Genomic DNA, 113,175 nt, shown 5'->3' with positions numbered 1-113,175 from the left:
CTTGGCGCCGGCGGCCGGGCTCTTGGCGTCGATCAGCTCCAGCATGGCGCGCAGCTCGTCACCACTGATCACGCCCTTTTCGATCAGCAGTTCGCCCACCGCCTCGGTCATCGCCTGATAGTGGGTGAGCGGCTTGTCCTCCAGATCCGGCTGGAACTGGGAATGGTCGTGCGGGTGATCGTGGGTATGGTCCTCGGCCATCAGCTAGTCTCTCCCCTGGCTTCTCCGGCAGCTTCGTCGAGCCAGTTTTCATAAACGTCGACCACCGTGCTGTCCTTTGTGCCGCCGTCGTAATCCTGCCAAAGGTCGGCGGTGTGAAAGCTCACGCGGTAGAGCGGCATCGCCGGCTCCCCACTGCGGCCATAGGCCAGTTCTTCCGGATTGCGATAGGGGCCGAGGATCTCCGTCACCACGCCGGTCTTGCCACGGATGAAAAACGGCGTACGCACATGGCCCGGCGGAAAGGACGCACGCACCGAAACCCGGGCGCCGATATCGAAACGCGCGCTCATGCGCCCTGCCCATCGGTCTCGGGCACGACTTTGGGCTCGGCTTCGGTGACGCCGCCGGCGGGCCAGGCCTCGGTGATCGCGGTCATGCGGCGGCCAAGCTCATCGATATCGATGACGCCCTTTTCGATCAGGTTGTTGGTGACCGAGGCGATCCAGCGCTCGTAGTAGCTGAGTTCGTCGTAGACGCCGGGGCCCAGTTCCTCGATGCCGCGGCGCAGCTCGTCCACGGTCATGATCTGACGCTTCTTGTCGCTGACCAGACGCAGGATGGCGTCGACTTTCTTTTCCCAGGGCGCGTAGTCGTGCTCGGCACCGGGGCCGAAGGGATCGACCGGCCCAGCCTCAAGCCCCCCCATATCGTGATGTCTGCGCAGCATCTCTTTTACGATCCTTCTCAGTACATGCTTCCGGGGAAGTATCCGCCCTCGGAACCAACAGCGTCAATGGCGGCAATACTGCCGACGCCCTTTGGAGATCCCGGCAGGTTCTGCCGACCCAAAAAGGGATTTCAGCTTGGTGCCGTGCCGTCGGGCAGCGCCCACCGGACTGGAAAGGCGACAACTCCGCCAGGTAAATGGTGAAGGCCGATTAAGCATGATTTTGGCGTATTGATTGCATGGATTTTGTCGTTCGGGTTGCAATTCAACTCAGAAAAAGCGAAAGGCCAGGCCATGACGTCCATTTCAACCGGAGTTCCCGTCGCCGATGCGCGGCAGATCGATACGAGCAAGCTTAAAAGCGGCGGTATCAGGGAGCTTACCGGTGAAGAATACCGAAAATTCATCGATGATATGGAGAAGCGGCTTAGTGTCAGCTACCAGACGCAGCCCGATACCGCCAACCATCCGGCCTACCAGCCCTACGCCACCGTCGAGGTAAACGGCAAGGTCGTCGCCCGGATCGACAACCATGGCTGGACTCAGATGTCGAACAGCCTGGGCGCGAAGCTTTCGGGCAAGCTGCCCGGCATGGTCAACGGCCAGGTCGGCCCGGCCCTGGCGCAGAAGCGCGCGGAAATCATTGCCGAGGCCCTGGGCGGCAAGGTGGTGATGGCCCCCACCGCCCTCACACAGCCGACTTTCAACAATCTGCCCGAACCCGACATCGCCGTCGATCAGATGGCGATGCATAAAGATCCGCTGTATCTGCGCCTGCAAAAAACAAAGCAGATCGAGTCTCAGTTCCGCGCCCAGCATATTGCCCAGGAACTCGACGCCGACGACGCGAAGGCTGCCGATGCGGCCGCAATCGCCGACGGCGAGGCAGAGGCGGTTGAAGACGGCAAGAGCGACGCCGTCAGGGCCTTCCTGGAGTACATGGCCAAGACCCCGGAGGAGCGCTACTTCGAAGCCTTCCTGAACTCAAAAGGCATGACGCAGGAAGAGTTCGAGGCGCTGCCGCCGGAGGAAAAACAAGCGCTGATGAGAGAGTTCGAGGACTACGTGAAGCAGCAGGTCGATAAAGCCAGCGCCGAGCAAATGGCCCGGTCGGCAGCCTCAAAACTGCTTTGATCCTGAGTGTTTTTGACCCTGACTGTTTTGGCGGGCCTGTTCTGACCATGCCGCCACGGTAAAAGGCGACCGCTCCCCGCCAGCCTGTCAATCCCAGGGCCTGCTTGCAGCCATCGAGGATGTTTTCCTGCTCTAGGTGTTTAGTCCCGGCATTTGATGGTGCATTGTTTTCTGGGGAATGGAAGGATGCACTATGGGACAGGTTCTTCACGGCTGCGCCACGACGACTGAGGCGATAACGCTTGAAGGCGCCCCAGGCCGCGCTGCCAGCCTTGCCAATGGCCCAGGTCGTGTCGGCGTTTCAGCTCCCAGCGCGAAAGGAAACATCTGCCATGATCCGTCGCATACCCACTGCCAAGAGCACGGATTCGCGTGAGCGTCGACGTTTACTCCGGACCTTCCTCTACGGCTCACTCGTGGTTTCGATTTCCTCTGTCGCTGGCTGCGGGAAACGAAAGGACTTGCCGCCCGACCGGGTCACCAGAGGTAAGTTCGGCCAAGGCAAGCCCTGACAGACGCTGGAGCAGCGCCGGATCGGTGGACCGCCCCGGCGACTCCATCAGACAAGAGTCTGCTCGAAGGGAGAGCTAGCCGATCATCCCCAGGGCTTGCTTGTAGAGATCGAGGATCGCTTCCTGCTCCTGGCGGTCGCCGGATTCCATTTTGCGCAGCCGGATCACCTGGCGCATCACCTTGGTGTCGAAGCCCTCGCCCTTGGCCTCGGCAAAGACCTCGCGGATGTCCGCCGTCAGGGCCGCCTTTTCCTCTTCAAGACGCTCGATACGCTCAATAAACGACCGCAGGCGGTCCGCCCCGACGCCACCGACATCAGCCATAAACTTACTCCTTGGAAACTGCTCGAATCAGCCTTGATGGAAGGCGCGCAGCCTAGACCTCGCGCCCCGGCGTGACAACGCCGCAAAGCTGTGGAAAACGGGGGAAACGTCGCCTGGCCTGATTTGTTCGGCACCAGCGCGGTGCCGGCGGCGACCCAGGCCGCAAAGCCTCAGTCGTGCTTGTGGCTGACCTCGAAGGCTGCCTTCTGCTCCGCCGTCGCTTCGGTCTGATACTTGGCCTTCCAGTCGGCATAAGGCATGCCATAAACCAGTTCACGGGCCGCGTCGTAGTCCATATCGATGCCCTTTTCCTCCGCCGCTGCGCGATACCACTTTGACAGGCAGTTGCGGCAGAAGCCGGCCAGGTTCATCAAATCAATGTTCTGTACGTCCGTGCGCTCACGCAGGTGGGATACCAGGGTGCGGAAGGCCGCGGCCTCCAGCTCGGTTTGGGTTTTGTCGTCCATCTTGCCTCTCCCGGGCCTTGGGGTCTTTAGTCTCTCTAGGATTTGGGGTGCCAGGAGGCTTTTTCCAACTTCCTGGCAATCAACGCTGCTCCGCCGGAACCGTCTCCTCGATCAGGAAGTCAACCACCTGAACCAAGGCCTCGTGCTTGCCGGCGCCGGCCGCCAAGGCGGCCTCGTAGATCGCGATCTGGCGATGGGCCGAGGTACCGCGCTTCACGATCTCGCGGGCATGCTCCACCTCGGCCAGGCAGTCCAGCGCCGAGGCGTGCTCGGACACCAGGCCGATGATCTCGTCCAGCAGGCCGCAGAAGGGCATCACCTCACCTCTGCCGAAATCGACCAGTCCCTCGTCGAAGCCATAACGTTGAGCGCGCCAGCGATTCTCCTGAATCAACATGCTGGAGTACTTGCGCCAACGCTGATTGTTACGCTTCAGGGTGTAGAGCATCCGCATCAGGCTGACATAGAGCGCGGCAATCGTGATGCCGTCCTGCAGATGGGTGCAAACGTCGGCCACCCGCATCTCCAAGGTCGGGAAGCGCGCGGAGGGTCTTACATCCCACCAGATCTTGGTACCGTCTTCGATCAGGCCGGCGGAAATCATCACATCGAGATGGCGCTGGTACTCGCCGAAGCTGTCGAAGGTTTCCGGCAGGCCGGTACGCGGCAATTCCTCGAAGACCGACAGGCGATAACACTTCAGGCCCGTCACCTCGCCACGCCAGAACGGCGAAGAGGTTGAAAGAGCCAGCATGTGCGGCAGGAAGTAGCTGATCTGCTGCATCAGGTCGATGCGCAGCTCGTCATCGTCCAGGCCAACATGAACGTGCATGCCACAGATCAACAGGCGGCGCACCACCGCCTGCATATCGCGGGCCAGCTCGTCGTAGCGTTCCTTGCGCGTATGCTTCTGGGCGTCCCACTGCGCGAAGGGATGGGTCGAAGCGCCAATCGGCGCCAAACCATAGTCGGCCGCAATGCGGGCAATGCAGCGGCGCAGCTCGGCCAGTTCGGCACCAGCCTCACGCACGGTCTCGCACTTGCTGGTGCCGACCTCGATCTGCGACTGCATGAATTCCGGGCTGACGCGCTCGGCCAGCTCCTGTTCGCAGCGGGTCATCAGCTCATCCGGCGGATCGACCACCAGATCACGGGTTTCCCGGTCGACCAGGAGGTATTCCTCCTCGATCCCCACCGTGAAGGAAGGTTCGCTCGCCATCAGCCGTAGTGCTCCACTTTGTAGAGGCCGGGATCGCCGAGCACCGCCTCCAGGGCCGCGCCCAGACGTTCGGCCCAGTCGGCGGCGCCGTGGTGGGTGTCGATCAAATCCTGGCGCACCTCGATCAGCACGTTGGCGAGCCCGCGGGCGTCACCGTGGGTATGCTGGGTATAGCCGTGCTCGTCGGCGCCGGAATACGGCAGGTTGTCACCCACGGTCAGACCCTCGGCGCGCAACCGGTCCATCAGCGGTCGCGGCAGCCGCGGATCGCGGTTCCAGAGGATGCCGATTTCCCAGGGCCGCTCCTCGCCCTTCATCACCGGGGTGAAGCTGTGCATGGAGATCAATACCGGGGCCGCGGCCGGTCCCGCCGCCAGCATCCGGTCAAGCTGATCGGCAATAGCCGCGTGGTAGGGCCGGAAGAAGGTATCAAGCCGGACTTCTTTCTGCCCCGTTGTCAGGCCGCGGTTGCCGGGCACAACGACGCCGTCGCTGATCTCCGGGATCAGGGTCGGATTGTCGGCCCGGCGATTGGGATCGACGATCAGGCGCGAGAAGTGGCTCAGCATGGCCGGGGCATCCAGCCGCTCGGCCAGGCGCCGCGTCACCTCGGCGATGCCGATATCCCAGGCGATGTGGCGGGTCAGGCAGGCTTCATCCAGGCCCAGCCCCCCCAGCGCCCGCGGAATGAAACGGGTCGCATGGTCGCAGAGCAGCAGCACCGGGGCCCGGCCTGCGGCATTGAACAGCTCGAAAGGGCGCGGCTCATCCTCGGCCAGGAGCCCGGTTTCGGCGCTCTGCGCTCGGCTAAGGCCCGCCGCGGTCTCGGGACTGTCCATGGCTGCAATCGACATAAGAGGCCGACTATAGCCGCCCCGGGGGGCGGAGCAAAAGGCCTCTCTCACTGCGCCGCACCAGCCGGTCCCCGGCCGTCCCCGGGGCATTGCCAAAGGACCGGGGGGGCCCGATACTCCGGCCCATGAACGCTGATCAGGGGGCGGTAAAGCCCAACACCTTCTTCTGCATCGACGGGCACACCTGCGGAAACCCGGTGCGCCTGGTGGCCGGCGGCGGCCCGGCCCTGGACGGCACCTCCATGAGCGCGCGACGCCAGGACTTCCTCGCCCGCTACGACTGGATCCGCACCGGCCTGATGTTCGAGCCACGCGGCCACGACATGATGTCCGGCGCCATTCTCTATCCCGCGACCCGCGAGGACTGCGACGTCGGGGTGCTCTATATCGAAACCAGCGGCTGCCTGCCGATGTGCGGCCACGGCACCATCGGCACGGTGACCTTCGCTATCGAGCGCGGCCTGGTGCAGCCGCGCGAGTCGGGCCGGTTGATGCTGGACACCCCGGCCGGGCCGGTCGAGGCGCGTTACACCCTGAAGGACGGTTTCGTCGAGAGCGTGCGTCTGACCAATGTCGGCGCCTATCTGGCAGCAGAAGCCGTGACGGTGGACTGTCCCGGGCTTGGCAGCGTTACCGTCGACATCGCCTATGGCGGCAACTTCTACGCCATCGTCGAGCCGCAGCCTGCCTATCAAGATCTCTCCGACCTGACCCCCGGCGACATTCTGCGGCTCTCGCCCCTGTTGCGCCAGGCGCTCAACGAGGCAACGGAGATTGTCCATCCCGAAGACCCGACCATCCGCGGCGTCAGCCATATCCTCTGGACCGGAGCACCGACCAAACCCGAAGCCGATGCGCGCAACGCCGTATTCTACGGCGACAAGGCCATCGACCGCAGCCCCTGCGGCACCGGCACCTCCGCCCGCATGGCCCAGCTTGCCGCCAAGGGGAAGCTGAAGCCCGGCGACAGCTTCGTTCACGAGAGCATCATCGGCAGCCTCTTCACCGGGCGGGTGGAGCGCGAGAACAAGGTCGGCAACCACCAGGGGATCATTCCCTCCATCGAGGGCTGGGCGCGCATGACCGGCCTCAACACCATCACCATCGACGACCGCGATCCCTACGCCCACGGCTTTCAGTTGGTCTGAGCCATGGGGCACCATCACGGACAGGATCACGGGCCGCACGGCCACGGCCCCCACGGGCAAGGCGCCAACAACGAAAAAAGGGTGCTCTGGGCCTTCGTGCTCACCGCCGGTTTCATGGGCGTGGAGGTGGTCGGCGGCCTGATCTCAGGCTCCCTGGCGCTGCTCGCCGACGCCGCCCACATGTTGACCGACGCAGCGGCCCTGGGCCTGGCTTGGTTCGCCTTTCGCGTCGCCAGGCGCCCGGCCGATACCCGGCGATCCTACGGCTATCACCGCGGCCAGGTGCTGGCTGCTTTCGTCAACGGCGGCGTACTGATCGCCGTGGTGGGCTGGATTTTCATCGAAGCCATCGCCCGCCTGCGCGAGCCGGTGCCGGTGCAGGGCTGGACCATGCTGGTCGTCGCCGGCCTGGGCCTGGTTGTGAACATCGCCGCCTTCGCCATCCTGCACGGCGGCGACCGCCAGAACCTCAACATGCGCGGCGCCGCGGCCCATGTGCTGGGCGACCTGCTGGGCTCCGCCGCGGCCATCGTCGGCGCGCTGATCATCCTCTGGACCGGCTGGATGCCGATCGATCCGCTGCTGTCGATGCTGGTCGGCCTGCTGGTGCTGCGCTCTGCCTGGTTCGTGGTACGGGAGTCGGCCCACATCATGCTGGAAGGCACCCCGGCGGATATCGACCCGGCGGCCTTGCGCCGCACCCTTATGGAAGCGGTTCCTGAACTGGAAGATGTCCATCACATCCATGCCTGGTCGCTGACCCCGGAACGTCCCCTGCTGACGCTCCACGCCAGGGTCACCGCGCGGGCAGATCATCAGGCGACGCTTGAGAGCATCAAAAAGGTTCTGGCCGAACGTTTCAGCATCGATCACTCGACCGTGCAGATCGAACGCGAAGCCTGCGGCGACGACTGAGCCTTCTGCTGCGCGAAAGCGCTACCCCGTGCGATTTCCCACAGTCCGGCCACACCTGAAAGGCGGCCTGCCTTTCAGTGACAAATCCCACAGGCGCTTTCGGCCTTTGTCATCATAATCGGATCGATTATGTTCCGTCAGGTGCGCTTGGCCGGAGGCTTGGGAGAGCCCTGCGGCAGCGCGTTCAGCGCGCCGAGGCGGCTTGGAAAGGGGTGGGAATGCAGGAATTTGATCTTGCCTGGGACGCGGGCCTGCTGGTGCATGCCGCTGCGCTGCTCCAGGTTTTCGGTTTTTTGAACCGCGGGCAATTGATGCTGCGCTGTTTCGTTCTGGCCGGGAATCTACTCTATATCCCGTTCTATTATTTTCATCCCGAACAGCCGCTTCTGGGGGCGATCTTCTGGTCCTCCGTCCTGGCGACGGCCGGCCTGATCGGGATCATCCGGCTGCTGCTCGACCGGCGGCAAAGGCCCGGCGACCGGAACGACGAATCCTTTCTCAACATCCTGAAAGTTCTGAGCCCGGGGGAGTTCCGGCGCCTGATGCAGATGGCGGAGTGGCACACGGCAGACCGGTCCGTGGAACTGACCCGGCAAGGCGAGGCTGTCCCCAGCCTCTACTTCGTCACCGGCGGGCAGGTCGAGATCGAAAAAGACGGCAGAAGCTTCGCCTCCGGGCCCGGCGTTTTCATCGGTGAGGTTTCCTTCCTCATCGGCGGAGCGGCGACGGCGACCGTTCACGCCAGAACCGGCACGGAATACATCGCCTGGCCGCGCGATGCCCTGCGCAAAGCGATCCAGCGCACGCCCACGCTCGGCGCCTCCATGGAGCGGCTGTTCAATCAGGAACTGGCCCGCAAGGTCGCCGTATCCTGGGGACACTAGACTCTTTCACAGTTTAACGGCACCGGCCCGCTCCCCCTCCCGGCTACCCATAGGATACTGGCGTTGGGTAGGGGAGGGAGAGCGGGCTGGACCCGATTCGACGTAAGTCGAAAACGCTCAAGATCGGATCATGTTTTGACGGAACCACTGTGTGGTTGCGTCAAAACACGTGAATCCGATCGACATTAAACAGTTAGAGCAGATTCACCCCGTCGATGGATCGCCTCTGGCGATTCCATCCGACCGGGATCTGCTCTAGACGCCGCCTGCAGGATCCGGCTCGGCGGTTTCCGACAAGACCCAGTCTCTGAAGGCCCGCACCCGGGGATCGGCAAGACGGTCGCGGCGATAGACCAGATGGTAGCCCTTGCCGGTCGGCACGCTGATGTCGAAGGGATAGGTCAGAAGCCCCGCAGCGATCTCCTTTTCGAGATAGCCGGAATATCCCAGCAGAATGCCGTGACCTTCCACCGCCGCGGTCACGGCCATCGAATAGTCAAGGAACTGCAATTGCCGCGACGGCTTGAAACCTTCAATGCCGGCAGCTTCGCGCCACAGTTTCCAGTCCTTGTCGTCTTCACGAATGATGGTCTGCCTGGCCAGAGCCTCGGCAGGGGAAAGCCCGGCGATTTCCTCCTTCACAGCGGGGGTGCAAACCGGCGAGACGGCGAACTCCAGGATCGGCTCGGCCTCCACCCCCTCCCATCGTCCGTCGCCGTAGCGCAGCGCCAGGTCGGCGGCGCCGGCCTGCATATCCACAACCTCGTAGGTGCTCAGGATTGCCGTATCGATATCGGGATGCCGCGCTCTGAAGCGATGGAAGCGCGGCATCAACCAGCGAATGCCGATCTCCGAGGTAAGGCTGATGGTGAGCGGCCGGGAGGCGTCGGCCCCCAACAGATCCGACGTCGCCTGCGCCAGACCGGCAAAGGCCGTCTCCACGCCGCCGCGGTAGCGGCGCCCCGCGTCGGTCAAAGTGAGCCCCCTCGGCGACCGCTGCAGCAGTTGCACGCCCAATTCCTTCTCCAAGCCCCGAATCCGGTGGCTGACGGCGCTGCCGGTGATGCCGAGAAAATCTGCTGCGCCCGCCAGATTGCCGAAGCGGGCCACGGCCTCGAAAGCCTGTATTCCTCTGAGGGACGGTAGTCGCCGCATCGTAATTTCCTGTACTTGAGATAACTTCAAGGGCCCTGGAGTTCTTCGCGTTTGTATGCCTTGCAAGAACTATCAATTCTAAACCCATGACTGGAAATATTCTCAAGAAACTTTGGATGACGGCAGGAGCCTGCACCGGACCGCGAAAACCACCGGTATCGCGGCGCGGGCTGCCCCGAAATCTCGTGACGATGCTGACCAGCGGCCCGCCGGGCGGCACCGACCCGGTGCTCTGGACCCTGCTGCTGAGCGACCGGCCGGGGCAGAGCACAGCCTGTCTCCGTCGCCCCGGCAAAAATCTGTCGTGATGGACATCGCTTCAGGGCAACTTCCGTTTGAAAGCTGGGCGAGACGGCGCACGGTCGCTGCAACAAAGCGATTGGAAACAAGGATCTTTGTGTTTTGTTCGGCGTTCTGGTCGTTTCGGGAACTCAGCCGCACTGCACATGGACAGCGCGGCTGAGATCGGCTTAGTTCGGCGTGAGTTGATAGATTTCACCTTGATCTACAGCGGCATAGAGACTGCCGTCAGGCCCCTGAACCAGCGACCGGAACCGGCCGGCCGCCATGGGCAAGGACATCGTCGTGACGTCATTCGCGGACATTCCATCCGCCGCGAGGTCGATGACGTCGATGCGCATGCCGAGCGGGGTTCCCCCGAAACCGATGCCCATGATCCCGACGACCAGACGGCCATCCCAGGCACCCCACTGCTCGCCGCTCAGAAACGCGGCTGAGGACGTGCCCTGCGAGAGGCCATTGTTGTTCCAGGCCGGCGGCATCGCGTCGGGGTAGGTACCGGTGTCCGTCATCGGCATGAATTTCACCCGTTCGGCCGGGTCCATGCCGTCCATCTGATTTGGCATATAGCCGCAATAGTTTACGGGACAATCGCCACGGCCGGCCATATTGGGGCGCGGATCCCATCCGCCGTTGCCGCCGTTCACCAGCACGGTAATTTCGTCGGAATGCCAGGGGCCGTGCTCGGCCACGACCGGCTGACCGTCGCTTGGGCGGAAGGCAATGCCCTGCACGTTGCGGTGGCCGTAGGTGAAGATACGAGGGTCGTAGCCCTCCGGCGGATTGTTGTCCGCCACCGCGTTGCCGTCCCGGTCGACGCGCAGCACTTTGCCGCCGAGGAGCGTCGGCGATTGCGGGACCTCGCCGTTATGGGTGTCCCCGGTGGTCAGGTAGATGTGACCATCCGGGCCAAAGCGGACGCGCCCCCCGTTGTGCGCACCAGGACCGCCGAAGGGATGATCGGTGGCCTCCGGCTTATAGGGGACGTCCTCGATAATGTCGGTGCGGTCCGACACCGCGCTGAGATCGTCGCTCACCTTCAACCGCATTAGACGATTGCTGCCCGGCGCCGTCTTGCTGGATGTCGAATAGACATAGATGAGGCGGTTCTCGTCAAAATCCGGATCGACGGCCACGCCCTGCATTCCGGCCTGGCCCTCGCAGAAAAGGTCGTCCGCTGTGCTCGGATAGCCGTCAGTCCCCGTCATTCCCAAGAGGGCGCTGACGTCGCCGGAGGGGAGCCGAACCGACAGGCCAAGACACTTCTCCGTAAAGAACATGGTTCCATCCGGCAGGAAGGCCATGTCCCACGGACTATCCAGCCCGGACAGAACCGTGGCGTGCGTGAGGCTGGGGGCGCTGGCATGTCCGTCTGCAAGAACTGGCGTGTAAGACATGGACGAGGCAACGATTGCACTGAGCGACCATAGAGTCAGATTCCGTCTCACTTTAGATTCCTCCCATAGTTTTTATGGTTCGTACCCATTTGAGTCCGGGTGAGAAGATCGTAACTCAGGTGGAAATCACTTCAACTGCTTTCGTCGGTGAGGATTGACAGCCCTAGCTCAACATCGCGTGACGGAGTCGCAAATCAGGCCGCTGAGGAAACAGGTGGCGGGCGGGCTAGTACCGTCCGCTTAAATTCAACCGCCGAAAATTGCGGCGTTCGGCAACGTGTAGCGTTGGTCGTCGACTCGGATGAAATGGAGGTCGCCCTCCGTCCGCCAGTCGGTGTCGAAGCCGGTACCGGACATCGTCGCATTCCCTGAGATGAACATGCCATGCGCGAAGAACAGCGTGCGCTTGAAGCCGTTGGAAAACGTCACGACAACCGTCGCATCGCCGCCAGTGCCGCGCGCAACACCGAACGCGCACTGGCCCATCGGTTGACCGCGTACCTGCGCGCAGGGGAGAGTGCCGCTTGCGTCAAACTCGCCTCGGCCCGCATGGAGCGCGCTGTCGTCGGCGCCCATCGGCACGGTCCCGTCCGGACCGCGCGCCGGCTGGAGAAAGTCCGCCGCGACATAGCCGCGGGTCCGGCCGTGGAGGGGGCGGACCTTGCACCAAAGTTGGTCTCCGGCAGGCTCGCAGCCGAAATTGGAGAGGATTGCGCCGTCGGCGAGCATCCCGATCACGGGCGCATCGAACGCGGGCGAAGCTTGCATCTCTAACGCATCGCGCGCCACCACTTGCCAGCGTCGCGGGCCACCGTCCTCGGGCGCAGCGACCCTCGCCTCGGAGTCTGCACCCTCGTCCTTTGGCGCCTGGTCCTGGGCCCAAGCGTTTAGGGCGATAACGCCTGCGGCGATGGCGCAGAAAGTCATGCGAAGCATGGGCCGCCTCCTCACGCCAGCAAACCAGGCAGCGCACCGGGTCTCGGTCATCCACAGTATCGCCGGCGGGGTTCGCATCAGATTTTGGATTATTGAAAGGTCGTCGAAATATAGTCAGCAAGATTGGCGATTTCTTCATCGGACAACTTTTCGGCCCACGACATCATGATGGCGGAATTGGGCCCCACCATTTCTCTGGCGCGATACTGCATCAGCCGACCTGCAATGTAGTCTGCATCCCTGCCGATAATCGACGGGAAACTCGCCATACCTTTGCCTGCCTTACCGTGGCAGTTGATGCAGGTTTCCGCATACCTTGCTTCTCCGGCGGCGGCGTCCCCACCCGCGGCTTCTGACGCTGTTAGAGCGAAGGCCGCGCAGATCGTGAGCAATTGCAGCTTCTTCATTCAGTTCTCCTCCCGATCCATTATGATTATTGTGTACAGAAATAACGGGGAGACTACGGCTGGTTCATGGCTTGTCAATTCCGCTCAATGGCCGCTCCGGGTCGCGAGTGGCGCCCCATGCCGGTGCGCGTAGCAACGACGATGACTGGATCGACCTGGGGGCCCTCACAGCCAACGCGAGCCGGCCATGAGTGGACATTGCCGACGGTCGCCATGATGACCGGGCCGAGCCCAAATTGTTCCTTCGTCAGGATGCAGCGAACGTCCGGTCTTGATGATTGTCTTTGGGCGCGGAGTGTGGACTTCTGACAATTCGAGCATATAAGGAGGGCGCAAAATGATCGATCCAGCAATTTGAAAGCCTACCCGTTGATGGTTTCCCGCTTATTGCGAGACCCAACCGTACTTAGAAAAGTGTCCAATGGCTGAGACCATCCATCCCGTTTACGACGCGCATCTGGCCCGGATTGAGCCCGAAGACCGCCTTGTGGTGCTTGCTCGGACGATACAGGCGCCGGACCCCGGAGCGGAAACCGCGCTAAAGGACAGCGCCGTCAACTGGGCGCGCTTCGGGGAAACATGCCTCGGGCAGGCGCTCTATCGGCACCGCGCTGTCTTTCAGAACGCTGCGGAAGCGCCGGTGTGGAGCCATCTCGAGCTAAGTTACTTTCGCAACATGGTTCCTGCCGATGCCGTCCTCGACCTCGTGGTCAAGCCGCAACCGACCGAAACGGGCCTGCTGCGCGCGGAGATTCTTCTGACCACCCCCTCGTCCTTTGTACTGCCACGCGACTGGCAGGGCTCGGCCGATCGACCCGAACGGCAGGCGTCGCTGGAATATATCCAGGTGGAATCAGCCTATCTCGGCGAATACAGAGACGTCATGCGGGATTATTGCGGCCCTGCCGCCGCAAAGCTTGTCCGGGCGAACAAGTTTGGGACATTCAGGGCGATGGAGACAGCCGCAGTGCTCTACCGTGACCCGGAACTGAAGATCGACTGGAACCAGATTCACCTGTGCGAGTTGGATGCCGGTAGCTTTGACGGCTTTGGTAAAGAGTTCGAGGCTGCACTCCGTGAGGATTCTCCAGATAGCGCCGACTTTGCGGGCACCTTCGCCGGCCTTGACCGCATGCGCACGGTGCCCCGTTGGACCTTCAACGATCCCGTAGTGGAGGCGGACGCTGCGGTCGGGCAGGAAGGCCAGGCGGAGCCATGATCGGAACCCGGCCCGGATTGGACGCGTGTCTGAAGCTGTCAATACTACCAGCATCAAACTGGAAAGGACACAAACGGTGGCTGGCGGCGCGATCCACTGCGATACCCGATACTCGTTACTTCCGTCGGACTAGGACGACGTGTGTATGTGCTTTGGGCGACAACCCGCCCACTTGAGGCGGCCGCTGAGAAGGTCGTTTCCTCGACAAAGTGGAATCTAGAGATTAAGCCTGCCAGTCCGAGTGCACCACCGCTCGCGCGTCGGCTGAGCAACGCCTTCCGCCGCACACCGAAAGCTGCCATTCAGCGAACGGCCGCTTCGTCCGCAGCTCGGCTGTTCACATCGCTGGGCCGAACGACCGGAACCGGTCCAATAGGATCTTTTCGTCAGTATATGTCGGAACCGCGGAAGCAGGTATCGCCTTGCCGCGCCGGGCCATTGCGACTCAGGCGCTCTTGGCTTCACGCCTTTCCAGGGAGGCCAGCAGGTCGGCGAAGCGTTCGCCCTGCACGGTCACGTGACCGCGCATGGCTTCGCCCGCCGCCTCCGCATCGCCGGCCTCGATCGCCGCGATGACAGCGTCATGTTCCTCGAAGGAAGCGCGCAACCGGTCGCGGGCGCGCAGCTGCAGGCGGCGGTAGGCCTTCAGGCGTTTCTGCAGGGCATCGGCCTGTTCGACCAGGAAACCGTTGCGGCTCGCCTCGCGGATCTTTTCGTGAAAGATCTCGTTCTCGTAGTAATAGCCGTCAAAGTCGCCGCGCTCGGCCGCCGCGGCACAGCCGTCATGCGCCCGGCGCAGCGCCGCCAGATCCTCCGGCGTGGCGCGTCGGGCGGCGAGGCGCGCGCACATCGCCTCCAGCTCCGACATCACGTCGAACATTTCCATCAGCCGCTTCGGGCCGACCTCGGCCACGAAGGTGCCGCGGCGCGGACGCTGCTCGATCAGGCCGGCGGCGGAAAGCTGGAACAGGGCCTCGCGGATCGGCGTGCGCGACACCCCGAAACGCTCGGCCAGCTGAAGCTCTTCCAGGCGGTCGCCGGGGCGCAGGACACCCGTGAGGATTTCCTCTTCCAGGACGTCCCTTAGCCGGTCACCGCGCTTTTCCATGACTCTCTCTTCCGCGAATCCTGCGGGAACCATAGCGGAAAACCTAATATACGACAATCGGCATTATGTATACATGATGATTGACTGTGCACTCACTGGATGATAGTCAAGCTTTCGGTACCGGGCCCCATAAATGCCTGGACCAGACAAGCGGGCAGCCAGTCCGCGACAAAAACCCGGGAGGAACCCATGCTCAAGAAATACACCCTCGGCACTCTAGCAGCCGCCGCCACCGCGCTGACGTTGGGCGCCGCCCAGGCCGCCGAGCTGAAACTCAGCCACCAGTGGTCGACCAGCGACGTGCGCCACAAGGTGGCGGAGATCGTTGCCAAGGAAGTCGCCGCCGCCAATGTCGATCTCGACATCAAGATCTATCCGTCCAAATCGCTCTTCAAACCGCGCGAGCAGTACACGCCGCTGACCCGCGGTCGCCTTGACATGGCGGTGCTGCCGCTGTCCTATGCCGGCGGCCAGCAGCCAGCCTATAACCTCACCCTCATGCCCGGCTTGGTGAAGAACCACGATCACGGCGCCCGCCTCGCCGCCTCGCCCTTCATGAAGAAGCTGGAAGAGATCATGGCCGGCGACGATGTGATCGTGCTGGTGCACGGCTATCTGGCCGGCGGCTTCAGCGGCAAGGAAGGCTGCATCACCTCGCCCGACGACGTGAAGGGCCTGCAGACCCGCGCTGCCGGCAAGGCCTTCGAGCAGATGCTGGCCGCGGCCGGCGCCTCCATTACCTCGATGCCGTCGTCGGAAATCTATTCCGCCATGCAGACCGGCGTGCTGGATGCCGCCAACACCTCGTCCTCCAGTTTCGTATCCTACCGGCTCTACGAACAGGTGAAGTGCTACACGCCGGCAGGCGACGTCGCCCTCTGGTTCATGTATCAGCCCCTGTTGATGAACAAGTCGACTTTCGACGGCCTGAGCGCCGAACAGCAGGCCGCCTTGCGGGCCGGTGCCGCCAAGGCCGAAGCCTTCTATCTTGAAGAAGCCAAGAAGGCCGATGCCGCCTCCGTCGAGGCCTTCAAGAAGGCCGGTGTCGAGATTGCCTCCATGAGCGAAGCGGACTTCGCCGCCTGGCGCGACATCGCCAAGGGCTCGTCCTACAAGGCCTTCGTGGAACAGACCCCCGGTGGCCAGGAACTGCTCGATCTCGCCCTGACGGTCGAGTAAGGCAGCCACGAAACCCGGCGGCGGGCGCGGTCCCGCCGCCGGTATCTTTCTCAAAGCAATCGGAGCGGCGAAATGAGCGAGCCGGTGTCGCAGCGCGCCGAAAGCCCCCTGCTGAAAGCCATAGGCTTTATCTCGACCCTCTGCGGTATCGCCGCCGCCACGATGATCTTCATCTCGGTGCTGATCACCTGCCAGATGATCTGGATGCGCTTCGTGATGAACGCCTCGACCATCTGGCAGACCGAGATGGTGGTCTACCTGATGATCGCCGCCACCATGATCGGCCTGCCCTATGTGCAGCGCCTGCGCGGCCACGTAAACGTCGACCTGCTGCCCATGCTGCTGCCGCCGCCGCTGCGCCGGGCCCTGGCGCTGTTCACCCTGGCCCTGACCATTGCCGTGGCCGCGGTCATCGCCTTCTACGGCTTCGAGCTGTTCCACATCGCCTTTCAGCGCAACTGGAAGTCCGACACGGTCTGGGGCGTTTCCCTGTGGATTCCCTATCTGGCGATCCCGCTCGGTTTCGGGCTCTTCGTCCTGCAGCTCGCCGCCGACCTCTTTGCCGTCGTCATCGGCCGGGAGAACGGCTGATGGACCCCCTCGTCCTCGGCGCGGTCGTCGCGGCCTTCACGATACTGGTGCTGTTTTCCGGCGTGTCGGTCGCCGCCGGCCTGCTGATCGTCTCCGCCGGCTTCCTCATCGTCTTCGACGGCTTCGGCTCCATGGAACTGCTGCCGGAACTCTTCTTCGGCAAGCTCGACAACTTCGCCCTGCTGTCGATCCCCATGTTCATCATCATGGGGGCTGCGATCTCCTCCACCCGCGCCGGCGCCGACCTCTACGAAGCGCTGGAGCGCTGGCTGACCCGGGTGCCGGGCGGCCTGGTGGTCTCCAACCTCGGCGCCTGCGCACTCTTTGCCGCCATGTCCGGTTCTTCCCCCGCCACCTGCGCGGCCATCGGCAAGATGGGCATTCCCGAGATGCGCAAGCGCGGCTATCCCGATGGGGTCGCCGCCGGGTCGATCGCCGCCGGCGGCACGCTGGGCATCCTGATCCCGCCCTCGGTCACCATGATCGTTTACGGGATCTCGACCGAGACCTCCATCGGCCGTCTGTTCCTGGCGGGCGTCGTGCCCGGCCTGCTGCTCGTCGCGCTGTTCATGGCCTGGTCGATCTTCGACACCTGGCGTCAGGGCGCCGGCGACACGGCCCTGGGCCGGGTACGCTACAGCTGGGCCCAGAAGTTCGAGGTGCTGCCCCGGGTCCTGCCCTTCATCGCCATTATCCTGGGCGTGCTCTACGCGCTCTACGGGGGCGTCGCCACCCCCTCGGAAACGGCGGCCGTCGGCGCACTGCTCTGCGTCCTCGTCGCGGTGATCATCTACCGGCTCTACAATCCCGCCGCGCTCTGGGCGGTGTTGCGAGATTCGACCCGCGAGAGCGTGATGATCCTCTTCATCATCGGCGCCGCCGGCGTGTTCTCCTACATGCTCTCCAGCCTTTTCGTGACGCAAGCCATCGCCGAGTGGATCGGCGCATTGGACGTGAACCGCTGGACCCTGATGATCGCCATCAACCTCTTCCTGCTGGTGGCCGGTTTCTTCCTGCCGCCGGTGGCCGTCATCCTGATGTCGGCGCCGATCCTGCTGCCCATTGTGGTCTCTGCCGGCTTCGATCCCTATTGGTTCGCCGTTATTTTGACGATCAATATGGAGATCGGCTTGATTACCCCGCCGGTCGGCCTCAATCTCTATGTGATTAACGGCATTGCGCCGGACATTTCCCTGAAGACCATTCTTAAGGGGTCGATGCCCTTCGTGTTCTGCATGGTACTCGCCATCGTCATTCTTTCGGTCTTTCCCGGCCTGGTCACAGGCCTGCCGAACGTCATTATGGGGCCTGCTATTCAATGATCAGCGGCGGCGGCATTCTGAACGATCTGCTTTCGCGCATCGCCGAAGTCGGCCGCAGCCTGGCGCTGGGATCGCAGGCCCAGGGCGGCGACCCGCTGGCGCTCTGCGAAAATCTGCTGAGCGGCAAGGGCGAGGCCACCGGCCTCGCTATCGCCCAACAGATCTTCGATGCCTACGCAAAGCTGGATGCGCCCTCCCGCGTCGCCTTTTTCCGAGAGATCAAGGACCGCTTCGACGTGGACGGCAAGGCGTTGGCTGAAGCCATGACAGCTTGGCGCAAGCAAGGCCCGACGGCCGGCCGGGCCCTTCACTTCGCCTCAGAGCCGCGCAGCCAGGAATTGATGCGCAGGCTGAACCGCGCACCCGGCGGCACCCGCGCGCTGGTCGCCATGCGCGCCGATCTGCTGGATGCCAGTCAGGAGGATCCGGAATTACAGCCGCTCGATACCGACTTCCAGCATCTTCTCGCTTCCTGGTTCAACCGCGGATTCCTCGAACTGCGGCGCATCGACTGGTCGACCTCGGCCGAGATCCTGGAGAAGATCATTGCCTACGAGGCGGTCCACGAAATCGCCGGCTGGGATGACCTGCGCCGCCGTGTGGCCGCGCCCGACCGCCGCCTCTACGGCTTTTTTCATCCGGCCCTGAACGATGACCCGCTGATCTTCGTCGAGGTTGCCCTGACCGCTGAAATACCCGGCGCCATTACACCGATCCTGGCGGAGGACCGGGTTACCCTGGAACCCGCAAAGGCGACCACCGCCGTTTTCTATTCGATCTCCAATTGCCAAAAGGGCCTGCGCAACATTTCCTTCGGCAACTTCCTGATCAAACAGGTGGTGGAGGAACTGCGGCGCGAGTTCGAGAACCTGACGACCTACGTCACGCTCTCGCCCGTCCCCGGCCTGCGGCGCTGGGTGGAGCAGGAAACCCAGGAATCCGATGGCTTGCTGAGTGGGGAACAGCACAGCCTCGTCGAGAAGTTGGCATCCTACGAGGAAGCAACGGACAGCGAGGACCTGCTTGGGCTCGCCGCCGTCTATTTGCTGGAGGCGCGTGCACCGCGCGGCGGTGCCAGGGACCCGGTCGCCCGCTTCCACCTCGGCAATGGCGCAAGTCTGCACCGCATCAACCTGGCCGCCGACCTCAGCACCCGCGGCCGTGCCAACGCCTGGGGCGTGATGGTCAACTACCTCTACGACCTGAAAGACATCGAGAAAAATCACGAGGCCTACGCCAACGACGGCAGCATTGCCGCTGCCTCCGCCGTGCAGCGCCTTTTGAGAAGCAGTAAGCGGGGATAACGCGGATGTACGATGCAAACCATCTCCTGAGCCGTCTGCGGGCCGCCTCTCTTGGCCGCGAAGAGGCGCGTTTCGCCGAGATCGCCGAGGCCGGGGGCCGCCCCGGTCTCTCCTACGGCGGTCTTTTCGACGGCGCGGAGCGCAACGCCAAGGCCCTGGTCGCGGCAGGCCTGCAGCCGGGCGACCGCGTGGCGGTCCAGGTTGAAAAGTCCATCGCGGCCCTGCAGCTTTACCTCGGCACCATCCTGGCCGGCGGCGTCTTCCTGCCCCTCAACACGGCTTACACACCGGCAGAGGTCCGTTATTTCCTGACCGATGCGGAGCCGTGCATTTTCGTCTGCGATCCCGCCAGGCTGGACCGCCTTCAAAGCGTCGCCGGGGAAGCCGGCGTCGGCAAAACCCTGACCCTGGGCGCCGATGGCCAGGGCAGCCTGAAAGATGCGGTCGACGAACAGGTACCCGGCTTCGAGGCCGCGGCGCGGGGCGCCGATGACCTGGCGGCAATCCTCTATACCTCCGGCACCACCGGCCGCTCCAAGGGGGCCATGCTGACCCACGGCAACCTGGCTTCCAATGCCGAGGTGCTGCAGCAGACCTGGCGCTTTACCGCCGAGGACGTGCTGATCCACGCCCTGCCGATTTTCCACACCCATGGGCTTTTCGTCGCCACCAACGTCACCCTATTGGCGGGTGGCAGCGTGATCTTCCACGCCCGCTTCGATGCCGAAGCCGTGCTGCAGGATATGCAGCGCGCGACCGCGATGATGGGCGTGCCGACCTTCTACGTCCGGCTACTCGACTGCCCCGGCCTGACCCGGGAAGCGACCGCCGGGATGCGGGTCTTCATCTCCGGCTCGGCACCGCTGCTGGCGGAGACACACAAGCTCTGGGCGGAGCGTACGGGACACGCGATCCTGGAACGCTACGGCATGACGGAGACCAGCATGAATACCTCCAACCCTTACGACGAGGAAAGGCGGGCCGGCACCGTCGGCTTCCCCCTGCCCGGCGTCGAGGTGAAGATTACCGACCCGGCCAGCGGAGAGGCTCTGCCCCCGGGGGGCGTCGGTGCCATAGAGGTGCGCGGCCCCAATGTCTTCAAAGGATATTGGCGCATGCCGGAGAAAACCCGCGAGGAACTGCGCGACGATGGCTTCTTCATCACCGGCGACTTGGGCATGATTGATGAACGCGGCTATGTCTCCATCGTCGGCCGGTCCAAAGATCTCATCATCTCCGGCGGCTACAATATCTACCCCAAGGAGATAGAGGCGATGATCGACGACCTCGCGGGGGTGCGGGAATCGGCCGTCATCGGCCTGCCCCACCCTGACTTCGGCGAAGGGGTTGCCGCCGTCGTGGTCTGCGACGGTGAACACAAATTGACCGAGACCGATGTCGCCGCAGCCTTGAAGGACGACCTGGCGCGTTTCAAGCAACCCAAGCGGATCTTCCTGGTCGACGACCTGCCGCGCAACACCATGGGCAAGGTGCAGAAGAACCAGTTGCGTGAGCGCTACAAAGATACCTTCGCGGCCGCACCCGGCGCGCAAGCCGCCGGCGGCTGAGGTAAGCTGGCCGGTCACTGACAAAGTCGAGAACTCGGCGCAGACATGCTTCGAGACGGCGCCCCCTAAACGCTTGGAGCGCCTCCTCAGCATGAGGCTCACTACCTGCAATTACTGAAGACCTCATCCTGAGGAAGCCCCGTAAGGGGCTGTCTCGAAGGATGGCTAGAGCGGTCCGTTCGGCGTCAGCAGAATCTTGCCGCCGCGACCTTCGGCATGAGCATGGGCCAGCGCCTCGGCGGTCTGCGCCAGAGTATATTCCGCCTCTACCGGCGAAATCAGCACCCCCTCTTCAAAGGCCCGCGCCATTTCCGCATACATCGCTTCGATCTCAAAGCGCGGGGTCGAGCGCATGTAACCGACCAGCCAGAAGCCGGTCAGGCTGAGGCCGTGAATGACCGTATGGTAGGAAGACATACGGCAGGGCTCGCCGGAAATGAAGCCGTAGTTCACCACCGTACCGCCGTCGCTCAGCGTATCCGCCAAGGCCAGAGTGGCGTCGCCGCCGATGGCATCGATACCCAGACGGATCGGTGCTTCGGCCCCTGCCGCCGCACGGATCTTGGCGGGGACGTCGCCATCATCGGTGACGACGACATCGGCCCCCAGGGCACTCAGTTCCTCGATCAAGGCGGGGCGGCGCGCGATGTTGGCGGTCTTCAGGCCGCGCGCCCGGGCGAAGCGTATGATGTGACGGCCGACAGCGGAATTCGCCGCGTTCTGCACCACCCAGTCGCCGGGCTGCAGGTCAATGTAGTCTTCCAGCATCAGATGCGCGGAAGGCGGATTGGCCTTCAACTGCGCGGCATCGCGCCAGGCCAGCGACTTGGGAATGCGGATGAACTGCTCCGCCCGCCCCGTCACCTTTTCCGCCCAATTCGCCCGGCCGAGGCTCAGCACATGATCGCCGGGCGCCAGATCCACGCCTTCACCCACGGCGACCACCTCGCCCGCACCCTCGATGCCGACAAAGGCGGGCAGCTCTTCCGGACCGGGATAGCGTCCCTCGAAGATCAGAAGGTCGGCCGGGTTGATCGCCGCCGCGCGGATCGCCACTACCGCCTCACCCGGCGCCGGGGCACCCGGTTCCGGCACTTCGACGGCGGCACAGGCGAGGTCGGGACGGGCATGGCGCTGAAGCTGAACCGCGAGCATGGGCAATATCCTGTCTGGCAGAGTGGAAGAACGAATGCTGTCGCCGGCGATAGAACATGACGAACGGTCTTGGCGCAACTGCCGGGCTGCACAGAGGATAAGCCTTGAGATGATCGCCGAGACATCGCAAGCTGATCGTCGGATAACCAGCGGGGCGGATAAAGATCTGCCGCCCGGCCTCCCAAACAAGGATCGACGTGATGGAAGCAGGCCTGCTCTCTTCCTGGCTTGTCGAAGTGATCGGCAGCGCAGCGGCAGTTCTTGGCACGCTGTGCTGGCTGCCACAGTCCATCAAGGTGATCCGCGAGAAACAGACCGCCGGCATCTCCCTCGCCGCCAATCTCATGCTGTTGAGTGCGGTATCGCTATGGATGATTTACGGTCTGATGATCGGGTCCTGGCCGCTGGTGCTGGCCAACGCCGTCTCGACCGCCCTGGTCCTCATCATCGTGGTCATGAAGATCAGGTATCGCCAGCCTCAGCGAAAAAGCGCCGACACCGGTTGAGGTCCGGACCGGCCACGGCCCTGTTTAGATGGCTCCGCATCTCTTCCTCTCAGATCACACCATAACCGCCGAAGTCTCACAAGGATGACAAGCCGGCGGCGGCGGGCCTGCCGCCGACGCCCGGCAAGGCGATAGGCTTCCCTGCGTTCGCGTTCGTATTCACCCGCCTCGGCCAGCTCCGGATACAAAGCCGCTGCAATCTCACGGTGTGATGGCGGGCTGGTGAAGTAAGGGCTGGTCATCCCGACTCTCATTCCCGGACGGGATCAGTTCGCCCGATTTCTCAATGAAACATCTACCGAGATGACAGATTATTCGAAATACCCGATAATCTGTTGATCAGTAATCGAAATTTGCATTTCAAAAATGAAATCGAAGATGAACTGGTACGATCTGCAGCTCTTCCTCGCGGTTGTCCGCGGCAGTGGATTGGCGGGCGCAGCGGCCCAAAGCGGTGTCAGTCCGGCCACGCTCAGCCGTCGTATGGCATCGATCGAGCGAAGCCTGGGCAAGCGCCTCTTCGTGCGGGGCCGCCGCGGTTACGGCGTGACCCCCGCCGGCCAGGCGCTGTTCGAAAGAGCTGCGGCGATGGAGCTTGCCGCCAGCGACATTGAGCAATGGCAGAAGGGCGCGACGCAGGCCCGCCGCGTCAGGATTTCCGCCGGCACCTGGACGGCGCAGCTGCTGGCGGACAACCTGGGCCGCTTCTGGTCGCCAGAGGAGGCCTGGGTACCGGAACTGATCACCCAGGCCGCGAAAGTCGACATCGCCCGCCGCGAAGCCGATATCGGCATCCGCAACCGCCGGCCCGATGCGCCCTGGTTGGCCGGGCGGCTGATCGCCACCAACGACTATGCGGTCTATTGCGCCACCAAACCCCGAATACCAAACCCGCCCAAGGAGCCGGCATGGATCGGTATCGCCGGCGATTCCGTGCTGACGCCGACCGCAAGATGGATGGCGGAGGGCCATGGTCTGGAAACCCTGACCACGGTGAACGACCCGCGCCTGGCCCTGTCACTGGTCCGCCAGGGGCTGGGGCGGATGGTGTTGCCCTGTTTCGTCGGCGACGCGGCAGAGGACCTGACGCGGGTCGGCGAGGCGATTCCCGAACTCAGGTCCGAAGAGTGGCTGGTGATGCATCAGGACGAACGGCACTATCCGCCGGTGCGGTCCGCCATCGATGCGCTGGCGAAATTCCTGCGACATAAAGACCAAGGGCCAGCGCCGTCAACCCCAGAAAAACCCTAAGCCGCCTTCACGCCTGGCCGGGTATCGATGGCCTGCTGGATCAGCCCCATGATGCGGGCCCGCTCTTCGCCCTCCAGCGCCAGGCGCGGGGCGCGGCAGGTCTCGCTGCCGTGGCCGCACATCGCCTGGGCCAGCTTGATGTACTGCACCAGCTTGGTGTCGCAATCCAGGTGCAGAACCGGCATGAACCAGCGATAGAGTTCGCGCGCCTCGGCATAGCGCCCCTGGGTCGCCAGGGACCAGAGTTGCAGCGTTTCTTCGGGAAATGCGTTGACCAGGCCGGCGACGGTGCCGACGGCGCCCAGCATGGCGGACTCGAGCACCAGGTCGTCGACGCCGCCGAAGAGAACGTAGCGATCGCCGCAGGCATTCACCAGGTCGGTCAGGCGACGCGGATCGTCGGAGGATTCCTTGATCGCCACCAGGGTCGGTTCGTCGGCCAGTTCGGCAAACATCTCCGGCGTAATGTCGATGCCGTAGGTGACCGGGTTGTTGTAGCACATGACCGGCAGCCCGCTGGCCTGCGCCACCGCGCGGTAGTGGGCCATGGTCTCGCGTGCGTCTGACTTGTAAACCATCGCCGGCAGGACCATCAGACCGTCGGCACCGAGCGCTTCGACATCGGCGGCGAAACGGCAGGCCAGGGCGGTGGAGGTTTCCGCCACCCCGGCGATCACCGGAACGCGCCCGGCAGAGACCTCGACCGCAGCCTTGACGATGGCCCGTTTCTCCTCCGCCTCCAGGGAGCAGTTCTCGCCCACAGTGCCCAGCATGACCAGGCCGTGCACCCCGGCGCGGATCAGCATATCCAGATGAGCGCGGGTCGCATCCATATCCACAACCTCGGCCGGCGTGAATTGGGTTGTCGCCGCTGGAAAGACGCCCTGCCATTCGACGGTCATCGCTTGCACCTCCTGGAAAAAACCGAGACCTTGGCAATAGCATGACAGGTTCCATCTGTCATGAGGCTGCCGGTCGCGAAGGGAATTGAATTGGTGCAGGCAGGACCAAAGACCCCGCCAGACCACGAGGGCCGGTTCGGCGGGTCGTCTGACGGTATTGGCGATATCGGCCCGAAGCTGGCCGCCCTGGCGGTGGTGGTCCGCGGGGCCGAGGTGCTGCTGGTGCGACGGGCCAACCCGCCGCAGGCCGGCGAGTGGGGCTTTCCCGGCGGCAAGGTGGAATCCGGCGAAACGGTGCTGGAAGCGGCCCGGCGCGAACTTCGCGAAGAAACCGGCCTCACAGGCGGCAATGCCCGCTTGCTGGATGTGATCGACCTGATTCAGCCGGAACTTTCGGCGCCGGCACCCTTAGGGCGAGGGCGGCCAGGGCGAGCACGGCTGCACCATCTGATGGTGGCGGTTCGCCTGGACTGGCTGGCCGGTGAGCCCGCCCCGGCGGACGATGCGCTTGAGCTTTGCTGGGCCGAGGCAGCGCAGCTTCCCGGGCCCCTCTGCGCCGATGTCGCGCGTGTCGCCCGGGCAGCGGTCAAACGAGCGCAGGGCAACACTAAACTTATTTCAAGTTAATAATATGACCACTGCTTGACGCCATCGGGCTGCCGCCGCATAAAGGGCCGGCAAAATTGGTGATACCAAAATGCCACTAGCGCCGGGTTGGACGTTCAGCACAGGTCTTTCCCGACCCCTTCAGGCGATATGATCCGGACAGGAGGCCGCATGGCACCGACATCCTGCGGTAGGAGCTGATGGACCCGAGATTCCAGGAAATACCGCGTGAGCGGGTTGCAGACAGGATCGCCAGCGAGCTGCTGCGGCTGATATCCAGCGGTGAACTTGCGCCAGGCGAGCGTTTGCCCGGCGAGCGCCAACTGGCGGAAATGATGAGTGTCAGCCGGGTGTCGATACGCGCCGCCCTGCAGCAGCTGAAGGCGCAGGGTTTCGTCTCTGCCGTCCAGGGCGGCGGTACGCGGATCACGGCGGCCGCAGACCAGCTTGATTCGGCCCTGGCCCGGCTGGTGCGCTCCAACCGCGACAATCTGCACGACCTGGCCGAAGTCCGGGCGAACCTGGAGGTCTGGGCGGCGCGCCGTGCCGCCGAACGGGCGACGCCGGAACAGCGCGCCGAAATCGACCGGACCTTTGTCACCATGACCGCCGAGGGCCGGCCTTCGCGCTTCAAGGCGGAAGACGACCTGAACTTTCATCTGGCAATCGCCAAGGGCTCGGGCTCGGCCATCTACCTGCACCTGATGTCAGTCCTGGGCGATGTGCTGGAGCAGATGCTGGCCTTCAATCGCTACAGCCTCTACGCCAGCCCGGCCGACGATCAGCGCTTTGGCCAGCAGCACCGGGCCGTCTGGTCGGCCATCAAGGCGCGCGACGGCGATGCGGCAGCCGCGGCCATGCAGGACCACCTGACCACCGTTCTGTCACGCTACGAGGAAGACGATCCCGCAGCCTCCGACGCGGACGGCCACGATAAGACGGGTAGTGACAAGCCCGGCAGCGACAAGCCGGGATCGACCCATGGGTGAAGAGCAGCCGACAGCGTTTCTGCGGCGACTGTTCGACGCTGCCTTGGCGGCAGCCGATCCGGCCAAAGCGGTGCCCGCTTATCTGCCGGCAGCACCGAAAGGGCGCACGGTGGTGGTGGGCGCCGGCAAGGCAGCCGCCGCGATGGCAAAAGCCGTCGAGCAGCACTGGGACGGCCCTTTGGAAGGCCTTGTTGTCACCCGCTACGATCACGGGGCGGATTGCCAGCGTATCGAGGTGATCGAAGCCGCCCATCCGGTGCCCGATAACGCCGGGCAGGATGCCGCCCGCCGTATTCTTACAATGGCGCAGGACCTCGGCGAGGACGATCTGCTGCTCTGTCTGATATCCGGCGGGGGATCGGCGCTGCTGGCCCTGCCGGCTGACGGCATCAGCCTGGAGGAAAAGCAGGCGGTCAACCGCGCGCTCCTGAAATCAGGGGCAGCCATCGACGAAATGAACTGCGTGCGCAAACACCTGTCGGCCATCAAGGGCGGGCGCCTGGCCGCCGCCGCCGCACCGGCGAAGGTCGTCAACCTGATGATTTCCGATGTTCCCGGCGACGATCCCGCCGTCATCGCCTCAGGCCCGACGGTCGCTGACCCGACGACCTTTGCGGATGCCCGGGCGATCCTGGAAAAATACGGCATCGGCACCCCGCCCGATGTGGCAAAGCTGCTATGGAACGCTGCAGACGAGACGCCCAAACCCGGCGATCCACGCCTCGCACAGATTGAAACCCAGATCGTCGCCAAGCCCCAGGCCTGCCTGGAAGCTGCGGCCGCCGTCGCCAGAAAGGCCGGCATTACGCCGGTCATCCTGGGCGATTCCATAGAAGGCGAGGCCCGCGATGTCGCCCAGGTCATGGCCGGAATCGCCCGTCAGGTCGCGCACTATGGGCAACCCGCTGAAGCCCCTTGCGTTCTGCTTTCGGGCGGCGAGACCACGGTGACGGTGCAGGGGGACGGCCGCGGCGGCCGAAATGCTGAGTTCCTGCTGGCCCTCACGGTCGCCTTGGATGGCCTTGCGGGTGTTTACGGCCTTGCCTGCGACACCGACGGCATCGACGGCAGCGAGGACAATGCCGGGGCAATCGTCACGCCTGACATCCTGGCCCGCGCAGCGGCTGCGGATATCAACGCCAAAGCGATGCTGGCCAACAACGACGGCTACAGTTTCTTCGCTAAACTGGGCAGCCTCGTGGAGACCGGGCCGACACGCACGAACGTGAATGACTTTCGCGCCATCCTGATACAACGTATACACTAGATGGCTACACGAGATGGCGGGGGTAGCCGCCGCCGGCTGTCATGATTCGCCTCACAAAACCGCCTCATAAACCAGGGTAAGATCCGCGATATGCGCCGCAGCAGAAAAGCCAAAATAGTCGCCACGCTTGGGCCCGCAAGCTCAGACAAAGAAGAAATCCGCGCGCTTTTCAGTTGCGGGGCCGACGTCTTCCGACTGAACTTCAGCCATGGCAGTCATGAGGATCACAAAGCGCGCTACGACACGATCCGCGAGATCGAACGGGAACTGGATCGGCCGATCGGTATCATGGCCGACATGCAGGGCCCGAAGCTGCGCATCGGCACCGTGCGCGACGGGGCGGTCGACTTGGAAGCCGGGCAACCGTTTCGCCTCGACCTCGATCCGGCGGTTGGCGATGAAAAGCGTGCCTGCCTGCCCCACCATGAGATCTTCGCCGCCATCTCGCCGGGCACATCGCTGCTGATCGATGACGGCAAGCTGCGCCTGGAAGTCCAGGAAAGCACGCCGGATCATGCGATCACCAAGGTCGTGACCGGCGGTCCCCTGCGCGACCGCAAGGGGGTAAACCTTCCCGGCGTGATTCTGCCGATTTCTCCGCTCACCGAGAAAGACCGGGCCGACCTGGAGTTCGCCCTTGGCCTGGGTGTCGACTGGGTTGCCCTGTCCTTCGTACAGCGCCCTGAGGATCTGACCGAGGCGCGCCGTCTGATCGGCGACCGGGCGGCCATCATGACCAAGGTGGAAAAGCCCGCCGCGCTCGACTGCCTGCCGCAGCTGGTCGCGCTGTCGGATGCGATGATGGTGGCCCGCGGCGACCTGGGGGTCGAGATGCCGCCGGAAACCATTCCCGCTCGCCAGAAGCAGATCATTCATGCCAGCCGCCTCTCCGGCGTTCCGGTCGTCGTTGCAACGCAGATGCTGGAATCCATGATCACCGCACCTACACCGACCCGCGCCGAGGCCTCAGACGTCGCCACGGCGATCTACGATGGCGCCGATGCGGTCATGCTTTCCGCTGAAACCGCCGCTGGCGACTATCCCAACGAAGCGGTTTCGATCATGGACCGGATTATCCAGAGCACCGAGGGCGATCCCTCCTATCTCGGCATCATTCATGCCCGCGACGGCGAGGCCGAGGCCACCGGTGCCGACGCCATTTCGACCGCTGCGGCACAGGTTGCCGCCACCATCGCAACCGCCGCCATCGTGAACTACACCATGTCCGGTTCGACGGCCCTGCGCGCGGCCCGGCAGCGCCCGAACGTGCCGATCCTGGTTCTGACCAACGAGCTGCGCACCGCCCGCCGGCTGGCGGTGCTCTGGGGCGCCCACTGCGTTCATACCGAAGATGTTTCGAACACCCAGGAGATGGTCGAGAAAGCCAGCCGCATCGCCGTGCGCGAAGGCTTTGCAAACCTGGGGGACAACCTGGCGATCACCGCCGGAGTCCCCTTCAAAACGCCGGGGACGACCAACATGCTCCGTATCGCCAAGGTCGATCACTAAGGAGCGATCGATAAGGGTTTCGATGCCGAAAGAAATTTCACGAAAACTGACACAAACATATCTCGAACTGCGCGCGGATGGCGGCGTCACCGAAATCGAACTGACGCCTGAATTCTGGCCCCAACTGATGTCGGGCAAGCGCGAAACTGCCGGACGCTTGATCATGGCCGCGGACATGACCGAGGACATGGCACACTGGGAGATGCACCCGGCGGGCGACGAGGTTCTGCTGCTGCTATCGGGTCAGGTAACCATTGTCCTTGAACGGCCGGGTCAGAATGAGGAAATCGACCTGAAGGCAGGCGAAACCTTCGTCGTTCCGCGCGGCTGCTGGCATCGCGTGAAGCTGTGCGAAGCTGGCCAAATGGTCTTTATGACCCTCGGCGAAGGTACCGAACACAAGCCGCTTTAGATCTCGCGCTCGCGCAGAATTTTACGCAACGCCTCGGCGTTGATCGCCGCCGAAATCAGATTGGGGTGGATAACCAGGGCCTCCTCGAAAGAGTCGAGGGCGCGCTTCTCATCTTCAAGGGCGACATAGATCAAACCGCGCCCTGACAGAGCGCCGAAGTGCCGTGGCTCCAGGGCCAGGGTGCGCGCGACATCAGCCAGGGACTGATCGTAACGCCCCATCAGATAGTGGACCGTGGCACGCTTGTTCCAGCCCTCCGCAAAATCCGGCGCAATGGCAACCATCTGCTCGAACTTCGATAGGGCACGGCGATAATCCCGCCGCGACATGGCAGCCACGCCGTCTTCCATCAGGGCCCGCACCGCCCCGTCGTCGGACTGTGCCCAGATCGACCAGATCGCGCCTTCGACCGCCTGCGCCTCCGCCGGCCCCGGAGCTTCCAGCAGCCGGTCGAAAAGTTTTTCTAGCCGTGCATCGTTCTGATCCGCCGCGCTGGGCAGCGCAGCGAACAGACTAAACAACACGGCAATCGCCTTCAGCGAGATATGTCTCATATTCTCAAGTATGAACGAAAGCTGAGATCAACCATAGAGCCGGATGGTTCACCGGCTTTCACTTTTAGATGAAGGGTCTTGTGCAATGGTCGCCGCTCCGTATTTCTCGAGCAACTACTATCAGGCACGCCGGCACTTTGCCGAGGCGGCCGCCAAGGCAAATGCATCGATCACCAGCTATCAGCACCCGGATGCCGGCCCTGACGGCGAAAGCCTGTCCACGGATGTGGCCTGGTTGGGCCCGGAAGACGCCGAACGCATCCTTCTGACCATGTCCGGTACCCATGGCGCCGAGGGCTTCTGCGGCAACGGCGTACAGACCGGTTGGTTCGACAGCGGCCTGGCGGCTGAGCTGCCCCCCGGCTTTGCCTATGTGGCCATCCATGCGATCAATCCGCATGGCTTTGCCTGGCTGCGCCGCGTGACCGAGGACAATGTCGACCTCAACCGAAACTTCATCGACTTCTCCACCCCCCTGCCCACCAACGACGGCTACGACGAACTGGCGGAAGCGCTCTGCCCGGCCACCTGGGACGACGCAACCATCGCGGCGACCCGCGAAATCATCTACGCCTATGCCGACGCCCATGGGGCGGATGCCCTGCAGGCGGCGGTGTCTGCCGGCCAGTACAATCACCCGGACGGAATCTTTTTCGGCGGCACCGCCGCCACCTGGTCACACCGCACCCTGAAGGAAATCTTTTTTCGGCACCTCTCTCAAGCCAAGGCCATTGCGGTGATCGACTATCACACCGGCCTCGGCCCGCGCGGACACGGCGAGCGCATATGCCCGGCCGAACCGAATGCGCCGAGCCTGGCAAGGGTTCAGGACTGGTATGGCGACGACCACACCTGCCCGGCACTCGGCACCTCCTCATCAGCCGACATCCAGGGCTACAACATGATCGGCATGCAGCAGGCCGCACCGCAGGCGGCGATCACACCGCTTGCGCTGGAGTACGGCACCCTGCCGATGGAGGAAGTGAAACTGGCCCTGCGCGCAGACAACTGGCTGCACCTGCACGGCGACCTGGGTTCGGCCAAAGGCCGCGCCATCAAGGCGCAGGTCCGCGAAGCCTTTTACCAGGACGCCGACGACTGGAAGGAAATGGTCTGGGAACGGGCGGTGGAAACTCAGCGGCTGGCCCTGGCAGGCTTGGCGGGTTAAGCGCTCTCTCCGGCAGTTTCGCTGCTGGTGAGTGCACGGGGCTTCGGGCCGCCGGTCGCCCAGTCCAGCAGTTCGACCGTGTGCGCGATCGGTATCTTCGTGCCGCTGCCGATCTGGGTCATGCAGCCGATGTTACCGGTGGCAATGACATCCGGCTGCGTCGCTTCGATGTTGCGGACCTTGCGGGCCTTCAGCTGCCCGGCGATCTCAGGCTGCATCAGATTGTAGGTGCCGGCCGAACCGCAGCAGAGGTGTCCCTCCGGCACGTCCTTCACGGCAAAACCCGCTCTGGTCAGCAGGTCTTTGGGTTCGCGGCGGATCTGCTGGCCATGCTGCATGGAACAGGCGGAGTGATAGGCGACGGTGAGACCCGCCTCCCGCTCTTGGGCCTGTTCCAGGGCCTGCTCCGGGGCGATCAGATCGAGACGGTCCAAGAACTCCGTCACGTCCTGGGTGATCGCTGCTATCTTTGCCGCCGCGTCCTTCCACTTCGGGTCTTCACGCAGCATGAAGCCGTAGTCCTTCACTGTCGTGCCGCAACCCGAAGCGTTGATGATCACGGCGTCCAGCCCCTCGCCTTCCAGCTCGCGGGTCCAGGCCCCGATATTCGCTTTCGCGCTGTCGAGGGCCGGCGCTTCCTTGCCCATGTGATGGACCAGCGCGCCGCAACAGCCCGCACCTTTGGCCACCACGACCTCAATACCAAAGCGGGTCAAAAGGCGCACCGTGGCCTCGTTGATCTCCGGCGCCAGGACCTTCTGCGCACAGCCGGTCATCAAGGCGACCCGGCCCCGCCGCTTGCCCTCGGCGGTAAAAACCTGCGGCCGGTCGACCTTGCTGGGCGGCCGCACCTCCGCCGGCGCCATCGCCAGCAGCCCCTTCAGGCGGCCGGGCATAAGGGCCGCGAAAGGTTTGGCGAAGTAGGCGCCAAGCAACGCCAGGCGAAAGCGCGACGGACTGGGCAGCACAAAGGCCAGAATCCAGCGCAGCAACCGTTCGGGCAGCGGTCGGCGGAACGTCTCCTCGATGTACTTGCGGCCGTGGTCGACCAGGTGCATGTAGTGAACGCCCGAGGGACAGGTGGTCATGCAGGACAGGCAGGAAAGACAGCGGTCGATATGCTTGACCACTTTTGCTGTGGCGGGACGGCCTTTCTCCAGCATGTCCTTCAGCAGATAGATCCGCCCGCGCGGGCTGTCCAGTTCGTCGCCCAGCAGCGTATAGGTCGGACAGGTCGCCGTACAGAAACCGCAGTGCACGCAGTTGCGCAGGATTCTTTCGGACTCCGCGGTATCCGGATCGGCCAGTTGGGCGAGGGAGAAATTGGTTTGCATCGCTTACAGCCCCGCGTACATGCGACCGGGATTCAACACGCGGCACGGATCGAAACCGTCCTTCACCCGCGCCGAAAGCGCCGCCATGGCCGGGTCCTGAGGATGAAACACGGGCTCTGCCGCGCGCACCTCCAAAGGGGCGCGGATCAGGGTCGCGTGCCCACCGCCCGGGCGTAGCACATCGCGGATACGCCCCGCGCCGGCGTCCCCCTCGGCCGAGAGGGCAAGCCACACCAACCCGCCGCCCCAGTCGTAGAAAGCTTCCCCCTGACCGATTGCGGCCACCACCTCCGGCCCCTCGCTGGGCGCAACGGAGATCCGCCAGACGGCGCGTTCCGGCCCCTTATCTTCCTGAACCCAAAGCGGCCTGACGTCGCGCAGTTCCTGCCAGAGCGCCAGGGAGTTCCGACTGTGCAGTTCCTCGGTATCGCCCAGGTCCGCCAATTCGCGGCGCAGCGCCGCACAGCGGTATTCGACCGAGGGGCCCGGCCCCTCCAGCCTGATGGCGGTCACCGCGCCGCCGGCCTCGGCAACATAGGAAACCGCCGAGCCTGCGGCCAATCCCGCGGGCAGATGCGCCGCGCCGGAGACTTCGTGCGGCGAACCCAGGGCGCGGCTCATGGCCTTCACCGCGGTCGCATCGTCGAGGCCGAGAACCAGCACGGTATAAGTCTTCTGCGGCCGTGGCAGAACCTTCAGCGTCACGTCGGTCATTACCGCCAGAGTACCGTAGGACCCGCAGAGAAGTTTGCAGAGATCGTAGCCGGTGACGTTCTTGACCACCCGCCCCCCTGACTTGAAGATCTCACCGCGCCCCGAAGCCGATTCCACGCCAAGAAAGTGATCGCGCGCCGCACCGGCCTTGATGCGCCGCGGGCCGGAAAGATTGCAGGCCAGCACGCCGCCGATGGAGCCGCCCCCAGCGGCACCACCCAGCAGCGGCGACAGGTCGACGGGCTCAAAGGCAAGCATCTGGTTCTTCTCGGCGACCGCCGCCTCGATCTCCGCAAGGCTGGTGCCCGCCCGCGCCGAGAGCACCAGCTCTTCGGGCTCGTAAAGCGTGATCCCGGTAAGCCGTGAGAGGTCCAGGCTGTGGCCTGCCTGCACAGGACGGCCCAGCGCGCGTTTGCTGCCTCGACCGATGACCTCAAGCGGCTGCTGCTCCGCGGCCGCCCAGGTGACCGCTTCGACCAACTGATCGCTGTTCTCGACGGCGAAACTCGACTCCATCGATAGCAATCCTTCCTAGAAGCGCGGCAGATCAGGGAAGGGCATCTTGCCTCCGCTGATATGCATACGGCCCAACTCGGCGCAACGGTGAAGTTGCGGGAAGACTTTGCCGGGATTGAGCAGCGCTTCGGGGTCGAAAGCGCATTTCACCCGCTGCTGCTGCTTCAGGTCGATCTCGCTGAACATGGCGCCCATGAGGTCGCGTTTCTCCACACCCACGCCATGCTCGCCGGTCAGGACACCGCCGACCTCGACGCAGAGTTTCAGGATATCCGAGCCGAAGTCCTCGGCGGCCTCCAGCTCACCCGGCTTGTTGGCATCGTAAAGAATAAGGGGATGCAGGTTGCCGTCGCCGGCGTGGAAAACGTTGGCGACCCTCAAGCCGTATTTCTCGCTCATCTCGCGCATGCGCCTGAGCACCAGAGGCAGCTGGGCGCGGGGAATCGTACCGTCCATGCAGTAGTAGTCCGGGGAAATCCGGCCGACCGCCGGAAACGCCGCCTTGCGCCCGGCCCAGAAGGAAAGCCGCTCTTCCTCGTTCTCGCTGATCCGGCTGGTCACCGCACCATGCTGCTCGGCAATACCGGAGACCTCTTTGATCAGGTAGTCGACCTCCGCCTGCGGGCCGTCGAGTTCGACAATCAGCAGCGCGTCGACATTCAACGGGTATCCGGCATGGACAAAATCTTCAGCGGCGTGGATGGCGGGCCTGTCCATCATCTCCATGCCGCCGGGAATAATGCCGGCCGCGATAATCGCCGCCACCGTGTCGCCGGCCTGTTCGGCTGTCTCGAAGCCAAGCAGCAGCGCCCGTGCCGTCTCCGGTTTCTTCAACAGGCGGACAGTGACCTCGGTCACCACACCCAGAAGTCCTTCGGAGCCGGTCATCAGGCCGAGCAGGTCGTAGCCCTCAGAATCCAGGTGCTTGCCGCCGATGCGCAGGACCGTGCCGTCCATCAACACCATTTCCAGACCCAGCAGATTATTGGTTGTCAGGCCGTACTTCAGGCAATGCACACCGCCGGAGTTCTCGGCGACATTGCCACCGATGGTACAGGCGATCTGGCTGGACGGATCGGGAGCGTAGTAAAAGCCCTCGGACTCGACGGCCTTGGTGATTCCCAGGTTGGTCACCCCCGGCTGCACCACGGCGCAGCGGTTGTCGAAGTCGATATCCATGACGCGGTTGAACTTGCCGAGCCCCAGGATGATGCCATCGGCCAACGGCAGGGCACCACCGGACAGCGAGGTTCCCGCGCCGCGCGGCACCACTTTCACACCGCGCTCCTGGCAACATTTGAGGATCCGGCTGACCTGCTCGGTGGTTTCCGGCAGCACCACAATGAGCGGCAGCTGCTTGTAGGCGGTCAGGCCGTCAGATTCGTAAACTCTGAGTTCGTCCTCATCGACGATGACCCCCTCGCCCGGCACAATGACGCGCAGCGCGGCCACGATATCGGACTTGGCTTCGATGATCGTCTGGTCGGGATCGGGCATCTTCATGGCACTGCTCTCCCCAGAATGGGCCCGAATCGCTAACGAGCCCGCTATTCCTTATCGTCTTCTCACGCCCTCGGGGTTCTTGACTGCCCCGGCTTGCTGTCCCCTGGCCACCGAAAGATGAATCTGGATCGAGTCATCCGTCGCCAAAGGTCCGCCAAATTGGTAATACCAATTTAGAAGACTATGGCCCGCGTCCTGGGGTCGGTCAATGCCTGACGTCGATAAGCGGCGCAAAAGCAGGGAAATTCGAACAAACCGGCCCAATCTCCAGACCAGCGCGGGATGCTTCGACCGTAAAGCAAGCGGTCTTACTGTGGATAAACGCAAGGCCGCGCCCCGGAAGGGGGCGCGGCCTTGCAAAATCCGTCATTCAGTCCGCCGCAGAGGCATGCCTTCCAAGGAAAGCCGCCCCGGACAGATCAGCCCTGGCGGGCCTTGAATCTGGGGTTCTTCTTGTTGATCACGTAGACGCGACCACGGCGCCGAACCACGCGGCAGCCTTTGTCCCGCAATTTCGCGGTCTTGAGAGAGTTAACGACCTTCATTTCTCTATCCTCATGAGCCGCGCCAGCTTGGGCAAAGGCGCGGAAAGCCGGGAAGATAAGGACCAGGACTGGGGCTGTCAAGCCCAGGGAAACCGCCGGGGTAAGCCGCCCCCTATCACCCTCCCCTACCAGTCCGAGAGCATCTTCTCCCCTTCTTTTTTCAAGGCGTGGAAGCGGCACAGCCTCAGCGCGCCACTGTCGATTGCCTTGGTCCGCCGGGTCCAAAGCTCCACCGCCTCTTCAACAGCATCCGATGTCGACTTGTCCATTTGGCGTCCCCGCAGACTGGAGAGGAAGTTGGCCCAGCTGGACGTGATGATTTTGTGGACGTCGTCGGTAATGTCTTCCTTGATCCGGATGTCCAGCCGCGCCTCGGTAAGGGCAGCCTCGTAGTCCTTGATGGTCCAAAGATGAGGGGTCTCGGGCTCGCCCTTGGCCCACTCCGCCAGCTGTTTTCTGTTGGCGCCTTCGGCGAGGACATAGTCGGTAAACAGCAGTTGCCCGCGCGGCTTGATCATATTGATGATCTCGGCCAACAGGCGTTTCTTGTCTTCCACCAGAAAAAGCGCCTCTTTGGAGAAGACGCAGTCGATCGACGACTCCCGGAATTCGTAGTGATCCACGTCGAAATAGTGGACCGGGGCCCGCTTGGCGAGCCCGGCCATGGTGGAAAGCTCCATGCCGGCATCCGCCACTTCCCGATCCGCTTCCAAGCCCGTCATCCAGATATCGAAGTGTTCGGCGATGACGCGGGTCGCCCCGCCAAGCCCCGCGCCGACCTCGATCACCGTGTGGGCGGGATCCAGGGCAAAAGGCTTCACAAGCTTCAGGATGTAGGCCGCATCGCCGGGGCCGGCCATGCCGTCGCCCCAGATTTCCTGCATGATCTCCAGCCGTTTGGAGAGCCACTCGGGCGAACCGGGCTCCGGTGCAGGCAGATCGCCGGATTCGAATGGAATCAGCTTTTTCTCATGCAGGGTGAGGTCATAGCCTTCCCACCACGCCTTGAGACGCATCCAAAAGGGGATGCGGGCCTTCGTCGAAGCCAGGGGGCCAGAATTGGCGCTCTGAGCCATTTGATTCCTTCATTCAACCATTGGGCAACCGACGTTTCTGGCGGCAATGACAGTCGGAACTCCGCCCTTCGTTAACCTTACATAGCGAGAAATCCTTTAATCACCCTTAAGCCCCTGGCACAGCAGGCATTTCAACCGACAGGCTGAACTTGGCGGAAAAACAACCAAAGCGCGAAATAATCAGCATCATCAGACCGCTGATCGGGGGGTACCGCAGCAGGCGACATCCGCAGTTCCAGGACCGCGGGCACGCCGGCAGCCCTCGCCCGCCCGAAGGCCGCTGGACATAGGCACTTTCCGTCACGACCTCGCCGTAGCCGCCATAGGCGCGGCAAAGTCCGGATTGACGATCTCGGTCGCCGAAGGCCGGCCCGGATAGTGGCGCTCCTGATGCATGCGGATCGTTCCATACAGACCGTTGTTGCAGACCAGCACCACTGCCCCTGAGATCAGACGTCGACCTGTTCGGCTATGGCGAGAGCGTCATCGACTTCGGACCTATAACCAAAACAAAGCAGCCTTCGAAGGTGCGTCACTAGATTTAGCAGTTGCCGGCCCCATGGTGCCTCCTGGCGCTGAACGTGGATATGCTCATGGGGATAGGCACGACAGTCAGGTGATCGCAAGTTCCAGGTTCTGACGTTAATGACTCGTTCGGCCGTGGCACTGCCCGCCGCAGGAACGGAGGAACGACGTATTCGCGGCTGACCCTCGCCGACCCTGTCCATCCTGAGCATCGACAAAATCAGAAGCAGCTCCCCGCACTAGCGGCACCTTCGGCCGGGACGTTTCCGGCGAAGGCTGCGGATCAGACCGCCGGGCCGGTTGCGCCGTCCTTGCAGGCATCGAGGATAATGGAAGTATAGTTCAGCACCCCTTCACCGTTCCGCGGGTCAAAGCGCTTTGAGCGGCGGATTTTACCTTTTGCGGGGTCCCACTCCGTGAAGTGAAACGAACCTTCTCTGTCGAAGTGCTCTAACGGCACAACACGGAAACCGGCTTCCTCGAAGACCGCCGCAAAGGTCCTATGATTGTACAGAACCTTGTGATCGTGCGCCCCATCACCACTGCCGCTGGGCCGTACCGAAGCGATGTAGTCCGGATCGGGATGAAAGCCGTCGGGAACCGCCACCCGCAGGTAGCCGTGTGGCCTCAGATATTCGAAGCAGCGCCTTGCAGCCTCCAGACCGTCTTCATAGGTGAGATGCTCCCAGACGTGCTCGGAAAGAATGACATCAATAGAGCCCTTCTCGAAATTCTTCTCCCAATGGGCCGGCGCCAGGAGGTTCAAGTACTCTATGTCGGTTCCGATCCAGCCTGGCTCGAAGAGGCCTGCCGAGCCGATGACTAACCGCAGCGGGCGTGCATTCTTTGCGTGCCTAAAACGGCCCTCCGCACGACGCAACTTGATCCATCTATGCGCCCGTGCCGCGAATTTATTCAGCACCGGCACCCGCTTGACAAGCTGCCTCACCGAATTTCCCAAAGAGCGCCTTCCCGCAGACATGGCCGGTTCCTGACGGGTTTCGCCCGGCACGTGAGACGTCGCGCGCAGGCACCGCGGCTACACTAGTACTGGCCCGTTCCGTCGTAAACCCGCAAAAGGACATCCGAGACATGACGTTGGTTGCGGCGATCTGCCCGGAGTCGCCGTTGCCAAGCGTCGCATTCGGCCCTTGTCACCCCAGTCGCCATCGTTGCCGAGTCTCTGTAGCTGGCGCTTGCTTGTTCTGCGGTGGTAAGGCAGAAGGAGGGCCGCTGCGGCACGCGGGGCGAGGCGCGAGCTGGCGGAGTCCTGGATGTGATGACGATGACGCGTACTACCCTCAACAAAAGCTTGAACGCTGATCTCGCACTGAGATGGCGCCAGCGCCCTGCCTGGTACACCCTTAATATTCTCGAGCAACTACGGCCAGGCCAGCCCGGCTGCCCCCTCGTCGCCCTCAAGCCGCGCAGTATTGCCTATCCATCGGACCACACGACGGCCGTCTGCTCCCCGTCCCGCGTTTGGTCAAACCTCTTCTGGCTCTCCCTGGATGCAGACGCGCTGCGCTCCACTCTGGGCGGTCTGCGGGTCTTCGAGGTCGGCTGTGGCGACGGACGCTATGTTGAGTTCTATGAGAGGGCGTTCGGCGCGCTGGAAAGCTACTGCGGTATCGATCCGCGGCCGCGTGACAGATGGAAGGAAGCGAAGCCTGGGTGCAGCTTCATCCAGGCGACGGCGGAGCAGCTCGGGCCGGAGATGCTCGGCGACAGCAACTTGATCGTCTCGCAAAGCGCAATCGAACACATTCCAGATGATGTCGGCCTCTTCCAGACGATCGGCCACTGGGCGGCATCGGAAGTCCGCCCGATCGTTCAATGCCACGTGTTGCCAGGCTCCAGCATGTGGCGACAGTACGGGCCGCACGGCTTCTCCGGATACTCGGGCCGGGCGCTGCGGCAGCTGATCGCGGCAGTTCCAGAAGCCTCTGCCGCCCTCTGCTTGCTCGGCGGTCAGAAGTCGCAGCAGGTGCACCACCGCTTCATCTGCGACATGCGCGTGGGCTCCCGCCACGACCGGCGCGCGGCGGAAACGCCGGCCTATACAGAGGCTCTGCTGGCGGCCATCGACCAGGACCTCCACCGGCCACCACAGTCTCTCGGCCAGGCCTGCTTCCTGGCCTTGGTTCTAGTGCACAACAGCCCGCTGCAGGCGGTGGAACTTGTTCCCCGCCAGACCGCCGAGTGACGCGGCGGTTGGCGCTCAGCGAGCGTTCTGGCGCCTCTCCCAGTCAAGGGCCGTTCGCAGGATCGTGTTGAGGTCGTCGTACCGGGGCGCCCAGTCGAATGCGGCTAGCAGCTGGCCGGGATCAGCCACCAGCGTGGCCACATCGCTCGGGCGCCGAGGCACGAGGCGGACGTTGAGAGAGGTCCCTGTAATCCGGTTTATGCCCTCGACGACCTCACGCACTGAATAGCTGTGGCCATAGCCGCAGTCAGGGTCAGACAGTCGCCGTCGTCTATCAGGTGGTCGAGGCTTCTCACGTGGACTTCGGCAAGGTCGGTGACATGGATATAGTCGCGAACGCAGGTGCCGTCCGGCGTGTCATAGTCGTCGCCGAAGATCTGGAGCTCGCTGCGCTTGCCGGTCGCGACTTCGCAGGCAACCTTGATGAGGTGGGTTGCCCCCGACGTCGCCCAGGTAGAAGGGCACGTCGTCCGGCAGCAGGTCCCGCCGACCCTTCACCAGGTTGTCGAGCACCACCACGCGGTTGCCGTTCTCTCGGCAGGCTAAAACGGTGTGGCTTCCGATGTAGCCCGCCCCACCGGTGATCACAACTGTCGTCTCAGTCATCGTTCTGGCTTGTGCCCCTTTGCGGCGGCGCGATTGCCGCAATTTCGACCGCCGCCGGCCAGCGAGTTTCTGTGCCGGGAGGCAAAATTGCAAAGAATCACATCCCTTTAGTGAATTCAAGGAACGTAATTCAAAGCTTGAACGTAAATACCTAGTGGTATATTAGAAGCCGGGATTTACTGCGGATGCATTAATATCAAAAGGAATTAAGTCCGACGTGGAGCTGAACCTCTTCACGGCTGTGGAGCAGGGAGAGGTCATGACGCAGGTGGCGTTGAAGCAGCAAGTAGGCGTCTCCGTGGGGCTGGTCAAGCGCGCGGTCAACAAGGGTTATGTGAAGGCTTGCCAAGTGCCCTACCGGCGTTACGCCTATTACCTGACGCCGCAGGGCTTCTGGGAGAAGAACCGCTTGGTCGCCAAATATCTCGAAACTTCGCTGTCCTTCTTTCGCTAGGCGCGCGCAGTATGTCGAGATTTTCCGGCAGGCTGGGGAAAGCGGCGTTGAGGAGTTCGTCCTCGTCGGGGAAGGTGAGCTCGCGGAAATCGCATTGTTGGCGGCCTAAGGCCAGCAGATCTCGGTCCTGGTCGTAGTCGGCGAGGAAACCGGGTCCGGGCTCTGCCACGGCGTCCCTGTGATGACTGACCTCAGCCAGGCCGGAGCCTTCGACGGTATCGTCGTCACCGACACCCGCGACCCTCAGAAGACCTATGAGCGGCTGCGCCAGTCCTTTCCGGCCGCGCGGATCTTCGCGCTCAGGCTGCTGCACATCGCGCCGGACCGGATGGGCCTGATCGCCGCGGCCCGCCGCACGGGGGCTTCTTGAAAGGCTTTGCTTCTGTCGCTGCAAAGGAGCGCTTCAGGTGGGACATGAGCGCTTGGCCCCTGCTGTGCGATCTGTCAAAAGAAGAGCACCCTTCACGCTCCTGGGCGATTCGGCGCTGGGAGCGGTGGCTGAGAAGAGCAACTAAAGGGAATTGGATCTTTCGTGCCCAGCACCTTTGGGCGCCTTCGCAGGTTGATCTCTCTGTCGTCCAGCGCGGGGCGGTAATCAGATGACTGAAAAAACGGGTGAAACGGCGTTTTCACCCGAATGGCGGTAGCGTTCCGAATTTCTTTGAATCACTCTATGGCAACTTGAAGCGAACGTATGGTTCACTCTGTCCACGATCCCTGGAACTGGCACCTGCTGGCAGCACTTGTCCGGCGCGATTTCAAGGCGCAGTACCGCCGCTCCTTGATAGGCCCGGCCTGGGCGCTGCTCTATTCGGTCATTTACCTGCTGCTCTTCATCGCCATCCGCTCTTTCCTCGGCATTCCCAGCGACGGCAAGCCCTATGCGATCTTCGCTGCCGTCGCCATCGTGCCGTGGACGTTCTTTTCAGGTGCCGTTGCGCGCGCTGGCACCAGCATCATGCTGAACGGCCAATTGCTCAAGAAGATGGCTGTCCGTAGGGAGATCCTTCCTACTGCCGCTATCATACTATCCTTCGTCGACTTTGCTGTGGCGTCGATCATCGTTATTGGTCTGGCGTTTTGGTTCGGTCTGACGATTGGCTGGTCGATTTTGCTGCTTCCGATCTTTGTTCTACTTCTCGCGGTCTGTGCGCTGGGCATAGGCATGATGGTGGCTTCCATCGGCGTCTATAAGCGCGATATCATTCTTGGTTTACCCTTTGTGCTGCAGATTTGGATGCTGGCCTCGCCGATCATGTACCCCCTGTCGATAGTGCCGGTCGAGTGGCGCCTGGCGTACAGCCTCAACCCCATGGTCGGCATTCTAGAGGCCTTCCGCTCGATCCTCCTGGACGGCGCGCTGCCGGACCTGCAACTGAGTCTCATGGCGGTGGCCGGCTGCGGGCTCTTGCTGCTGGTGGGGTGGACCATGTTCAAGACGCTTTCCCAGTACTTCGTAGACGTGCTGTAGGGCGACCGGTGATGTCGACGGAAACGGCCATCGAGGTACGCGGCCTTTGGAAGCGATATGGGCTGCCGATGCCGCGGCTGCTGCGCCGGGTGACGGGGCTGATCACTCGGGCCAGCGAGCGCACTGATACCCTGCCCTGGGCGCTGCAGGACGTCAGCTTCACCCTGCGCCGCGGCGAAAACCTCGGCATCATCGGCCGCAACGGCGCCGGCAAAAGCACTCTCTTGAAGGTCTTGGCAGGCGTCAGCCCGGCAACCAAAGGCGAGATCGACGTGCGTGGCCGGGTCTTCCCTATGATCGAGCTGCAGGCGGGGGCTAACCCCAACCTCACCGGGCGCGAGAATATCATGCTGCTGGGCGCGGTGATGGGCTTCAGCCCGCGGGAAATCCGTGGCCGCTACGACCAGATCGCCGAGTTTTCGGAGCTCGGCAGCTGGCTGGAGCGCCCGGTGCGGATGTATTCCAGCGGGATGCTGGCGAGACTCGGTATCTCGGTAGCACTTCACAGCGATTCAGATTTACTGATGATCGACGAAGTTTTTGGTGTTGGGGACTACAAATTTCAGCAGAAATGCATTCGATCTATAGAGCGGTTGGTTAAGTCGGAAACCATCACAATACTCTTCGTTAGTCACAGTCCCTATGCGATTCAACGACTTTGCGACAAAGTGTTGTTGCTGGATAGAGGTGAGCAAGCGTTTTTCGGGCGAACACAGGATGGGCTTGCTCAATATTTCAACGCGCATCGCCATCTCGAGCCTGTAGTAAAGTTCGGCGAACAGGAAATTCGAAACAGAGATGGAGCAGGCACATTTCGATTCGATACTATTACTTTTATGAATGAAAAACTGGAACTGACTCCTGCATTCTACACCGGACAGGCGGCAACGTTCGAATTTGGATATCGCCTAAGTTCGGAGCTCGACAACTTATCATTGAGGCTGAGGATCTTTGATAACCAGAACACCTGTGTGACTTCCCTTGTCAATAATTTTGCATCCATCCGGCCGGGAGCCGGCAAGATACTCTGCCGAGTGGATTCCCTAAACCTCATGCCTGGCACCTATTTGCTCGATCTGAAAGCGAGCAATAATCTTCTTCAAGATAGCACGCCCAATACGGTCTCGTTTTCTGTTCAATGGCCTCAGATGGGAGGTGCAATACCCTCACAACAAGGCCTGTTCTATACGCCAGCGTCATGGGCGCTCAGCAAGTGAAGCAGCCACAGATTCCCCCCAACTTGATCATTCCGGGCGGGCAGAAATGTGGGTCAAGCTCTCTGGCCTACTATCTTTCGCTTCATCCTGACTGCTGTATCTCGACACCCAAAGAGCCGTCATTCTTTTCTAGGCAGGACAATCTCCGTGATCTGTCCTCTTATGAGCGATTTTTTCGACAGTGGTCCGGGCAGACTATTCTCTTCGAGGCGAGTACCGGATATTTGTTCGAAGAGTACGCTGCGACGCGTATACGGAATCACCTCAATAGGTTGAAGATTGTTATCATCCTGCGTGACCCTCTTGGCCGGACTCTTTCAGCCTATTTGCATCTCAAGAAACGGTACGATGACTTAAGGGGATTCGAGGAGGTGTTTGGGGGACTACCTGTTTCGCCTGCGGCTGCGTTTCGCGAGGAGGAAAGGCGAATAGAAGAGGCCATATCTACCAAAAAAATAGATAAACAAAGGTACTCTTTAAGGTACGACGATTCTTTATGGCCATTTCGATATTTGAGAAACAGCTGGTATATCGATCCGGTAAATCGGTATTTAACAATTTTTGGTCGCGAAAACGTTCATATTGTGCTGTTGGAGGATCTTGAGAAAGATCCCCAACACACAATGCAGGGGGTATTTGAGTTCTTAGGTGTCCAACCCTACTGGAACGATTCTTTCCTTGGCGCAGAGAACTCCACCATCCTCCCTCCTTTGGTGAATCTGTACGACTCGGTGCCGCCACCCGGGTTCAAGCGGATGCTGGAGACGATAGTCAGAAAGGCCAGCATTAAACGTCCAAGCGTCAAGAGGCATCGCGAGATTAAGGGTCGCATTTTCCCAAATCTCCGATCCCTACTTGGGATGCAGCTAAATGAACTCGAGCTTGCGACTGGAATGAATTTGCGTTGTGCTTGGGATGCTGACCTCGACATGATGAAACTGCCTAGATCGCAATAGAGGACCGCAATGGACGCTGAGAAAGAGGCTCTTACTGAAGAAAAATTCAAGCTTCCGTACCACTGGATCCGTGATCCACTAATTAGGGACTCACTTGTTTATTTTGGCTACGTCAAGATCGTGGTCGATCTCTTGCGAGGCGAGAAAAAGAAAGTCGCGGACTTTGGGTGCGGGGACGGGAGGATTAGTGCAGAGCTGGCATCACATGGGCATAGTGTCAGCGGATTTGAATTTTTCCCGCATCTTGTCCGATATTGTGAGGTGCTTGTTAAGTCGGGAACATTTTATTGCTTTGATCTAACAAAGCGAATGACTGAAGACTGGAGCGAGCATTTTGGTCGATATGATGCCGCTATTGCGATTGAGGTGTACGAACATCTTCCTCCTGAAAAGTGCCCAATACTGCTCGAGACAGTAAAAAAAGTGCTTAAGCCCGGGGGGGTATTGGTCCTCTCCGTTCCATCGCACGCGATGCCATTTAGTAAGCTGCACTATCGGCATTTCAGTGTTGAGGATATTCACAAAGAGATTGCGGGGGCAGGTTTCAAGATCGACCGGACTGTGGGTCAATATGATATTAAGAGAACGGGCGAGAGTTTCTTTTTTAGGAATTACATTGAGCGTCTGGCGGACAATCGGTTCATTAGGTTCAAATACTTCTTTGAGAAAAGGAAAAGGTATTTTGGAAGAGAGCTTAATGCAGTGGAGAACTTGTCCGACGCGGCCAGATACATTGTAGTGGCTCGAAAGCCTGAATCAGGTGGCTAGGCGTCAAATCAATCGATTCTCAGAGTACAATGAACATCCTTGTGGCTTCAGCCTACTCCGCTGACTCGCGCTTCGCCCATGCCATCAACACAATTAAGATGGCCGACGGTTTCGCCAAGCTCGGCCACCAGGTGATAGTGCTCTGCCGCCGCCCAGCCGCTGGACCAGTTCCGATCAGACAGCTACAGGAGGATTTCGGGATCGAACACTGCATAGACTTCGTGCAGCTGCGCCCCCGCTTTCTGGGCCGGGCCTTGAACCCGCACAGCCATTTCGGGTTTCAGGTCCTCTTGCAGGCCTTGGGGATGAAGCCTGATCTCGCCTACTGCCGCAATTACGTGGCGCCGGCTTGGCTGAGCCGTCTGGGAATCAACGTGGCCGCCGAGTCGCACGCGCACCCGGGCAATCGTTCGGCGCCCCTGCGGACGATGGTGGCCGCGGCAGCGAGGAACAAGACCTTCCGCAAGATCGTGACCATCGCGCCGGTGCTGCGCGATCACTTCGTCGAGCTCGGCGTGCCTGCAGAGAAAGTGCAGGTTTTGCCCGATGCGGTGGACCTCGACATGTTCCAGCGGCCGGAGGGCTATTGTCGGACAAGTAATGCCTCCCGCCCACGCATCGTCTATGCCGGCCATCTTTACGACTACAAGGGGATTCCCACGATCCTGGAGGCGGCGGCTCTTGTGCCCGACTACGATTTCGTGTTGATCGGCGGTACTGAGAAAGACAGCGCCCGGCAAGCTGTCCGGGCGGAGGAACTGGGCCTCGGGAATGTTGAATTCCTAGGCCTGCTGCCGCACAGTGCCGTACCGGCACAGCTCTGGGAGGCCGATCTTCTACTGCTGCCGCCCTCGGCCCAGCATCCCAGCGCCAAGTGGACCAGCCCAGTCAAGCTGGGCGAGTATCTCGCCTCCGGCACACCGGTTGTGGCGACGCGGATCCCGGCCCTGGAATACTGGCTGGCGGAGGACGAGGTGGTCTTCGTCGAGCCGGATGATCCAGCATCCCTGGTTCGCGGGATCGAAACCTTGCTTCGCGACGCTGAAAAGACCCAGTCTGTTGCTGACGCGGGCTTGCGGGCCGCGCAGAAGTTGTCCTATCAGGAGCGGTGTCAGCGTATCATCGAGGCGAGCTGTCCCAATGCGGTTTAGTAACTCATACCGATCATGGCGGGAGACGTCGGCATGACTCTGTTCAGCCGTGTGAAGCGGCTTTTGAACCGTCTGCAGCGCAGGCCCGCGCTCAGCTCGCAGGGCAGTGCCATGGATGCCTTTCTGCAGGCGGCGGCCCGCCTGGGGCCCGGCGATATCGCCATTGACTGCGGGGCCAACGTCGGGCGCTTCACCCTGCCGCTGGCGCGCAGCGGCGCCACGGTCTACGCCTTCGAGCCGAACCCGGATGCCTTCGACCGCCTGTCGCAGGACTTAGCCGCTTTCGACAACGTCCAGCTTCATCAGAAGGCGGTTGCCGAGGCGGCGGGCACCATGAAGCTCTACCTGCACGAGTTCGCGGAGGACGACCCGTTGAAGTGGTCGACGGGCTCTTCACTCTTGGCCTTCAAGGGCAATGTCCGGGAAGATACCTTCGTCAGCGTTGAAGTGGTCGACCTGGCCGCCTTTATGGCGCAGCTGGATAAGCCAGTCGCCTTGCTGAAGATGGACATCGAAGGGGCGGAAGTCGCGGTGCTGGAGCGCCTGCTGGAGCGCGGTCTGGAAAACCGGATCGGACAGGCCTTCGTCGAGGTACACGACCGCAAGATGCCGGAACTGGCGGAACGGACCAATCGCCTGCGGGCGCTGCTGCGTAAGCGCGGCTTGACCAACTTCGATCTCAATTGGCACTAGGTCGCACAACGTGAGTGTTGGCGGGACTCATCTCTTCCTCTTCATGACCGAGGGCATGTCCCTGGCGAAGTGGCGTGACCTGGGCATGCTGAGGCGCGAGATAGCGCTCTACGAAAACCTGCGCCCCCACCTGGCGGGGATCACCATCGTCTCCTACGGCGATCGGGAGGACGCGGCCCTGGCCTCGGCCTTCTCAGGCATCGATGTGCTTTGCAACCGCTGGGGCTTGCCGCAGGGCATCTACCGCAGACTTCTACCCGGCCTGCTGAGGCGTGCGCGTCGGGGGGCGGCGGCCTACAAGTCGAACCAGACCAGCGGCGCGGCCCTGGCACTGTCGCTCGCGCGCAGGAACGGGGCCTGCTTCTTGGCTCGCTGCGGCTACATGCTATCAGACTTCAAGCGGCGTGCCGAAGGCAAGGATTCGGCAGCCTACAAGAATGCCCGGGCGCTGGAGCGGGACGCCTTCATCGGGGCCGACCGCTGTGTGGTCACGACAGAGGCAATGAAGGATGAGATCGTCGGCTATGGCGTGCCCAGTGACCGGGTTTCTATCGTACCCAACTACGTGGACACCGCCCTGTTCAAGCCGTCGCCGCCGAGCCACGACGGGCGCAGGCGGGTGGCCTTCATCGGTCGTCTCACCGCGCAGAAGAATCCCCTCTTGCTGATTCGGGCACTCGCGGGGCTTGAGGCCGAGCTCGACATTGTCGGGCAGGGCGAGCTGCGGGCGGAGATCGAAGCAGAGGCCGCGCGCTGCGCGGTTGCCGTGACCTTCCACGGCAACCTACAGCATGAGCGACTTCCGGAGATCATCAACACCGCAGGCCTGTTCGTTCTGCCGTCTCACTACGAGGGCCATCCCAAGACCCTTCTTGAGGCCATGGCCTGCGGCGCTGCCGTCGTCGGAACCGATGTTTCTGGCATTCGCGAGGTGATCGATGATGAGAAGACCGGGCTTCTCTGCCGTCCGGAGGCGGACGCGCTGCGCAGCGCCATTGCCCGCCTGTTGGACGACGCGGCGCTCAGACGCCGCCTGGGAGAGGGCGCGCGGGCCCACATCGAGGCGAAGATGTCGTTGGACAGGATCGTAGAGTTGGAGCTGGCCGCCTATCAGGCAGCACTGGCGCAGCGCACGAAGGACGCACGACTTGGGGCTTAAGAAGCTGGCCGCCAGAATCCTGGGCAAGGGGCAGCAGGTGCCGAAACCGGACCTGCCGGCGCATCCCTTCGGAACCGAGCCCAGGGCGAGCCGGGAGCGCTACTTGGAACTGCACCGCGCGGCGCAGAGCGTCGCCTATCCGGAAATCGATGCGGTGGAGGAGAAACTGGGCTTTGCCATCGACCGGCCATGGATGGAGGAGCTGGCGCTCCATACACAGGTAGTCGTTAAGGAAAGCAGCCTGAACTACAACCACGGAAGGCTGCTTTACGCTGCGCTGCGGCGCTACCTGGCCGGTCACGACGGCAGCCATGTCGTGATTTTCGAGACCGGCACGGCCCGCGGCTTTTCAGCCCTTTGTATGGCTTGCGCCCTGCAGGACGCCGCGGTGCCAGGCTACATCGTCACTGTCGACATGCTGCCCCACGAGCGGCCTATCCTATGGAACTGTATCGACGACCACGAAGGCCCTAAAACTAGGCAGCAGTTGTTGTCAGCCTATCCGGAACTCCTCTCCCGGATTGTGTTCCTGCAGGGGCGGAGCGACGAAGCAGTCGCGACGATAGGCCTCTTGCGGGTCAACTTCGCCTTCCTGGATGCGACACACAGCGAGGTGGACGTGAGGCGGGAGTTCGAATTCGTCAGCGCGCGTCAGCGAAAAGGCGATGTCGTGATACTCGACGACGTTACGCCTGCTGCCTTTCCGGGCGTGGTGGCGGCTGTCGAGGCCATCGAGGCTGGTGATGACTACGCCGTCGAGCGCATCGTCGCTTCCGAGCAGCGCGGCTATGCCATCGCAAAGCACCGCTGAGGGACCAGGAATGGCCCGGCAGCCCAAAGTCTCAGTGGTGATGAGCGTCTTCAACGGGGAGACCTTCCTCGCGGAGGCGATCGACAGCATTCTTATCCAGAGCTATCGCGATTTCGAACTCTTGGTCGTTGATGATGCCTCGACCGATGGTACCGCCGCTATCCTGGCGGACTATGACGATCCGCGTCTGCGTATCGTCACCAACGAGACCAACCTGGGCTTGACGCTCTCATTGAACCGCGTCCTGGCTGAAGCGCGCGGAGAACTGATCGCGCGCCAGGACGCCGACGATGTCTCGATAACAGACCGCCTTGCCCTCCAAGTCGAATGGCTCGACCGTCACCCGGAGGTCGGCGTGCTCGGCTCGGAACTGGAGATCGTCGATGCAGAGGGCAAATCGCGCGGGTCTTTTGGCGTGGCGACGGAGCACGCGGAGATCGTGTGGCGCATGTTCTACGGTCGGGTGCTGGCCCATCCCAGTGTCATGTTCCGGGCCGAGTTGGTGAGGGCGGTTGCCGGATATGATCCGGATGTGGAGGTCGCCCAGGATCTGGAACTCTGGACACGCCTGGTCGGTAGGACCTGCTTTGCAAACCTGTCGCGGCCTCTGGTGCGCTACCGTACCCACTCTGGCGCCGTTTCGGTGCGGAAGGGGGAAGCCCAACAGCGTTCCGTTCTGGCGGCCAGGGCGCGCCTGGCGGAAGCGCTGCTCGGGCGCCCAGTGACGGCGGCCGAGCTTGCCGCGCTGGCCACTACCCTTGCCGGTAGTGCCCACCCGCGCGGCATGGAACTCGCAGGCGTACTGATCGCCGCGCTTGAGGCTAAGGGCGCGGTGACATCGACGGAAGCAGAAGTTCTGGCCGCCGACCTCAAAAAGCGCTCGCTCGGCACGCGTCTCTGGGGCCTGCTGCGTTGGCGGCTTCAAGCGCTGCGCAGGAAGCTGAGTGTGACTCCACACGACGGCAAGGCGCACGGAACGCAGCGATCCAGCGGATCGGGGGTCACGGTGGTGGTGCTGACTTATTTCCGCCCCGAGGGGCTCAACGCGCTCCTGGAGTCCCTCGCCGCGCAGGAATTGGGCGAACTGGGACTTGAGGTGATCATCTGCAACAATGCACCGGGCCGTCGCCTGGGTGGGCTGCGATTCCGGCGGCGTCTGGAGGCCCTGGCGAACGTCAAGGTCATCGACTCGAGTTACAACTGGGCCTGCTCGGTGCGCTACGCCTTCGCGGCCATGGCGAAGTACGAGACGGTTCTTTTCCTGGATGACGATTTCACACTTCTCGACAACAGCCTCATTGCACGGATGTACGAGCGGTTTCAGCGCCTGGCGCCACACGACATCCTGTCCTTGTGGACCACCATCTGGGCGGAGTGGGACGACACGGGCTTTTCGACGGTCTCGCTCACATTCATGAACGACGAAGTGTCCGAGCCCGTGGAAGTCGATACCGTGGGGCCCGGCCTGTCGATGTTTCATCGCGACACTCTTCTCGACCCGGAGGTCTTCGGCACCATCATGAGTCCGCCTTTTCCGAAGGTCGACGACATGGCCTTCGGAATCGTGACCAGCATGAAGCTTGGGACGCGAAAATACTTCATGCCCTGCTACGGCATGCTGCGCAGTCACAAGCAGACGCGCACCAAGGCCCTGGCCACGCGCAGTGGGCGCTACGATGACCTGCACGCCTATTATAAACAGGTCTTGGCGGAGGGCTTCGAGCCGTTACTGGTACGCCAGGCACGGGATTGTCCCGGCGAGAGCACCGTGGAGCAGAAGCTAGCCCGCCGCCTGCCACCACAGCGATTCCGATGGTGATGGCGGGCCTGATAAGCCGGCTGCTACGCCGCTTTTGCCGCTAGAGCATTTTCTGACCTGTGTGAATCTTAGGGATTCCCTTTTGCTTGGATTTCTGATTCAAGATACAGGCTGGTTAAGGAGGTCAGCTTGCATGACGAAACCTCTTTCAGACGATTTGCGGCATCGCTTGATCGCCGGATGTTTTTGTGGCGCGCTGTCGATGCTGAAGGCGAGGTACTCGACATCTTGCTCCAGCCGCGGCGAGACAAGTGTGCTGCCAAGAAACTGATTCGGAAACTGCTTAGGAAGCAGGGCATTTCACCAACTGCAGTCGTGACTGACAAGCTACGTTCCTATGCGCGGCGTTGGGAGATCTCGGACTTAAAGAACGCCACGAGACAGGCGGCCGACTGAACAATCGTGCTGAGAGTTCCCATCAGCCGGTGCGGCGGCGAGAGCGATCGTGGATCGGCTTTAAGCGGCCAGGATCGACGCAACGATTTCTCTCTACCCACGCCGTCGTCTACAACTGCTTCAACCTCCAACGCCACCTCATCTCCAGACGCACACTCAAAACCTTCCGAGATGTGGCATTCACCGAATGGCGGATCGCTACCCAGACTGCGTGAAACAGACATATTCTCCCGAATCCCTATATTCACTTCGGGAAGATGTGACAGTGCCCTTCGAATCCGTACCCAGCCCCAACCAACAACAAACGCTTTGGGATGGAGGATTTCGGAACCCGCTCTCGCGAGCGCTGCAATCGATTCAACCAGCGCGCGGGCCCAGATTTACTCAAAAATTCAGATTTGCACCCGAATTGCACCCGAAAGACCCGGATCGGGCCTCGGCAAACTTCAGCTAAGCCATTGAAAAGAATGGTGGGCGTACCTGGGATTGAACCAGGGACCTCCTCGATGTCAACGAGGCGCTCTCCCGCTGAGCTATACGCCCTCTCTTATCGGCCCGGAAGCAACCGGCAAACGGTCTTGAAATGCCGCTTCGGACCCGATTTTCCCCACCAGTCTGCCGGGGAGGACGCGAAGTAGCATCATCCCCGGGCTTTTTCAAGCGCAGCCTGATCACCTCGCCAGGATGTTTAGGCCGTCAGCATCGATTCGACTTCTTCCACCAGATGGCGCAGGTGAAAGGGCTTGGAAAGAATGCGGGCGCCGCGCGGCGTCTGCTCCCGGTTTTTCAGGGCAACGGCGGCAAAACCGGTGATGAACATGACCCTGAGGCCGGGCTGAAGCTTGGCGGCCCGGCGGGCCAGTTCTATGCCGTCCAGGCCCGGCATGACCACGTCCGCCAGCAACAGATCGGCATGGAAGCCGTCCAGGGACTTGATAGCGTCCAGCCCGTCGCCGACAGCCACCACATGGTGACCCGCCTTGCGCAGGGCCTTTGCCAGGAATTCCCGCATCGAGCCATCGTCTTCTGCAAGAAGGATTTGCGCCATAACCCTGTTCTGCTTTTCGCACCCGAAAAGCCGCTAACAAAAACTGCCCCAACAAAAACTGCCAGGGACAGCGAAATCCGCCCGGGCCTCTTAAACTATAGGCTACCACCCTGGTGCCAAATAGAGCTTAATGGCAGGATGACTGGCTGAAAAGCCGCCAATCGACAACGCAAGCGCTGTGGTCCGGACGTCATAGGCAGCGATGGACCCCCTGTTAACCTATAACGCCGTGGAAATAAGCCCTTTAGAGATATGGACGCCATAGCGCCGAGCGCCCGAGCAAGCCAGTTCCACCCGGCAAGCCAGCCCCACGAGATCCTCTGGCCGGAGCAGCAGTCGCTGCCGCTCGTCTTCGCATCGCCGCACAGCGGCTGCGACTACCCCCCGGCGTTCCTCGCAGCTTCGCGCCTGGACCCGGTCAGCCTGCGCCAGTCCGAAGACAGTTTCGTCAATGAGATCTTCGGCTGCGCGCCGGAAATGGGCGCGCCTTTGATCCACGCCCTGTTCCCCCGCGCCTTTGTCGACCCGAATCGCGAGCCATACGAATTGGACCCGGCGGTCTTCAAGGACAAGCTGCCGGCCTATGCGAACACCCGCTCTCCGCGGGTTGCCGCCGGTCTCGGCACCATCGCGCGGGTCGTCGCCAACGGCGCCAACATCTATAAAGACAAGTTGAGCCTGGAAGAAGGCCTGGAGCGGATCCGCACCTGCTATTGGCCCTATCACGAGGCGCTGCGGTCGCTTGTCGAGCAGACCAAGGAACGCTTCGGCTATTGCATCCTGGTCGACTGCCATTCCATGCCCTCTCTCGGCAAGCTGGGGCAGGGTCGCTGCGCGACGAATCGGATCGCCTTTGTTCTGGGCGACTGCCATGGAACCAGCTGCAACGCGGCGGTTACCTCTTCGGTCGAGCGCACCCTCATGGGCAAGAACTATCAGGTGGTGCGCAACAGCCCCTATGCCGGGGGCTTTGTGACCCGTCACTACGGCAGGCCGGAAGCCAATGTTCACAGCCTGCAGATAGAGATCAACCGCCAGATCTACATGGACGAAACAAGGATGGAACGCCGCCCGGCGTTGAACGCGCTGGCGCAGGACATGCGCGACGTCGTGGCCGCCCTGGGCGCGGTGGACCCCGGGCGGCGGCGGAACGGCCAGCGGTGAGCGAAGCCCTGCGCCCGAATGCCGGGATCGTGCTGCGCGATGCACGGCCGGATGACTGTTCGATCATCCAGAAGATCTACGCGGAGCACGTGATCAATGGCGTGGCTTCCTTCGAGGAAACCCCGCCGAGCCTAGACGAAATGCGGCGGCGCCTCGATTCGGCGCAATCCCGCGGCCTGCCCTACCTCGTTGCGGAGCCGGCCGAATCCCCGGGCGCGGTTCTCGGCTTTGCCACGGTCGGTGCCTACCGCACACGCCCGGCCTATCGCTTCAGCCTGGAGAACACGGTCTATGTACGCGACGGCCAGGGCGGGCGGGGAATCGGCGGCCTTCTCCTCGGACGGCTCATCGAGCGTTGCGAAAACCTGGGCTTCCGGCAGATGATCGCCGTGATCGGCGACAGCAAGAACGAAGCCTCGATCCGGCTGCACCGGCGCCACGGCTTCGAACCGGCGGGCTGTCTGCGGTCGGTCGGCTTTAAACACGGACGCTGGCTTGATTCGGTGCTGATGCAGCGCGCCCTGGGGCCCGGCGACACCACCATGCCCAAACCCTGACCTCTCCACAAAAAGAAAGCCTCTCCGCAAAAAAAAGTGGGCCGCGACAACGCGCGGCCCAAGTTTAGGGAGGAAATGCCCTATGGAACTGCGATAGGGCCCGCCAAAGACGTTCCCATATCGCAGTGCACAATATGCGCGGCCCTCGGCAGGAATTCAACCATCTTTTCTTCAATTCATTGATTTACCTACAAATTTCTCGATATCGCCACATCCTAATTAATCGGTTCAAGCTAATTCTTTTGCGCCGCACAACAAATTCGCCCGCCGCAGCTTCCGTAACAGGGAATTGGCACGCCGGTTGCTTATACACGGCCATGAAAAATCGCGATACAGAGGGCCCGGTGAGGGCCTTTAATCTCACTGCAGCCGCCGCACTGGCCTTGGCGCTGATCGCCCTGGCAACGGCTTCCGGCACGGCACGGGCCACCGAAGCCTTTGAAAACACTTGGACTCTTTGCCGGGCGAGCGCTACCGCCGCCGAGCAGGCCTACGATCTGCCGCCCTTACTGCTGAGCGCGATCGGGCGAACCGAATCGGGACGGCGGAACCCGGAAACCCGGGAAATACTTGCCTGGCCCTGGACCGTCATGGCCGAGGGAAAGGGGCGATTCCTGCCGAGCAAGAAGGCGGCGATTGAAACGGTTGAGGCGCTGCGCGCGCGGGGCGTGCGCAACATCGACGTCGGCTGCATGCAGGTGAACCTCCATCACCACCCCGAGGCCTTCGAGGACCTGGAGACCGCCTTCGATCCCGCCCGCAACACCGCCTATGCCGCCGCCTTCCTGGCCGGGCTGCGGGAAGAGGCGCGGTCCTGGACCCGCGCGGTGGGCCACTATCACTCCCGGACCATCCTGCGCGCCAACGGCTATCGCGCCAAAGTCTTCAAAGCCTGGCGGGCGGAACGCCACCGCGCCAACCGGGAACGGCGCGCGGCCCTGAAAGCGGCGCGCGAAGCCGCCAGGGCGAAAGGCTAGAGTCTCTCGGGGTCTGACGGAACCAGCCCGCTTCCCCTGCCCCGCAAAGCAGGCCCCCTTGCCAAGGATACCCCTTCCCCTCTAAACCCGCTTCTCCGGCAATGGCCGGGGGCCGGGAAAAAGCCTGAGCCGCAGGCGATGGGAGGACGGGCATGATCGATCTTACAAAAGTCAGAGCGGAAACGCCGGCCTGCGAAGAAGTGCTGCACTTCAACAACGCCGGCGCGGCCCTGATGCCTGACCCTGTCGTGGTGCGCCAGCTCGCCCATATCCACCGCGAGGCCGAGATCGGCGGCTACGAGGCGGCAAGGGAGGCCGCCGAAGAGATCGACGGAGTCTATCGCAGCATCGCGCGCCTGCTGAACGCCGCGCCGGAAGAAATCGCCCTGATGGAGAACGCGACGGCGGCATGGAACGCGGCCTTTTTCGCCTTCGACTTCCAGCCCGGCGACCGCCTGCTGACCGGCGAGGCGGAATACGCCAGCAACTATCTGAACTACCTGAAGCTGGCGCGCAGCAAGGGCCTTGTGGTGGAGGCCATCCCCTCCACCTCGGAGGGCGAACTTTCGATCCCGGCCCTGGAAGCCGCCTGCGCCAAGCCGGGGGTAAAGCTGATCGCCGTCACCCATGTGCCGACCAACGGCGGCCTGGTGAACCCGGCGGAGGAGATCGGCCGGGTCGCACGCAGCCACGGCATCCCCTTCCTGCTCGATGCCTGCCAGTCGGCAGGGCAGATCAACCTGGATGTGGAAAAGCTCGGCTGCGACCTGCTGTCGGTCACCGGGCGCAAATATCTGCGCGGGCCGCGCGGCAGCGGGTTTCTCTATGTCCGGCGTGGCTTCCTGGACCAGGTCGAACCGCCAGTCCTGGACCTGCGCGCCGCCAAGTGGGTAACGCCGGACCGCTACGAACTGCGGCCCGATGCCAAACGCTTCGAAAACTGGGAGTACAACTACGCCGCCGTGCTGGGCCTCGGCGTCGCCGTAGACTACGCCCTGGCCATCGGCCTGCCCGAGATCGAAGCGCGGGTGTGCACGCTGGCCACTGGCCTGCGTGAACGGCTCGCCGCCCTTCCCGGCGTGACGGTGCAGGACATCGGCAGCCGCCGCTGCGGTATCTGCGTCTTCCAGGCCGAGGGGATAGAGGCCAGCGACATCCGGGAGCGGCTCAGTGCGCAGGGCATCAACACCTCGGTCACCGATCCGAACTCGACGCTGTTGGATGCGACCAAAAGACGCCTGCCCGATCTCCTCCGCGCCTCGGTCCACTACTACAACAGCGAAGACGAACTGGACCGCTTCGCCGCGGCGGTGAAGGAGATGGTGACCGCCTAACGCTTCGGTCCGTCGAAGAAGTCGACGGGCATCATCAGCTTATTGGTCTGAGAGATGAGCGCGCCCAGTTCCGCCGAGCGTTTGAGATAGTCCTGCCAGCCGGGGTCGGCCTGCATGGCGGCGCGGCGCGTCTCGCGATCCCCGGCGTTCTCGTAGACCCAGATGTGGACGTACTCGTTGGGGTCGCCGGTCTCCGTGCGCAGATAGGCCAGCGGCTGGCCCAGGTGCCGGGTCTGCGCCGGCTTGCCGTAGAGCTCATAAAGATCGAAGTGGGCCTTCATCGTATTCGGTTTCACCCGGTAGGTGCGCACGTCCAAAAGCATGGCTTGTCCTCGTCATGTAGGTTGATTGATTGAAAGATGGCCGCTGGCCATTCGCATCGAAGGCGTCAGGCCCAGTCCACCTCGCCCTGCATGGCGAGAAAACCGTCGTGGTCGGTGACCCAGAGGTCGGCGCGATTTGAACGCCCATCCGGGGCACCGCAGACCGTGAAGGGCCTGGTGTCGAAGATCGGGCGCAGGGCGCGAAAGGCGAAGCGTGTCACGCGGGCCGCCGGCTCTTCGCGCCGCACCAGGCCGACCATCAGAGTGGCCAGCAGAGGCCCGTGGACGATGAGGCCGGGATAGCCTTCCTCCTGCGTCGTGTAGGGCTGGTCGTAGTGGATGCGGTGACCGTTGAAGGTCAGCGCCGAGTAGCGGAACAGCAGCACCGGCGAGGGAGAAACGTTTTGTACCCAGGCGCCGTCGGCAGGCGCCGGCTTGCCTGGCGGCAGGGCCGCGCCCTTGGCCGCGGCCTCCCGATAAACGATGTCGTGCTCCTCGACGACGCAGAGGCCCGCGCCGTCGTCCAGCACATGTTCGACGGTGACGAAGGCAAGCGGCCCGCTGCGCCCGATTTTCTGCGCCACCGACTTGATGGTGGAGCGGCGGGTAATGTCGGAACCGATTGCGAGCGGTTTCGGGAAGACGACCCGGCTGCCGGCCCACATGCGCCGCGGCAGGTCGATGGGCGGCAGGAACTCGCCGCGCGCCGCGTGACCGTCCGGGCCGAGTCCGGCGGTCGATGCCAAGGACCAGAAATAGGCCCAGTGCCAGAGCGGCGGCAGGGCCGCGCCGGGTTCCAGCACCGCGCCTGAATCGTCCAGGGTCGCCTGCAGGGCCCGCGCCCGGTTGAGATCCAGGCTGTCGCAGGCTTCCTCCTGGCGGCCGACCCAATCGGACCAATCATCGTTGGTTCCGCTCATGCGCCGAACTCCTTGCGCAGCGCCGTTCCTTGCGCATCCAGGGCCGGCACGCTGCCGAAGAGCGGCGCCACGCCGCGCTCTTCCACAGGAGGCGCGACCAGATCCACCGGGCCGCCGGGCGTCTCCACCGTGACACGGCGCAGCTGCGGATGGGCGCTGAGATCGGCCGGGCTATTCACCGCCCCGAAGGCGATGCCCGCCTGATGCAGCAGGTCGACCAACGCCGCGCGGTCGAGCTGTGTGAAACAGCTTTCGATCTCCCGGTCCAGCGCCGCACGGTTATCCACCCGCGCCGTGTTGTCGCAAAAGCGTGGGTCTTCGGCCAGGTCTGGTTGTTTCAGGACCTGTCCGACGAAGCGCAGCCATTCCCGCTCGTTCTGAATACAGATGACGATCTCCTCCCCCGCCGCGCAGGGATAGACGCCGTAGGGCGCGATGCTCGGGTGGTTGAGGCCGACCCGCTGCGGCGCGCCCGGGCCGTAGTCGTGATGCAGCAGCGGTACGGTCATCCAGTCCGCCATGCCGCTGAACAGCGACGCGGCCAGGCCTGCCCCTTCGCCGGTACGGGCGCGGCGCAGCAGCGCTTCAAGCACGGCCTGATAGGCGTACATGCCGCAGGCGATATCACAGACCGAAACGCCGACGCGGCCCGGCCCCTCCGGCCGTCCGGTGATCGACGCCAGTCCGCTTTCGGCCTGTACCAGCAGATCATAGGCCTTCATCTGCGCATAGGGGCCGCTGTCGCCGTAGCCGGAGATGTCGCAGGTGATGAGGCGCGGGTCGGCTTCGCGCAGTTCGTCCGACCCCAGACCCAGGCGTTGCGCCGCGCCGGGCGCCAGGTTCTGGATGAAGATGTCGGCCTTGGCGATCATGCGCTTCACCAGGGCAAGATCTTCCGGTGTCTTCAGGTCGACGGCAATTGATTCCTTGCCCCGGTTCAGCCAGACGAAGTAAGCGCTCTCGCCCCTGGCGGCCCGGTCGTAGGCGCGGGCGAAGTCGCCCTCCGGCCGCTCCAGCTTGATCACCCGCGCGCCGGCGTCGGCCAAGCGGCAGCTGCAGTAGGGCGCCGCCACCGCCTGTTCCAGACTGACGACGAGCAGACCGTCCAGCGATCCCCCAAGCGGCCTGGTCTGTCGCTGCGTCATGGAGGATCCGGGGGCACATAGGTGGACTGAACGCTCTGCCTCTGCACGACCCGCTGCCACCAGGCCTCCAGGGACGGCTGCGCCTGAAGCAGTTGCTGGCCCTCCGGCGCCTCGAGGAAATAGTGAAACATGGGCGCCGCATGGGCATCGGCAAGACTGAAGTCAGAACCGGTGAAGTAGGCATGATCGCCGAGCAGAGCGGCCAGGGCTGCAAGACAGCGGTCCGCCTTGGGCAGGGCGGCGGCGATGATCGCCTCATCGGCCTCGCCTTCGCGGGGGCGCTCAATGCTCTGGATGAAAATCTGCCGCACCATCGGCCAATAACCCTGGCCATCGAGTACCGAGATCACCTGCGCCATCAGGGCGCGATCCCGGGCCGAGCCCGGCTGTAGTGACGGTCCCAGGAAACCCTCGTCGATGTAACGGGTGATGGCGCGGGCCTCATAGAGCCGGAAGCCGTCATGCTCGAAGGCCGGCACCAGGCCGAAGGGATGACGCTCCAGCCAGTCCTCGGGCCAGTCCTTGCGGTCGAAGACGTCGAATTCGACCTGGTCGTAGGCGACGCCCTTCTCCGCCAGGGCGATCTTCACGATGCGAACGTAAACGCTGTAGGAGGGACCGAAGAGCGTGGGCTTCATGATCAATCTCAGTAGGACCGCGGCATGCCGAGCACATGCTCGGCAAGATAAGCAAGGATCAGGTTGGTGGAGATCGGCGCCACCTGATAAAGCCGGGCCTCACGGTACTTGCGCTCGATATCATATTCCTCGGCGAAACCGAAACCGCCGTGGGTCTGCAGGCAGGCTTCCGCCGCCGCCCAGGAGGCCTCAGAGGCCAGCAGCTTGGCCATGTTGGCCTCCTTGCCGCAGCGCTGCCCGGCGTCAAACAAAGCCGCCGCCTGTGCCACCATGAGCGCCGCCGCCTCGCTCTGGGCATAAGCGCGGGCAATGGGAAACTGCACCCCCTGGTTCTGGCCGATGGGCCGTCCGAAAACTTTTCGTTCTCCAGCGTAGGCGCTGGCCTTCGCAGTGAACCAGCGGGCATCGCCGATGCATTCGGCGGCGATCAGAATGCGCTCGGCATTCATGCCGTCGAGAATATAGCGAAAGCCCTGCCCTTCGACGCCGATCAGGTTCTCCGCCGGCACTTCCAGGTTGTCGAAGAACACCTCCGTCGCCGCATGGTTCATCATGGCGCGGATCGGCTTGATGGTGACGCCCTGGCCGACGGCCTCTCGCAGATCGACGAGGAAGACCGAAAGCCCCTCGCCTTTCTTCTCCACCCGGTCTTTCGAAGTCGTGCGGGCGAGAAGCAGCATCAGATCGGAATGTTCGGCGCGGCTGGTCCAGACCTTCTGGCCGTTGACGATGTAGCGCTCACCTTCGCGCTTCGCCGTGGTGGCGAGGCTCAGGGTGTCGGTACCGCTGGTCGGCTCGGTCACCCCAAAGGCCTGCAGGCGCAGGGCTCCCTCGGCAATGCCCGGCAGCCAGCGCTGTTTCTGCGCGTCGCTGCCGTGTTTCAGCAGGGTGCCCATGGTGTACATCTGGGCATGGCAGGCCGCACCGTTGCAGCCCGCCTTGTGTATCTCCTCCAGCACCGCCGCTGCGGCCGAGAGCGGCAGACCGCTGCCGCCGTAGGCCTCTGGAATCAGTGCGGCAAGATACCCTGCCTCGGTCAGGGCCCTTACGAAGGCCTCGGGATAGGCCCGCCCGGCATCCAGTTCCCGCCAGTAGGCGCCGGGGAAATTCGCGCAGAGGGCGCGAACGCCCGCGCGGACTTCAGGGAAGGTTTCATCGTTTGTCATGGCTGACGACAGCCTAACGCATCACTGTCGCGCTGCAAGACCGAGGCGCGCAACCCTGCCTTGCTCAGCTGCGTATAGCATCCATCAGCGGGCGCAACTGCCGGGCGATCGCGTCGTTGAGCGCCGAAAGGCTCATGTCCTCGGTCTTCACGAAAGTCGTGAACATCATGTTCATGTTGTTGAAGATCATCTCGCCGACGGCGGTGGCGTCGATGCCGACTTTCACCCGGCCGCTGCGTTGCAGACGCTTGATCAACTCGCAAAGCTGCTCGGCGAGGCGGTTGTCGAGATCCCTATAGCGCCTGCCGAAAGGCGATTCCGGCTGGCTTGTCGAGATTGCCATGGCGTGGCGCCACATCTCTTTATTCAGATAGACCAGGGAGTGATCGAGGTAGATGCCGATCAGGGCATTGACCGCAGCGCTGGCTTCAGCCGGCGGATGGTCGATCAACTTCGCGCCGGCGGCGAGAACCTCGTTCACCTCCATCGACACGATGGCGACCAGCAGATCGCCTTTGTTCCGGTAGTAATTGTAGACGGTGCCGATGGCGACCTCGGCTTCCGCCGCAATGGTCTCGATCTTCGTGCGGTCGTAACCCTCTTCGCGAAACAGATGGCTTGCCGCCTTCAGAATGCGGTGATCGCGGTCGGCCTTCTGCTTTGCTCTCAATCCGGTCATCGCGTATCCATGGCATAGAGAATGAATTGACTCAAGTTTAGAATTGGTTCATTTTTTTGACGTGAACCTTGCAAAAACGGCAAGATCCGTGCCGCCGCAGATCCGGAAAGTCCGGCGGACCACCAACAAGAACAGGGAGAGTTGGATGTTTTCTCTTACCCAGGGTCATGTGAAATCCGCCCTGCCACGCCATAGCGGCCGGCTTCTCGGAGCCGCTGTCGTCACAGCGGGCGTTGCAACGGGCTCGGTCTTGTTTCCCCTTTCCGCCCAAGCCGCCGAAGAATTGAATGCGCTGGTCTGGTGCGACCACACCGATCCGGCCTTGATCAAGCCCTTCGAAGAAAAGTACGGCGTCAAAGTCAACCTGAAGGAATACGAAGGCACCGGTGCCGCCCTGGCGATCGTCGAGCAGTCCCGTCCCGGCGACTGGGACGTCTTCGTGATCGACGGCGTCGACGTACCGCGGGTCGTCGAAGCCGGACTGCTGGCCGAGTTGCCGAAGGGCGAACTGCCGCTGGCGGACACCTTCTCCCAGGTACAGATGACCGACGTCACCCACAAAGACGGCAAGATGTACGCGATCATGGAGAAGTTCGGCTACAACGTGATCAGCTACGACAAATCCAAGGTCGATCCCGCCGACATGCGCGACCTCCAGACGCTGTGGTCGGACAAATACAAAAGCCGGATCGCGGTCTACGACTACTACATCCCGCTGATGAATCTGGTGGCGCTGAAGATGGGTATGAAGCCCAGCGACATCACCGCCGACAAGCTGCCCGCGATAAGAGACGAGCTGTTCAAGCTGAAGGACAATTCGGCAATGGTCGGCGAGGTGGTTTCCTCCACCACGGCCCTGGCGACCGGTGAGGCCGATATCCTCATCGGCGGCGGCGAATGGGCGGTTGCCGTCATGCAGTCGGAAAACCCCGACCTGGACTGGGTGCTGCCCGACCAGGGCGGTATTCTGTGGAGCCAATCGCTCGCCGTCTTCAAGGACTCGAAGAACAAGGACTTGGCGGTCGAATTCGTGAAGTACGTCATGAGCCCGGAGGGCCAGGCACGCCTGGCGACCTCCTCCTGCTTCTGGGGCATGCCGGCGAACAAAAAGGCCGGCGCCTTGCTGTCACCGGAACAAAAGAGCGCGCTGCGCTGGGACGAGCAGGAAAAATTTCTCGCCAACTCCCACCGCTACTTCATCCCGGATGCCGAACTGGATGCCGAGATGCTCGATGTCTGGACCGAGTTCCTGCAGCACTAGGCTGCCGCGATCCTGACTGCTTTGGCTGAAAGACCATGACCGACAGACCCCCCAGGTATCTGAGCGCACGCGTCAGGGCCTGGGGGCTTCTGCTGCCCGCCTTTTTATGGACGATCGCCTTTTTCTTCGCGCCTCTGGCGATCATGGGCCTCTACAGCCTGTGGCAGCGGGTCGGCACCAGGCTGGTCAGCGAAATCAGCCTTCAGAATTACGAAAAGTTCTTCGCCAAGAGCTTCCTGTTCCAATCGCTGGTCAACTCCATCGAAGTGACGGTGATGGTGACGGTCATCAGCGTTCTGCTGGCCTATCCGCTGGCCTATATCCTGGCCGAACGGGTGCCGCGGCGCTGGCAGCGCCTCGCCCTGATCCTCGCCATCCTGCCGTTCTGGACCTCCTATGTCGTGCGCTCCTACAGCTGGCTGCTGGTGCTGTCGGAGGGGGGCATTCTGTCGAACTTTCTGCTCGACATGGGAATCACCGAAGACCCGGTTTCCTTCGCCAACAACCGCGGGGCCACCGTCGTCGGCTTCGTCCACTTCTTCGTGATGCTGCTGACCCTCACCATCTACGCCAATCTGGTGCAACTGTCGCCAAGCTATCGCAAGGCCGCCGCGGACCTGGGTGCCGGGCCACTGCGCGCCTTCCTGCACGTGACCCTGCCGCTGACTCTTCCGGGCATCATGGTCGGCGCCTTCCTGACCTTTGTTCTGTGCATCGGCGACTACATCACGCCGCAGATCCTGGGCGGCAGCCGCGAGCTGCTGCTGCCCCAGACGATTATGATGCAGATCGCCCGGCGCTCCGACTTTCCCATGGCCTCGGCCCTGGCGATGATCCTGATGGCCGTGGTCAGCCTGGTCTACCTGGCCTGCGCGCGCTGGCTGAAGATCGACAGGGTGTGACCATGATCCATCGAGCCCTGCCCGCGTTGCGCGCCGCGCCAGTCTGGATTTACGTCATTCTGATTTACGGCTTCATCTTTCTGCCGGTCGGCGTGCTGGTGCTGTTTTCCTTCCAGGGCTCGCGGGTGCCGGTGCCGCCTTTCAACGGACCGTCCCTGCAGTGGTACGAGGCGGTCTTCACCGACGAACGGATGATGGACGCTTTGACGAACTCGGTGATCGTTGCGCTGGCCTCGTCACTGGTCTCGGTGGTCCTCGGCTTCCTCGCCGCCTATGCCCTGGCCCGCCACCGCCTGCCCTTCGCCCGGGTGCTGCAGGGCTTTCTCACCGCGCCCCTGACGGTCAGCTACCTGATCATCGCCATGGGGCTGCTGATCACCTTCAACCAGCTGGGCGTGCCCAAGTCGCTGCTGACCGTCGGCATCGGGCATGTGGTGATCAACCTGCCGCTCTGCTTTGCCATCGTCTACAGCCAGATGGGCGCTCATCAGGCCAACATCGAGCGCGCGGCGCGCGACCTCGGCGCCCGGGAATGGCAGGTTCTCGCCCTGGTGACGGTGCCGATGATGTGGCCGGCGCTGTTCGCCGGCTTCTTCCTCTCCGTCACCTTTTCCTGGGACGAGTTCATCATCGCCTTCATGGTCAGCCGCTTCGAGGTTACCCTGCCGGTCGAGATCTGGAGCATGCTGCGCACCGGCCTGAACCCCAAGACCAATGCCGTCGGCAGCTTTGTGTTCCTGATTTCCGTCGCCACCGTCCTGCTGCTGGACTTCGTCGTCTTCCGGAGAAAGAAAACGTGACCCTCCCCGCCGTCGAGTTTCGCGACATCGCCATGCGCTTCGGCGGCAAGGTCGCGCTTCAGGGCATCAACCTGACCATCGAAGCAGGCAGCTTTGTTGTCTTGCTGGGGCCGTCCGGCGGCGGCAAGACCACCCTGCTGAACATCCTCGGCGGCTTTCTCGACCCCACGGAAGGACGGGTTTTCATCGACGGCAGGGACGTCACCCGGATGCCGCCGGCAAAACGTCCGACAACCACGGTTTTCCAGGACTACGCCCTGTTTCCCCACATGTCGATTGCGGCCAACGTGGCTTTCGGGCTGAAGATGCGCAGGGTCGCGAAGGACCAGCAAAGGATACGGACCGAGCGCGCGCTCGACATGGTCGGCCTCGGCCACACCGCGGCGCGGCGCATTCACGAGCTTTCCGGCGGCCAGCGCCAGCGCATCGCCCTGGCCCGTGCCCTGGTGGTCGAGCCCTCGGTGCTGCTGCTCGACGAACCCCTGGGCGCACTCGACCTCAAACTGCGCCGCCAGATGCAGGAAGAACTGAAGCTGATCCAGAAGCGGGTCGGAACCACCTTCGTTCATGTGACCCACGACCAGGAAGAGGCGATGGCCATCGGCGACGTCATCGTGGTGATGAACGACGGCTTCATCGAGGACATCGGTTCACCGGAACGGGTCTACCTGCAGCCCTCCTCCAGGTTCACCGCCAACTTCATGGGCGACAACAACCTGATCGAGGGTAGCATCACCGATGCCGCAGGCGAGCGTATCCACGTCGAGACAACCTTCGGCGGATTCAGCCTTACGGGCAAGGCCGACAAGGGCGCCAAGGTGGCACTGTCACTGCGCCCCGAACACCTCCATCCGGACGCGGCGGGGGAACGGGCCAAAATCGGCACCGCCAAGGTTGTCGAATCAGGTTTCTTCGGCACCCATCATCAATGCATGGCAAAACTCGACGGGTCGGACAACACCGTGAAACTACGCTTGCCGCAAAAACAGATGATCCGGCCCGGCGAAGCCCTGACCCTCTACGCCGACCCCGCCGACATGGTGCTGCTGACCCGCTAGAGCATTTTCGGTTTAGACGGCACCGGCCCGCTCCCCTCCCGGCCACCCAATGCGATTATCCTGGTGGGTGGCCGGGAGGGGGAGCGGGCTGGAACCGCTTCGACGTAAGTCGAAAAGACCCTAGGCTCCTTTTTCCTCAAGGAACTGGCGGATCAGGCTGCGGTAGCGCGCGCCGTCGAAGCTGGGGAAATGGCCGCCGTGTACAACGCGGACCGGCAGGTCATGGATCCGTTTCATGGTCGCGACATAGACGGCGAGATCGGAATGATAGGCATCGTCGATAAGGGGCCCGTCGTAGACGGTATCACCTGAGATCAAAACGCCGCTCGCCGCTTCAAACAGCATGATACCCCCGGGGGAATGACCGGGCGTATGAACGACCGAGAAGTGGCGGTCGCCGAGATCGATGACGTCGCCGTCCTCCAGCAGCCGTGTGGCCGCCGCCGGCGTGACCTCGTAGCTTTCCGAAACGTAGTCGCCGGGCGGCAGGGCGGTGAAGATGTCGTCGGTCACATAAGGATCCGCCAAGGTCTCCTTGCGTCCCGGTGCGGCCATCAGCGCGGCCTCGTCTTTGTGGACGGCACGCTCAGGAAACTCATGATGACAGCCGATATGATCGAAGTGGGTGTGGCTGGCAACCGCCGTCAGCGGCCGCTCGGCCAGCGCCCCGATCTGCCCGCGCAGGCTGACCACCCCCATGCCGGAATCGACCAGCATGTCGCGGTCCCGGCCCCGCACATGCCAGATGTTGCAACGGTAGAACTCTTTGATATAGGGCTCCCAGATGTGGGTGATGCCGTCACCCGCCCCTGCCGTGCGATACCAGGCCTCTTCCGTCGCGATCTGCATTGCTGTCACCGGCTCCCTTCTGTGCGACCGATGAAAGACAGCAGCGCCCGACAAGTCAAGGCGCTGGCCGTTCTGTCAGGGGGCTGGCACCTGGCTTGCCCCTGAAGACCCGAAAGACTGGCGGAGGCTTGCCACCGGCGCCTAGAATGCGCAGCGAGCAACGCCGGTAAGAGATTCTATGAGTGAACCGCCCCTTCTTAAGCATACCGCCGTCCTGCGGGAACATCTTGCCCTGGCCGGCGCCAGGGTGGCCGATGTCGGCTGCGGCGACGGCGGACTGGTACGGGTTATGACCAGGGCGGGAGCGGCGGTTCTCGGCATCGATCCCGGCCCGCAGCAACTGGCGCGGGCCCGCGCGGCGGAGCCGGCCGGCGATGAGTCCTACCTCTGCGCCTTCGGCGAGCAGCTTCCCCTGGCCGATGCCAGCCTGGACGCCGTCGTCTATTTCAACGCCCTGCACCACGTTCCGGTCGAGGTTCAGGGCGCGGCGCTGGACGAGGCCGCCCGGGTGGTCAGGCCGGGCGGTTTTGTCTACGTGCAGGAGCCACTGGCCGAAGGCACGCACTTCGCGCTGGTGCAGCCCATCGAAGACGAGACCGAGGTGCGGGCGCAGGCCTATGAAGCCCTGCAAGCGGCCTGCGCCGATGAGGAATTGGAAGAGGTCGAGGAGTTCCGCTATCGCGCCCCGCATCGCGTGGCGAGCTTTGAGGCCTTCCGTGACGGCCTGATCGCGGTCGACCCGAAGCGGCGCCCCACAGTGGAGGCGGCGGAAGAGTCGTTGCGGCAGGCCTTTATGGCGGCTGGAGAACAGCGTGAGGGCGCCTTCTGGTTCGAGATACCCAGCCGGTTGAACCTGTTGCAGCGGATTTAGGACCCAGGATCCGACCCATGGCCATACGCTACATCTCCGAGCACGACTCGCCCGACGATCCCGGCGGCATCATCCGCGAGGTTCTGGAGATGGGCGAAGCTTTTCCCGGCCCGGCGGAAGATGTCGTCCTCACCTGGGTCCTGCGCCTGGGCGACGGGCGCGATCCGGCCGGGGCGGCCCGGCGGCTGATCGACGACTATCGTCTGGGCGAGGCGCCGCAGCCCGGCGGCCCCTGCGGGCGCGTGATCGAGATGCTGAAGGAAACCGCGACCTTTCCCGAAGACCGCATGACCCGGCACCTCTGCCAGCCACGGCGGCGCGGCGGCTGGCGGCGCAACAGAAGCTGAGGCATTCGGCGCAAGGCATGAACCCAAGGATCATCGACAACCGCTCGGCGAGGCGGCTTTTCCTGCAGCGCCAGGGGCTTTCAGACTCGCCTTATCGTAAAATCGGCGACCCGGACCTGCTGGCGCTGATCGAGCGGCTGGGCTTCGTCCAGGTCGATTCGATCCAGACGGTGGAGCGCGCTCATCACATGATCCTCTTCGCGCGCAACCAGACCTATCGTCATAAACAGCTCAGCCGGCTTATCGAGAAAGAGGCTGAGCTGTTCGAAAACTGGACCCACGATGCCTCGATCATCCCCAGCCGCTTCTTCCCGTATTGGAAAAGGCGCTTCGCCGTCCGAGGTGAGATGCTTCGGGAGCGCTGGGGCAAGACCCGGCGCGGGGACTTCGAGAGCGAAGTGAAGAACGTGCTCCACCACATCCGCGACAACGGCCCGGCCCTGGCACGCGACCTGGGCAACGGTGACCCCAAGACCCCGAAGGGCAGCAGCGGCTGGTGGGACTGGCATCCCTCAAAGACCGCGCTGGAATATCTCTGGCACAGCGGCCAGCTGGCCGTGGCGGCACGCTCCGGCTTCCAGAAGGTCTACGACCTGACGGAACGGGTCATCGCCGCCGAGCATCGCGATGCCGAGCCCACATCGGAAGAGATCATCGACTGGGCCTGCCGGGCGGCACTCGACCGCCTGGGCATCGCCACGTCCGGCGAGATTGCCGCTTTCTGGGATCTGGTCACGGCGGAGGAAGCCAAGACCTGGTGCCAGGCCCGGAAAGATGATGCGCTGGAAGAGGTGCTGGTAAAAGGCGCCGGAGACGAACGCCCCCGCGCTGCCTTCTGCTGGGCGGACAACGACCCAATGCACGACCTGCCCGAGGCGCCGAAGCGAATTAGAGTGCTCAGCCCCTTCGACCCGCTGATCCGCGACCGCAACCGTACCCAGCGGCTGTTCGGTTTTCACTACCGCATCGAGGTCTTCGTGCCGGCGGCCAAGCGCCAATTCGGCTACTACGTCTTTCCCCTGCTGGAAGGCGAGCGCCTGATCGGCCGCATCGACATGAAGCACGAGCGCGACAGCGGCGCTCTACGGGTAAAAGGCCTCTGGCTGGAGCCCAAGATAAAACTCTCCGCCGCGCGACTGGATCGCCTGGAGGCCGAACTGGAACGCCAGCGCCGCTTCACCGGGGCCGAGCGCGTGGTCTTTGAAGACGATTATCTGAAGAGCGCGACTTAACGCTGTTCTATGACGGAGCCCCGTGGCGCATCATCGTCCGGGTCAGCCGATAGAGCACAACGGCATTCAGAATGTGCCAGAAGTAGTGGGTGCCGATGGGCAGCACCTCGCAAAGCGGCAGGTCGACAGTCCGGAAGCTCAGCGAGACGGCAAAGATGACGGCGGCGATCAGGATTTCCCGGCCCGCCGGATGGCGGCGGGCGAAATGAAGAAAACCGCCGACCCCCAGCATGGCCGCCAGCGCAACGGCATAGGTGGAAACGCTGAAGCCGAAAAGGATCGGCATCGCCGTGACCAGGGCGAGCACCGCCACCAGGCTCAACAGGCACATCCAAAGCGGCAGAACGACCAGACGCCGGAGCGACAGATACATGTAGAGCAGGATGAAGAGCGCGATGGGGACAACATCGGCCAAGGCCGACCAGAGCACCGCAAAGGTGTGGAACAGACCGCTGCCAAGGCCGATCAAGAAGGTCAACCCCACCAGGGTCCCGATGGCCGGATCGCGCCGCACCGCCTGGTCCTGCCGACGCAGCGCCATAACCAGAAGAATTCCCGCGACAATGAACGCCAGGTTGCTGACGGCATTCAGCGGCTCGGCCCAGAAAGCCGTGCCGACCCGCTCACAGTAGATATCGATCGCCCGGTTCATCTCAGTCCAACCTAACGCCGGGCGACGTCAGGTCAATCAAATCACCGGCCAAATCGACAGGCCAAATCAGAGGCGGCCGCGCCAGCGCGTCAGGGCGTAGAGCGCGAGGCCGGCGAGCAGCCCCCAAAAGGCGCTGCCGACACCCAGGAACGAGAGGCCGGAGGCGGTAACCACGAAGGTGACCACAGCGGGGAGCCGATCCTCGGCCTCGCCCAGGGCATCGGTCAGGGCCGCCGCAAAGGGGCCGAGCAGCGCCAGACCCGCCACCGCCATGATGAGATAGGTCGGCAAGGCCAGCACGAAAGCGGCGATGGCCGCCGCCATCAGGCCGAACAGTACATAGAAGGCGCCCGACACCAGGGCCGCCCAGTAACGCCGCTGGGGATCCGGGTGGGCATCCGGCCCGGCGCAGAGCGCCGCCGTAATCGCCGCAAGATTGACCGCATGCCCGCCGAAGGGCGCCGCGAGCAGGCTGAACAAGCCGGTGGCCGCAAACAGCGGGCCCGGCGTCGGACGATAGCCGTTGGCGTTCAACACCGCGACCCCGGGAATGTTCTGCGAGGCCATGGTGACGATGAAGAGCGGCAGGGCGATGCCGATCAAAGCGGCCAGTGAGAACTCGGGGATTACCAGCACCGGCCGGGGAATCAGATAGGCGCTCTCAAACGGCGGCAGGTCGTTGGTCAGCACGATAACGGCGATGGTCACGACCAGGGCAGCCGGCACCGCGTAGAGCCGCTTGAAACGCCAGACCAGGGCCCAGGCAAGGATAATCGGCAAAGCCAGTTCCGGCCCCTCGGCCACGGCCTGCACCGGCGCCAGACAGAAAGTCAGCAGCACCCCGGCCAGCATGGCATTGGCCAGTGATGCCGGGATTGCGGCGACCCAGCGCCCCAGAGGCTTCCACAGGCCGGAGAGAACGATGAGTACGCCGCAGATCATGAAAGCGCCGACGGCAGCGGCGAAGCCGCCCGCCAGCGGTCCGGTGGTTGCCAGCAGGGCGGCACCCGGGGTCGACCAGGCAATGCTGACCGGCAGCTTGGTCTTCAGGCTGAGAAAAACGCCGCAAAGGCCCATGGCGAGGGAAAGAGCCATGAGGCCCGAAGCCGCCTCGGCACGGCTGGCGCCGATGGCATCCAGGCCCTGCAGCACCACGGCAAAGGAACTGGCGAAGCCGACCAGCGCCGCCAGCAAACCGGCGCTCGCCGCCTGCATCGAAAACCCAGCGAAACGGCCCATGACTTTATCGCCCAGTCACCCCCAGAGCGCCGCTACGGGCGGGTAGGCCAGGCCGTCGTCGAAACGCAGGCCGTCGGGACGGTCCTCGGCCAGCAGCAGCGGGCCGTCGAGGTCGACCACCGGCGCGCCCTGAGCCAGAATCACCGCCGGCGCCATGGCCAGCGACGTCGCCAGCATGCAGCCGACCATGATGCCGAAGCCCTCCGCCTCGGCGGCCTGTTTCAGTTTCAGGGCCTCGGTCAGGCCGCCGGCCTTGTCGAGCTTGATGTTGACCATGTCGTAGCGGCCCCTGAGGCCCGCCAGGGTCGCGGTATCGTGGCAGGACTCATCGGCACAGACCGGCACCGGGCGTTTCATGCCGGCCAGCGCCGCATCCTCGCCGACAGGCAGCGGCTGTTCGATCATCTCAACGCCGAGCACCGCCAGTTGCGGCGCCAGCTGTGCATAGTCCGCCGCCGACCAGCCCTCGTTGGCGTCGACGATAATGCGCGACAGGGGCGCCTTTTCACGCACCGCGGCAACCCGCGCCATATCCTCAGGTCCGGCAAGCTTCAGCTTCAACAGCGGACGCTCAGCGTTGTCCGCCGCCGCCTTGGCCATCACCTCCACCGTGTCGAGGGAAAGCGTATAGGCGGTCACCACCGGCCCTGGTTCGTTGGCGCCGATCAGCTGCCAGTAGCGGTGCCCGGCCTGCTTGGCCTCCAGGTCCCAGAAGGCGCAGTCCACCGCGTTGCGCGCGGCCCCGGCAGGCAGGACCTGCTGCAGGCCCTGGCGATCCAGGCCCTGGGCAAGGCGCGGCCGCAGCGCCTCTATATCGGCAATGACGCCCGCCATGGTCTCCCCATAGCGGGTGTAAGGCACCGCCTCGCCGCGCCCGACATGCCCGCCGGCGCTGAGTTCGACCACCACCACCTCGGCGCTGGTCTTGCTGCCGCGCGAGATGGTGAAGCTGCCCCGGATCGGCCAGGATTCCGAGGTAACGCTGAGCTCCGTCACCGTCAGACCTGCTGGAGCCGGTCGACCAGGGGCTTCACCCCGCCCTGGAAAGGGTCTACCGACGGCAAATCGAACTCGTCCTCCAGGCGGCGCAGGTAGCCGGCCCGCTCGGATTCGGGCATCTGCGAGGTGTTCACCGCCACGCCGATAAAGCGCACCGCCGGATTGGTCAGGCGGGCGGCGGACAGATTGGCATCCATACAGGCCTGCAGGCCCGGCAGCGTAAAGTCGGGCAGGCCGCGCATGTGCCGGCGCGTCGGCTCGTGACAGAGGATCAGGGCGTCAGGCTGGGCGCCGTGCAACAGGCCCATTGAAACCCCGGCAAAGGAGGCATGGAACAGCGAGCCCTGGCCCTCGACGATATCCCAGTGATCATCGTCGTTGGCCGGCGAGAGATACTCCACCGCACCGGAAATGAAATCGGCCACCACGGCATCGATGGAAACACCCTGCCCGGCAATCAGGATACCGGTCTGGCCGGTGGCGCGGAAGTCGACCTTCATGCCCCGGGCCTGCATTTCCTTCTCCACCGCCAGGGCCGCATACATCTTGCCCACCGAGCAATCCGTACCGACCGCCAGCAGGCGCTTGCCTGGGCGTTTGCTGCCACTGGCGACCTCGAACTCGCGGTCGGGGTGGCGTACATCGAAGAGTTGGCGGCCGTGCTGCTTCGCCACCGCCTTCAGCGCCGGTACATCGATCAGCCGGTTGTGCAGCCCGGCGGCGATGTCGAAACCCAGCATCAGCGCTTGTTCCAGCACCGAGATCCAGCTGTCCGAGAACACCCCGCCGCGGTTCGCCACGCCGATCACCAGCGTCCTGGCACCGGCCTCCTTGGCCGCCTCCAGGCTCATATCGGGCAAACCCAGATCGGCCTGACAGCCCTCCAGCCGCAATTGCCCCAGACACCAATCTGGGCGCCAATGGGCGATCCCCTGGGCGGTCTTCGCCGTCAATTGATCCGGCGCATCGCCGAGAAACAAAAGATATGGATGCTCGATTGCCATCTGCCCCTAGACCCCGTCTTTCGCGGGACCGCTGCGCCAGATCGTGCTCCGGGCCGCAGCAACCCCTCAGTTGATTGCATACATGTCGATCGCTCTCCGCCCCCGCCGGGGCGGCGCGGCATCTTAGGGACAACAAGCCGCCGCGCCAAGCCGAGCGAGACGGTTTTCCGAGCCTTGTGCCTGGCCTATGATCGACCGGCCCGCCCTCTTGCGCAGCGCCCTCTTGCACAGAAACGCCCGATCTCCATGACCGAAACGCCCGACAGGCCGCCTTCTGAAAGGGCCAGCGCCGGCCAACCCGCTGCCGGGCGGTCAGGCGCCGGGGGCGGACGGCCGGGCGATCAAAGCGGCGACTGGCATCGCCGGGTCTGGAAGCTGGCCGGCCCCATCATGCTGGCCAACCTGACCACACCCCTGCTCGGCGCCGTCGATACCGCCGTGGTCGGCCACCTGCCCGATCCCCGCTTTATCGGCGGCGTGGCGGTCGGCAGCCTGATTTTCAGCTTTCTGTTCTGGGGCTTCGGCTTCCTGAGGATGGGCACGACCGGCTTCACCGCCCAGGCCTTCGGTGCCGGTGACACGGCGGAACTGCGCGCCGCCCTGCTGCGCCCGCTGGCCCTTGCTGCCGTCTTCGGCCTGCTGATCATTCTTCTGCAGGCCCCGGTGAGGATTTTCGCGCTCTGGGCGGTCGACGCCAGCGCAGCGGTAAGCGGCGAGACTGCGGTCTATTTCGATGTGCGCGTCTGGTCTGCGCCCGCGACCCTGGCCAATTTCACCGTGCTCGGCTGGCTGCTCGGCGTCCAGCGGGCGCGCACCGCCCTGGTGCTGCAGATCGTTCTGAACGGCATCAATATCGTCCTCGACCTGATCTTCGTTCTGGGATTCGGCTGGGGCGTCGCCGGGGTCGCCTGGGCCACCCTGATCGCCGAAGTATCGGCCGCATTGCTGGGGGCGACGATCGTTCTCCACAGCCTGGGCCGCCTTCCGGGCGGTCAGGTTTTCGGAGGTCAGGATCTCACCCGCCTGATGGACCGCGGCAGGCTGCTGGCGCTGTTCAAGGTCAATGCAGACATCTTCCTCAGGACCATCATGCTGCTGCTCGCCTTCGGGGTGTTCACATCCCAGGGCGCCGGCCTCGGCGATCTGACCCTGGCCGGAAACGCGGTTCTGCTGCAGTTCCAGACCATCATCTCGCATGGCCTCGACGGCCTGGCCCATGCCGCCGAAATCCTGGTCGGCGGCGCTTACGGGGCGAAGAACCGCCGAACCTTCCGCCAGGCGGTACTGGTCTGCGGGCTTTGGTCGTTGGGCGCGGCCCTGTTGCTGAGTCTCTTCTTTATCGTGGCCGGGCAGGCGATCATCGCGCTTTTTACGGACATCGCCGCCGTACGGCAGTTTGCCGAAGACTATCTCTGGTGGATCATCCTGTCGCCGCTCGTATCGGTCTGGAGCTTCCTGCTCGACGGCGTATTCATCGGCGCGACGCGGACCGCGGCCATGCGTAACGCCATGGTCCTGTCCCTGATCTGCTTTCTCGCTGCGGCATGGCTGTTGGTGCCCGCCTTCGGCAACCACGGGCTCTGGCTGAGCTTCACCCTGTTCATGGCGGCAAGGGCCGTCACCATGGGCCTTTACTATCCCGCGCTTGAACGCAGTGCAGCGCCGGTAGCCAGGTAGAACTGAGCGGGAGGTGGGCGTTAAACGGCCAGGCGGGGCCGGTTCAGGGGGCGCAGCGGCTTGTCGAAGAGCGCCTCCAGCGTCGCATGACCATCGTCGATCGCGGCGGCATCGCAGTGCATGGCCGCAAAGCGGAGCGCCCAGATCGCCAGGCCCTGCTTTTGCAGGCAGGCCAACAGGCGCCGGGAAAGCACCTGCTCCGCCGAAGCGTCGTCATTGACCCCCGGCGGATGAATGAAGATGACGATGAGGGATCCGTCTCCCAGACGTTCGGTAATCAGATAGGCATCGTCAATGCCGACCAGGCGGCTGTCGCTGCCCTGCCTGAGACTGACCCGGCAAAGCGACAGGCGCAGATGGAGCCCGCGCAAACGGCGCAGACTGTCTCTGATGCCGTCAGGAACGGAGGGTGCCGGCCGGGTTGTCGGGCCACCCGGCCGGCGAAGGGGAAGCTCGGGGGAGAACCCGAAGGGAGGGGCCGTCAGAATGCTTCCCCTGTTCTGTCCCATATTGGCCGTCGCACTGTCGAACTGCGTCACTGTCGAACCGACGGGTCCGCCACCGTTTTCAGGCCTTTGAGATCCATGTTTGCTCCGCATCACGCCTAATCTATCCGCGATCACAACCAGGCGGTGCGTCAAAGTTGTGGCTGCGAAAGGCTCAAAATGCGACCGGATCGCAACAACTTCTGTAATATTTATGGGCAGTTAACAGGAGATTCTTAGGCAGCCAGGGGGAACCGCATGACCATGGCGAGGCCCCCGTCAGGACGATTTTCCGCGCGAACGCTGCCGCCAATCGCCTGAAGGTTGCGACGGACGATCCACAGGCCGATGCCCATGTGCGGGCTGCCTTCGCCGCCGTCAGCCGCCGTATCGCCGGCCACGGGCTGGGACCGCAGGGAGACATAGCGCTCGAATATCCGTGTCAGCTCGCCATGCGGTACGCCCGGCCCGCGGTCCAGCAGGGAAAGTTCGGCACGGTCATTCACCTTGCGCAGCTCGACAATGATCTTCGAACCATCGGGCGACACCTCGACAGCGTTGTCGATCACGTTCTCCAGCACCGTCTCCAGGAGATCCTCACCCGCAAGAATTGAAATTTCGGGCTGCAGGCGGGCATCGAGAATGAGCCGCCTGCTGGCAAAGGTGTCGGCATAGGCGGCCAGCATGCGCTCCAGCATCTCGGTCAGGCCGATGCGTTGGCGTGGCGGATCCAGCAGCTCGGCAGTGGTTTCCTCAAGCCGGCGGGCATAGGCGACAAGATGGTCGAGCCGATCGATGGAGACTTCCAACACGTCCAACGCCCTCTGACCGCGCACTTCCTCGGGCTCGACAAGGCGGCGCAGAGGCTCCAGCGACTGGCGCATGATCGCAATCGGCGTCTTGAAGGCATGGGCATTGTCCTCTGCCGCCAGCCGGATGCTTTCGGCAGAATCCTGCAACGCCAGGGTCATGCGGTCGAACTCCTCGGCGACCGGCGCCAACTCCGGCACCCGGTTCTGCTTGCCGAAGCTGATATGACCGGAAGTGCCGGTGCGGATGGAGCGCGCCAGATAGCGAAACCGCATCAGACCGCGCCAGATCGACACGAAAAGGCCGATGGTGAAGATCGCCATGGCGAAATAGATCGCTGCGGCGATCCGCACTTCAATGGTCTTCCAGTACGGCTGATCGATCGACGTGCCGAGGAACTCGGCCGTGGAATGGGTGGTGATCACCGCCCAGCAGCCGGCCTCGGTATTGATCGGCGTAATGGAGGTCAGCAACTCCTCCTCGCCGGAGGGGCGGCGGTGACGCAGGGCCATGGACAACTCGCCCCAGCAGCTCTGGGCAAGATTGTCGAAGACCCCCCGCTCCACCAGGCGGTCGCGTTCTTCGGTCAATTCCGTCGGGGCAATGGTCGGTTGGGAGGCAACGAAGAAGAAGCTTTCCGCCCCATATTCGCCAACGGGCCGGAACAGGATCTTGACCCCGGTCTGATCCGTGGCGAAACGCGCCACCTCGTCGTTCAGCAGGGGAAGCGAGGAGATTTCCTGCTGTTCCAACAGCGGCCGCAGGCTTTCGGCAACAACCCGGCCCTGTTCACGCACGCTCTCCATCAACAGGAAGCGTTTCTCCGCGTCCGCCTCTCTGAACTGGGTATAGAGGATGACCGGCACGGCGCAGAAGATGATCAGCAGCAGGACAAGCTTGCTGACGAGCGAGCGGAAAGGCAGCCCGAAGTAAAAACCCCGGGATGCCGAAGACGGCACCGGCCCTTCCACCCGCGCGACCATGACCTAGGCGCCTCCGCCCTTGCCGGCCTGATCGCGCCAGCGATAGCCGAAACCCGGATAGTTTTCGATCCCGTCGAAGGAATCGTCGACATCGCGGAATTTCTTGCGGATACGCTTGATGAACGACCGCACATTGGCGCGATAGCCGTCCGGACCATAGCCCGCAACGAAATCCTTGCCGCGCACGATGTCGTAGATCTGGCGATAGGACACGTCGCCGCCCTGCTGGGTGACCAAGAACAGCACAATGGCGAACTCGGTCAGGGTCAGGTCGATCTGCTTGTCATCCCAGAAAGCCCTTGAGATGTCGGTCTTCAGCTCCAGGGGGCCGTTGCGGATCACAGCGGGCGTCTGGCCTGAGCTGTCGGCAGAGGGTTTCACTCCCTCGGTGATCAGCTTCAGCCGCTGCAAGATGATCGGCAGACGGCGCGACTTGTCGATAAAGTCCACGGCCCCCCACTTCAGGGCCGCTTCCTCATAGATCTCATCGCTCAGCACGGTAAGGAAGATCACCGGCGTCTGGATACGGCACTCGCGCATGCGCCGAAGCACCGCCAGCCCGTCTAACCCCGGCATGCGCCAATCCAGCAGGACGGCCTCGGCCTCCTCGCCGGACATCATGAACTCCAGCGCGCTCTCGCCGTTGGCGAAGTCGACGACTTCGTAGCCTTCCTCCGCAAGATTGAGTCCGAGGGACTCTCGAAAAAGATCATCGTCATCGACGATGAATACACGATTGAATGTGGTCTCTGTCACGACCGGCTGCACAGCCATCATATTTCTCGCGCCTTGGGCGCCCCCTTTACTGTTGCCTGCTCCTCGCTCCTCGCTTCGCTAGCTGCCTCCGGCCGCCCCGTCCGCCGGCGGGACAGGGTCGTTACCCGGCTCCCCCCGCTCGGCTTCGGCCTGAGCCAGCAGCTCGCTCAAACAAAGGCGGGCAAAGTCGTCCGGCACGGTCTCACCGTCGGTTTCGCCCTCAGCCCCACCCTTGACCTTGTAAGTAAGCACCCGAAAGTCGCTTCCGCCGACCTTCGGATAGAAAAATATGTGGAGAACACAATTGCTGCCATTGTATGCCCAAATCTTGGCAGGCGGTTCCTCGATCAACAGCGCAGGATCGCCCAGCAACGCCGAGGTCCGCTCGAAATCGAGCCCGACCAAGGAGTCCGGATCGGCCTGCGGGTCCCGGGTCGCATCGATCGCCGCTTGGGTCACTTCCGGTTTACGCTTTGGAATCGGCGGCGGAGGCTTCAGCTCCACCACCTTCTCTTCCTCAGCTTCCACCGGAAAACGGCCAACATCGCTCAGCGCCTCATCCACGGGCGCAGGACCTACTTCCGGTGCCGGCTCACGCATCAACGGAAACTGAATACCCAGTTCCGCACACGCTGAAAGACCCAGCAATGCCATCCCCAGGACCCCATTTCGGAGTCTCATTATCATTATCCTGATCTTCGCTTGCTCCGGTCCGACCGGAAACCTGTCAATCGTGAACCGCAAATTATTAACGAAACCCTAAGGCGACGGCGCTGGAGAGACGCCGCGCGAATCCTGACGCTTGAGAACCGGGAAATGGCCGCCAAGTGCTTAATATGTAAAGGTTCCTGTACGGTGTGACAAATTTGGTCCGGCCCCCGACAGGCACCCGAATACAGCTTAAACACCAGCGGTCCGGACCTTTCAGCGGATCGCGGCGAGATCGTCCTCCTACCCATAATGGTTAAGTTATCGCCTTTGGACTTCAACCCTCAACACCGATCTTTCGCCCGTAAAGACGGCGAAGTTAGGGCAAAGCTCTGACAGCGAAGTGACATCCACAGGCCAGGGGCCCCTTTTGGACCGATTCCAGCGCCCCAAAGCCGGCGCTCGGGGGCCGTACCCGAACAAGCCTTCGCAACTGCGATGAAGCATTGACAAGCGCCGCAGAGCGGCTTGATATCAGAGTCAGGTTGGTCAGAACAGACCCAATAAAGGCGTCCTTAGCGCCGACATGAAGTCACTGAAACAGGGAAATCATCATGAAAAAATTGCCGCTTCTTGCGCCGGCCCTCGCTGTGGCCGCTTTGGCGCTATCTTTGGGCCCGGCCGCGGCCCAGGACAAGGTCGTTAACGTTTTCAACTGGTCCGACTATATCGACGAGTCGATCCTGAAGGATTTCGAGAAGGAGACCGGGATCAAGGTCGTCTATGACGTCTTCGATTCCAACGAAGTGCTGGAGACCAAACTGCTGGCCGGCGGTACCGGCTACGACGTGGTGGTCCCCAGCGGAACTTTCCTGTCGCGCCAGGTCCAGGCCGGCGTGTTCCAGAAGCTGGACACCGGCAAACTGCCCAACCTGTCCAACATGTGGGGCGTAGTGCTGGACCGCACAGCCAAGTACGACCCGGGCAACGCCTACTCCATCAACTACATGTGGGGCACCACCGGGATCGGCTACAATGAAAAGCAGATCCTGGAGCGCATGCCGGACGCACCGGTTGATTCATGGCGCATGCTCTTCGATCCTGAGGTGGCCTCCAAATTCGCCGACTGCGGCATTCACGTACTCGATGCGCCGGTCGAACTGATCCCGGCAGCTTTGAACTATATCGGCGAGGACCCGGACAGCCAGGACCCGGACGTCATCCGCAAAGCCGAGGCCGCCCTGCTGGCGATCCGCCCCTATGTCCAGAAGTTTCATTCGTCGGAATACATCAACGCTCTGGCAAACGGCGACATCTGCATGGCGATCGGCTGGTCCGGCGACGTGCTGCAGGCCCGCGACCGGGCCGCGGAAGCCGATAACGGTGTGATCATCAACTACGTCGCCCCGAACGAAGGCGCCCTGATGTGGTTCGACCAGATGGCAATTCCCTCGGACGCGCCGCATGTCGAGGAAGCCCATGCCTTCCTGAACTACATCATGAGGCCGGAGATCATGGCCAAGGCGTCGAACTACGTCTACTACGCCAACGGCAACGAGGCCTCTCAGCAGTTTCTGGAAGAAGACGTGATCGACGACCCGGCGATCTACCCCACGCCCGAAGCGCTGGCGACGCTTTACACCACCACACCCTATGCCCCGAAGGTGCAGCGGGTGGTCACCCGGCTCTGGACCAAGGTGAAGAGCGGTCAGTAACCCGACTGAACGGCCCCGTCCCCTGGCAGGCGGGGCCGTTTTTGGTTCGGGCGGGAGCGGTCAACGATAGCGGCGGGGGGATTCAATGAGCGATACCGGAGCAACCGGAACGGCGGCGCGCAGTAGCGGCGCTTCGGCGACACGCAAACGCTGGGAACCTTGGAACGACCCAAGCGAACGGCCCCATGTACAAATTGCCAATCTGACCAAGCGCTTCGGGGACTTTGTCGCGGTCGACGACATATCGCTCGATATCTATCGGAAGGAATTCTTCTCCCTGCTCGGCCCTTCGGGCTGCGGCAAGACAACGCTGCTGCGCATGCTGGCGGGTTTCGAGCTGCCGAGCAGCGGGCAGATCCTGCTGGAGGGCGAGGACATGTCCGGCGTTCCGCCTTATGAACGGCCAGTCAACATGATGTTCCAGTCCTATGCGCTGTTCCCGCACATGAACGTCGAGAAGAACATCGCCTTCGGCCTGAAACAGGACGGCGTGCCGAAACCCGAGATCGAGCGGCGCGTCGCCGAAGTGATTGAGATGGTGCAGCTGAACGCCTTTGCCAAACGAAAGCCGCACCAACTGTCCGGCGGCCAGCGTCAGCGGGTGGCTTTGGCGCGCTCGCTGGTCAAGAAACCCAAGATGCTGCTGCTTGACGAGCCGCTGGGGGCACTCGACAAAAACCTGCGCACCCAGACCCAGTTCGAGTTGATGAACATCCAGGAAGAAACCGGCATCACCTTCGTGATCGTGACCCACGATCAGGAAGAGGCAATGACGGTTTCCAGCCGCATCGCGGTGATGGATCACGGCAAGATCGTGCAGGTGTCGACCCCGGCGGAGCTCTATGAGTACCCGAATTCACGCTACGTCGCCGACTTCATCGGTGAGGTGAACATTTTGGAAGGCCGGGTGGACAGCCGCGAGGGCGATCACCTTATGATCCAGAGCAGCGAGGCCGGCTGTGCAATCCAGACAGGCCCCAGCGCAGACGAGCCGGTCGGCCGGCAGGTCTGGATCGCCGTCAGGCCCGAGAAGCTGAGCATCTCATTGGAAGCCCCCGCCAGCACGCCCAGCAGTACCTGGGTGAACTGCCTGGCCGGTGAGGTCTGGGATATCGGCTACCTCGGCAACCTGTCGATCTATCATGTGAAGCTGGACAACGGAAAAATGGTGACGGCAACCCAGGCCAACATGGCACGGCTGATCGAGCGCCCGATCACCTGGGAAGACCGGGTCTATCTGACCTGGGCGCCGGACGCCGCCGTCGTTCTGCTGAACTGAGCGAGGCCGCCATGCCGGAACCCTCACAAGACCCCGCCCCCGGCGAGAAGATCGCCTATCTCGGCGGCGGCAGCGCCTCCAGCGGATTTTTCACAGGCCTTCATGCGCGATTGCTGCTGTTCGCGCCTTACAGGCTTTTCGTCCTGTTGCTGGTGGAGATGGGCTTTTCCGGGCGCAGTCTGGTCATCGCCATACCTTACCTCTGGCTGCTGGCGTTCTTCCTTGCGCCCTTCCTGATCGTCCTGAAAATCAGCCTGGCGGAGGTCATTGTCGCCCAACCGCCCTATACGCCGCTCTTCGTCTTCATCGAGGACGGCTTCATCGCCATCCAGGCCAGCCTGGAGAACTACCTCTTCCTGATGGAGGACAGCCTTTATTGGAAGTCCTACGTCTCCTCGCTGCGCATCTCCCTGATCTCCACCATCTTGGCGCTGCTGATCGGCTATCCCATCGCCTATGGCATGATCCGCGCCCCGAAGCGCTGGCGCTTTGCCCTCCTGATGATGGTGATCCTGCCGTTCTGGACCTCTTTCCTCATCCGCGTCTATGCCTGGATCGGAATTCTGAAGAAAGAAGGGCTGCTGAACCTGGCGCTCACGCAGTTGGGCCTCATCTCAGAGCCCCTGACGATCCTCAACACCGACATCGCCGTCTTCATCGGCATCGTCTATTCCTACCTGCCCTTCATGATCCTGCCGCTCTATGCGAACCTCGAGAAGATGGACCTCGGCCTGCTGGAAGCGGCGGCGGATCTGGGGTGCCGGCCGATCAAGGCGTTCTGGGTCATCACCGTGCCGCTGTCACTGCCGGGCATTGTTGCCGGCTGCTTCCTGGTCTTCATCCCGGCTCTCGGTGAGTTCGTGATCCCGGACCTGCTCGGCGGTTCGCAGACCCTGATGATCGGCAAGACACTCTGGTCAGAGTTCTTCAACAACCGCGACTGGCCGCTGTCTTCGGCGGTCGCCGTGATCCTGTTGCTGGTGCTGGTCCTGCCCATTGTCCTGTTCCAGCGCATGCAGGAACGCAGCACCAGGGCGGAGGGCTAGGAACATGAAACAAGGCCTCAGCTGGTTCAACACGTCTTCCCTGGTTATCGGTTTCCTGTTTCTCTACCTGCCGATCGCCCTGCTGGTGATCTACAGCTTCAACGAATCGAAACTGGTGACGGTCTGGGCCGGCTTCTCGACCAAGTGGTACGGAGAGATGCTGCGCAACGAATCGCTGATGAACGCCGCCTGGGTCACCGTCAAGGTCGCCTTCGTCGCCTCCACCTTTGCAACGGTCCTGGGAACCCTGGCGGGCCTGATCATGACGCGCTTCGGGCCATTTCGCGGCCGCACCCTTTTCTCCGGCATGATCTACGCCCCGCTGGTCATGCCCGAGGTGATTACCGGGCTATCGCTGCTGCTGATGTTCGTGGCCATCTCCCTGGACCGCGGCTTTGTCACCGTCACCATCGCCCATATCACCTTTTCCATGTGCTACGTAGCGGTCGTCGTGCAGTCGCGTCTGGTCAGCTTCGACCGCTCGATCGAGGAAGCCGCCATGGACCTTGGCTGTACCCCCGGCCGGACCTTCCTGCAGATCACCCTGCCGGTCATCGCCCCTGCGGTGGTCGCCGGCTGGCTGCTGTCCTTCACCCTCTCCCTGGATGATCTTGTGATCGCCAGCTTCACCACCGGTCCCGGCGCGACCACCCTGCCGATGAAGATCTACAGCCAGGTGCGCCTTGGCGTGACGCCGGAGATCAACGCCGTCTGCACCATCCTGGTCGGTCTGGTCGCAAGCGGGGTGCTGATCGCCTCTCTGGTAACCCGGCGCCAGGAAGTCAGGCGCGAGGCCGAAGAACGCGCCGCCCAGGCGGCACCTTAGGTCTAACGGCCATTGTCAGCGGTCTTTGCTGTGGCTGCCTTGACGTTTGCCGGCTTTTCCTGCGTCACATGGTTTTCACGACGGCCTCAATCCACTAAAAGGCCTCTGTGACCGCCCTGCTCGAACCCCTTATCGGCAAAAGGAGCCGCCTGGACCGCTTTGGCCAGGTGCTGTCTGCTTTTGCCTTGTTGCTACCGCTGCTCGGCCTGCTCGCGCCTAAGGCGGTGGTGCCGCTGGTCCTGGTCACGACCGTGATCGGCGGGCTGCTGTTGGGGGCAAAAGCCCTGCCCTGGCGCGTCATGGACCGGGGCGTCACCCTTGCCACCGGTGGACTGATCCTCTGGTGCCTTGTCGCCTCGTCCTGGGCCCCCCATTCGGCCTCGGCCGCGGTTCTGGCACTCAGGGTCGGGCTGCTGCTGCTGGCCTTGATCTATCTGGGCGGCTTGGCAAAACTGCTCGAGGAGCCGCAAAGACGCGGCCCTCGGATCGGTATTGCGCTGGGGTTCGGCCTGTCACTGGCCATAATCCTGGCCGAGTTCACCTTCGGATTTCCCATCTTCACCCTGCTGCAGGGTCCGGCCGTCAGCGACTATGCGGATTACTCCCGGCTCAACCGCGGGATCACCGCCGCAGCGGTGCTGGTGTGGCCCGTTACCTTGTTGGCCTGGCAGGGGCGCAAACGGCTCCTGGCTTCAGGGCTACCGCCGGCCGCCCTCATCGTCACCTTGCTGTCCCAGTCCTCCGCAGCGGCGCTGGCGCTCATCGCTGGACTGCCGACGGCGATCCTGGCGAGCATTGGTCGTGGCGCCGGCCGGCTGATCCTGGCCGTCGCCATCGCCGGCGCTTTGATCGCCAGCCCGGGCATCGCCAAGCTGATGAAGCAGGCTCAGTTGGATCAGGCCGACTACCTGCCCAGCACGGCACGCTACCGGGTGCATATCTGGGATTTCGTCGCCGACCGCATTTTCGAACGTCCGATCGCCGGCTGGGGGTTCGACTCGTCCGCCCTGGTCCCGGCGGGAAACAGCGAGCCTTTCCGCGCCGGGCGCAAGGTCGTTCCCTCACACCCCCATAATGCGCCGTTGCAGATAATTCTGGAACTCGGCGCCATTGGCAGCCTGTTCACTTTGTCGCTGCTGTTTGTGCTGGGGCGAAGAATCGACGACATGCCGACCCCGGCACGCGCCTGCGCCACTGCAATGGTCATAACGGTGCTGGCAATCGCCTCCACCGCCTACGGCATCTGGCAGAGCCACTGGCTGGCGATGATCGGCGGTGCGGCGGTAGTGCTGATCGTGGTTGGGCGGCACCCGGATCACAATCGCAAAACGGCCGCCTGACTCTACGACCCGGCGTCCTCGCCTTTCTTGAGTGTAAAGGTCTGCTCAATGTAGCGGATGATCTGCGCGACCGAATCGGCGACGTCATGCTGACTTGTGTCGACCACCAGGTCCGCGGACTCCGGCGGTTCATAGGGCGCCGATATCCCGGTGAACTGACGGATCTCGCCCGCGCGCGCCTTCTTGTAGAGGCCTTTGGGATCGCGCTGTTCACAGGTCTCCACATCCGCCTTGATATAGATCTCGTGGAAGTGCCCGGAGGCCGAAGCCCGGGCACGGTCACGGTCGACCCGGTAGGGTGAGATAAAGGCGGTGATGCAGATAATCCCGGAATCCGCAAAGAGAGACGCGGCCTCGCCGACCCGGCGAATGTTTTCAGTCCGGTCCTCCGGTGAAAAACCGAGGTTGGCATTGAGGCCACGGCGCACATTGTCGCCGTCCAGCACATAGACATGATAGCCCTTGGCGAAAAGCCGCTGTTCGACTTCCATGGCCAGCGTCGACTTGCCGGCACCGGAGAGACCGGTAAACCACAGCACGCCGCCGTAGTGGCCGTTGCGCGCCGCCCGCGCCTCTGCGGCCAGGCGGTGCTCCACCGAGATCACGTTCGTCGATTTCACCGTGATCGCCTGTCGTTGGTCCGGCAGCCCTTCCATGGAAATAACGCCGCCGCCAACGGTGTCGTAGTCCTCAATCAGGACGAAGCGGCCGGTCCGGGGCAGATCGCCATAGTCGTCGAGACCCAGAACCATGCGGCTGTGCAGCGTTACCTCGGCAACGGCATTGCGCTCGACCGAGTCGCCATCGCTGTTCTCCAGGGTCTGGGTATCGATGATGCGCTCAATCGACTTTACGGTCACCTCGGCTTCCTGGGTCAGAAGCTTCAGTTTATAGCGCGCGCCCACCTTCAGCGGATTGTGGCCGAGCCAGAAAAGCCGGGCGTGAAAAAGGGTACTGAGCTTCGGCGGGTTCTCGACATGGCTGACGAGTTCGCCGCGCTCGACAAACAACTGCTCGTCCAGGGTGATCCCGACCGACTCTCCGGCAGCGGCGGTCTCCGGCGCGTTGTTGTCAGGCCAGGCTTCGATGGAGCGGATCCGCGCCGTCTTGTTCGACGGTGAGAACAGCAGCGTGTCACCGATGGTGAGCGAACCGGATTCAATGCGCCCGGCCAGAATACGCCTGGCATCGAACTTGTAGACGTCCTGAATGGGCAAGCGCAGCGGCTGCGAACCGATCCCGGGATGTCCGTGGAATCCATCCAAAGCGGAGATCACCGTCGGCCCGTCGTACCAGGGACTCCTGTCCGAACGGCTGGCGATGTTGTCGCCCCCGCGCGCCGAGATCGGCACGATGACCATCGGGGCGGCGCCGATGGACTGCAGGTACTCGGTTATCTGCCTGGAAACCTCGTCGAAACGGGCCTGGCTGAAATCGACCAGATCCATTTTGTTGATGACCACGGCGATCTGCCGCACACCCAGCAGATGCAAAAGATAGGCATGGCGCCGCGATTGCTCGCGCACCCCCTCCTCAGCATCGACGACCATGATCGCCGCATCGGCGCTGGCCGCGCCGCTGACCATGTTCTTGAGAAACTCCCGATGGCCCGGCGCATCGATGATCACATAGTCGCGCAGCGCCGTATTGAACCAGATCTGAGTCGTATCGATGGTGACCGCCTGATCGCGTTCCGCCTGGAAGGCATCCAGCACGAAAGACCATTCGATCTCCATGCCGCGGCGCGCGGAGATCGCTTCCAGTTCCTCGACCTTGCCCGGCGGCAGGGAATTCGTATCGTGCAGCAGGCGGCCGATCAGAGACGACTTGCCGTGATCGACATGGCCGACAATGACGATATGGTGCAGCGACCGCTCGGCGGCCTGGGCCTCCGGCAGGGCATCGCTCTGCGTGGCGTCGTCAGACAAGGTGGTGCTGTCCTGTTTCGTGTCTTGGGTCATGGCAGCTCTCCCGATCACATGTAACCGGTGGCGCGCAGACGCTCGAAAGCGTCCTCGCGCTCATGATCCATGGCGCGCCCCGCACGTTCGGCCGTGTTGGTTGTCTGCAGTTCGGCAATGATGTCATCAATCGTGTCGGCATCCGAGTCGACCGGGTTGGTGATATCCTGATCGCCGAGAGAACGGTATCGCTTGCCGTCCCGGGCCAGATACAGCGGCACGATCGGAATTCCCTCACGACGAGTGTACAGCCAGATATCCAGTTCGGTCCAATGCAGCAGTGGATGGATCCTGATATGCGCACCCGGCGGAAAATCCGTCTTGTACTGGTCCCAGAACTCAGGCGGCTGGTCGCGAAAGTCCCACTGACCGGTCTCATCGCGCGGGCTGAAGACCCTTTCCTTCGCGCGGGTCGCCTGCTCGTCGCGGCGAATTCCGGCGATCACCGCCTTCAGTTCGTGCTTGGCGATGGCCTGGCGCAGCCCCTCGGTCTTTCGCGCAGCGGAGCGGGCCGCCGGCGGCAGGCTGGCATCGACCGTATCGATGGAAGGGCATTCCTCGCGCAGAAAATCGAGCTTCCACTCCTTGGCGTAGCGGTCGCGGAACTCGTACATCTCTTTGAATTTCTTACCAGTATCGACATGCATCACGGGAAAGGGCACATGGCCGAAGAAGGCCTTACGCGCCAGCCAGAGCATGACATTGGAGTCCTTGCCGAGCGACCAAAGCATGGCAAGTGGCTCGATCCGGTTGTAGGCCTCGCGCAAAATAAAGACGGATTGCGCTTCCAGTTCGTCCAGTCGATCCATAGTGGCAAAATTCCTCGGCAAAAAATGCTGCAGGTGCGAAAGGACTTAACGTCTTTACCTGAGCGAATCAAGGAACAACCCTGGGATTTATGCAAGCCCAACGCTTGTCACAGAGTTTTGGCGCCTGCCCGATTCACTCAAAATATTCTTTATAAAACAATATATTAAGCCCCGTAGTATCCGCGATACCATTCAACGAAGCGGGGAATTCCCTCGTCGATGGATACCCGTGGTTCGAAACCCAGATCGCGCCGCGCCGGTTCGATGTCCGCATAGGTCTCCCGCACGTCGCCGGGCTGCATATCCTCAAATTCGCGGATTGCCGGGCGACCACAGGCCTCTTCTATCAGTTCGACGAAACGCAGCAGCGGTTCGGACTTGTGATTGCCAAGATTATAGACGCGATTTGGCGGACCGCCCGCACCTGCCTGCGGCGGATGGTCGATGACCGCCAGGACACCGGCGACGATATCGTCGATGTAGGTGAAGTCGCGCTGCATGTCGCCATGATTGAAGATGCGGATCGGGCGCCCCTCCAGGATCGCCTTGGTGAAGATGAAGGCCGACATATCCGGCCGGCCCCAGGGGCCGTAGACCGTGAAAAAGCGGAGGCCGGTGCTCGGCATGCCAAAGAGATGGGCATAGCAGTGGGTCATCAGTTCGTCAGCGCGCTTGGTCGCCGCATAGAGCGAAACCGGACGGTCCACCCGCTGATCAACCGAAAAGGGCAGTTCCGTATTCCCGCCGTAAACGGAGGAAGAAGAGGCGTAGACGAAGTGACGCAGCTTACCGAGTCGCCGCCCCAGCTCCATCATGCAGAGATGCCCCATGACATTGGTCTGAACGTAGGCGAAGGGGTTCTCCAGCGAGTAACGCACACCAGCCTGCGCCGCCAGGTGTACGATTTCGGTCACGTCGGGAAACTCGGTCGCAAGACTCGCGATCTGCTGCTGGTCGGATACATCGAGCTTGCGAAAAGTGAAACCGTTGTGACCGGACAGGCGGTCAAGCCGGGCCTGCTTCAGCACCGGATCGTAATAGTCGTTCAGGTTGTCGAGGCCGATCACCGCATGGCCCCGTCCGATAAGCTGGGCGGCCACCTGGGACCCGATAAAACCGGCCACTCCGGTCACGATAATCGACATAATTATCCTCTTGATCAAAAGCCTGAACGTTAAGATGACAGGATCGGCCTTTCGGTCGCGCCAACCCCGACTGCATCACTCATATAGAGCGGCGCTGCCTGCCCGGCGGCATCACGGCATCGTCCCACATGTTCCTGAGATCGAAGGCCAGTCCATCGGGTACGAGCAAAGACGCAAAGTCCCCGGAGGCGAAATCGCGATAGGCGTCGTGCGCCACGGCACCGACAACGCAGTCAAAAGGGTCCTGGCCATCAAGGCTCGGCAGGATCTCAAGACCGAAATCATCCAGCGCTTCCTGCGGGTCGGCAAGGGGATCATGGGTCGAAACGTCGTAACCACGTTGCCGCAATGCCGAAATCAGATCGGCGGCCTTGCTGTTGCGAAGGTCCGGCACATTTTCCTTGAAGGTCAGGCCCAGCACCAGCACCCGCCGGCTCTGCCTGCCGCGCAGTGCTTCAGCGACCATGCCGGCGAAGTAGGTACCCATCGAATCGTTGGTCCGCCGGCCGGCTAGGATAACCTGGGGATGCAGTCCCAGCGCCTCGCTGCAATGGGCGAGGTAGTAAGGGTCCACGCCGATACAGTGCCCCCCCACCATGCCCGGGCGAAAATCGAGAAAGTTCCACTTGGTCCGCGCCGCTTCGAGAACGTCATAGATCGAGAGATCCATGCGGTTGAAGATCTTGGTCACCTCGTTCACGAAGGCAATGTTGATGTCACGCTGAGCGTTCTCGATCACCTTGGCGGCCTCGGCCGTCTTGATATCGGCCGCCCGGAATACGCCTGCCTCGGTCACGCGGCCATAAATCTCCGCCAGATAGTCGGTCACTTCCGGCGTCTGCCCGGCAACCACCTTCACGATCTGGCGAAGGCCGTGACGGCGGTCGCCGGGATTGATGCGCTCCGGGGAATAGCCGAGGAAAAAATCCCGACCTGCCGTCAAGCCGGAGGCCTCCGCCAGGATCGGGCCACAAACCTCTTCGGTTACGCCGGGATAGACCGTCGACTCATAGACCACCACACCGCCGGGCCGCAGGACGGCGCCGACGGCGCGGCTGGCTGAAATCACCGCGCCCAGGTCGGGCCGGTTTTCACGGTCCACCGGGGTCGGAACCGTTACGATGTAAACGTCGCAGGCAGAGATATCTGCCGCCTCGGACGTTAGATGGAGCGTGGCACCCGCCAGGGTCTCTTGCGTCACTTCACGGGTTCGGTCGTTTCCGGCCCGAAGCTCCTCGACCCGCTGGGGGGCCTTGTCAAAAGCGACAACACTGAAGTACTCACTGAGCGCGACTGCCAACGGCAACCCGACATAGCCGAGGCCGACAACAGCAATGCTTGGCTGTTCTGGCAGGATTGCGGTCAAGATTTCCTCTCAAATATAATCATGCAGTGATCTGCCCAGCATCTGCCCAGCAACTCTCATGACCTGCGGAAAACAGGAAAAAGCCTTGGTTCTACAACCGCCGAGGCATTCTTTGCCGATCGACCCGGCAAGAACCTCTGTCCGGCACAAAACACGCCGGGCAGCACTGTCGCCCGGCAAACCTGGATACCTCACTTCACAGCGCCTGCGCCACGCCCGTCTGCAGAATGCGAACCACGGAGCGCGCATCATCGATAGCCCGATGGGCCGTGCCTTCCTGCCGCAGACCGACCTTTTTAAGAGCGTTGTCCAAACCCATGGAACGACGCAGTTTCAGGTGCTTTGCAAAGGCAACCTTCACATTCACATAAGGCACAAGCTCAAAGGGGTTGTCGATCCCGTGTTTACCGCAATCCCGGGCGATCTGGGCGCCGTCGTAGTTCCCCCAGGCGGCAAGGATGTAACCGCCGCCGCCGGCAGCCCAGCGATGGAAATCCGCTATCGCCTTGGGAAAAGCCGGGGCACCATCGACATCGGCCTGCCGGATTGTGGTCAGCTCGGTACAGAACTCGGACAGCCGGGGCGCCATGAAGGGCCGCACAAAGGTCTGGAATTCATCCCCGCCAACCGGCTGAGAGCCAGGCATTCCAAAGCACACCGCCCCGATTTCGATGATTTCCGACGGCGCCTCCTCACGCCCACGCGGCCAGCAGGTCGCCTCAAGGTCAAAGACCACATAGCGTTTTGCTTCCGGCGCCTTTCCGGCGATTCTTGTATTGCCCATTGGAGTTTTCCTCGCCTGCACTGGACATAGCCTTAAGAAACCCGCAAATCAATGAAATTACTTATCCATTCTTGATTTTGTTCATATCGTGAACACTTGACAGAACACAGGGGAGAGGCCTAGACAGAGGCTCCGAAGGTAATGGGGCGTCAGCTTCATCCTCGCGACTCGGAGGACATCTTGCCTGCGCAAGCGCAAATGCCGATAAAATCTGACCATGAAGCCGATTCGACCCGCATGATGCTCGACGCTATCGAATCCGAAGCGCGTGTAACCCAACGCGGCTTGTCGGCGGAATTGGGCATCGCATTGGGCCTGACGAACATCTATCTGAAGCGCTGCATCAGCAAGGGTTTGGTCAAGACCCGAAAAGCGCCGGCCCGCCGCTATGCCTATTATCTTACCGCTAAGGGTTTCAGCGAAAAGGCCCGTCTCACGGCGAAATTCCTGACTCGCTCGCTCGGTTTCTTCCGCCTTGCACGCGAAGACTGCTCCGATCTGTTTCAACACAGCAAATCCCAGGGCTGCCAGTGTATTACCTTCGTCGGCGCCGGGGACCTCTGCGAGATTGCCATACTGGCGGCACTGGATTGTGGATTGGAAGTCTCTGCAGTCCTGGACGAGAGCACGAATCGCCAGCGACTGGCCGGCACGCCGGTGGTGCGCAGCCTGACGAAACTCTCCCCCGGCGAGATCCTGGTGATCACCGACATGAAGGATCCACAGGGCGCTTACGAGCGTATGATCGGCCAATTTGGCGTGGAGAAAGTCTTCTTCCCAAGCCTTCTGCGTCTTTCCAGGCGCAAGCAGCCAGTCAACGCAGATAAGCTGCCATGAAACACTGGTATGTCGCACAAACCTTGGTTCGCGCCGAGGAAACGGCGCGCCTGAATCTGGCGCGCCAAGGTTTCGAGCCCTATCTGCCCCGCTACTGGCGCGAAAGGCGCCACGCGCGTCGCCGTGATCTGGTCAAGGCCCCCCTTTTTCCCGGCTATATCTTCGTCCAGTTGGACCTTGAGAAAGCGCCCTGGCGCTCGATCAATGGGACCCTGGGCGTGAGTCAATTGATCTGCAATGGTGAGCGCCCCTCGGCCGTTGCTGAAGGCGTCGTCGAGGCAATCCGGGCGCGAGAGGGCGATGACGGGCTTATCCAACTGCAGGCGCCCACCTTTCAGAAAGGCGAAGCCTTACGAATTGTTTCGGGCGCTCTGGCCGACTGTTTTGGTTTTTTCGAGAAGATGGCGGATCAGGAGAGGGTCATCCTGTTGCTCGACCTGCTCGGCCGCAAGGTTCAGGTCCAGGCACCGCTGGGTGCTGTGGTACCAGGGCCCTGAGTTCCGTCGTGCCGGAAGGTCTGGTGTCCAATACTTGTTTGAGCAGGCCAGTCATCCAGATAGGCAGTCAGGCGGCACGACGGGAATTGATCAGCGATTCCGCCGTTAACCAACGCTGTCGACCTTGATCGCCCTGTCAACCAGCGGAAAATCAGCCGCATAAGCTTGTCTCCTTACCGGTTAATTCATGATTCATACTATTTGTTAAGGAATTCGGCGCATAACCGACAGACTATGAAGTCGGAAGAAGACAGATTCTCAGAGGCCGAGTGCCTGAACCTGGACGGAAAATCGGTCCTGATAACAGGCGGCACGGGCTCATTCGGACAAAGGTTCGTCCGCACGGCCCTGGAGCGCTATAAGCCGCGCCGGGTGATCGTCTTCTCGCGCGACGAACTGAAACAGTACGAAATGGGTCAGGCGTTCCCAAAGGAACAGTACCCCGCAATTCGCTATTTCATTGGCGATGTCCGCGATGCCAGCCGCCTTGAGTTGGCACTGCGCGAGGTTGATGTGGTCGTCCATGCCGCGGCCCTGAAACATGTTACGGCGGCCGAGTACAATCCCTTCGAATGCATACAAACGAATGTTATCGGCGCTGAGAACGTGGTGCGGGCGTCACTGAGCTGCGGCGTCCAACAGGTCATCGCCCTCTCCACCGACAAGGCCGCCAGTCCGGTCAATCTCTACGGCGCCAGCAAGCTGGCTTCAGACAAGATCTTTGTTGCGGCCAACAATCTGAGCGGCTCCATCGGCACCCGGTTTTCGGTGGTGCGTTATGGCAACGTCCTTGGATCGCGGGGCAGTGTCGTTCCCTTCTTTCGCAAGCTGATCAAAGAGGACTGTGACAGCCTGCCTATTACTGACGCGGAAATGACCCGTTTCTGGATTACCCTGCAGCAAGGCGTGGACTTCGTTCTTTCCTGCCTCGCCTTGATGAAAGGCGGCGAGATTTTCGTGCCCAAGATTCCCAGCATGAAGGTTACCGAACTCGCTCGTTTCATGGCGCCCGACCTGCCACACCGAGTCGTCGGGATCCGACCGGGCGAGAAGATCCACGAGGTCCTGATCACCGAAGACGATGCCCGCAGCACTTATGAGTTGCCGGACCGCTATATGATCCTTCCGGAGTTCTGGGAGCAGTTGCATCAACAATTCCCGAACTCGGGCGCCAAACCCGTTGAGGCCGGTTTTCGCTTTGCCAGCAACATCAACGGCGACTGGCTCTGCGCCGAGCGGCTGACTAAAATGATCGCGGAATGCGAGAAGTAACCCACCCAGCGATGTCCTTCCTTCCCTACGGCCGGCAGCTTATCGAAGAAGACGATATCGCGGCCGTCACAGCCGTTCTGCGTGGCGACTGGCTGACCACCGGCCCCGCCGTAGCGGCATTCGAGGCCGCGATCTGCGAAGTTACAGAGGCCCGCTACGCCATTGCCTGCGCGAACGGAACGGCGGCGCTTCACCTTGCGGCCCTTGCTCTGGACCTTGGACCCGGCGACCGTGCCATCGTGCCCAGCGTAACCTTTCTGGCGACCGCCAACGCCGTGCGCCTGACCGGCGCCGAGGTCGTTTTCGCCGACTGCTGTCCGCACAGCGGCTTGATGGACAACGAACACCTGACTGATGCACTGGCCCGCGCCGACGGGCCGGTGAAAGCGGTCATGCCGGTACACCTGGCCGGACAGTGCACCGATCTTGCCAAGATAAGCGCCCTCGCCAAGGCGCAGGATCTCGCCATAATCGATGACGCCGCTCATGCCATTGGCAGCCGCTATCTTAAGGGTAACGACGCCGCAAAACCGATCGGCGACGGACGGCTGACGGAGATGACCACCTTCTCGTTTCACCCCGTGAAAACCATCGTCATGGGTGAAGGCGGCGCGGTCACGACGAACAGCAGAGAGCTGGCTGAGCGCCTGGCCCGATTTCGCTCGCACGGCATGACTCGCGACCCGGAGCAATTACGCAATACGGCGCTTGCCTACGATGAGCAAGGCAAGATCAATCCCTGGTATTATGAGATGCCGGAGATGGGACTGAATTACCGGGTGACCGACATCCAATGTGCGCTCGGCCTCAGTCAGATCAAAAAACTGACGCGCTTCGTCACCAAGCGCCGGGCATTGGCCGAACACTATGACCGCCTGCTCTCAGACTTCGCGCCCCTGGTACGCCCGATCACCCGGTCGCAGAACTGCGAGCCTGCCTGGCATCTCTACGCCGTCCTGATCGACTTTGAAGCCGCGGGCATCAGCCGCGCTGCCCTCATGCAACAACTGACGGCACAAGGTATCGGGACACAGGTACACTACATTCCCGTTCACCTGCAGCCTTACTATCAAGAACGGTACGGTACGATCAGCCTGCCGGGCGCCGAAAGCTATTACGCGCGCACGCTCTCCCTTCCGCTTTTCCCCGGAATGGAGACGGATGATGTGGAACGGGTCGTTGACGCGCTGCACGACTGCCTGAACGTTTGACGGAAACGAGGGCTTTCCACGTAGCTCGCTATCATACCCGCCCGCCGCGGGCACCACGACAAGCGGCGCTGCGTACATAGGGCTTCATTGTTGATACAGCATAGTGTGTTGAGAGTGTTTGAAGGATAGAGGCCATGACGAACAGACAGGTTGAACTCTGGTCTTCGGACTTCGGCTATGAATATGCCGAGCGCAGCGGCAACCGGATCTCCGAGGAGAACCTTCGGGCGACGCGGCGTTATTGGGGCCGCATCCTGAAAACGGCGATCTCCCCGGCGCCGCAGAGCGCACTGGAGGTCGGTTGCAACACCGGCCGGAACCTGATCGCCCTCAGCGGCTATCTGCCGGAGTTGCATGGCGTCGAGCCCAATGCGCAGGTTTGCGAAATAGCACGCAGCAATCCGGCACTCAGCGCAGCCGACATCCGCAACGGACATGGCGGAGAATTGCCCTTCGAAGACAACAGCATCGACCTTGTCTTTACCTGCGGTGTACTAATCCATGTCGCACCGCCCAACCTCGCCTCCGTGGTCGACGAGATCGTGCGGGTTTCCAGTCGCTACATCGCCTGTATCGAGTACTTCTCGCCGAACCCGGTAGAGATCGAGTACCGCGGCATGGAAGGGCACCTCTTCAAGCGCGACTTCGGCAGCTACTACCTGGAACGCCATCCCGATCTGCGGGTTCGCGACTACGGCTTTCTATGGAAGCCAATGGACAACAGCGACAACACAATCTGGTGGCTTTTCGAGAAGCCATAACGACCGAGTCCGTTACGGCACCAGGAGCTCATTTTGGCAAAGAACTCAACACTCGGCTTCATTCCCGCCAAAGGCGGCTCCACGCGGCTGGCCAGGAAAAACGTCCGTAACCTGGGCGGCAAATCCCTGATCGCCTGGGCCGCCGAAGCGGCTTGGGACAGTGGCGTCATCGATCGCCTGGTGCTCTCCACCGAGGACGAGGCCATCGCCGACCAGGCGCGGGCCCTTGGTATCGACGTTCCCTTTATGCGACCGCCGGAATTGGCCCGCGACCCCGCCGAGGCCGACGATGTCGCTCTGCACGCTTTGGAAGCGTTGGAGGACGCCGGCGACACCTATGAAACGATCGTCATTCTACTGCCCACCTGCCCCTTTAGGTCCGCTGAAGATGTTCGCGGAGCCTATGAGCTTTTCACTGAGCGAGACCGACCTTTTGTAATGAGCGTTGCCGAATTTTCCCATACGCCCTTTGCAGCTTTTCAGATGGATGCCGGGGCCGGCCTGACGCCGATGTTTCAACAATATCTCGAACAGCCGACCAAGACCCTACCGAAGGTTTTTCGCCCCAACGGAGCCGTTCACGTTCTGGACGTGAAGGCGTTTCGCACGGCCGGAAGTTACCTAGCTCAACCGTTGGTCGGCTATGTAATGCCGCGGGAGCGGTCATTCGACATCGACAATGAGGAAGACTTCCGCGAGGCCGAGATCCATCTCGCCATGGCCGCCGAGCGGGCCGCAGCGGCCGGAAATGAGAGTCCCTAGGATGCGAACCGTCTTTCGCGCCGACGCCTCTGCCGCCCTGGGCGGTGGTCATGTCATGCGATGTCTGACTCTCGCGAAATCCCTTGAAAAACTAGGCTGGCAGTGCGGTTTCGCCGTCAATGCAACAGCATTGGAGATTATCCCGGCTCTCGCCGGCGAAGACATCCTGGTGTTGGACAGCATTATGGCTGCCGAGGCAGAGAACATCCGGAAAAACTGGCCTGACGGCGCCGACTGGCTCATCGTCGACCACTACGAACGCGATGCGGGTTGGGAAGCAGGATGCCGGGGCTGGGCAAAGAATATCCTGGTGATCGACGACCTGGCCGACCGCCCGCACGATTGCGATGTTCTTCTCGACCAAACACCGGGCCGCGCATCAGATGATTACGCCGGGCTCGTGCCGCCGGGAACCCGGTTGCTCACCGGCTGTGACTACGCGCTTTTGCGACCGGCTTTCGCCGGCAATCGTCAAACCAGCCTCGCGCGCAGAACCGGCGCCGGCAGACTGAATCGCATTCTCGTCAGCATCGGCGCCACCGATCCCGACAACCATAGCCTCGTCGCGCTCCAGGCCATCGCCGAAAGCGGCCTTCCCCTGGCCGTCGATGTGGTGCTCGGGGCGGCTGCGCCGCATCGGTCGGCTGTAAGCGCGCAGATCGAGACCATGGGTAAGGAAGTGCGGCTGCATGTCGATGTGGCCAACATGCCGGAGCTGATGGCCCGGGCTGATTTGGCCATTGGAGCCGCCGGCACCTCGACCTGGGAACGTTGCTGTCTCGGCCTGCCGAGCCTGATGTTGGTGGTCGCGGAGAATCAGCGCCTGATCGCCGAAAGGATTGCCACGACAGGCGCCGCCCGCGTGATCTCCGGACCACGCGATGCGCTGGCCGATCGGATCGCGGGCGCACTGCGCGACCTCGCTGACGACGGTGATGCGCTGTCGGATATGGCTGCCAAAGCGGCCAGGATCTGCGACGGACGCGGCTGTGACCGCCTGGGCCTTGAGCTTGTGCCCCCAGGACAGGCCAAAAACGGCAGGCCTGTGGCCTTGCGCCTGGCCACGGCCAATGACGAAGGCCTGATCCTGGAGTGGCAGAGGCACCCGACAAGCCGCCGCTTCGCCCGTAACCCACAGGTCCCCAGCGCTAAAGAGCACCACCAATGGTTCACCGCGCGCCTTGCCGACCCTGAATGCCTGCTGACAATGATCACTCTGAACAGGAAACCAGCAGGCGTTCTACGCCTCGACCCGGTCGCGGCACCAGCAGCAGCACCGCAAACGCCGGCGTTTGAGGTCTCGATCCTGATTTCGCCGGAGCATCGCGGTCAGCGTGTCGCCGAGGAGGCGTTGCGGTTTGCCCGCCGCTGGCAGCAGAAGGCAGTGATCGTCGCCGAGGTCCTGCCGGAAAACGAAGCCTCTGTCGCCTTGTTCCAACGTGCCCAATACGGACCCGGCGCCGGGGGACTGTTGTATAACTACCCCTGAAACGCCGCTACAATGCAAAGTCACCAGGATCTTTGAGAAGATGATCGACATTGCTGGCCGCCAGATCGGCCCCGGGCAGCCGCCCTATATCATCGCGGAATTGTCGGGCAACCATAACGGCGAGTTGGAGCGCGCCCTGGCACTGGTCGAGGCCGCCGCCTCGGCCGGCGCCGATGCCGTAAAGCTGCAAACCTATACCGCCGACACCATGACCATCGATCACGATGGTCAAGACTTTCGTATCGAAGGCGGTTTGTGGGACGGAAAAACCCTCTATGAGCTGTATGAATGGGCACACACGCCCTGGGAGTGGCACGAGGCGATCTTCGCCAAAGGAGGAGAACTCGGCCTCGCCGTGTTCAGCAGCCCCTTCGATGCAACGGCGGTCGACTTTCTCGAAGGCCTCGGTGCGCCGGCTTACAAGATCGCCTCCTTCGAAGTCACCGACCTGCCGTTGATCGAGAAGGTGGCGAAGACCGGCAAACCGATGATCATTTCGACCGGCATGGCCAATCTCGACGAAATCGACGAGGCCATGGAAACCGCTAGGGCCCACGGCTCCGGAGAGATCGTGCTGCTGCACTGCATCAGCGGCTACCCGACGCCCCCGGAAGAGGTCAATCTTCGCACCCTGTCCGACCTGACCAAACGCTTCGGCGCGGTCTCCGGCCTGTCGGACCACACCCTGGGGCCGGAGGTTCCCATCGCCGCCGTCGCCCTGGGCGCCCATGTCATCGAGAAACACTTCACCCTGCACCGCGCCGACGGCGGCCCCGATGCCGCCTTTTCACTTGAACCGCAGGAACTGCAGCAGCTCTGTGAGACCTGCCGTACGACCTGGGCGGCCCTGGGCCAGGCCGGCTACGCCCGCAAGCCGAGCGAACTGGGCAATGCCGCCTTCCGCCGCTCGCTCTATGTGGTCGAGGACATCGCCGCTGGTCAGCCCTTCACCGAAAAGAACCTGCGCGCTATTCGACCCGGCCACGGCCTGCCGCCCAAGCACCTGAGAGACTTCTTAGGCAAACCGGCAAAAAACGCCATAAAGCGCGGAACACCGCTGAGTTGGGATCTGCTGACTTAGTTCTTTCTGCCGGCCTCGCTCGTCACCGACGCAGGGAGCCCCTTCAGAGCCAAAAAAGCCCGCTACCGCGGCGGGACGCTCGGCTTTCAAGCCGCCGAGGACTTCAACGTCGCCCGGCAGCTATGCCGTAGGTCATCGCCCTGCCAATCACAGTTCAAACACTCGGTTTCAGAACCCGGACAACGCGAAAAACAGGTCAATCGACTTGCCCAAGACCGGTAAAACCGCGAAGATCGAGATAGCAATCTTGGTGTTCCCGGTTGCCGTCAGACTGGTGGCGGCTACCCGGCTTCCGATTGGTAGAATTATCAACGCCTTTGTCATCTTCGCAGACTGCATTCGATTTCTCAGACCCGGGTCACTGCTACCGTGAAAGATCGAACGGACCATACTTTTGCGACACCAGCCTGAAAGATGCTGATAGAGCCCGGGCCGCCGGAACTGCCGATCGATCAGACAGCTCTTGGCCTCACCCTATATGGACTGTTTTTGATCGTACTACGGTGCGCCATCAGACGGGCAATTGCCGGAGAGGTGGCGTGAGCGAGAAGCCTGCAGGATTCGCACCGGGCACGCGCCCGCTGGTTTCGGTGATCACCGCAGCCTTCAACGCCGAGGCCTTCATCGCCGAGACCATCGCGTCGGTCCAGCGACAAAGCCTGACCGACTGGGAGATGCTGGTTGCCGACGATGCTTCCAGCGACAGCACGGCCGCAATCGTCCAGGCCGCCGCCGAGAAAGACCTCAGGATCAAACTTCTACGCCTGACCGAGAACGGTGGTGTAGGCCGCGCGCGCAATGCGGCACTGGAGCAGGCCCAGGGCCGCTTCATCGCCTTTCTCGACAGCGACGATCTCTGGCTGCAGGAAAAGCTGGAGCGCCAGGTCGCATTCATGAAGCAATGGGACTGCGCCGTGTCCTATACCGCCTTTCGCCGCATCAACGAAGACGGCAGACAGCTCGGCCGCCTGTTCTCCATTCCCGACAGCCTGACCTACGCCCAGCTGTTGAAGAACACCGCCATCGCCACACTGACAGGCATGGTCGATACCCAGAAGACCGGGCCGATCCGCATGACCGAGGTCCGGCGCGACGATTTCATTCTCTGGCTATCGATCCTCAAGCGCGGTTTTCTCGCCCGTGGCCTGCAACAGGACCTCGCCCGATATCGCGTGGTAAAAGGCTCGCTCTCCAGCAAACCAAAACGCTCGGCCGCCTGGACCTGGTCAGTCTACCGGGGCGTCGAAAAGCTGAACCTGATCCATGCCGCCTGGTGCATGGCGCACTACGGCGCGCGCGCCGTGCTGAAACGCCTTGTCTTCTAGGGCTGTGCGCCGGGCTCTCGTAACCGGGGCAAACGGCTTCGTCGGCACGGCTGTCTGCCGCCACCTGATCGCACGGGGCTGGACCCTGCGCGGCAGCGTACGGCGCAGCGCGGCTGTTCTGCCGGAGGGAGTCGAGAGGCTGGTCAGCGGCCCCATAGACGGGACAACCGACTGGACGGCCGGTCTGGAAGGCGTCGATGCCGTGGTCCATTGCGCCGCAAGGGCCCATATCCTGCGCGAGGAGGCAGCGGACCCTCTTGTCGCCTTCCGCCGGGTGAACGTCGAAGCCAGCGCAAACTTGGCACGCCAGGCCGCCGCAGCCGGCGTTGCCCGCATCGTCTTCATCAGTTCCATCGGCGCCATGCTTGCCGAAACCGGCCCCGATACGGCGAGCCCCTACCAGACGAGCAAGCGCGAGGCAGAGATCGCGCTTGCGGCAGCTACTGGCGGCACAGCGACGGAGTTGGTCGTCCTGCGCCCGCCCTTGATCTACGGGCCGGGCGCCCCCGGCAACATCAGACGTCTTGAGAGCCTGATCGCCAAAGGACTGCCTCTGCCCCTGGCCAGCATCCACAACCGCCGCAGCCTGCTCTACATCGGCAACCTGACAGAGGCGGTTCAGGCTGCCCTCACAGTGGAAAAGGTGCCTGAGGCACCGCTCGCGTTGTCGGACGGAACCGACCTCTCGACCCCCGATCTGGTGCGGCGTATCGCTGGCGCATCCGGCCGAAAGGCCCGCCTGATGCCATTCCCGGTCGGCCTTCTGGTCCTGGCCGGGCAGTTGCTAGGGCGCCCAGCTGCGGTCGAAGCACTGACGACCTCCCTCACCATCGACAACGATGCGGTTTGCAAGGCGCTTGGTTGGGTCCCATCCTTCAGTGTAGATGAAGGTCTGGCGGCAAGCTTCGCCAAATCCGCCAATACCTGAGCAGCGACGGAGTACAGAGCAGTGGCAATGCCGCCGGAGGCAGAACGTAGCGATCAGGGTAAAGCCGACAGAGGTAGGGATGCAGGCGGCCTGGGCTCTACTGTCGCCCGCACGGTTTTCGCCGGCTATCGCCTGCTGACCGGGATCGGTGCTCCCCTGGTCCGCACCTATCTGCGCCGCCGCCTGACACGGGGCCGGGAAGACCCCTTTCGCATCGAAGAGCGCCTGGGCAGGACCAAGCTGGCGCGCCCCGAAGGCCCGCTTGTCTGGCTGCATGCCGCCAGTGTCGGCGAGACGGTATCGCTGCTGCCCCTGATCGAACGCCTGCAGCGCGAGCAGCCCGCTCTTTCCCTGCTCATGACCAGCGGCACCGTGACCTCCGCCAAGTTGATGGCCGAGCGCCTACCCGCCGGGGTGATCCATCAATACGTACCGGTTGACCTGCCAGGGGCTGTCGCCGGCTTCCTAGATCACTGGCGGCCGGCGCTGGGGATAATGGTCGAGTCGGAATTCTGGCCCAACCTGATCCGCTCCGCTTCGCAGGCCGGCACCGAACTCGTACTGCTCAACGGCCGTGTCTCTCCAGCCTCCTACCGTTCCTGGCGCAGGGTCCGCCCGCTGATCGCAGAACTTCTCGGGCATTTCAGTCTGGTCATGGCCCGTTCGCCCCAGGATCAGGCGCATCTTCGCGACCTCGGCGCTGGGGATACCCTTTGCGCCGGCGATCTGAAGGCGGCCGCACCGCCATTGTCCGCCGATCCTGCCGCACTTGAAAGGCTTCGTGCCGAGATCGCCGGACGACCGCTCTGGCTCGCGGCCTCGACCCACTCCGGGGAGGACGAAATTGTCGCGCAGGTCCACCGGATGCTGACCGCCCTGCACCCGAGCCTGCTGACCTTGATCGTACCGCGTCATCCCAATCGGGCGGAGGCGATCCGCGAGATCTTGGAAGCGAAGCAATTAACCGTCGCGCAGCGCAGCCGGGGTGAGGCCATCACCGGCGATACGGATATCTATCTCGCCGACACCATGGGCGAAATGGGCCTGTGGTACCATCTGGCGAACATCGTTTTCGTCGGCGGTTCTCTGGTGCCGACGGGCGGGCATAATCTGCTGGAACCGGCAAAACTGGACTGCGCGGTTCTGACCGGGCCGCACACCACAAATTTCAGTCAGATGGCGGAGGGGATGCAGGCCGCCGGCGCCTTGTGTCAGGTCGCTGACGAGGGTGAGTTGCAGAAGACCCTGGCAACCCTGTTGGCAGATACCGGCCGTCGCGACGCATTGGCCGCGACCGCCGCCGGCTACGCCGACCGCCAGGCCGATGTGCTCGGCAGGGTTATGAAGGCGCTCGATCCTCTGCTTCAGAAGATCCCTACGGCTTAAGAAGCCTCACCGCCCAACAAGATTCAGCAGCAAGACCCAGCCCAGCCTTTGCACTGGGCTCCACTCGTCCTTACTAGAGCAGATCCCGGTCGGATGGAATCGCCGAAGGCGATCCATTGACCGGGTGAATCTGCTCTAACTGTTTGATGGCGATCGGATTCACATGTTTTGGCGCAACCACGAAGTGGTTCCGTCGAAACATGATCCGATCTAGAGACTTCGGCGGTTGTGCTCTTTGGCGACTGCATCGAGATCCGCCCGAACCATCTCGGCCACCAGATCGTTCAGCTTGGTCGTTGCGGACCAGCCGAGTTTCTCTTTTGCCTTGGTCGGGTCTCCCATCAGCAGATCGACCTCGGTCGGCCGGAAATAGCGCGGATCAATTTCGACGAGAACCTTGCCGGACTCGGGGTCCCGGCCTTTTTCCTCGACGCCGTCGCCCTCCCATTCAATTTTCTGGCCAACCTCGGCAAAGGCGAACTCCACAAACTCGCGGACGCTGAAAGCCACGCCGGTTGCCAGCACATAGTCGTCGGGAGCCTCCTGCTGCACGATGCGCCACATCCCTTCGACATAATCCCGCGCATGCCCCCAATCGCGTTTCGCGTCGAGATTGCCGAGATAAACGCGATCCTGAAGCCCAAGCTTAATGGCCGCAACTGCCCGGGTGATTTTACGGGTCACGAAGGTTTCGCCACGCAGGGGACTCTCGTGATTGAACAGGATCCCGTTCGAGGCATGCATGCCGTAGGCTTCGCGGTAGTTCACAGTGATCCAATAGGCATACAGCTTCGCGGCCGCATAGGGCGAGCGCGGATAGAAGGGCGTGGTTTCGCTCTGAGGGGTTTCCTGAACCTTGCCATAGAGCTCCGAGGTCGAAGCCTGGTAGAAGCGCGTACGATCCCCCAGTTTCAAGATCCTGATCGCTTCGAGAACACGAAGCGTGCCCAGAGCGTCAGAATTCGCCGTATACTCGGGCGTTTCAAAGCTGACATGAACATGGCTCTGAGCCGCAAGATTGTATATCTCGTCCGGTTGCGTCTCCTGGATCAGACGTATCAGATTCGTCGCGTCGGTCATGTCGCCGTAGACCAGGCGAAACTTGGGGTCGTTAACATGCGGATCAGAGTAAAGATGATCCACCCGGGCAGAGTTGAACGACGACGCGCGGCGTTTGACACCCCAGACCCGATAGCCCTTCGCCAGGAGCAGCTCGGCCAGATAGGCCCCATCCTGCCCCGTCACGCCGGTTATGAGCGCATGCTTTTCCATCTATCAGCCTGCCATCAATTCGGTACCTAAGTGTCTAGCCGCGGCGGAGTTCTGCATGGTTGTTCAGGAACCAATCATAGTAAGAAGCCAACCCATCGCGCAGAGACGTCTGCGCCGTCCAGCCCAGAGCGCTAAGTGCGGTTACATCCAATAGCTTCCGCAGAGCCCCGTCAGGACGCGAAGTATCGAAAGTAATCTCACCCTTATAGCCTACAATCGAACCAATGGTTTGGGCAAAATCACCAACTGAAATTTCTTGGCCCGTGCCAACGTTGATGTGCTGTTCCGCCGAGTAGTTCTTCATAAGAAACACACAGGCATCGGCAAGATCGGTGACATAGAGAAATTCGCGTCTCGGGCGGCCGGTGCCCCAGACCGAAACCGAAACGGCGCCGCCTTCCTTGGCCTCATGGAAACGGCGGAGCAGGGCTGCAGGCACGTGACTGTACTCGGGATGAAAGTTATCGCCCGGCCCATAGACGTTTGTGGGCATTGCCGAGATGAAATCGCATCCATACTGCCGCCGATAAGCCCGGCAGAGCATGATACCACTGATCTTGGCAATCGCGTACCACTGGTTCGTTGGTTCGAGCGGGCCGGTGAGCAGAGCCTTTTCGCTCATCGGCTGGGGCGCCTCACGCGGATAGATACAGGAAGAACCGAGCAGCAATAGCTTCTCGACATTGGCTCTGCGGGCCGCTTCGACGATATTCAGCTCGATCGCCAGGTTGTCGTAGAGGAAGCTCGCCGGCAGACTGTCGTTGGCATGAATGCCGCCGACCTTCGCCGCCGCAAGGAAGATCGCCTGCGGACGTTCCCGCTGAACCCAGGCTTCGACATCGGCCTGCCGTGTTAGATCGAGCTCATCACGCGAGGCGCTCAACAATATACAGTTCTCACGTTCCAGACGACGGCAGATGGCCTGCCCGACCATGCCGCGATGGCCCGGAACCCAAACCCGTTTCTGCTTCAGATCGTATATCAATGCATTGCCTGTCGTTCGTCCACAGAGATCCTGCGAACAGCTTGTATAGTTAAAGTTAGATCGCCAAAACCGGGCATGCGCGTGCCGCCTGCGCTTTGACTATTCTCTCGCGAGAAGAAGACCATCAGTACCAAAGACGCCCATAGTTACTTCGCAGATAGGTCACTGCGTCATTGCCCAACGTTTGGCGAGGTCCCCGACGCATGCCTAGGACCCCGTCCTTTACGCCAACCAAGTAGTCGGAGACAAGACCCCGTCGCAGACAGGTAACCAGATATCGGACCAACCAGACGGCGATATAGGAAGGTATAAATCGAGCCGGCAGGTAAGCATAAGCGAGGTGAAATCTATTCTTGATCTGAAAATAGATCTCGCTGCGCGGTTGATCCATTTTGAAGGCTGAAGGCTCCGGCCAATGGTAGGCTACGATCTCCGGCTCGTAAACAATGTCGTAGCCGGCGGCAATAACACGGTAGGAGATGTCGAGCTCCTCCTCCCCGTACATCATTTCCGGACGGTAAGCGCCGCACTTCTCGACAACGCTGCGCCGGATCGCATAGCAGCCCGCGAGGAAATAGGAAACCCTGTGACGTCCTTCCGGAAGCTCTGGCGAGCGCATCAGATCTCGTTTGCCGAAAGGCAGCAGCAATCGCTCCTGGCCGTCGCGGTAGTCCTTGATCTTTCCGGCCAACAATCCAAGCTTCGGATCGGCGAGAAAGGCATCCACGATACGAGATAGGCAGGATGCGTGAGCAAAGGCGCCATCGTCGTCAATCGAGCAATAGACCTCGCCGTCCCCAAGATCCATCATGCGCGACCGCACGGCGGAAACACCCGACCACTCGGTATTTCGAAAACAACGAAGCCTGGGATCGTCGAACTTACTGCGAAGGCGATCGCAGATGTCCGACGCTTCGCTCGCATCATCCAGGACGATAATCTCGAAGTTATCGTAGTCCTGGTCGAAGACGCTTGAGATCGCGCGACATAGCGGTTCGAAACGGTCGCGCGTCGCAATCTGCACAGAGACTTTCAAATCCACCCCATCAACGGTCTTGGCTGACGAAAGGCCGAATGTGCCCTGCCTGGCCCTCTCCTCAGAATTCGGCCGTTTCTATCGCCGGCCATAGTCGTCCTCCAGGCGCACGATGTCATCTTCACCCAGGTAGTCACCACATTGAATCTCGATGATTTTCAACGCCTTGGCACCTGAGTTGATCAGACGATGAACCTGCCCAGGGGCGATGAAGGTCGACTCGCTCCGGTTCAGCTCGAAGGTATCCGAATCGCGGGTCACCTCGGCAACACCCTCAACGACGATCCAATGCTCGGAACGGTGTTCGTGATATTGGAGCGAGAGTGCCGCCCCGGCATTCACGTTCACTTCCTTGACCTGAAACTGCGTGCCGTGCACCAAAATCTTATACGACCCCCAAGGACGATAGACACTGGCATGAGAGAGATGTTCGCTGCGCCCCTCTGCGGCCAAGCGATCCAGTACTGCCTTGATCGGGCTTGCGCCACTTCGCTTGGTTACCAGAACCACGTCTTCCGTATTGATGACCACCGCATCCTCCAGGCCGGAAACAACGGTCAAGCCCTTCGATGCGCCGTAGACGAAGCTGCCGGTGGTAGCCTGGACGATGACGTCTCCAACGAGAGCGTTATTCGCCTCATCTTTCGGTGACCGCGACCAAAGCTCCTGCCACGAGCCGATGTCGCTCCATTCGAAATCGACAGCAAGTACGGAAGCCCTCTCCGTCCGTTCCATGACTGCATGGTCAATAGAGATGTTGGGTGATCGATGATAGGCTGCCGCATCAAGCCTGAAAAAATCCAGATCCTGTCTACCCTGTTCAAATGCCGTCCGGGCAGCGCTTAACACGTCCGGCGCAAAACGCTCCATTTCACTGAGCAAAGTCTTGGCGCCGCAAAGAAAAATGCCGCTGTTCCAGCAGTGCCGCCCGCCCTGTAAGAACTCCTCCGCGGTCACCTCATCGGGTTTCTCGACAAAGCGAAGCACCTCCACCGGTGCCGAGATGCAGGCGGCGGCGGCGTCTATCTCAATATAGCCATAACCGGTCTCTGCTCGACTCGCCTTTATGCCGAAGGTAACGATCCGGCCATCTTGCGCGGCTTCAACCCCCTTTGAAACACAGCTCTGGAAAGCCTCTCCATCGGGAATCGCATGATCCGAGGGCAGTAAGAGCAGCAGGGGATCTTCCCGCTCCGCAGCCCGGTTCAAGGCGAAGAGCGCGGCGACGGCTGCGGCCGGTGCGGTGTTCCGTCCCTCCGCCTCCAACACGACGCCCGACGGCGTTATGTCGGCTTCCTGAAGCAGCCTAGAAATCAAGAACCGGTGTTCCTCGTTGCAGATAACGAGAGGCGCCGTGAAGCATTTGCCCTGCGCCCGGCGGGCAGTTTGAATTATCAAGGCCTCTTCGGACTCGAGCTTCAGGACTTGCTTGGGATAGAGCGCCCGTGACAGAGGCCAGAGACGGGTACCACTGCCACCGCAGAGGAGAACCGGGTGTATGGTCTGGGTTTGGGATAACATTCTCAGCCCGCTGTTTCGACCGCTATGCAAAAAACTTGCGACAGGCACAGGACAGGGTCGCGGGCCATCTTCTGGCACGAGCGGTAGGGATTGCCACCGCTCTTCTGAGAAGAAATACGAGGAACCCCTGTGTAGAGGCTTTTAATCCCATCTGCGCCTCCTGCCAAGCCAAACGCCATTCTCCGGCCCTTGATCTAGCCATCATAACTCGTGCCCGTTCGGCAGCGATCCATTCGCGGAATCGACGAACCACAGACGATGACGGCTGCCCTTTCGCAAGATAGCTTTCTGCAATAGCAATACGCTCGTTGCACATCTGCACATCATGCCGACGTTCGGCGTTGAGCGTTGTTGACCCTTCATGTGCCAAATATCGGTATAGTATCCGCTTCACTGGCAATGTCAGAATTCCTGCCAGCTTGAATCTGATCAGCAACTCTCTGTCTGAACAGACGGCAAAGTCGACATTGAAGGACCCATTCTCTTTGAATACACAAAGCCTAAAAAAATAGGCATTGGTGGGCATCGACCCGTGAAAGAGTAGATCCCAGCTTTGACTCTTGTGTCCACGGCTAGGCGCGATCCGCACAAATTTTCGGTCACCGTCGTGGAGACGTTCCACAACCGCCAGACCGGCTACGATTTGTACTCGAGGGTTTGCCTCGAGCACCCCAGATACGACACCCAGAGCGCCGATCTCCAAAAGATCGTCAGCATTCACTATGCCGACGACCTCGTGTCGCGCGGCTGCAATCCCTCGGTTCATCGCTACATAGATTCCAGGTGCTGGTTCATGTATCAGTTCGATATGTGGATAGTCCGAGATAACGTCCAGCGTGCCATCGTCAGACCCACCATCTACTATGATGTGTTGGACCGCTTCAACATCATCAATTTGGCATGCGACGCTCTCAATACAGTCACGTATCGTGCCCGCCATATTCAATACCGGCGTAATGATGGAAAACCCTACCAACTTCGAACCCTGCCTTGTGGTTTCACTGCGCCCTCGACCGTAGTGGAGATCACGCTCTCAAAATCTGGCGATACCAATCTAGGTAAGCCTCCACCATACGCACTTCGGACCATTCCCGTTGCGCCCTTTCGGCCGCGTTGCGCGACAATCGGGTACGTAGGTTCGGCGCCTCCAGAAGCAACCTCACGGCCTCCGCCATTGCCATACTGTCACCCGGAGGAACCAAGACCCCCGTAGCCTTTTCCGCATTGTCGCCAGAACCAGCGCCTTCTCTAAGCCCATGATAGTCCAACGAATCGATCTGTTCCGGGATACCGCCCACGGCAGTCGCCACCACCGGCAATCCGCAGGCGCTAGCTTCCAGGATTGTTGTCGGGAAATTGTCGGCATGTGCAGCGTGCAAGTAAACATCCGCCGCAAGGTAGTATGACGCAACAGTACCTTCTTCGCTCTGATAAGGCACGAAGCGAATTTCAGTGTCGCCCACCTTCTCGTCAGGTCCGGCATCGCCAAGAGCCAGCAGCAGAACACGGCGCTGTGGCAGAACGCGCGCGACCTCCAGCGCCGCAGCGCGCACCGTCACATAATCTTTGAACGGGCTGACACGAGCTCGGTTCGCCGTGAACAGCAGGATCAACACATCTGCGGGCAAGCCAAGCCGATGGCGCGCTTCGGCCCGATTGCCGGGTTTGAACACACCAAGATCAATGCCATTGGGTATCACCTTCGCTTCGACAATAGCGTTCGCCAAAACCGAGTCCTTTACCCGCTCCATAAGCCAGCGTGAGGGGGTCGCGACATACAGCCGGCTTGAATTGAAGATGGCGCGCTTGGCTGCCCAATTGGCGGCTGAGCCATCCCTTCGAATAGCCGGATAGACATCCAGATGCGGACACTGGCCACAGCCGTTGCGCCAGCGCTCGCAACCCAACGTATAGGCGCAGTGCCCTGTGAACGTCCACTCGTCATGGAGCGTGAGCACCACGGGTAGTTCGCTGCCGAGCCTGGCAAGTTCGCGCAGATCGAAGTAACCACCGTGCAGGTTGTGACAGTGCAGGACGTCGGGGCGCTCGGGCGGCAGGTCTAGCAGCCGCATTGTGCCGGCGTAGTGAAAAGGTTCACGGCCACGCAGCCGATCCAAGAGAAACCGGGGATTGGTCAATTGCAGAAGTGCCCGGCGAAACCGCGCCTCCCCTAGGCGCCCCGCAATTGCTGGGCTTACCCAATCGAGCAGGGCCTCTTTCCAGGCAGTGTCCGGGATCGTGAAGATATCCGGGTCTGCCTTTTTCCGTCGCCCGACCGCCATCCATGACATGTGATCGCTGGCGCGCAGCGCACGAAACAGCGTCATGGCTATCTTTTCCGCCCCGCCCCCCTCGTCGGCAGCGCTGACTGTCAAGACCTTCAGGCTCTCACGGTTCAACCCGGACCTCATCAAAAAGCCCAGCGCCGGACCAAACGCCTTAGCGCACTTAACGGCCTGTGCAGAAAGCGGTATTTCCGCATCCCGCACAGCAGGTGGTATACTGCGAGGTCCACTACACTGGCCTGTTTGACGAAGAATCGCGCGGCCGGATACCAAATTGAGTTCAGTAGCCGCTCGATATCATCGCTGCGCCGCAGTTCGACAGGCAGGCGCCCGTCAACAATATCGCTTCGCATCTGCAGGATTTGCTGCGGATGATCACCGCGGTAGCGCTCCAACCAGCTTGGATAGCGGTACATATTGTGGACCCGGAAGGGTCGGCGCAGTTCGCCGAACACCTGTTGTGCCCATGCAAGGGCCCCTACCCGCTGTGCCCATTCTGCATTCTGGTAGTAGTCACACTTCTCCTCTACCTGCTTCGGCAACAGCAAGGAGTAGTGGTAGAGATAGATTCCACGAGCGGCCATTGCTCTGTCGTCAAACCAGCGAAGCTGCCTCAGATCGCGCGCCCGGTCATCATGGACTGTCGGCGGCCGATGGGAAACATAGTCAAAACCGGGGCCCCACTGGAACAGGCGGTGATAGGTCGCCGCGCCGCGACGCAGGTACCAACCCTCAGCGGTATAGTCGAAGCCCCCCCAGAACGTTATCTGCCTGAAGCTGACAGCGGTAATGTCCGCTTCGCCGTGCAACAAGGCGATGACGGTTTCGATATCTTCGGATCTGTAAAACTCATCGACGTCGACCTGCCAGAGGTAATTACCGGAGGCCCGCTTCGCATAGGCGCGGCTTTGTTCGTCCTTCTCGCCTGGCCAGAATCCGTCCGGATAGCCTTCATCTTCGGCGGTCACGATGATCAGCTTGTCTTCAGGGTCCTCCTCCTCCTTAAAACGCCGCAAGATGGCCAGAGTTCCATCCCGCGAGTGCCCCTGCGGATCGGCTATGTTGCAGGCACCCGGCGCCGCACCTTCAACCACAATGATCTCATGCGCATAGGGATAAAGCCCGCGCAGATTATAGCGCAGGAAAGGCTCGCCATTCAGGACGATCATACCGAAGGTGATTCGAATGTCCGTTGGCAGCGACACCTCGGGAGTGCTCACCACATCTCCTTAAGCTGTACCCGGCGGCAGAGCCTCTGCCTGCACGAAGGTAAAATTCCAGCCGTCAACGCTGACAAGCCTGTAACCAGCGTTGCGAACCCGCCTCACCGTCGAGGCAATTGCTAACAGGGGTGCCGGTTGATCGATTTCCATGCACAAGAGCGTCGGGAAAACACCCTGCGCAAACATGGACCGCACCACCTCGTGCTCGGCGCCCTCGATATCGATTTTCAGCAGATCGATTTTATTGTGCCCAAGTTCGCTCATCAGCGACGATACGGTTCGACAAGGCGCTTCGAAATAGGCGTCAGTTTCCTGCAGGTTAACAATAGAGTGAGAAACGTGCGCCGGGTCCCGCGGCGCATAGAAGCGCAGCACAGTATCCTCCGACCACAGCCCCACGGGCAGGAACCGGAAATTGCCGAGACCCTCGGCATGCTGCTCGACGTGGGCGGCGGCCCTTGGCGTCGGATCAAATGCAAATACCCGGCAACCAAAACGCTCGATCATCTCACGATCGAAAGTAATGTCTTCCCCGACGCCACCGGCATAGCAGACCCAGTCCGGTTGGATCAGATCAACCGGCAAAACCCAACCGCCATAGTCGCTGCCGACCTTCTCAAGCCGGATGCTTGAGTAGCACCTTGCCTGACGGCGATAGCACCGCCTTAATCCATGCCTAAGTAGTCGGGGAAACGTCACGTCAGCCCGTTTTCTCTGTTGATTCCATTTTTAACAAAGGCAAAACCGCAACCATGCTGTCACGAACTCCAACATCCTGGGAACGCTTAGCAAAGGTCAATCAGCGATGAAGGGGATTAAACAAATAGCTGGAATACGTTACCCAAACTAGACCAGCCAAGGATCGCACTTTCAAGAAGCCACAAACAACGCCATCGATCTTTGATGATTACTTTGTCCGGCTTCTCATGCGAGCAAGACACGCTACCGCCGTTCGGGTGAAGTACAGCTTCTACCCGTTTAAATCTTAGCTGCAACCCATGTCGCCAACACAGTAGCGAATGCAACTGCCGATCTGGAGCGACGACCATTGCTCGAACTGCCCGCGCACCTTTAACGGACACCCGTTACTAAGCCGAAGTGCCCAGCCAGATCGACCGCAGCCTAGCTTGAGCGCCTTATCGAATGGCGAACTCACACAGGTCAAGCACGTCGTCGAAAGGCACCACATCACCACAACGAGACTTTGCACCCGCGAACGATTGTGCGGAAGGGCTCACGAGCCGCCCTCCGCACGGCGGGTTGCCGCGATCAAATCCGCCCGGTCTGAGACGATCCGCAGCAACGCCGGCGCAAAAATCGGCACATCTGGAAAAGATTCGCGAAGGCGTTCGTAGATTCTTTGCGGCGAACTGGCATCGGTGACGACGAGACCGTCAAACGAAGCGATCTCATCCAGCCCCGCTATGACAGGGACACCATGACTGCGTCCTGGCGCTTTTTGCGCATCGACCACTGCGACAACGGTCTCTTCCGCCCCAGAAGCCGCCAGCAGTGCGATTTCCGCAAGCTCACCACCCCCAAACAAAACCGGCCGCTTAACCCCCATCTTCTGGGCTCTCTCGAAAATCTCCCCATACTGGCCCCGGGCTTCGCGAAAGAATGACAACGATGTCTCCAAATACCTGGCGACCAGACGGCTCTTCTCCCGAAACCCTTGAGGCGTCAGATAGTAAGCATAGCGCCGGTACGGCGCTTGGCAGACCTTCACATAGCCCTTGTTCACGGCCCGTTTCATCAGAGCGTTGATCAGACCGACGGACACACCGATATGCTGCTTGAGCGCAACCTGCGTAACAACCGAGCCATGCTCAATTGCGGTGAGGAAATCAAGTTCTGCGTCAGATTTGGTCCCTTTGGGCAAGGCCCCTGTCCATCATAAATCGGAACGCCCCTCTTACACTCACCCAACACTTCGTTCAAGCTTTGAATTTCACATCATGAACGCCATAATTTGATAAGCTTCTCATCGTGCTTTTTCAGCGATCCAGGCTCCAGCCCGACCACCAATAGCCTTCTCAGTTCTCATCGCAAGGTCTTGCTTCATGTACAACTCTTCGACAATCATGGGGACACCCGCCCCATGACAGAAGACAAAGTATTGATCACAGGTGGGGCCGGCTACATCGGCAGCCATACCGTGTTAGCCTGTCAGGAGCGTGCCTACCCCGTGGTCGTTCTTGACAACCTCGCCAAGGGCCGGCGCGATCTGGTGCCTGCCGAGGTTCCCTTCTATTTGGGAGACGTGGGCGACAAGACTGTGCTTGACCGTATCTTCAATGAACATCGTATCTCAGCGGTTATGCACTTCGCCGGCGATATCGTTGTCCCGGAGTCCGTCGTTGCGCCGTTGACCTATTACGCTAACAACACTTGCAAGACGAGACAGCTGCTCCAAACCTGTGTGGACCACGACATCAACCGCTTCGTGTTCTCTTCGACCGCTGCGGTGTATGGTCAACCCGAAACTGCCTCGGTGAGCGAGACGGCGCCGACGCGACCGGTCAACCCCTACGGCACCTCAAAGTTGATGGTTGAGTGGATGCTGCGCGACCTCGCTGTTGCTCAGGATTTCCGTTATGTGGCGCTGCGTTACTTCAACGTGGCCGGCGCCGACCCTTTGGGGCGAACCGGACAGTCAACCCCGGGGGCCACACATCTGATCAAGATCGCCTGCGAAGTCGCGACCGGCAAGCGCGCGGAACTCCAAGTATTCGGCAACGATTACGACACTCCGGATGGAACCTGTATCCGTGATTACATTCACGTAAGTGACTTGGCGAGAGCACATGTTAGCGCCCTTACCCATCTTAGGGACCAAGGCCATAGTCTGACGCTAAACTGCGGCTACGGTCGGGGCTATTCCGTTCGCCAGGTGATAGAAGGTATCAAACAGCTCTCCGGGGTGGACCTGCGCGTGCGTACGGCACCACGACGAGCCGGCGATGTGGCCGCACTGGTAGCGGATGCGTCACGCTTAAAGGCCTCGCTTAATTGGGTCCCCGAGCACGACAATCTCGATTTCATCTTGAGCACCGCCTTGGATTGGGAAGAGCGGCTGAGCGCCGGTGGGTAAAACCAACGACACCTTATTCGGCGTTCAGTTACGCACGAGGCTCAAATTGAAACCCTGACTTAAAGCATTTGTGCATTGTTGGCTGACAAGAGCATCCAACTCACCGGCTGGCCAGAAACTACGGCGTAGTGCAGGTCAAACGTGATCCGCCCTAGATCGGGTCATGTTTTGACGGAACCACTTCGTGGTTGCGCCAAAACATGTGAATCCGATCGCTATCAAACAGTTAGCAGGCTGCTGAAAAAGGGCTCGCCGAAGTCTTTTGGTCGTGATTCTCTATGGCGTTTGGTTTGCGATCATGGAGGGCGCGATGCGGGGCGAGGATCGGGAGAGCGGAGCACTAT

Annotated in this window: 114 protein-coding genes, 1 tRNA gene and 1 pseudogene (1 of these 116 only partly in view); 61 read left to right on the top strand and 55 right to left on the bottom strand. The window is 62.0% G+C overall.

Translation table 11 applies throughout. From position 1 onward, the window contains the following. The 3 genes in view from HBA54_RS11025 to HBA54_RS29440 are tightly spaced (each overlapping or abutting the next) and all read right to left on the bottom strand, a layout consistent with a single transcriptional unit that may run on beyond the window. Nucleotides 1-201, bottom strand: partial view of a nitrile hydratase subunit alpha gene (locus HBA54_RS11025; RefSeq protein ID WP_167224391.1) — the start only. Its footprint begins 441 nt before the window's first position; only the first 201 of its 642 coding nucleotides appear in the window; the start codon lies at nt 199-201; its stop codon lies off the left edge, out of view. Next, nucleotides 201-512: an SH3-like domain-containing protein gene (locus HBA54_RS29445; RefSeq protein ID WP_167224389.1), complete on the bottom strand. Its 312-nt coding sequence runs from the start codon at nt 510-512 to the stop codon at nt 201-203. Before HBA54_RS29445 ends, HBA54_RS11025 begins: the two co-directional genes overlap by 1 nt. Beyond that, nucleotides 509-889: an SH3-like domain-containing protein gene (locus tag HBA54_RS29440; RefSeq protein WP_205944568.1), complete on the bottom strand. Its 381-nt coding sequence runs from the start codon at nt 887-889 to the stop codon at nt 509-511. Before HBA54_RS29440 ends, HBA54_RS29445 begins: the two co-directional genes overlap by 4 nt. Before the next feature lie 294 nt (nt 890-1,183). Here HBA54_RS29440 and HBA54_RS11010 point away from each other — a divergent pair, with 294 nt between their 5' ends. Then, the gene (locus tag HBA54_RS11010) at nt 1,184-2,023 is read left to right on the top strand and encodes an alpha/beta fold hydrolase (RefSeq protein WP_167224387.1); all 840 of its coding nucleotides are present in this window, start codon (nt 1,184-1,186) and stop codon (nt 2,021-2,023) included. Nucleotides 2,024-2,610: 587 nt separating this feature from the next. Here the strand turns inward: HBA54_RS11010 and HBA54_RS11005 are convergent. From HBA54_RS11005 to HBA54_RS10990, 4 genes are all read right to left on the bottom strand, one after another. After that, nucleotides 2,611-2,859 (bottom strand): DUF2312 domain-containing protein, encoded by a 249-nt coding sequence (locus HBA54_RS11005; protein ID WP_167224385.1) that lies wholly within the window; start codon nt 2,857-2,859, stop codon nt 2,611-2,613. A 170-nt stretch (nt 2,860-3,029) separates the two neighbouring features. Next, a complete protein-coding gene (locus HBA54_RS11000; RefSeq protein ID WP_167224383.1) occupies nt 3,030-3,326 on the bottom strand; it encodes a DUF1244 domain-containing protein in 297 nt (98 codons plus the stop codon). Between the two features lie 79 nt (nt 3,327-3,405). Further along, nucleotides 3,406-4,545: a carboxylate-amine ligase gene (locus HBA54_RS10995; RefSeq protein WP_167224381.1), complete on the bottom strand. Its 1,140-nt coding sequence runs from the start codon at nt 4,543-4,545 to the stop codon at nt 3,406-3,408. Continuing rightward, nucleotides 4,545-5,399, bottom strand: coding sequence for an N-formylglutamate amidohydrolase (locus HBA54_RS10990; protein WP_240932615.1), 855 nt, complete (start codon nt 5,397-5,399; stop codon nt 4,545-4,547). Before HBA54_RS10990 ends, HBA54_RS10995 begins: the two co-directional genes overlap by 1 nt. A 125-nt stretch (nt 5,400-5,524) precedes the next feature. On the opposite strand from HBA54_RS10990, the gene HBA54_RS10985 reads away from it, so the two are divergent. The 3 genes from HBA54_RS10985 to HBA54_RS10975 all read left to right on the top strand — a co-directional run bounded on the left by HBA54_RS10985 (nt 5,525) and on the right by HBA54_RS10975 (nt 8,346). Next, a complete protein-coding gene (locus tag HBA54_RS10985; RefSeq protein ID WP_167224379.1) occupies nt 5,525-6,547 on the top strand; it encodes a 4-hydroxyproline epimerase in 1,023 nt (340 codons plus the stop codon). A gap of 3 nt (nt 6,548-6,550) precedes the next feature. Continuing rightward, a complete protein-coding gene (locus tag HBA54_RS10980) occupies nt 6,551-7,462 on the top strand; it encodes a cation diffusion facilitator family transporter (protein WP_167224377.1) in 912 nt (303 codons plus the stop codon). 218 nt (nt 7,463-7,680) lie between these two features. Further along, nucleotides 7,681-8,346, top strand: a complete 666-nt coding sequence (locus HBA54_RS10975) for a cyclic nucleotide-binding domain-containing protein (RefSeq protein ID WP_167224374.1) — start codon at nt 7,681-7,683, stop codon at nt 8,344-8,346. Nucleotides 8,347-8,601: 255 nt separating this feature from the next. Here the strand turns inward: HBA54_RS10975 and HBA54_RS10970 are convergent, their stop codons facing one another. Beyond that, on the bottom strand, nt 8,602-9,501 hold the full coding sequence (locus HBA54_RS10970; RefSeq protein WP_167224372.1) for a LysR substrate-binding domain-containing protein: 900 nt from the start codon (nt 9,499-9,501) through the stop codon (nt 8,602-8,604). A gap of 116 nt (nt 9,502-9,617) precedes the next feature. Between HBA54_RS10970 and HBA54_RS10965 the strand changes: the two genes are divergently transcribed. Further along, the gene (locus HBA54_RS10965) at nt 9,618-9,809 is read left to right on the top strand and encodes a hypothetical protein (RefSeq protein ID WP_167224370.1); all 192 of its coding nucleotides are present in this window, start codon (nt 9,618-9,620) and stop codon (nt 9,807-9,809) included. A 162-nt stretch (nt 9,810-9,971) separates the two neighbouring features. Here the strand turns inward: HBA54_RS10965 and HBA54_RS10960 are convergent, their stop codons facing one another. The 3 genes from HBA54_RS10960 to HBA54_RS10950 all read right to left on the bottom strand — a co-directional run bounded on the left by HBA54_RS10960 (nt 9,972) and on the right by HBA54_RS10950 (nt 12,541). After that, nucleotides 9,972-11,198, bottom strand: a complete 1,227-nt coding sequence (locus HBA54_RS10960; RefSeq protein WP_167224600.1) for a PQQ-dependent sugar dehydrogenase — start codon at nt 11,196-11,198, stop codon at nt 9,972-9,974. A gap of 246 nt (nt 11,199-11,444) precedes the next feature. Further along, entirely contained in the window at nt 11,445-12,134 is a 690-nt protein-coding gene (locus tag HBA54_RS10955) for an SH3 domain-containing protein (protein ID WP_167224368.1), read from the bottom strand. An 89-nt stretch (nt 12,135-12,223) separates the two neighbouring features. Further along, entirely contained in the window at nt 12,224-12,541 is a 318-nt protein-coding gene (locus HBA54_RS10950) for a c-type cytochrome (protein WP_167224366.1), read from the bottom strand. Between the two features lie 421 nt (nt 12,542-12,962). Here HBA54_RS10950 and HBA54_RS10945 point away from each other — a divergent pair, with 421 nt between their 5' ends. After that, the gene (locus tag HBA54_RS10945) at nt 12,963-13,760 is read left to right on the top strand and encodes a hypothetical protein (protein WP_167224364.1); all 798 of its coding nucleotides are present in this window, start codon (nt 12,963-12,965) and stop codon (nt 13,758-13,760) included. Nucleotides 13,761-14,205: 445 nt separating this feature from the next. Here the strand turns inward: HBA54_RS10945 and HBA54_RS10940 are convergent, their stop codons facing one another. Next, the gene (locus HBA54_RS10940) at nt 14,206-14,868 is read right to left on the bottom strand and encodes a GntR family transcriptional regulator (RefSeq protein WP_167224362.1); all 663 of its coding nucleotides are present in this window, start codon (nt 14,866-14,868) and stop codon (nt 14,206-14,208) included. Nucleotides 14,869-15,057: 189 nt separating this feature from the next. Between HBA54_RS10940 and dctP the strand changes: the two genes are divergently transcribed. From dctP to HBA54_RS10915, 5 genes are all read left to right on the top strand, one after another. After that, nucleotides 15,058-16,047 (top strand): TRAP transporter substrate-binding protein DctP, encoded by a 990-nt coding sequence (gene dctP, locus HBA54_RS10935; protein WP_167224360.1) that lies wholly within the window; start codon nt 15,058-15,060, stop codon nt 16,045-16,047. 72 nt (nt 16,048-16,119) lie between these two features. Further along, nucleotides 16,120-16,638 carry a TRAP transporter small permease gene (locus HBA54_RS10930; protein ID WP_167224358.1) on the top strand — a complete coding sequence of 173 codons (519 nt, stop codon included), beginning with the start codon at nt 16,120-16,122 and terminating at the stop codon, nt 16,636-16,638. After that, a complete protein-coding gene (locus HBA54_RS10925; RefSeq protein ID WP_167224356.1) occupies nt 16,638-17,960 on the top strand; it encodes a TRAP transporter large permease in 1,323 nt (440 codons plus the stop codon). The genes HBA54_RS10930 and HBA54_RS10925 overlap by 1 nt, the downstream gene beginning before the upstream one ends. Beyond that, nucleotides 17,957-19,264 carry a malonyl-CoA decarboxylase gene (locus HBA54_RS10920; protein WP_167224353.1) on the top strand — a complete coding sequence of 436 codons (1,308 nt, stop codon included), beginning with the start codon at nt 17,957-17,959 and terminating at the stop codon, nt 19,262-19,264. Before HBA54_RS10925 ends, HBA54_RS10920 begins: the two co-directional genes overlap by 4 nt. A gap of 5 nt (nt 19,265-19,269) precedes the next feature. Next, complete coding sequence (locus HBA54_RS10915) at nt 19,270-20,832, top strand: malonate--CoA ligase (protein WP_167224351.1); 1,563 nt, start codon at nt 19,270-19,272, stop codon at nt 20,830-20,832. Nucleotides 20,833-20,997: 165 nt separating this feature from the next. Here HBA54_RS10915 and HBA54_RS10910 read toward each other — a convergent pair whose 3' ends face one another. Beyond that, nucleotides 20,998-21,987: a zinc-dependent alcohol dehydrogenase family protein gene (locus HBA54_RS10910; RefSeq protein ID WP_167224349.1), complete on the bottom strand. Its 990-nt coding sequence runs from the start codon at nt 21,985-21,987 to the stop codon at nt 20,998-21,000. A gap of 200 nt (nt 21,988-22,187) precedes the next feature. Here HBA54_RS10910 and HBA54_RS10905 point away from each other — a divergent pair, with 200 nt between their 5' ends. After that, on the top strand, nt 22,188-22,493 hold the full coding sequence (locus HBA54_RS10905; protein ID WP_167224347.1) for a SemiSWEET family sugar transporter: 306 nt from the start codon (nt 22,188-22,190) through the stop codon (nt 22,491-22,493). A 378-nt stretch (nt 22,494-22,871) separates the two neighbouring features. Next, nucleotides 22,872-23,744 carry a LysR family transcriptional regulator gene (locus tag HBA54_RS10900; RefSeq protein WP_205944566.1) on the top strand — a complete coding sequence of 291 codons (873 nt, stop codon included), beginning with the start codon at nt 22,872-22,874 and terminating at the stop codon, nt 23,742-23,744. Here the strand turns inward: HBA54_RS10900 and HBA54_RS10895 are convergent. Then, complete coding sequence (locus HBA54_RS10895; protein WP_167224343.1) at nt 23,741-24,646, bottom strand: dihydrodipicolinate synthase family protein; 906 nt, start codon at nt 24,644-24,646, stop codon at nt 23,741-23,743. The two genes, HBA54_RS10900 and HBA54_RS10895, sit on opposite strands and share 4 nt — an antisense overlap. A gap of 93 nt (nt 24,647-24,739) precedes the next feature. On the opposite strand from HBA54_RS10895, the gene HBA54_RS10890 reads away from it, so the two are divergent. From HBA54_RS10890 to HBA54_RS10870, 5 genes are all read left to right on the top strand, one after another. Beyond that, complete coding sequence (locus HBA54_RS10890; RefSeq protein WP_322096021.1) at nt 24,740-25,273, top strand: NUDIX hydrolase; 534 nt, start codon at nt 24,740-24,742, stop codon at nt 25,271-25,273. A 179-nt stretch (nt 25,274-25,452) separates the two neighbouring features. After that, the gene (locus HBA54_RS10885; RefSeq protein ID WP_167224339.1) at nt 25,453-26,241 is read left to right on the top strand and encodes a FadR/GntR family transcriptional regulator; all 789 of its coding nucleotides are present in this window, start codon (nt 25,453-25,455) and stop codon (nt 26,239-26,241) included. Next, nucleotides 26,234-27,508: a glycerate kinase type-2 family protein gene (locus tag HBA54_RS10880; RefSeq protein WP_167224337.1), complete on the top strand. Its 1,275-nt coding sequence runs from the start codon at nt 26,234-26,236 to the stop codon at nt 27,506-27,508. The genes HBA54_RS10885 and HBA54_RS10880 overlap by 8 nt, the downstream gene beginning before the upstream one ends. A gap of 90 nt (nt 27,509-27,598) precedes the next feature. Continuing rightward, nucleotides 27,599-29,017, top strand: coding sequence for a pyruvate kinase (gene pyk, locus HBA54_RS10875; RefSeq protein WP_167224335.1), 1,419 nt, complete (start codon nt 27,599-27,601; stop codon nt 29,015-29,017). Nucleotides 29,018-29,039: 22 nt separating this feature from the next. Beyond that, nucleotides 29,040-29,429 (top strand): cupin domain-containing protein, encoded by a 390-nt coding sequence (locus HBA54_RS10870; protein ID WP_167224333.1) that lies wholly within the window; start codon nt 29,040-29,042, stop codon nt 29,427-29,429. Here the strand turns inward: HBA54_RS10870 and HBA54_RS10865 are convergent. Beyond that, entirely contained in the window at nt 29,426-29,953 is a 528-nt protein-coding gene (locus HBA54_RS10865) for a tetratricopeptide repeat protein (protein ID WP_167224331.1), read from the bottom strand. The two genes, HBA54_RS10870 and HBA54_RS10865, sit on opposite strands and share 4 nt — an antisense overlap. Nucleotides 29,954-30,068: 115 nt before the next feature. Between HBA54_RS10865 and HBA54_RS10860 the strand changes: the two genes are divergently transcribed. Beyond that, a complete protein-coding gene (locus tag HBA54_RS10860; protein ID WP_167224330.1) occupies nt 30,069-31,151 on the top strand; it encodes a M14 family metallopeptidase in 1,083 nt (360 codons plus the stop codon). On the opposite strand, the gene glcF is transcribed toward HBA54_RS10860, so the two are convergent. The 7 genes from glcF to HBA54_RS10825 form a co-directional block, all read right to left on the bottom strand. Beyond that, nucleotides 31,148-32,485 (bottom strand): glycolate oxidase subunit GlcF, encoded by a 1,338-nt coding sequence (gene glcF, locus HBA54_RS10855; protein ID WP_167224328.1) that lies wholly within the window; start codon nt 32,483-32,485, stop codon nt 31,148-31,150. The genes HBA54_RS10860 and glcF overlap by 4 nt on opposite strands. Nucleotides 32,486-32,488: 3 nt before the next feature. Further along, on the bottom strand, nt 32,489-33,715 hold the full coding sequence (gene glcE / locus HBA54_RS10850) for a glycolate oxidase subunit GlcE (protein WP_167224326.1): 1,227 nt from the start codon (nt 33,713-33,715) through the stop codon (nt 32,489-32,491). A gap of 15 nt (nt 33,716-33,730) precedes the next feature. Further along, nucleotides 33,731-35,218 (bottom strand): FAD-linked oxidase C-terminal domain-containing protein, encoded by a 1,488-nt coding sequence (locus tag HBA54_RS10845; RefSeq protein WP_167224324.1) that lies wholly within the window; start codon nt 35,216-35,218, stop codon nt 33,731-33,733. A gap of 419 nt (nt 35,219-35,637) precedes the next feature. After that, entirely contained in the window at nt 35,638-35,763 is a 126-nt protein-coding gene (gene ykgO / locus HBA54_RS10840; RefSeq protein ID WP_167224322.1) for a type B 50S ribosomal protein L36, read from the bottom strand. 125 nt (nt 35,764-35,888) lie between these two features. Then, entirely contained in the window at nt 35,889-36,839 is a 951-nt protein-coding gene (locus tag HBA54_RS10835) for a class I SAM-dependent methyltransferase (RefSeq protein WP_167224321.1), read from the bottom strand. A gap of 300 nt (nt 36,840-37,139) precedes the next feature. Continuing rightward, nucleotides 37,140-37,274, bottom strand: coding sequence for a thiamine pyrophosphate-dependent enzyme (locus HBA54_RS29005; protein WP_437126184.1), 135 nt, complete (start codon nt 37,272-37,274; stop codon nt 37,140-37,142). Nucleotides 37,275-37,647: 373 nt separating this feature from the next. Beyond that, the gene (locus HBA54_RS10825; protein WP_205944565.1) at nt 37,648-38,313 is read right to left on the bottom strand and encodes a class I SAM-dependent methyltransferase; all 666 of its coding nucleotides are present in this window, start codon (nt 38,311-38,313) and stop codon (nt 37,648-37,650) included. Between the two features lie 336 nt (nt 38,314-38,649). Between HBA54_RS10825 and HBA54_RS10820 the strand changes: the two genes are divergently transcribed. Beyond that, complete coding sequence (locus HBA54_RS10820; protein WP_167224317.1) at nt 38,650-39,570, top strand: class I SAM-dependent methyltransferase; 921 nt, start codon at nt 38,650-38,652, stop codon at nt 39,568-39,570. Nucleotides 39,571-39,767: 197 nt separating this feature from the next. Here the strand turns inward: HBA54_RS10820 and HBA54_RS29650 are convergent, their stop codons facing one another. Together HBA54_RS29650 and HBA54_RS29645 are read right to left on the bottom strand one after the other, a co-directional pair. Continuing rightward, nucleotides 39,768-39,947, bottom strand: a complete 180-nt coding sequence (locus HBA54_RS29650) for a hypothetical protein (protein ID WP_322096027.1) — start codon at nt 39,945-39,947, stop codon at nt 39,768-39,770. Next, on the bottom strand, nt 39,928-40,176 hold the full coding sequence (locus tag HBA54_RS29645; protein ID WP_322096020.1) for an NAD-dependent epimerase/dehydratase family protein: 249 nt from the start codon (nt 40,174-40,176) through the stop codon (nt 39,928-39,930). Before HBA54_RS29645 ends, HBA54_RS29650 begins: the two co-directional genes overlap by 20 nt. 217 nt (nt 40,177-40,393) lie before the next feature. Here HBA54_RS29645 and HBA54_RS28695 point away from each other — a divergent pair, with 217 nt between their 5' ends. The 12 genes and pseudogenes from HBA54_RS28695 to HBA54_RS10760 all read left to right on the top strand — a co-directional run. Beyond that, the gene (locus HBA54_RS28695; protein WP_205944564.1) at nt 40,394-40,630 is read left to right on the top strand and encodes a helix-turn-helix domain-containing protein; all 237 of its coding nucleotides are present in this window, start codon (nt 40,394-40,396) and stop codon (nt 40,628-40,630) included. A gap of 181 nt (nt 40,631-40,811) precedes the next feature. Then, complete coding sequence (locus HBA54_RS28690; RefSeq protein ID WP_205944563.1) at nt 40,812-41,000, top strand: hypothetical protein; 189 nt, start codon at nt 40,812-40,814, stop codon at nt 40,998-41,000. Between the two features lie 324 nt (nt 41,001-41,324). Then, nucleotides 41,325-42,101: an ABC transporter permease gene (locus HBA54_RS10805; RefSeq protein WP_167224315.1), complete on the top strand. Its 777-nt coding sequence runs from the start codon at nt 41,325-41,327 to the stop codon at nt 42,099-42,101. An 11-nt stretch (nt 42,102-42,112) separates the two neighbouring features. Continuing rightward, nucleotides 42,113-43,318 carry an ABC transporter ATP-binding protein gene (locus HBA54_RS10800; protein WP_167224313.1) on the top strand — a complete coding sequence of 402 codons (1,206 nt, stop codon included), beginning with the start codon at nt 42,113-42,115 and terminating at the stop codon, nt 43,316-43,318. After that, nucleotides 43,240-44,274, top strand: a complete 1,035-nt coding sequence (locus tag HBA54_RS10795; RefSeq protein WP_322096019.1) for a sulfotransferase domain-containing protein — start codon at nt 43,240-43,242, stop codon at nt 44,272-44,274. Before HBA54_RS10800 ends, HBA54_RS10795 begins: the two co-directional genes overlap by 79 nt. A 9-nt stretch (nt 44,275-44,283) precedes the next feature. Beyond that, a complete protein-coding gene (locus HBA54_RS10790) occupies nt 44,284-45,042 on the top strand; it encodes a class I SAM-dependent methyltransferase (protein WP_167224309.1) in 759 nt (252 codons plus the stop codon). A gap of 29 nt (nt 45,043-45,071) precedes the next feature. Further along, on the top strand, nt 45,072-46,193 hold the full coding sequence (locus HBA54_RS10785) for a glycosyltransferase (protein ID WP_167224307.1): 1,122 nt from the start codon (nt 45,072-45,074) through the stop codon (nt 46,191-46,193). A 33-nt stretch (nt 46,194-46,226) separates the two neighbouring features. After that, the gene (locus HBA54_RS10780; protein WP_167224305.1) at nt 46,227-46,886 is read left to right on the top strand and encodes an FkbM family methyltransferase; all 660 of its coding nucleotides are present in this window, start codon (nt 46,227-46,229) and stop codon (nt 46,884-46,886) included. Nucleotides 46,887-46,896: 10 nt separating this feature from the next. Then, nucleotides 46,897-48,045, top strand: a complete 1,149-nt coding sequence (locus HBA54_RS10775; RefSeq protein ID WP_167224303.1) for a glycosyltransferase family 4 protein — start codon at nt 46,897-46,899, stop codon at nt 48,043-48,045. Beyond that, nucleotides 48,035-48,856, top strand: coding sequence for a class I SAM-dependent methyltransferase (locus tag HBA54_RS10770; RefSeq protein WP_205944562.1), 822 nt, complete (start codon nt 48,035-48,037; stop codon nt 48,854-48,856). The genes HBA54_RS10775 and HBA54_RS10770 overlap by 11 nt, the downstream gene beginning before the upstream one ends. A gap of 10 nt (nt 48,857-48,866) precedes the next feature. After that, nucleotides 48,867-50,675: a glycosyltransferase family 2 protein gene (locus HBA54_RS10765; protein ID WP_167224301.1), complete on the top strand. Its 1,809-nt coding sequence runs from the start codon at nt 48,867-48,869 to the stop codon at nt 50,673-50,675. A 174-nt stretch (nt 50,676-50,849) separates the two neighbouring features. Beyond that, nucleotides 50,850-51,286 (top strand): annotated as a pseudogene (locus HBA54_RS10760) (IS6 family transposase); the annotation flags it as partial. Between the two features lie 253 nt (nt 51,287-51,539). On the opposite strand, the gene HBA54_RS10755 reads toward HBA54_RS10760, so the two are convergent. Together HBA54_RS10755 and HBA54_RS10750 are read right to left on the bottom strand one after the other, a co-directional pair. Continuing rightward, nucleotides 51,540-51,614 (bottom strand) — tRNA-Val (locus tag HBA54_RS10755). A 145-nt stretch (nt 51,615-51,759) separates the two neighbouring features. Continuing rightward, the gene (locus tag HBA54_RS10750) at nt 51,760-52,119 is read right to left on the bottom strand and encodes a response regulator (RefSeq protein ID WP_167224299.1); all 360 of its coding nucleotides are present in this window, start codon (nt 52,117-52,119) and stop codon (nt 51,760-51,762) included. Nucleotides 52,120-52,371: 252 nt separating this feature from the next. Between HBA54_RS10750 and HBA54_RS10745 the strand changes: the two genes are divergently transcribed. The 4 genes from HBA54_RS10745 (at nt 52,372) to HBA54_RS10730 (ending at nt 56,151) form a co-directional block, all read left to right on the top strand. After that, nucleotides 52,372-53,283, top strand: a complete 912-nt coding sequence (locus tag HBA54_RS10745) for an N-formylglutamate amidohydrolase (protein ID WP_167224297.1) — start codon at nt 52,372-52,374, stop codon at nt 53,281-53,283. Then, the gene (locus HBA54_RS10740; protein WP_322096018.1) at nt 53,280-53,840 is read left to right on the top strand and encodes a GNAT family N-acetyltransferase; all 561 of its coding nucleotides are present in this window, start codon (nt 53,280-53,282) and stop codon (nt 53,838-53,840) included. The genes HBA54_RS10745 and HBA54_RS10740 overlap by 4 nt, the downstream gene beginning before the upstream one ends. 344 nt (nt 53,841-54,184) lie before the next feature. Further along, nucleotides 54,185-54,817 (top strand): lytic transglycosylase domain-containing protein, encoded by a 633-nt coding sequence (locus HBA54_RS10735; RefSeq protein ID WP_322096017.1) that lies wholly within the window; start codon nt 54,185-54,187, stop codon nt 54,815-54,817. Nucleotides 54,818-54,969: 152 nt separating this feature from the next. Next, complete coding sequence (locus HBA54_RS10730) at nt 54,970-56,151, top strand: aminotransferase class V-fold PLP-dependent enzyme (RefSeq protein WP_167224293.1); 1,182 nt, start codon at nt 54,970-54,972, stop codon at nt 56,149-56,151. On the opposite strand, the gene HBA54_RS10725 is transcribed toward HBA54_RS10730, so the two are convergent. The 6 genes from HBA54_RS10725 to HBA54_RS10700 form a co-directional block, all read right to left on the bottom strand. Further along, nucleotides 56,148-56,474, bottom strand: coding sequence for an NIPSNAP family protein (locus HBA54_RS10725; RefSeq protein ID WP_167224291.1), 327 nt, complete (start codon nt 56,472-56,474; stop codon nt 56,148-56,150). The two genes, HBA54_RS10730 and HBA54_RS10725, sit on opposite strands and share 4 nt — an antisense overlap. A 65-nt stretch (nt 56,475-56,539) precedes the next feature. Next, nucleotides 56,540-57,394: an HTD2 family dehydratase gene (locus tag HBA54_RS10720; protein ID WP_167224289.1), complete on the bottom strand. Its 855-nt coding sequence runs from the start codon at nt 57,392-57,394 to the stop codon at nt 56,540-56,542. Beyond that, complete coding sequence (locus tag HBA54_RS10715; protein WP_167224287.1) at nt 57,391-58,539, bottom strand: CaiB/BaiF CoA transferase family protein; 1,149 nt, start codon at nt 58,537-58,539, stop codon at nt 57,391-57,393. The genes HBA54_RS10720 and HBA54_RS10715 overlap by 4 nt, the downstream gene beginning before the upstream one ends. Next, nucleotides 58,536-59,177 (bottom strand): glutathione S-transferase family protein, encoded by a 642-nt coding sequence (locus HBA54_RS10710; protein WP_205944561.1) that lies wholly within the window; start codon nt 59,175-59,177, stop codon nt 58,536-58,538. The genes HBA54_RS10715 and HBA54_RS10710 overlap by 4 nt, the downstream gene beginning before the upstream one ends. A gap of 8 nt (nt 59,178-59,185) precedes the next feature. Further along, nucleotides 59,186-60,343 carry an acyl-CoA dehydrogenase family protein gene (locus HBA54_RS10705; protein WP_167224283.1) on the bottom strand — a complete coding sequence of 386 codons (1,158 nt, stop codon included), beginning with the start codon at nt 60,341-60,343 and terminating at the stop codon, nt 59,186-59,188. Between the two features lie 64 nt (nt 60,344-60,407). Then, nucleotides 60,408-61,022 carry a TetR/AcrR family transcriptional regulator gene (locus HBA54_RS10700; RefSeq protein ID WP_167224281.1) on the bottom strand — a complete coding sequence of 205 codons (615 nt, stop codon included), beginning with the start codon at nt 61,020-61,022 and terminating at the stop codon, nt 60,408-60,410. A 145-nt stretch (nt 61,023-61,167) separates the two neighbouring features. Here HBA54_RS10700 and HBA54_RS10695 point away from each other — a divergent pair, with 145 nt between their 5' ends. Genes HBA54_RS10695 through HBA54_RS10680 form a run of 4 tightly spaced genes read left to right on the top strand, consistent with a single transcriptional unit; the run spans nt 61,168 to nt 65,043 of the window. Next, nucleotides 61,168-62,283, top strand: a complete 1,116-nt coding sequence (locus tag HBA54_RS10695; protein WP_167224279.1) for a polyamine ABC transporter substrate-binding protein — start codon at nt 61,168-61,170, stop codon at nt 62,281-62,283. A 35-nt stretch (nt 62,284-62,318) separates the two neighbouring features. Further along, the gene (locus HBA54_RS10690; protein ID WP_167224277.1) at nt 62,319-63,185 is read left to right on the top strand and encodes an ABC transporter permease; all 867 of its coding nucleotides are present in this window, start codon (nt 62,319-62,321) and stop codon (nt 63,183-63,185) included. A 2-nt stretch (nt 63,186-63,187) separates the two neighbouring features. Beyond that, nucleotides 63,188-63,985 carry an ABC transporter permease gene (locus tag HBA54_RS10685; RefSeq protein ID WP_167224275.1) on the top strand — a complete coding sequence of 266 codons (798 nt, stop codon included), beginning with the start codon at nt 63,188-63,190 and terminating at the stop codon, nt 63,983-63,985. After that, the gene (locus HBA54_RS10680) at nt 63,982-65,043 is read left to right on the top strand and encodes an ABC transporter ATP-binding protein (protein ID WP_322096016.1); all 1,062 of its coding nucleotides are present in this window, start codon (nt 63,982-63,984) and stop codon (nt 65,041-65,043) included. Before HBA54_RS10685 ends, HBA54_RS10680 begins: the two co-directional genes overlap by 4 nt. A gap of 120 nt (nt 65,044-65,163) precedes the next feature. Here HBA54_RS10680 and HBA54_RS10675 read toward each other — a convergent pair whose 3' ends face one another. Further along, the gene (locus HBA54_RS10675; RefSeq protein WP_167224592.1) at nt 65,164-65,892 is read right to left on the bottom strand and encodes an MBL fold metallo-hydrolase; all 729 of its coding nucleotides are present in this window, start codon (nt 65,890-65,892) and stop codon (nt 65,164-65,166) included. A gap of 178 nt (nt 65,893-66,070) precedes the next feature. Here HBA54_RS10675 and HBA54_RS10670 point away from each other — a divergent pair, with 178 nt between their 5' ends. From HBA54_RS10670 to HBA54_RS10660, 3 genes are read left to right on the top strand one after another with little or no spacing between them, the layout of a single operon-like run. Continuing rightward, nucleotides 66,071-66,763: a class I SAM-dependent methyltransferase gene (locus HBA54_RS10670; RefSeq protein ID WP_167224273.1), complete on the top strand. Its 693-nt coding sequence runs from the start codon at nt 66,071-66,073 to the stop codon at nt 66,761-66,763. Between the two features lie 17 nt (nt 66,764-66,780). Further along, a complete protein-coding gene (locus tag HBA54_RS10665) occupies nt 66,781-67,110 on the top strand; it encodes a hypothetical protein (protein WP_167224271.1) in 330 nt (109 codons plus the stop codon). Between the two features lie 17 nt (nt 67,111-67,127). After that, nucleotides 67,128-68,342, top strand: a complete 1,215-nt coding sequence (locus HBA54_RS10660; RefSeq protein ID WP_167224269.1) for a winged helix-turn-helix domain-containing protein — start codon at nt 67,128-67,130, stop codon at nt 68,340-68,342. 7 nt (nt 68,343-68,349) lie between these two features. Here HBA54_RS10660 and HBA54_RS10655 read toward each other — a convergent pair whose 3' ends face one another. From HBA54_RS10655 to dgcN, 4 genes are all read right to left on the bottom strand, one after another. After that, a complete protein-coding gene (locus tag HBA54_RS10655) occupies nt 68,350-68,994 on the bottom strand; it encodes a ceramidase domain-containing protein (protein WP_167224267.1) in 645 nt (214 codons plus the stop codon). Nucleotides 68,995-69,060: 66 nt separating this feature from the next. Further along, entirely contained in the window at nt 69,061-70,233 is a 1,173-nt protein-coding gene (locus HBA54_RS10650) for a benzoate/H(+) symporter BenE family transporter (RefSeq protein ID WP_167224265.1), read from the bottom strand. 15 nt (nt 70,234-70,248) lie between these two features. Beyond that, nucleotides 70,249-71,229: an N-acetyl-D-Glu racemase DgcA gene (dgcA, locus tag HBA54_RS10645; RefSeq protein ID WP_167224263.1), complete on the bottom strand. Its 981-nt coding sequence runs from the start codon at nt 71,227-71,229 to the stop codon at nt 70,249-70,251. A 2-nt stretch (nt 71,230-71,231) separates the two neighbouring features. After that, entirely contained in the window at nt 71,232-72,236 is a 1,005-nt protein-coding gene (gene dgcN / locus HBA54_RS10640) for an N-acetyltransferase DgcN (RefSeq protein WP_167224261.1), read from the bottom strand. 246 nt (nt 72,237-72,482) lie between these two features. On the opposite strand from dgcN, the gene HBA54_RS10635 reads away from it, so the two are divergent. Next, on the top strand, nt 72,483-73,913 hold the full coding sequence (locus tag HBA54_RS10635; RefSeq protein WP_167224260.1) for an MATE family efflux transporter: 1,431 nt from the start codon (nt 72,483-72,485) through the stop codon (nt 73,911-73,913). Between the two features lie 20 nt (nt 73,914-73,933). On the opposite strand, the gene HBA54_RS28685 is transcribed toward HBA54_RS10635, so the two are convergent. The 4 genes from HBA54_RS28685 to HBA54_RS10615 all read right to left on the bottom strand — a co-directional run bounded on the left by HBA54_RS28685 (nt 73,934) and on the right by HBA54_RS10615 (nt 77,628). Then, a complete protein-coding gene (locus tag HBA54_RS28685; RefSeq protein ID WP_205944560.1) occupies nt 73,934-74,515 on the bottom strand; it encodes a hypothetical protein in 582 nt (193 codons plus the stop codon). A 119-nt stretch (nt 74,516-74,634) separates the two neighbouring features. Then, the gene (locus tag HBA54_RS10625) at nt 74,635-76,191 is read right to left on the bottom strand and encodes a sensor histidine kinase (RefSeq protein ID WP_167224256.1); all 1,557 of its coding nucleotides are present in this window, start codon (nt 76,189-76,191) and stop codon (nt 74,635-74,637) included. 3 nt (nt 76,192-76,194) lie between these two features. Then, nucleotides 76,195-76,968 carry a response regulator transcription factor gene (locus HBA54_RS10620; RefSeq protein ID WP_240932613.1) on the bottom strand — a complete coding sequence of 258 codons (774 nt, stop codon included), beginning with the start codon at nt 76,966-76,968 and terminating at the stop codon, nt 76,195-76,197. Nucleotides 76,969-77,025: 57 nt separating this feature from the next. Next, complete coding sequence (locus HBA54_RS10615) at nt 77,026-77,628, bottom strand: hypothetical protein (RefSeq protein ID WP_167224254.1); 603 nt, start codon at nt 77,626-77,628, stop codon at nt 77,026-77,028. Between the two features lie 581 nt (nt 77,629-78,209). On the opposite strand from HBA54_RS10615, the gene HBA54_RS10610 reads away from it, so the two are divergent. The 5 genes from HBA54_RS10610 (at nt 78,210) to HBA54_RS10590 (ending at nt 83,801) form a co-directional block, all read left to right on the top strand. Then, nucleotides 78,210-79,310: a polyamine ABC transporter substrate-binding protein gene (locus tag HBA54_RS10610; RefSeq protein WP_167224252.1), complete on the top strand. Its 1,101-nt coding sequence runs from the start codon at nt 78,210-78,212 to the stop codon at nt 79,308-79,310. Between the two features lie 85 nt (nt 79,311-79,395). Next, on the top strand, nt 79,396-80,589 hold the full coding sequence (locus HBA54_RS10605) for an ABC transporter ATP-binding protein (RefSeq protein WP_167224250.1): 1,194 nt from the start codon (nt 79,396-79,398) through the stop codon (nt 80,587-80,589). Nucleotides 80,590-80,747: 158 nt separating this feature from the next. After that, the gene (locus tag HBA54_RS10600; protein ID WP_167224588.1) at nt 80,748-81,635 is read left to right on the top strand and encodes an ABC transporter permease subunit; all 888 of its coding nucleotides are present in this window, start codon (nt 80,748-80,750) and stop codon (nt 81,633-81,635) included. 4 nt (nt 81,636-81,639) lie between these two features. Then, nucleotides 81,640-82,461, top strand: coding sequence for an ABC transporter permease subunit (locus HBA54_RS10595; protein ID WP_167224249.1), 822 nt, complete (start codon nt 81,640-81,642; stop codon nt 82,459-82,461). A gap of 107 nt (nt 82,462-82,568) precedes the next feature. Beyond that, entirely contained in the window at nt 82,569-83,801 is a 1,233-nt protein-coding gene (locus HBA54_RS10590) for an O-antigen ligase family protein (protein WP_167224247.1), read from the top strand. 2 nt (nt 83,802-83,803) lie between these two features. Here the strand turns inward: HBA54_RS10590 and cysC are convergent, their stop codons facing one another. The 5 genes from cysC to HBA54_RS10565 form a co-directional block, all read right to left on the bottom strand. Continuing rightward, a complete protein-coding gene (gene cysC, locus HBA54_RS10585) occupies nt 83,804-85,762 on the bottom strand; it encodes an adenylyl-sulfate kinase (protein WP_167224245.1) in 1,959 nt (652 codons plus the stop codon). A gap of 14 nt (nt 85,763-85,776) precedes the next feature. Continuing rightward, nucleotides 85,777-86,571, bottom strand: a complete 795-nt coding sequence (gene cysD, locus HBA54_RS10580; protein WP_167224243.1) for a sulfate adenylyltransferase subunit CysD — start codon at nt 86,569-86,571, stop codon at nt 85,777-85,779. A 164-nt stretch (nt 86,572-86,735) separates the two neighbouring features. Next, nucleotides 86,736-87,716, bottom strand: a complete 981-nt coding sequence (locus tag HBA54_RS10575; RefSeq protein ID WP_167224241.1) for an NAD-dependent epimerase/dehydratase family protein — start codon at nt 87,714-87,716, stop codon at nt 86,736-86,738. A gap of 79 nt (nt 87,717-87,795) precedes the next feature. After that, nucleotides 87,796-89,082 carry a nucleotide sugar dehydrogenase gene (locus HBA54_RS10570; RefSeq protein WP_240932612.1) on the bottom strand — a complete coding sequence of 429 codons (1,287 nt, stop codon included), beginning with the start codon at nt 89,080-89,082 and terminating at the stop codon, nt 87,796-87,798. Between the two features lie 196 nt (nt 89,083-89,278). Continuing rightward, nucleotides 89,279-89,866, bottom strand: a complete 588-nt coding sequence (locus HBA54_RS10565; protein WP_167224240.1) for a 3'-5' exonuclease — start codon at nt 89,864-89,866, stop codon at nt 89,279-89,281. 180 nt (nt 89,867-90,046) lie between these two features. Between HBA54_RS10565 and HBA54_RS10560 the strand changes: the two genes are divergently transcribed. The 11 genes from HBA54_RS10560 (at nt 90,047) to HBA54_RS10510 (ending at nt 101,415) form a co-directional block, all read left to right on the top strand. Next, nucleotides 90,047-90,703: a winged helix-turn-helix transcriptional regulator gene (locus HBA54_RS10560; protein ID WP_167224238.1), complete on the top strand. Its 657-nt coding sequence runs from the start codon at nt 90,047-90,049 to the stop codon at nt 90,701-90,703. Beyond that, on the top strand, nt 90,700-91,200 hold the full coding sequence (nusG, locus tag HBA54_RS10555) for a transcription termination/antitermination protein NusG (protein ID WP_167224236.1): 501 nt from the start codon (nt 90,700-90,702) through the stop codon (nt 91,198-91,200). Before HBA54_RS10560 ends, nusG begins: the two co-directional genes overlap by 4 nt. Nucleotides 91,201-91,434: 234 nt before the next feature. Next, a complete protein-coding gene (gene pseB, locus HBA54_RS10550) occupies nt 91,435-92,472 on the top strand; it encodes a UDP-N-acetylglucosamine 4,6-dehydratase (inverting) (protein ID WP_167224234.1) in 1,038 nt (345 codons plus the stop codon). Next, nucleotides 92,460-93,683 carry a UDP-4-amino-4,6-dideoxy-N-acetyl-beta-L-altrosamine transaminase gene (gene pseC / locus HBA54_RS10545; protein ID WP_167224232.1) on the top strand — a complete coding sequence of 408 codons (1,224 nt, stop codon included), beginning with the start codon at nt 92,460-92,462 and terminating at the stop codon, nt 93,681-93,683. The genes pseB and pseC overlap by 13 nt, the downstream gene beginning before the upstream one ends. 134 nt (nt 93,684-93,817) lie before the next feature. Then, nucleotides 93,818-94,444, top strand: a complete 627-nt coding sequence (locus HBA54_RS10540; protein WP_167224230.1) for a pseudaminic acid biosynthesis-associated methylase — start codon at nt 93,818-93,820, stop codon at nt 94,442-94,444. A 33-nt stretch (nt 94,445-94,477) separates the two neighbouring features. Beyond that, nucleotides 94,478-95,206, top strand: coding sequence for an acylneuraminate cytidylyltransferase family protein (locus HBA54_RS10535; RefSeq protein WP_167224228.1), 729 nt, complete (start codon nt 94,478-94,480; stop codon nt 95,204-95,206). A gap of 1 nt (nt 95,207) precedes the next feature. Next, the gene (gene pseG / locus HBA54_RS10530; RefSeq protein WP_167224226.1) at nt 95,208-96,695 is read left to right on the top strand and encodes a UDP-2,4-diacetamido-2,4,6-trideoxy-beta-L-altropyranose hydrolase; all 1,488 of its coding nucleotides are present in this window, start codon (nt 95,208-95,210) and stop codon (nt 96,693-96,695) included. Between the two features lie 40 nt (nt 96,696-96,735). After that, the gene (pseI, locus tag HBA54_RS10525) at nt 96,736-97,776 is read left to right on the top strand and encodes a pseudaminic acid synthase (protein WP_205944559.1); all 1,041 of its coding nucleotides are present in this window, start codon (nt 96,736-96,738) and stop codon (nt 97,774-97,776) included. Between the two features lie 539 nt (nt 97,777-98,315). Then, entirely contained in the window at nt 98,316-99,101 is a 786-nt protein-coding gene (locus HBA54_RS10520; protein WP_167224223.1) for a glycosyltransferase family 2 protein, read from the top strand. Then, nucleotides 99,091-100,029 carry an NAD-dependent epimerase/dehydratase family protein gene (locus tag HBA54_RS10515; protein WP_167224221.1) on the top strand — a complete coding sequence of 313 codons (939 nt, stop codon included), beginning with the start codon at nt 99,091-99,093 and terminating at the stop codon, nt 100,027-100,029. The genes HBA54_RS10520 and HBA54_RS10515 overlap by 11 nt, the downstream gene beginning before the upstream one ends. A 27-nt stretch (nt 100,030-100,056) precedes the next feature. Continuing rightward, the gene (locus HBA54_RS10510; RefSeq protein WP_167224582.1) at nt 100,057-101,415 is read left to right on the top strand and encodes a 3-deoxy-D-manno-octulosonic acid transferase; all 1,359 of its coding nucleotides are present in this window, start codon (nt 100,057-100,059) and stop codon (nt 101,413-101,415) included. A gap of 210 nt (nt 101,416-101,625) precedes the next feature. Here HBA54_RS10510 and gmd read toward each other — a convergent pair whose 3' ends face one another. From gmd to HBA54_RS10465, 9 genes are all read right to left on the bottom strand, one after another. Then, entirely contained in the window at nt 101,626-102,687 is a 1,062-nt protein-coding gene (gmd, locus tag HBA54_RS10505; RefSeq protein WP_167224219.1) for a GDP-mannose 4,6-dehydratase, read from the bottom strand. A 34-nt stretch (nt 102,688-102,721) separates the two neighbouring features. Next, complete coding sequence (locus HBA54_RS10500) at nt 102,722-103,672, bottom strand: GDP-L-fucose synthase family protein (RefSeq protein ID WP_277345359.1); 951 nt, start codon at nt 103,670-103,672, stop codon at nt 102,722-102,724. A 124-nt stretch (nt 103,673-103,796) separates the two neighbouring features. Then, nucleotides 103,797-104,696: a glycosyltransferase family 2 protein gene (locus tag HBA54_RS10495; RefSeq protein WP_205944558.1), complete on the bottom strand. Its 900-nt coding sequence runs from the start codon at nt 104,694-104,696 to the stop codon at nt 103,797-103,799. A 90-nt stretch (nt 104,697-104,786) separates the two neighbouring features. Continuing rightward, entirely contained in the window at nt 104,787-106,229 is a 1,443-nt protein-coding gene (locus tag HBA54_RS10490) for a mannose-1-phosphate guanylyltransferase/mannose-6-phosphate isomerase (RefSeq protein WP_167224578.1), read from the bottom strand. 22 nt (nt 106,230-106,251) lie between these two features. Beyond that, nucleotides 106,252-107,205 carry a glycosyltransferase gene (locus HBA54_RS10485; protein WP_167224215.1) on the bottom strand — a complete coding sequence of 318 codons (954 nt, stop codon included), beginning with the start codon at nt 107,203-107,205 and terminating at the stop codon, nt 106,252-106,254. A 49-nt stretch (nt 107,206-107,254) separates the two neighbouring features. After that, on the bottom strand, nt 107,255-108,628 hold the full coding sequence (locus tag HBA54_RS10480; protein WP_167224213.1) for a glycosyltransferase: 1,374 nt from the start codon (nt 108,626-108,628) through the stop codon (nt 107,255-107,257). Between the two features lie 11 nt (nt 108,629-108,639). Beyond that, nucleotides 108,640-109,734, bottom strand: a complete 1,095-nt coding sequence (locus tag HBA54_RS10475; protein WP_167224211.1) for a glycosyltransferase family A protein — start codon at nt 109,732-109,734, stop codon at nt 108,640-108,642. Nucleotides 109,735-109,743: 9 nt separating this feature from the next. Next, nucleotides 109,744-110,322 (bottom strand): FkbM family methyltransferase, encoded by a 579-nt coding sequence (locus HBA54_RS10470; RefSeq protein ID WP_167224209.1) that lies wholly within the window; start codon nt 110,320-110,322, stop codon nt 109,744-109,746. Between the two features lie 649 nt (nt 110,323-110,971). Then, the gene (locus tag HBA54_RS10465; protein ID WP_167224207.1) at nt 110,972-111,619 is read right to left on the bottom strand and encodes a helix-turn-helix domain-containing protein; all 648 of its coding nucleotides are present in this window, start codon (nt 111,617-111,619) and stop codon (nt 110,972-110,974) included. Between the two features lie 219 nt (nt 111,620-111,838). On the opposite strand from HBA54_RS10465, the gene galE reads away from it, so the two are divergent. Further along, complete coding sequence (gene galE / locus HBA54_RS10460) at nt 111,839-112,831, top strand: UDP-glucose 4-epimerase GalE (protein ID WP_167224205.1); 993 nt, start codon at nt 111,839-111,841, stop codon at nt 112,829-112,831. Nucleotides 112,832-113,175 lie beyond the last annotated feature (344 nt).

This window comes from Pelagibius litoralis (assembly GCF_011683915.1).
Taxonomy (GTDB): domain Bacteria; phylum Pseudomonadota; class Alphaproteobacteria; order Kiloniellales; family Kiloniellaceae; genus Pelagibius; species Pelagibius litoralis.
The sequence above is the reverse complement of the archived record's forward strand: the minus strand, read 5'-3'. Positions and strand labels throughout refer to the sequence as shown.

Coding starts and splice junctions, on each gene's coding strand:
- HBA54_RS29445 (WP_167224389.1), bottom strand. CDS start 512: ATGAGCGCGCGTTTCGATATCGGCGCCCGGGTTTCGGTGCGTGCGTCC.
- HBA54_RS29440 (WP_205944568.1), bottom strand. CDS start 889: ATGCTGCGCAGACATCACGATATGGGGGGGCTTGAGGCTGGGCCGGTC.
- HBA54_RS11010 (WP_167224387.1), top strand. CDS start 1,184: ATGACGTCCATTTCAACCGGAGTTCCCGTCGCCGATGCGCGGCAGATC.
- HBA54_RS11005 (WP_167224385.1), bottom strand. CDS start 2,859: ATGGCTGATGTCGGTGGCGTCGGGGCGGACCGCCTGCGGTCGTTTATT.
- HBA54_RS11000 (WP_167224383.1), bottom strand. CDS start 3,326: ATGGACGACAAAACCCAAACCGAGCTGGAGGCCGCGGCCTTCCGCACC.
- HBA54_RS10995 (WP_167224381.1), bottom strand. CDS start 4,545: ATGGCGAGCGAACCTTCCTTCACGGTGGGGATCGAGGAGGAATACCTC.
- HBA54_RS10990 (WP_240932615.1), bottom strand. CDS start 5,399: ATGTCGATTGCAGCCATGGACAGTCCCGAGACCGCGGCGGGCCTTAGC.
- HBA54_RS10985 (WP_167224379.1), top strand. CDS start 5,525: ATGAACGCTGATCAGGGGGCGGTAAAGCCCAACACCTTCTTCTGCATC.
- HBA54_RS10980 (WP_167224377.1), top strand. CDS start 6,551: ATGGGGCACCATCACGGACAGGATCACGGGCCGCACGGCCACGGCCCC.
- HBA54_RS10975 (WP_167224374.1), top strand. CDS start 7,681: ATGCAGGAATTTGATCTTGCCTGGGACGCGGGCCTGCTGGTGCATGCC.
- HBA54_RS10970 (WP_167224372.1), bottom strand. CDS start 9,501: ATGCGGCGACTACCGTCCCTCAGAGGAATACAGGCTTTCGAGGCCGTG.
- HBA54_RS10965 (WP_167224370.1), top strand. CDS start 9,618: ATGACGGCAGGAGCCTGCACCGGACCGCGAAAACCACCGGTATCGCGG.
- HBA54_RS10960 (WP_167224600.1), bottom strand. CDS start 11,198: ATGTCTTACACGCCAGTTCTTGCAGACGGACATGCCAGCGCCCCCAGC.
- HBA54_RS10955 (WP_167224368.1), bottom strand. CDS start 12,134: ATGCTTCGCATGACTTTCTGCGCCATCGCCGCAGGCGTTATCGCCCTA.
- HBA54_RS10950 (WP_167224366.1), bottom strand. CDS start 12,541: ATGAAGAAGCTGCAATTGCTCACGATCTGCGCGGCCTTCGCTCTAACA.
- HBA54_RS10945 (WP_167224364.1), top strand. CDS start 12,963: ATGGCTGAGACCATCCATCCCGTTTACGACGCGCATCTGGCCCGGATT.
- HBA54_RS10940 (WP_167224362.1), bottom strand. CDS start 14,868: ATGGAAAAGCGCGGTGACCGGCTAAGGGACGTCCTGGAAGAGGAAATC.
- dctP (WP_167224360.1), top strand. CDS start 15,058: ATGCTCAAGAAATACACCCTCGGCACTCTAGCAGCCGCCGCCACCGCG.
- HBA54_RS10930 (WP_167224358.1), top strand. CDS start 16,120: ATGAGCGAGCCGGTGTCGCAGCGCGCCGAAAGCCCCCTGCTGAAAGCC.
- HBA54_RS10925 (WP_167224356.1), top strand. CDS start 16,638: ATGGACCCCCTCGTCCTCGGCGCGGTCGTCGCGGCCTTCACGATACTG.
- HBA54_RS10920 (WP_167224353.1), top strand. CDS start 17,957: ATGATCAGCGGCGGCGGCATTCTGAACGATCTGCTTTCGCGCATCGCC.
- HBA54_RS10915 (WP_167224351.1), top strand. CDS start 19,270: ATGTACGATGCAAACCATCTCCTGAGCCGTCTGCGGGCCGCCTCTCTT.
- HBA54_RS10910 (WP_167224349.1), bottom strand. CDS start 21,987: ATGCTCGCGGTTCAGCTTCAGCGCCATGCCCGTCCCGACCTCGCCTGT.
- HBA54_RS10905 (WP_167224347.1), top strand. CDS start 22,188: ATGGAAGCAGGCCTGCTCTCTTCCTGGCTTGTCGAAGTGATCGGCAGC.
- HBA54_RS10900 (WP_205944566.1), top strand. CDS start 22,872: ATGAACTGGTACGATCTGCAGCTCTTCCTCGCGGTTGTCCGCGGCAGT.
- HBA54_RS10895 (WP_167224343.1), bottom strand. CDS start 24,646: ATGACCGTCGAATGGCAGGGCGTCTTTCCAGCGGCGACAACCCAATTC.
- HBA54_RS10885 (WP_167224339.1), top strand. CDS start 25,453: ATGGACCCGAGATTCCAGGAAATACCGCGTGAGCGGGTTGCAGACAGG.
- HBA54_RS10880 (WP_167224337.1), top strand. CDS start 26,234: ATGGGTGAAGAGCAGCCGACAGCGTTTCTGCGGCGACTGTTCGACGCT.
- pyk (WP_167224335.1), top strand. CDS start 27,599: ATGCGCCGCAGCAGAAAAGCCAAAATAGTCGCCACGCTTGGGCCCGCA.
- HBA54_RS10870 (WP_167224333.1), top strand. CDS start 29,040: ATGCCGAAAGAAATTTCACGAAAACTGACACAAACATATCTCGAACTG.
- HBA54_RS10860 (WP_167224330.1), top strand. CDS start 30,069: ATGGTCGCCGCTCCGTATTTCTCGAGCAACTACTATCAGGCACGCCGG.
- glcF (WP_167224328.1), bottom strand. CDS start 32,485: ATGCAAACCAATTTCTCCCTCGCCCAACTGGCCGATCCGGATACCGCG.
- glcE (WP_167224326.1), bottom strand. CDS start 33,715: ATGGAGTCGAGTTTCGCCGTCGAGAACAGCGATCAGTTGGTCGAAGCG.
- HBA54_RS10845 (WP_167224324.1), bottom strand. CDS start 35,218: ATGAAGATGCCCGATCCCGACCAGACGATCATCGAAGCCAAGTCCGAT.
- ykgO (WP_167224322.1), bottom strand. CDS start 35,763: ATGAAGGTCGTTAACTCTCTCAAGACCGCGAAATTGCGGGACAAAGGC.
- HBA54_RS10835 (WP_167224321.1), bottom strand. CDS start 36,839: ATGGCTCAGAGCGCCAATTCTGGCCCCCTGGCTTCGACGAAGGCCCGC.
- HBA54_RS10820 (WP_167224317.1), top strand. CDS start 38,650: ATGACGCGTACTACCCTCAACAAAAGCTTGAACGCTGATCTCGCACTG.
- HBA54_RS29645 (WP_322096020.1), bottom strand. CDS start 40,176: ATGACTGAGACGACAGTTGTGATCACCGGTGGGGCGGGCTACATCGGA.
- HBA54_RS28690 (WP_205944563.1), top strand. CDS start 40,812: ATGACTGACCTCAGCCAGGCCGGAGCCTTCGACGGTATCGTCGTCACC.
- HBA54_RS10805 (WP_167224315.1), top strand. CDS start 41,325: ATGGTTCACTCTGTCCACGATCCCTGGAACTGGCACCTGCTGGCAGCA.
- HBA54_RS10800 (WP_167224313.1), top strand. CDS start 42,113: ATGTCGACGGAAACGGCCATCGAGGTACGCGGCCTTTGGAAGCGATAT.
- HBA54_RS10795 (WP_322096019.1), top strand. CDS start 43,240: ATGGCCTCAGATGGGAGGTGCAATACCCTCACAACAAGGCCTGTTCTA.
- HBA54_RS10790 (WP_167224309.1), top strand. CDS start 44,284: ATGGACGCTGAGAAAGAGGCTCTTACTGAAGAAAAATTCAAGCTTCCG.
- HBA54_RS10785 (WP_167224307.1), top strand. CDS start 45,072: ATGAACATCCTTGTGGCTTCAGCCTACTCCGCTGACTCGCGCTTCGCC.
- HBA54_RS10780 (WP_167224305.1), top strand. CDS start 46,227: ATGACTCTGTTCAGCCGTGTGAAGCGGCTTTTGAACCGTCTGCAGCGC.
- HBA54_RS10765 (WP_167224301.1), top strand. CDS start 48,867: ATGGCCCGGCAGCCCAAAGTCTCAGTGGTGATGAGCGTCTTCAACGGG.
- HBA54_RS10750 (WP_167224299.1), bottom strand. CDS start 52,119: ATGGCGCAAATCCTTCTTGCAGAAGACGATGGCTCGATGCGGGAATTC.
- HBA54_RS10745 (WP_167224297.1), top strand. CDS start 52,372: ATGGACGCCATAGCGCCGAGCGCCCGAGCAAGCCAGTTCCACCCGGCA.
- HBA54_RS10730 (WP_167224293.1), top strand. CDS start 54,970: ATGATCGATCTTACAAAAGTCAGAGCGGAAACGCCGGCCTGCGAAGAA.
- HBA54_RS10725 (WP_167224291.1), bottom strand. CDS start 56,474: ATGCTTTTGGACGTGCGCACCTACCGGGTGAAACCGAATACGATGAAG.
- HBA54_RS10720 (WP_167224289.1), bottom strand. CDS start 57,394: ATGAGCGGAACCAACGATGATTGGTCCGATTGGGTCGGCCGCCAGGAG.
- HBA54_RS10715 (WP_167224287.1), bottom strand. CDS start 58,539: ATGACGCAGCGACAGACCAGGCCGCTTGGGGGATCGCTGGACGGTCTG.
- HBA54_RS10710 (WP_205944561.1), bottom strand. CDS start 59,177: ATGAAGCCCACGCTCTTCGGTCCCTCCTACAGCGTTTACGTTCGCATC.
- HBA54_RS10705 (WP_167224283.1), bottom strand. CDS start 60,343: ATGACAAACGATGAAACCTTCCCTGAAGTCCGCGCGGGCGTTCGCGCC.
- HBA54_RS10700 (WP_167224281.1), bottom strand. CDS start 61,022: ATGACCGGATTGAGAGCAAAGCAGAAGGCCGACCGCGATCACCGCATT.
- HBA54_RS10695 (WP_167224279.1), top strand. CDS start 61,168: ATGTTTTCTCTTACCCAGGGTCATGTGAAATCCGCCCTGCCACGCCAT.
- HBA54_RS10690 (WP_167224277.1), top strand. CDS start 62,319: ATGACCGACAGACCCCCCAGGTATCTGAGCGCACGCGTCAGGGCCTGG.
- HBA54_RS10685 (WP_167224275.1), top strand. CDS start 63,188: ATGATCCATCGAGCCCTGCCCGCGTTGCGCGCCGCGCCAGTCTGGATT.
- HBA54_RS10675 (WP_167224592.1), bottom strand. CDS start 65,892: ATGCAGATCGCGACGGAAGAGGCCTGGTATCGCACGGCAGGGGCGGGT.
- HBA54_RS10670 (WP_167224273.1), top strand. CDS start 66,071: ATGAGTGAACCGCCCCTTCTTAAGCATACCGCCGTCCTGCGGGAACAT.
- HBA54_RS10665 (WP_167224271.1), top strand. CDS start 66,781: ATGGCCATACGCTACATCTCCGAGCACGACTCGCCCGACGATCCCGGC.
- HBA54_RS10660 (WP_167224269.1), top strand. CDS start 67,128: ATGAACCCAAGGATCATCGACAACCGCTCGGCGAGGCGGCTTTTCCTG.
- HBA54_RS10655 (WP_167224267.1), bottom strand. CDS start 68,994: ATGAACCGGGCGATCGATATCTACTGTGAGCGGGTCGGCACGGCTTTC.
- HBA54_RS10650 (WP_167224265.1), bottom strand. CDS start 70,233: ATGGGCCGTTTCGCTGGGTTTTCGATGCAGGCGGCGAGCGCCGGTTTG.
- dgcN (WP_167224261.1), bottom strand. CDS start 72,236: ATGGCAATCGAGCATCCATATCTTTTGTTTCTCGGCGATGCGCCGGAT.
- HBA54_RS10635 (WP_167224260.1), top strand. CDS start 72,483: ATGACCGAAACGCCCGACAGGCCGCCTTCTGAAAGGGCCAGCGCCGGC.
- HBA54_RS10625 (WP_167224256.1), bottom strand. CDS start 76,191: ATGGTCGCGCGGGTGGAAGGGCCGGTGCCGTCTTCGGCATCCCGGGGT.
- HBA54_RS10620 (WP_240932613.1), bottom strand. CDS start 76,968: ATGATGGCTGTGCAGCCGGTCGTGACAGAGACCACATTCAATCGTGTA.
- HBA54_RS10615 (WP_167224254.1), bottom strand. CDS start 77,628: ATGAGACTCCGAAATGGGGTCCTGGGGATGGCATTGCTGGGTCTTTCA.
- HBA54_RS10610 (WP_167224252.1), top strand. CDS start 78,210: ATGAAAAAATTGCCGCTTCTTGCGCCGGCCCTCGCTGTGGCCGCTTTG.
- HBA54_RS10605 (WP_167224250.1), top strand. CDS start 79,396: ATGAGCGATACCGGAGCAACCGGAACGGCGGCGCGCAGTAGCGGCGCT.
- HBA54_RS10600 (WP_167224588.1), top strand. CDS start 80,748: ATGGGCTTTTCCGGGCGCAGTCTGGTCATCGCCATACCTTACCTCTGG.
- HBA54_RS10595 (WP_167224249.1), top strand. CDS start 81,640: ATGAAACAAGGCCTCAGCTGGTTCAACACGTCTTCCCTGGTTATCGGT.
- cysC (WP_167224245.1), bottom strand. CDS start 85,762: ATGACCCAAGACACGAAACAGGACAGCACCACCTTGTCTGACGACGCC.
- cysD (WP_167224243.1), bottom strand. CDS start 86,571: ATGGATCGACTGGACGAACTGGAAGCGCAATCCGTCTTTATTTTGCGC.
- HBA54_RS10575 (WP_167224241.1), bottom strand. CDS start 87,716: ATGTCGATTATCGTGACCGGAGTGGCCGGTTTTATCGGGTCCCAGGTG.
- HBA54_RS10565 (WP_167224240.1), bottom strand. CDS start 89,866: ATGGGCAATACAAGAATCGCCGGAAAGGCGCCGGAAGCAAAACGCTAT.
- nusG (WP_167224236.1), top strand. CDS start 90,700: ATGAAACACTGGTATGTCGCACAAACCTTGGTTCGCGCCGAGGAAACG.
- pseB (WP_167224234.1), top strand. CDS start 91,435: ATGAAGTCGGAAGAAGACAGATTCTCAGAGGCCGAGTGCCTGAACCTG.
- pseC (WP_167224232.1), top strand. CDS start 92,460: ATGCGAGAAGTAACCCACCCAGCGATGTCCTTCCTTCCCTACGGCCGG.
- HBA54_RS10540 (WP_167224230.1), top strand. CDS start 93,818: ATGACGAACAGACAGGTTGAACTCTGGTCTTCGGACTTCGGCTATGAA.
- pseG (WP_167224226.1), top strand. CDS start 95,208: ATGCGAACCGTCTTTCGCGCCGACGCCTCTGCCGCCCTGGGCGGTGGT.
- pseI (WP_205944559.1), top strand. CDS start 96,736: ATGATCGACATTGCTGGCCGCCAGATCGGCCCCGGGCAGCCGCCCTAT.
- HBA54_RS10510 (WP_167224582.1), top strand. CDS start 100,057: ATGCCGCCGGAGGCAGAACGTAGCGATCAGGGTAAAGCCGACAGAGGT.
- gmd (WP_167224219.1), bottom strand. CDS start 102,687: ATGGAAAAGCATGCGCTCATAACCGGCGTGACGGGGCAGGATGGGGCC.
- HBA54_RS10490 (WP_167224578.1), bottom strand. CDS start 106,229: ATGTTATCCCAAACCCAGACCATACACCCGGTTCTCCTCTGCGGTGGC.
- galE (WP_167224205.1), top strand. CDS start 111,839: ATGACAGAAGACAAAGTATTGATCACAGGTGGGGCCGGCTACATCGGC.